Genomic DNA, 110186 nt, shown 5'->3' with positions numbered 1-110186 from the left:
GCCCGCCCACCCGGCTGAACTCAACCAGGTGTGGACCAACCTCGTCGACAACGCCGTCTTCGCCATCGGGAGCACCGGAGGCGACGGCACCCTGACGGTCCGCACGGCACGGGCGGGGGACCGGCTGCTGGTGGAGTTCCGCGACACCGGACCCGGCATCCCGGCCGACATCCGCAACCGCATCTTCGACCCCTTCTTCACGACCAAACCGGTCGGCGAGGGCACCGGCCTCGGCCTGGACATCTCCTGGCGCATCGTCGTCAACAAGCACCACGGCAGCCTCCAGGTCGAATCCGCCCCCGGCGACACCCGTTTCCAGGTACTGCTGCCGCTGACCGCACCCGGCCCGGACCCGGACCCGGAACCCGGGAACGCGCCCGGACCCGAGACCGCCGAGGAGCCCGCATGACAGACATCAAGGGGATCGACCCCAGCGTCCCGCCGACCGGCACCGGCTGCGCCGACTGCGACGCCGCCGGCGGCTGGTGGTTTCACCTGCGGCGCTGCGCCCAGTGCGGACACGTCGGCTGCTGCGACTCCTCGCCGGCCCAGCACGCCACCGCCCACTGGAAGGCCACCGGACATCCGCTGGTGCAGAGCTTCGAGCCGGGCGAGGAGTGGTTCTGGGACTACGACGGCAACGAGATGTACGAGTCCGGGCCCCGGCTCGCCCCGCCGGGCGACCACCCCGCGGACCAGCCGGCCCCCGGACCGGCCGGCCGGGTGCCCGAGGACTGGACGCGCCGGCTGCACCGCTGACGCGGCCGGTCGCGGGCGCTACGGTGCGGCCTCCAGCGCGCCGCCGTGCGGGTGGCCGGCGCGGCGCAGCGCGGCGGGTGTGGTGCCGTACCAGCGCTGGACGGCCCGGCGCAGGGCGCGGGCGTCGGCGTAGCCGGTGCGGGCCGCGATCGCGTCGATGCTCAGGTCGGTGGTGTGGAGCAGCCGCGAGATGTGGTCCCGGCGTACGGCCTCGGCCTCGGCGCTCCACGTGGTGCCGTGTTCGTCGAGGCGGCGCTGGAGGGTTCGCGGGCTGACGGCCATGCGCCGCGCGACGGTGGCCAGGGCCGGGCCGGCGTCGTCCTGGACGGAGGCGAGCGCGCTGCGGAAGAGGTCCAGCCAGTCGCGCAGCGGGACGGCCGAGGCGAGGGTCTGGTCGGCGTGCTTTCGGAGCACGGCCGACAGCCCGGGCTGGGCGTGCGGCGTCGGGGCGGTCAGGTCGGCGGCGCGGAACGTGATCGAGCTGACCGGAGCCCCGAACTCGATGGTGCGGGTGCCGTAGAGCTCGACCAGCGCGTCGTGCCGGCGGGGTGCCTCGGCGGCCAGGGCCACGTGGAGGGGAACGAGGGGGCGCCCCGCGGCCTCACTCAGGCGGCGCAGGTACAGGCCGAGGGAACAGGCGCGGACGGCGCAGGCCGCCTCGTGGGCCAGATCGGCCCGGTTGAGGTGGCTGAGGGTCACGCGGTTCCCGTCCTCGGTGATCCGGAGGTCGTCCGTGCTGGTGTCGACGACGGTGGCGAGGTAGGCCGCGGCGTCCCGGATCCCTTCGAGCGGAGTGGGCGCGGAGGTGATCAGGTAGTCCCAGACCCCGAGGCTCCCGATGCCCGACTGCTGCGCCAGCAGCAGGGCCACCTCGGTCCAGGGAGCATGGACGGTCGCCAGTTCCGCGATGCGGATGCTCGTGACGGCGGGGGGCCGGCACAGGTCGTCGTTGAGGTGCTGGGGTGCCATGCCCAGCAGGTGCGCATAGCCGGTCGGGGGTATCCCGAGCAGACGTGCGGCATTGACGTTGAGGCGGGTGAGGGCGGAGGACGTTGTCCCCCGGTGCGCATGCGAGACCACAGGTGGTGAGCATAGACCAGCGCGAAATACCAGCTCATCGCCGCCATTTGGGTCCCGATGTCCCCCAATCGGCGGGCCGGGTCCCCCCTTGGCGCGTTCGGTCCCCTTGCTGACGTCTGCTGCCATGGGTCGACCCGGCCTCCCCGGCCTAGCGTTGTGATCGTTCTCGCGGGGTGCCCGGCACCCGGAGACGAGTACGGGAGGTCCCGTCCGGATCGGAGTCCCCCCACGGGGGTGGGGGGCTCGGACCCAGGAAGTGCGGATGCCTCCCGTCCTTCGCCGCGGACCCGCCGTTTGACCCTCGACCTGGTGGAGGGCGCAGAGTTCCGGGTGTGGAGAACGACATGCGCAGCATCGGTGAGATGGCCGGGGACAGCGGCCTGAGCGTGAGCGCGCTCCGGTTCTACGACGGCGCCGGCGTGCTGGTCCCGGCCCGGGTGGATCCGGCCACCGGCTACCGCTGGTACGGTCCCGAACAACGCGACGAGGCCCGGGTGCTGGCCCGGCTGCGCAGGGCCGGCATGCCGTTGGCGGACATCCGGCTGGTACTGGCGGGGCTGTCCGGTGCGGACACCGACCTGGTGCGGGGGCTCCTCCAGGCGCACCTGCGCCGCCTCGAGCAGGGGCTGGCCGATGCGCGCTTCGAGTTCTCCACGGTCCGAGCGCTACTCGAACGCAGGGAGAATCCCATGGCATCGCTCCGCACCGCCACCGTCCGGCTCACCCTCCGCGCACCGGAGTTGGCCGAGGCCCTGGACTCGGTGCGTTTCGCCGCCGGCACCGACCCGGAGCTGCCGATGCTCGGCGGCGTCCTCTTCGACGTCGACGGCGGGGCGCTCCGGCTCGCGGCCACCGACCGGTACCGGATGGCCGTCGCCCGGGCCGGGGCCGCCGGGTACGACGGCCCCCGGGTCCAGGTGCTCGTGCCCTCCCGGCTCACGGACGCCATGCGAGCCCTGCTGGGTGAGGACACGCCCGTCCTGCTGACCGTGGACGCCGACCGCGTGGCCCTGCGGGCAGGGGCCCACGAGGCGGCCGGCCGGTGCCTCGACCACGACTTCCCCGACTACCGCCGCCTCGTGCGCCTGCCCGCCGGACGCCGGGCCCTCGTCGACGTCGCGGCCCTCCGCCACGCGGTGGAGACCGGCCCCGTCCGGGAGAGCGGGCTGCGCGAGCCGGACGGTCCGCTGTTCGACCTCACCGTGCTCGAGGTCGCCGACGGCGCGGTGACCGTCTGCGAGGAAGGCCACGGCACACCGGACCGCGTCGCCGTCAACCGCGCCTTCCTGCTGCAGGCCCTCGCCGCCGGGGCCCGGGACGAGCTGATCGTCGAGGCCGGCGCCCCCACGGCGCCGCTGGCCGTCCGGCGGACGGACACCGAGGACGCCTTCTCGCTCCTCATGCCCGTCCGCCTCGACGACTGAAACGGGCCGGCCCCGGAGTCCCGCCCGCCCCGGGGCGGCCGGCGCTCCTACGGGACAGCCCTCAGGCTCGGCCGCCCACCTGGGTGGCCAGCCGCAGGGCGTGTTCCACCGGGCCGCGGCGCAGCGGGCTGTCGGCCCAGATCCGCTGCCAGACCCAGGTCAGGACCAGGGCCGCGCCGCTGAAGGCGATCCACGCCGACCAGGAGGCGGCACCGTGGGCCGGGCCGGCCAGCACCAGTGCGTGGGCGACGTACGCGCTCAGCGCCATCGCCCCCAGCACCGTGAGCGGCCGCAGCAGGCGGACGCCGACGGCGTGCCGCGCGGCCAGGGCGCACAGGCCGATGAGGGCGCAGCCGACCCCCGCGTTGCCGAGGGTCTCGGGCGGGGTCTGGCTGTAGGGGTCGGCCAGCAGCAGCCAGTCCCACGAGGTGCTCGGCACGGCGCCGAACTGGCCGCTCAGCACCTCCCGTACGGGGTCGGCGGCGGCCATCGCCTCCGGGTGGTGGACCGCTATCGCCTCCAGCAGCCGCTGCCGGGTGCCGAACACATGGGTGGCCAGCCAGGCGGACCCGTACCCGGCGACCACGGCCGCCGTGCCCCACACCGCCATCCGCCGGGCCGTCACCCGCTCCCGCACGTCACACAGCCGGGCGAGGGCCATCCCGGCCAGGACGTACGGGAAGTAGGTGGCCAGCGGATAGGCACCGGTGAGCAGCAGCTCGCACACCGCCGCGCCCAGTCCCGGCCAGCTGGTCAGGTCCGCGGCCTCGGGAACCAGGCCGCGCCCGGAGGACCCGTACCCGAACAGCGGCCCCAGCAGGAACGACAGCAGCGGCCCCACCGCCACCGACGCACCCGCGACGGCGGTCAGCACCGGCGTGGAGAGGCGCGTGAAGGGCTCGGCCGCCAGGAAGTACACGGCGAAGAAGGCGAGGATGACGAGGATCCCCGGCCACAACGAGGCCAGGTACAGGCCGAGTAGGGCCAGGACGGCGCAGCGGATCAGCAGCGGACGCCACCGCGACGCCCAGCCCTCGGGGCGCCGGGCCGGGTCGGTGCCGCGCTGCGCGAGGACGAGGGAGAAGCCCGCGAGGAGGGTGAAGAGCGCCGGGGCGCGCCCGTCGGCCGCGACGAGCAGGTACCCCGCGCCCTCGGGCTGCGGGCTGGGACCGACGTGCACGGCGAACATGCCGAGGACGGCTATGCCGCGCACCGCGTCGACCCCGGCCAGCCGGCCGGAGCCGCCCCGCCCGCCCGCTTCCGCCCCCTTCCCGGCACCCGCTCCGGCACCCGTCCCGGCCGCTGTTCCCACCGCTGTCCCCGCCACTGCCGTTCCCGCTCCGCCCCGAAGTTGGTCGGACCGGCGGTGTTCACGCCGCCAGTCCGCTCCCGCACCGTACCAACGACGGCATAACCGGGTAATAAGAAGGTGTGGGGCGGCAGAGCGGGTCTGCCGCTTCCGGCTCCGCGGCCCGCCGTAACCCGGGGGCCCCGCCCGCTGTTGCACAGGCGGCGGGTCCACCCAGGTGAACGGAGTCCCGATGCCGCAGCTGACCGACCACAGCGCGAGCGACGACCGTGAGTGCGACGCGGGAACCTGGATGACCCCGCAGGAGTACGGCGCCTCCCGCGCCGCCGTCTGGACCGCGGCCGTCGTCCTCGTCACCGACACCGACGGCCGGATCCTCGTCCAGAGCGTCGACTACCGCGCCGACCGGATGCTCCCCGGCGGGGCGGTCGACGCGGGCGAGGCCCCGTCCGCGGCGGCCGCCCGCGAGCTGCGCGAGGAGCTCGGCGTCGAGGGCCGCTACCCGCGCGGCCTGGCCGTCGACTGGATCCCGGCCGACACCCCCGGCTTCCCGCCGGAGATGCGCTTCCCCGGCGAGATCCTGCACGTCTACGACGGCGGGACCTGGACACCGGAGCGGATCGACGCCGTCCGCCTCCCGCCGCGGGAGATCACCGGCATCCACTTCGCCGAGCCGGCCGACCTGCCCGCCCTGATGGACCCCGGCGACGCCCGCCGCGCCCTGTCCGCCCTGCGCGCCCGCATCAACGGCTGTGGCGCCGCCCTGCTGGAGGACGGCCGCCCCACCGCGCCGACCGCCCTCGACCGGCTCGGCGTGCTCCGAGCCCGCCGGATCCCGCAGCGGGGTGCCTGGCACTGCGGCCCGGTCCCCGCGCAGCTGCCCGTACGGGACGAATCCGCCTGGCTGTTCGCCCCCGACGGCCGCGTCCTGCTCCTGATCGCCCGGGCCACCGGCGCCGCGCACCTCCCGCCCCCGACCGCCGCGGCCGCCGCGGGCTCCGCGCCGCTGGGCTACCGGTGCGGCGAGGGAGGCGTGCACGCCCGCCTCGCGGCCCGCCTCACCGGCCTTCCGCCGACCGCGGACCCGGCGTACGCCCGGCTGCTGGCCACCCCCGAACAGGTCCGCGAACTCAGCGACTGGGGGCCGGCCGGCGAGGACGAGCTCGCCGCCGTCCGTGCGGCCCGCGCCCGGCTGGGCCTCCCCAACCCCGCCCGCACCGCGCTCGCGGAGCTCCCCGAGGAGGGCGTGCGCTGGTGACCGGGCGGCGGAGCCGTCCGCCACCGCCGTGATCGGGAAATCCCCCGTCCGCGGTCAGCGGTCCCGCAGCATGGGGCCATGAGCGACGACAGCGCGATCACCTACACCCTCTACATCCAGGCCGACCCGTCCCGGGTCTGGCAGGCCCTCACCGACCCCGCCCTCACCCGCCGGTACTGGGGGCTGAGCTTCGAGACCGACTGGGCGGTGGGCTCGGCGATGGCCTGGGTCGAGCGGGGGGCCCGCACCAGCGACCCCGGGCAACTGGTCCTCGGCTGCGTCCCGGACCGCCTGCTGTCCTACACCTGGCACACCTTCAGCCCGCAGTGGGCCGCCACCGTCGGGATCGACGAGGAGCTGCGGTCCGAGCTGGCGAAGGAGCCGCGCACGAAGGTGACGTACGAGATCGAGCCGGTCGGCGACACGCTCGCGCGGCTGACGATCCGCCACGAGGGATTCGAGCCGGGCGGCACCCTGATCGGCATGTGCGGGCAGGCCTGGCCGATGCTCGCTTCGAGCCTCAAGACCCTGCTGGAGACCGGGGCGCCGCTCCCCGACCCCGGGGCGGGACACGGCTGAAGCGCACGGAACAGGGCAGGGGCGCCACCGAGTTCGGGTACGGAGCCGGAGCCCGGGTCCTGCGCATCGCCGGCCCGCCGGGCCCGCCGGTCCGTCCGCCCGCCTGAACAGCCCTGCTCCGCACCTGAGATCATGTGTAGCGACCACGAATCAGGAGCGCAGACATGACACTCGAACACCACCGCGTCGTCATCACCGCCGCCGGCCGCGACTTCGGCCGTACCCTCGCCCTCCGGTTCGCGAGCCGGGGAGCCGAGGTCCACCTCTCCGCCCGCACCCGCGAAGCCGCCGAACGCGTCCGCGACGAGATCACGGCACAGGGCCACGACGCCGACCGCGTCCAGGCCTACGCCTGCGACCTCACCGACCCCGCCTCCGTACGGGAGTTCGCCGCCGCGGTCGCCGCGCGCACGGACCGCGTCGACGTACTCGTCAACAACGGCTCCCGCTACCAGCACGGCACCGACCTGCTGTCCGCCTCCGACGAGGACGTCGTCGACACCCTCGCCTCCGGTGCCACCGGCACCGTACTGGCCACCAAGGCGTTCCTCCCGCTGCTGCTGAAGTCGGCCCGGCCGGACATCGTCACGATGGTCTCCGGCTGCGGAGAGGCCGGCCACCACCGCTCCGAAGCCCACGACGCCTTCTACGCCGCCAAGAGCGCCCAGGCCGGCTTCACCGAGATCCTCTCCCGCCGGCTGCGCGACCGGGGCGTCCGCGTGATCTCGCTCTACCCGCCGGACTTCGACAACCACGACCCGCTCTCGCAAGCCTGGGAGGGAGCCCCGCGCACGGCGAAGGACCCCCTCACCGCCCAGTCGCTGGTCGACTGCGTCTTCTTCGCGATCGGGCAGCCCCGCGACTGCTTCATCAAGTCCTTCCACTTCGAGCAGGTCTGACGGCATGGGCCGGACCCTGACCGAGATCCTGGACGCGGCGGCCGACGGGAGGTTCCCGCGGCCCGACGGCCGCACCACCGTGGTGCCGCAGGAACACCGCGACGCGGGCGTCCTCGCCTTCACCGCGCACTCCGTCGTGTTCACCGACGAGGACCCGGAGTGGGTGCTCGCCACCCTCGCCTCCCTGGACTGCGACCCGCTGGCCGCCACCATGAACCCGCGCTTCCTGGCCGCGCTCCTGGACCGCACCGGGCGCCGGACCGACACCGTCGACCTGCTCACCGTCGCCGGCCCGCTGCCCGGCCGGCCGCCGATGGAGCTCCGCGAGACGACGGATCCCGGCCATCCGCGCGTCCGCAGGGCCCTGCGCCGCCGACATGACGTACGGGTCTGGTCGGCCGACGGGGGAGTCCTTGTCCTCGGTCGCGGCGTCGCGGGCCGCTGGGAGGCGGCGATCGAGGTGGACGACAACGCCCGGCACCGCGGGCTCGGCAGGGAGCTGGCCAGGTCCGCCCGCCACCTCGTACCCGACGGCCGCCCGGTCTGGGCCCAGCAGGCCACCGGCAACGCGCGCAGCGTCCGCGCCTTCCAGGCGGCCGGATACCGGCCCGTCGGCGCGGAGGCCCTGATGCACGCTCCCGGGCCCTGAGAACGCCGTAAGGCACCCTGGCCACCGGCCCGCCGCGGTGATCGTGTGGAATGGGTGCCATGCGGACAGGCAGGGAACAGCGACGACCCGCCATAGGCACGCCGGCGACCGTGCCGGCGGGCGGAGGCAGGACGAGGTCGACCACGGGTGCCGGACGGGCGGGCTGCGTCCGCGAGGGTGCCGTCCGATGAGCCTTCCCGACTCCGACACGCCCCCCGAGCACTGGCGCTACGCCCGCCACCTGGAGTCCCTGGCCGCGGTGCCGGGCGGGAACGCCGAGGCCGAGGCCGAGGTCGTGACCGCCGTACTGGGCGATCCCGACCGGATGATGGCCGAGGCGGCGGTGGTCACCCATCTCGACCGCCGGGCCGCGGGCCTGCTCGCCGACGACGGGTTCACCCACTGGGCGCGGGCCATGTCCGGCGTGCTCGCCGGCCGTGCCTTCCCCGAGCGGAGGCTGCGGGAGTGGAGCCTGCTCAGGGCCGCCACCCGGGGCGAGCCCTGGTCCGCCGCCGATCTGACGGACGCGTCCGACTGGTGCCAGCGCACCGCGGTCCGGCTGCCCGCATCCCGGGAAGTGCTGGAGCTGCTGGCCGCCGCCGCCCGCACCCGCCGCGTCCGCAACGCAGCCGCCGATCGCCTGCGCCGCGGTACGGTCGCCTGAATTCCGGGTGTTCCCGCCGTAGGCCCGCGGCTCAGGCCCGGGTCCTGTCGTCGAAGTCCCTCTCCGACCACCGCTGGGAGGTGCCGCCGGGCCTGCGGTCCGGTACCGCCCCTCGCCGCGTTGTCGGGCTCCCGAGTAATTGCGGCACGCGGCGCCCCTCCGCCTTGCGATCCACGGCGCCGGACGCCGCGGGCCCGGCCGGCCGCCACTCTGTCGACAGGAACTAGGCTGTCCGGGTGACCAGCGAGCGCCTCTCCAGGATCAACGGCTTCATGGCGGCCTTCGCCCGCCGCCAGGCCGCCCGTATCGTCCCGGTGCCCGGCGGGTTCGCCGCCTACGACGACGCCTTTCGGCACTCCCGCGGCAACAACCAGGTCGTCGTCGACGGGGTCGTCGACCCCGAGGCGCTGCCCGCCCTCGCGGAGGAGGCTCTGGGCCACCTGCCGCACCGCCTGGTCTCCGTCCTCGACGACGAGACCGCGCGGGCGTGCGCCGGACCGCTGGTACGCGCCGGCTACACCCACTCCACGTATCTCGTCATGCTCCACACCGGACCGGTGCCGACCCGCGCCGACGCGCAGGAAGTGGGTCTCGACGCACTGCGGGGGCCGCTCACCACCCGCTGGCGCGGCATCCTCCCGGACGTCGACGACGAGGTGGTGCGGCATCTCGTCGACCGGCGCCAGGCCCGCCTGCGCGGGGCCGACGACGTCCGCTTCATCGGTTCCCGCGCCGAGGGAGGGGAGGTCGCCTCCTGGGCCGACCTCTACCTCGACCCCGCGGCCGGCATGGCGCAGATCGAGGACCTGATGACCTCGCAGGCGCACTTCCGGCGCGGCCACGCCGATGCCGTCGTGGCGACTGCCCTGAGCCTGGCCGCGGAAGCGGGCTGCGACACCCGCTTCCTGACCGCGGACTCGGCGGACTGGCCGCGCCACTGGTACGAGCGGCGCGGCTTCCGCGTCATCGGCCACTCGCACGCCTTCGAACGGGACTGACCGCGCGGGCCGCCCGCAGGCGGTCAGATGCCGCGGCGCACCCGGGCGGCGCGGCGTGCCTCGGCCTGCTGGCGGGCCTCCAGCGTCTTGCGGGACTCCTTGCCCTTTCCGGACCGGCCCGGCCGCGTGCCGATGCCGCGGAAACCGAGCTCCGTCCCCGACGGCCTTCCCTGGGCGTCGGTCGGAGCCGAGCCGGACAGCGGCACGCCGGACGGGGCCTTCGCGCCGGTGATCCGGCTGAGCGCGGCCTCACCGGAGCGGACCTGCGTGATCGTCGGCCGGATCCGGGCGTCGGACAGCAGCCGCACCATGTCCCGGCGCTGGTTGGGGGTGACGAGCGTGACGACCCGGCCGGACTCGCCGGCCCGGGCGGTCCGGCCGCCGCGGTGCAGGTAGTCCTTGTGGTCGGCCGGCGGATCGACGTTGACGACGAGGTCGAGGTCGTCGATGTGGATGCCGCGTGCGGCGACGTTCGTCGCGACCAGCACCGTGACGGCGCCGGACTTGAACTGGGCCAGGGTGCGGGTGCGCTGCGGCTGCGACTTGCCGCTGTGCAACCCCTCCGCCCGTACGCCCATCGCGCGCAGGTGCTTCACGAACTGGTCGACGCCGTGCTTGGTGTCGAGGAACATCAGCACCCGGTTGTCGCGGGCCGCGATCTCGGTCGCCGCCGAGACCTTGTCGGCCGCGTGGATGTGCAGGACGTGGTGGTCCATCGTCGTCACGGCGCCCGCCTGCGGGTCCACCGACGACGACACGGGGTCCTTCAGGTACCTGCGCACCAGCTGGTCGACATTGCGGTCCAGGGTCGCGGAGAAGAGCATCTTCTGGCCCGCGTGGTGGACCTGGTCCAGGATCTCCGTGACCTGCGGCATGAAGCCCATGTCGCACATCTGGTCGGCCTCGTCGAGCACGGTGACGCGTACCCGCTCCAGGTGCACGTCGCGCCGCCCGACCAGGTCGCTGAGCCGGCCCGGGGTGGCCACGACGACCTCGGCGCCGGTCCGCAGGGCGCTCACCTGCCGGCCGATGGACAGGCCGCCGACCACGGTGGCCATCCGCAGCCGCAGGGCCGCGGCATACGGCTCCAGCGCCTCGGTCACCTGCTGCGCCAGCTCGCGCGTCGGGACGAGGACCAGCGCCAGCGGGCGCTTCGGATCGGCCTGGCATCCCGCCGTGCGCGCCAGCAGGGCCAGGCCGAAGGCCAGGGTCTTGCCGGAGCCGGTCCGGCCGCGTCCGAGGACGTCACGCCCTGCGAGGGCGTTCGGCAGGGTGGCGGCCTGGATCGGGAACGGCTGGGTCACCGACTGGGCGGCCATGGTCTCCACCAGCTCCACGGGCAGGTCGAGCTCGGAGAACGACTCCACCGGCGCCAGCGCCGGCGACTTCGGCTCGGGCATCGCGAACTCACCCTGCGGCCCGATGCTCCGGGGGGCCTTGGCGGCGGTCCTGGAACCGGCCTTGGCACCGCCCTTCACACCGAAGCGGCCATGAGCTGACGGGTTCCTCATGCAGGACCTTTCGAAGCAGCGGGAGAAGAAGGAAAGGAGATGGTCAACCGCCCATGGTACCAGCGGGGGACCGGGCCTCAGGGGCGTCCACCCCGCCCGAGCGGACCTCGGCGCAGTGGGCGCGGACCTCGGCCGCGGCGCGCTCGAAGAAGTCGGCGATCACGGCGGTCTCGTCCGGGGTGTAGTCGGCGAACAGCGCGCCGAGCCGGTCGTAGAACGGCTGGTAGACGGCGAAGACCCGGGCCGCCGCGGCGGGCTCGGCCACGACGCGCACCCGGCGCCGGTCGGCGGGGTCGGGCCGGCGGCGGGCGTAGCCGGCCTTCTCGAGGCGGTTGAGCACGCCGGTCACGGCGCCCGTGGTGAGGTCCACCAGCTCGGCCAGGTCGCCGGCGGCGAGGGGGTTCTCCCCGGCGCCCAGGATGTGCCCGAGGCAGGTCAGGTCGGTGACGTTGAGGCCGAGCCGCTGCGCCACCTCCTGCTGGCCGACGATGCCCAGGGCGACGAACCGGTCCATGCGTGAAAGCGCCTCCGCGGCGGTGGCCGCGGGGCGGGGCTTGCCCTGCACGCGGATACTCCTTAGCATCTAAGTTACTTAGTTGATGAGATACTTACCTCGCGAAGTAAGTATCTCTTTTCGTCCTGAGCCTACTGCCGCCCCTTCGACCAGGGAGAACCATGAGCGCGCACGGTCACGTCGATCTCGGCCACACGGTGGCCGGCTGGACCGGAACCACACTGGCCCTGCTGGGATTCGCCGGAGCGGGTGCCGCCGTCTGCGCGGCCTGGCCGTCCGGGATCCTGATCGGCCTCGCCGTTGTCGTCCTGGCCGGGGCTGTCACCTGGCTGCTGCACCTGGCCGGGTGGGGCAAGCCCAGCGGTCCCCGCCCGGAAGCCGAATGGGGCTGGCGCACCCGGGACGCCGCGGCCCGCACCGGTCACGCCGACTGCCTGGGCTGCCGGGCCGGCGGTCCCCGCCGGGCGCTCGGGGCGGCCCGGCCCCGGTCCACGGCGCCGCTGCCGGCCGCCGGGGAGGGCGTGTGAGCCCGTGCGGGGCGGGCCCGGTCCCTCGTACCACCGACAAGTCGACCGCAAGTTCGAATGCGCGACGCGCCCCGGTTGGCCGCGTCCGGCGTGTGGTCCGAGGGACTGTTGGGCAGGATCGAGACGGCCGCGTGTGCGGCCCGCAGTGGACCATTGTGAAGGATCAGCAAGATGGCAACAGGTGTCGTGAAGTGGTTCAACTCGGAGAAGGGGTTCGGCTTCATCCAGCAGGACGACGGCGGTCCTGATGTGTTCGTGCACTTCTCCGCGATCCAGACCCAGGGGTTCAAGTCGCTGGAGGAGAACGCGCGGGTCGACTACACCGTCACCCAGGGGCCGAAGGGCCCCCAGGCCGAGAACGTGGTCCCCATCGGGTAGTCGCCACCACGAGCCGCGTGCCGTGAACGAAGCCCCGCCGGTCCGCCGGCGGGGCTTTCGGCGTCCCGTACCCGGCTCAGGCCGTGGCGGCCCGGTGCAGCGCCAGGAGCAGCGGCCACAGGTGATCCGCGAGAGCGGTCGGATCCGCCGGGATCTCTCCGTGCAGCCAGTCCGCGAGGACCCCGGTGAAGGCGGCGGCGACCGCCGAGGCGACGAGTTCGGGCCGGGGGGCGCCCACCGCCGCGCGCTCGGCGCGGGCGCGGGCGCGCAGCTCCCGGTGCAGTCGGTCGCCGAGGGGCCCGCCGCCGCCCGGGAGGAGCAGGGTGCGGTAGAGCGGCGCCCGGGCCGCCGCCCCCGTCAGGAATTCCGCCAGTGCCGCCGGAGGCCTCACCGGGGGCAGCGCCGAGGGGTCGGTCTGCCAGGCGTGCAGCGCGTCGACCGCCGCGTGCACGACGTCCGCGCACGCGTCGACGGCGAGCGCGGTGAGATCCTCGTAGTGCAGGTAGAAAGTGGCCCGCCCGACGCCGGCCCGGCGGACCACTGCCGAGACGCTGACCTCCGCCAGCGTCCGGCCGGCGCATTCGGCCAGCAGGCACTCCCGCAGCCGCCCCTTCGTCCGGGCCGTACGCGGATCCTCCGGGCTCATGCGGCCCACAGCGCGGCGCCGAGCGCGAGGGCGCCCGGAACGGCCTGGACGAAGAGGATCCGCCGGTTGGCGGTCGCCGCCCCGAACACGCCGGCCGCGATCACGCAGACGAGGAAGAACACCTGCGTGGCGAGCGAGTCGACGACCAGCCCCCACACCAGGCCGGCGGCGAGGAATCCGTTGTACAGGCCCTGGTTGGCGGCGAGCGGCGCCGTCAGCCGGGCGGTGTCCGCGTCGAAGCCGTGCAGCGCCCGCCCCGGCGGCCGCTGCCAGAGGAACATCTCCAGGATCAGGAAGTACACGTGCAGCGCGGCCACGAGGCCGATCAGGAGCCGAGCGACCGTCTGCATGGCCGCCTCCACTTCTCGGGAGAAGGAACGGGTGGGGTCAGATTTCCTGGACAACTGTACAGGAAGTGGCCTGTCCGCCCCGCGGCTACGCTGCTCGCATGCTCCTGTACGAGGAATTCGGCACCGGGCGGCACCGCGAGAGCTCCCTGGTCCGGCACGCCCTCGGCGGCACGCACGACGAGGCGCTCGTGGCCGGCCTCGCAGGCGGCATCGGCTTCATGTACTTCGTGTTCGAGTACACCGGCCGCCCGCCCCGGCTCACGATCGTCGCCCAGGCGCACCCCGCGCCCTGGGTCCGCTCCGCCCTCGACCGGCTCCGCGTCCCCTACGACGTGACCCACAGCACCGGGCCGCGCTGGGACCGCGTGTACGCAGCCCTCGACGCCGGGCGTCCCGTGTTCTGCACCGTCGACCGGTCCGGGCTCCCGTGGCACGGGACGGGGGACGAGATGGCCGGAGCCGATCCGTACACCGTGGTCATCGCCGGCTACGACGGCGACACCCTCTACGTCGAGGACGCGGCCCGGACGCCCCATCGGATCCCCCGGGAGGAGTTCGGCGCAGCCTGGTCCGGGCACCGCAAGGGCCGCCACGAGATGATCGTGCCCACCGGCCCGGCCACCGGGGACCCCGACGTCGAAGGTGCCCTCGCCGCCACGGCCGCCCGCCTCACCGGGCCCGTGCTCGGCAACCGGTTCGACGTGAACTTCGGCTTCTCGGGCATGGAGAAGCTCGCCGCGCAACTGCGCGACACCCGCACCAAAGCCGGCTGGGAGCGCCGCTTCGCGGCCCCGGAGGCCTTCCTCGCGGGGACCCGCCGACTGGACGCCTGCCTGGAGCGGGAGTGGACCGCCCCCGGCGCCACGCGGCCGCTCTACGCCGACTTCCTCGACCTCGTCGGACGGCCCGGCGCGGCCGCCCTGTTCCGCGAGTCGGCCGGGCACTGGTCCCGGCTCGCGGAACTGGCCCGCACCGCCGGCCAGGACCCGGACACAGCCGCGCGACGCGCCCTCTTCGACGAGTTCGCCACCCTCGTGGAGCAGTCGCTGTCCCTGGAGCGCCGCGCTGTCGCCCTGCTCTGAGCCGGTCGGGCCCGCAGTCAGAGGTGGGCGTCCAGGAACGCCCGGAACTCCTCGACACCCATCGGGCCCGCCTGCCTCGCGACCGCCTCGCCCTCCTCGATCAGCACGACGGTCGGGGCGCCGGTCACGCCGTAGCGCTTCGTCGGCCCGGGACAGCGCGTCATGTCGGTGCGCACCGCCGTCACACGCGTCCCGTACTCCCGCACCAGCTCGCCGACGACCGCGTCCATCGCACGGCAGGCCTCCAGCGCCTTGGGCCAGGTGCCGCAGAAGTAGGCGAGGACGGGACCCCTCGCCATCGACAGGACGAAGTCGAACTCCTCGTCCTCCTGCGGCCGGTGCACCCCATGCGCCATGCGTGTCGCTCCTCGCTCGTGCGCCCCTCCGCCGGGACGCGCGACTCCATCATCGCCGCCGCCCGGGCGGACGGCCGCCGGGCCGTTGTCAGTGCCGCCTGTGAAGCTGATCTGCATGGACGACAGGATGCTCCGGCGCCGGGTCTACGGCGCCGACCACGAGGACCCCGACCCCGGCCCGCGCCCCGGCCACGTCTACGGCGAACTCGTCGGCGGCCCGCTCGACGGGCTCCTCCTGGACATCACGGGCTGGAGCGCGCCCCAGCTCGACGAGGAGGCCCGCCTCCCCACCGAGATAGGGCGCTACGGGGCGGGCGGCCGCGCCCACTACCGGCGCCGCGCGGGAGACCCGGGCCACTGGGACTGGACCGGCGACAGCCGCTGAGCCGCCCCTGACCTGCCGGCCACCGGCGCCGCCGGGCAGTCGGCGGAGCCCCGGTGGCCGCCGCAAAAGATTCCTCGAAAGATTTCCGGAGAGCTGTCGATCCGGGCGCCTCCCGTTCGACGCAAGGGTGAGAGGCGGGGAAGGACCCCGCCCCCGCGACCGAGGAGTCACCATGCCGCGCTTCCTGACGATGATCCGCATCAACGAGCAGGAACTTCCCCCCAACGAATTCCCGCCGGAGTTCGAGCAGCGCATGGGTGCCCTGCTCGAGGAGATCACCAAGGCCGGCGTCATGCTCGACACCGCGGGCCTGCTCCCCACCTCCGAGGCGACCCGTCTCAGCTGGTCCGGCGGGAAGATCAGCTACACCGACGGCCCCTTCACCGAGACCAAGGAGGTCGTGGGCGGCTACTCCCTCAGCCAGTGCAAGGACAAGGCCGAGGCCATCGAGTGGACCCGGCGGTTCCTGGAGATCCACCCGGCGGAATGGAACGTCAGCGCAGAGGTCCGGGAGATCCAGGAAATGTGATCCGGCGGACCGCATCCGGGAGGGGTGATCCCGCCCGCCCGTGCCGCGTTTGCCCTGCCGCGTCACGGCTGCTCTGATGAGTGGCCGTGACGGCAGTGGATACGGCCCAGGCGGTCGAAGCGGTGTTCAGGATCGAGTCGGCGCGGATCATCGCCGGCGTCACCCGCATCGTGCGGGACGTCGGCATCGCCGAGGAGATCGCCCAGGACGCCCTCGTCACCGCACTGGAGCAATGGCCGCAGGCGGGTGTCCCGGACCGACCGGGCGCCTGGCTCATGGCGACGGCCAGACACCGCGCGATCGACCTGGTCCGCCGCAAGGAGACGTACGCGCGCAAGCTCGCCGAGGTCGGCCGCACCCTGGAGGACGAGCCGCCGCCGGCCGAACCGGCCGGACCCGACGACATCGACGACGACCTGCTGCGCCTGATCTTCACCGCCTGCCACCCCCTCCTCGCCACCGAGGGCCGCATCGCCCTCACCCTGCGCCTGACGCGTCACCTGCGTCGTCCGGGGCAGGCAGCAGGATCAGTGGTTCGCCGTCCGCCGGGCCGGACACCTCGCAGGACAGCCGTATGCCGTTCACCGCCAGGAGGTGCTGTTCGATCACCCGGCGACGATACCGGTCACCGGGCCGCGGCGCGGACAGCGTGAACTCCGCCACAGGGGGGCCGCCGAGTGCCCGGAACGCCGGGGAGAGGCCGACCCCTAGTTTATGCACCTAGTTGCAAAAAGCCTCCGCCCTCGCTAGAACAGGTTCATCACCCCGCGCGAGGAGGCACACCCCGATGAGTCCGCAGAGTTCCCAGAGCCGGTACCCGCACCTGCTGAGCCCCCTGGACCTCGGTTTCACCACCCTGCCGAACCGCGTGATCATGGGGTCGATGCACACCGGCCTCGAGGAGCACGAGGGGGGCTTCGAGCGCCTCGCCGCCTTCTACGCCGAGCGCGCCCGCGGCGGCGCCGGCCTCATCGTCACCGGCGGCATAGCCCCCAACGACGCCGGCCGCCCGTTCGAGGGCGGCTCCCGCCTCACCACCGAGGAGGAGGCCGCCGAGCACCGCGTGATCACCGACGCCGTGCACGCCGAGGGCGGGAAGATCGCGATGCAGATCCTCCACTTCGGCCGCTACGCCTACCACAAGGACCTGGTGGCGCCCAGCGCCATCCAGGCCCCCATCAGCCCCTTCGTCCCGAACGAGCTCTCCGACACCGAGGTGGAGCGCACGGTCGAGGACTTCGTCCGCGCCGCGCGCCTCGCCAAGCTCGCCGGCTACGACGGCGTGGAGATCATGGGCTCCGAGGGCTACCTGATCAACGAGTTCATCGCCGCCGCGACCAACAGGCGCACCGACCGCTGGGGCGGCGCCTACGAGAACCGCGTCCGCTTCCCGCTGGAGATCGTCCGCCGCACCCGCCAGGCCGTCGGCGAGGACTTCATCCTCGTCTACCGCCTCTCCATGCTCGACCTCATCCCCGGCGGCTCCACCCTCGACGAGGTGGTCCACCTGGCCAAGGAGATCGAGGCGGCCGGCGCCACCATCATCAACACCGGCATCGGCTGGCACGAGGCCCGCATCCCCACCATCGCCACCTCCGTCCCCCGCGGCGCGTACACCTGGGTCACCAAGCGGCTGATGGGTGCGGTCTCCGTCCCGCTCGTCACCAGCAACCGCATCAACACCCCCGAGATCGCCGAGGAACTGCTCGCCGACGGCCGCGCCGACCTCGTCTCCCTGGCCCGCCCCTTCCTGGCCGACGCCGACTTCGTCGCCAAGGCGGCGGCCGGCCGGCCCGAGACCATCAACACCTGCATCGGCTGCAACCAGGCCTGCCTCGACCACACCTTCAGTGGCAAGATCACCACCTGCCTGGTCAACCCCCGCGCCTGCCACGAGACCGAGCTCGTGCTCTCGCCCACCAAGCTGAAGAAGCGCGTCGCGGTCGTCGGCGCCGGCCCCGCCGGCCTCGCCTGCGCGGTCTCCGCCGCCGAACGCGGCCACGCCGTCACCCTCTTCGAGGCCTCCGGCCACATCGGCGGCCAGCTCGACATCGCCCGCCGCATCCCGGGCAAGGAGGAGTTCGAGGAGACCATCCGCTACTTCGGCACCCAGCTCGCCGCCCACGACATCGACGTCCGGCTGGACACCCGGGCCGACGTGGAGACCCTCCAGGGCTACGACGAGGTCGTCGTCGCCACCGGCGTCACCCCCCGCACCCCGGACATCGACGGCGTGGACCACGCCAACGTCGTCAGCTACCTCGACGTGCTGCGCGACGGCGCCCCCGTCGGCGAGCGCGTCGCCGTCGTCGGCGCCGGCGGCATCGGCTTCGACGTCGCCGAGTACCTCACCGACAGCGGCGAGGGTGCCTCGCAGGACCCGGACGTCTACTTCCGCCACTGGGGCGTGGACACCGCGTACGCCGGACCCGGCGGGCTCACCGCCCCCGAGCGGCCTGCGCCGCCGCGCCGGGTCCACCTCCTCCAGCGCAAGGCCACCAAGGTCGGCGCCGGCCTCGGCACCACCACCGGCTGGATCCACCGCGCCGAGCTCAAGCACCGCGGTGTCGTCTCCGTCGCCGGCGCCTCGTACGACCGCATCGACCACGAGGGCCTGCACATCACGGTCGGCGGCGAGCAGCGCCTCGTACCCGCCGACACGGTCGTCCTGTGCACCGGCCAGGAGCCGCGCCGCGACCTGTACGAGGCCCTGCGCGCGGCCGGTGTCGAGGCGCACCTGATCGGCGGCGCCGACGTGGCGGCCGAACTCGACGCCAAGCGGGCCATCCGCCAGGGCACCGAACTGGCCGCGAAGCTCTGACCGAAAGGGGATTGTGGCGGTCCGATCGGACCGCCACAATCTCCCGGTGACGTTCTCCCCCGCAGACGCAGACAAGATTCTCAGCGACAACTTCGCCCCCTGGGTGCTCGCCCTCGGACTGACCGTCCAGGAGACCGGCGAGCGGCACGCCGTCCTGCGGCTGCCGTGGTCCGCCGACCTCGCGCGCGACGGCGGCGGCCTCTGCGGGCAGGCCATGATGGCCGCCGCAGACACCGCCACCGTCATCGCGATCTCCGCCGCGCGCGGCGGGTACGGGCCGATGACCACCGTCCAGCAGTCCACGAGCTTCCAGCGTCCGGTGATCGACGCCGACGTGCTGATCCACGTACGGGTCACCAAGCTCGGCAAGCGCATGGCCTTCGCCGACATCACACTGACCCCCGAGGGCGCCGCCGAACCGGCCGCCACCGCCTCCACGGTCTACGCCCTGCTCGGCTGACCGCGGCCGTGCGCTCCTTGCCCGGGTACGCCGGCCCGACCGACGGGGTGCCCGAGGCGGCGGCCTGCCCTTCGCGCGGCATGGAGGCTGGGCGTCACGACGGGCCAGGACGAGCGTGCGGCCGCGGCCGGGCACGCACCGGAGGAGAGGTCCCCGCGGGGCGGGATCCGGCGCGCGCGTCGGCCACGGGTCTGGGAGCATGGCTCGGGTAGTCGCACCGAGGAGCGGACATGTCCGGACAGTTCGAGGCGAGCATCGAGATCGACCGGCCGGTCGAGCAGGTCTTCGCCTACCTCGCCGACGGACGTAACGACCCTGACTTCAGTCCCCGCCTCCAGCAGATCACCAAGGTTCCCGACGGCCCCACCGCGTTCGGCACCGTCTTCCGCAGCACGGTGAAGGACGCCGGGATGAAGACCGCCCGCGAGTTCCGCATCGTCGGCTTCGACCCGCCGCACCTGATCCGCTGGGCCGAGCAGAGCCGCAACCTGGTCACCGCGGAGGGCGGCTACGACCTCGTTCCCCTCCCCGGCGGACGCACCCGGGTCCGGATCTTCAACAAGCTCGACGGCCACGGCCTCGGCAAGCTGCTCGTGGGCATCGCGGCGAGTGCGGCACGCAAGGACGCCCCCGACTTCGGCCGCCGCATCAAGGCGGCCGCGGAGGCGTCCCTCACGAGCTGAACCCGGGAGCCGGGTCAGAACCGCCCGGGAGCCCCGGGGAGGGGCAGGGGCTTCGCCGGAGCGGCTCCCCGCTCCCCGGCCGCGGCCGCCGGCGGGTTCTGGCAGGTCACGTCCTGGGCGGGCAGCTTGCCCGTGGCCAGGTACGCGTTGACCGGGGCGTTGGCGCAGGAGGCGGGGTCGACGAGGTACACGCCGTGGCCCTCACCGCCGGCCGCCAGCACCATCCGCGAGCCCTTCAGGGCGCGGTGCAGGCCCTGGCCGCTGGTGAGCGGGGTCTGCGAGTCCCATTCGTTCTGCACCGTCAGCACGTTCGCCTTCTTGTGCATCGGCGTGGCCGACTCCACCGGCCGGTCCCAGAAGGCGCACGGCTTGATGTTGGACGCGAAGTCCCCGTACAGCGGGTACTTCACCTTGTCCTTCGCCGCGTCCCGCTCGTACTGCTCCGTGTAGCGGGGCCAGCTGCCGGTGTCCCCGCAGACCACGGCCCAGAAGGCGGCCGTGCCGTTGTCCGAGGCGGGCTCCTCGGCCGTCCGGCCGAGCAGCCGCAGCTTCAGTGCCTTCACGTCCGCGCCCGCCGCCTGGGGCCTGCCCTCGGCGGCGGCCTTCAGGGCCGCGACCAGCGGCGTGGCCTGCGCCGGGTAGAAGAACACCCCGCGCGCGGCCCGGATCATGTCGCCGGTGACCTTCGTGCCCTCGAAGTCGATGGGCTCCCGGTCGGCGCGCTCCACCAGAGCCCAGAAGGTGGCGGAGACCGCCTTCGGGTCGTCGCCCAGCCCGAACTCGGCCGACCGCTCCGCCGCCCACTGCGTCCACCGCGCGAACGCGGGCTCGGCCTCGGTGGCCCACACCTGGATCATCCCGCGCCAGATCCGCTGCGGGTCCACACCGCTGTCGAGCACGAAGCGGTCGGTGCGCTCCGGGTACATCTGCGAGTACACCGCGCCGAGGTAGGTCCCGTAGGAGTAACCGAGGTACGAGATCTTGCCCTCGCCCAGCACGGCGCGGATGGTGTCCATGTCGCGGGCCGTGTTGCGGGTGGTGATGTGCGGCAGCACGTCACCGGCCTTCTCGCGGCACTTGTCGGCGACGGTGCGGGCCCACGTCACGTCGGAGGCGAAGGTCTCCGGGCGGTAGGCGCGGTCGAAGGCCTGCTCGGCGTCCTCCAGCCCGCAGGTGATGGGGCTGCTGGCGCCGACCCCCCGCGGGTCGAAGCCGATGAGGTCGTAGCCGTCGCGCACCTCCTTGGGCATCAGCCCGTTCACCAGCAGCGGCAGGTCGAGCCCCGGCCCGCCGGGGCCGCCGGGGTTCAGCAGCAGGACGCCGTGCCGCTTGGCGGGGTTCTCGCTCTTCATCCTGGATATCGCGATGTCGATCGTGCGGCCGTCGGGGCGCCGGTAGTCGAGCGGGACCTTCAACGTGGCGCACTCGTACGAGGCCGGCTGCTCCGGGCTGCACCGCTGCCATGCGGGCTTCTGGCGGAGGTGGTCGGCCGCGGGAGACGCGGCAGCCTGCGTCGCGGTCAGCAGAGGCACGGTGGTGGCGATGAGGCCGGCGGTGGCGAGCAGCGGTGCGAGGCGTTTCAGGCGCACGGAGCCGTTCCTTTCGGTGAAGTCCATTACGAGTCCACCTTGTTGCACCCGCCGCCCCGGCCGAATCATCCCGGAGGGCAGTGCCGTGTGCTCCTCACGAATGAGCCGATATCAGGACACTGGCCGACACGCCGCCGTCGGGCGGGACCGCCGACTCAACCGCCCGCGGCGGGAGTCGAGTGGCCGGAGTGCTCGGAGGGGCCCGCGGGCGCGGAGGGCGCCGCGTCCCCGGAGGGGGGCGTGCTTCCCGATGGGACGGCGTGCGCGGCAGGGTCGGTGTGTCCGGAGGAGGGCGCGTTGTGCGCGGTGCCGGTCTCGACGGAACCGCCGAGCCGTTCGCGGAGCGCGTTCAGGGCGTCCGCCGACTGAGTGGTGACGACCCACCGGTCGCCCACGAGGTAGACACCGCCGTACGCCCGGGCCTCGTCCAGCCAGGCGCGCAGCCCCTTCTGGGCGGCGAAGGTGGCCATGCGGTAGGCGCCCTGTCCCGTCTCGCAGCCCCCCTGGCGCAACTCATCGGCCTCCACGCTCACTTCGGGGGCGCAGCCGATGGCCGACGCGATCGCCTCGATCGAGGTGCCGGGCGCGGCAGCCTCCGCGGAGGCGGGTGTGGCCGCGTGTCCCGCGCACCCCGCGCACAGCAGGACGGTGACGCACGCCGCGGCGACGGCCGCGAGGGACGGGCGGATCCGGGGGGCGGGGCGGTCGGTGGTCGGCATGCGGACCTCACGGGCTGATCGGGGAAAAGGGGTCGTGGTGCCCGGGAGGGGAGGGGCCCGGGCACCACGCGTTTTCGGGGGTGTTGTGCTGTTGGGTACTGTGCGGCGGCGCTGAGAAGCCCTTGGGGGTGGGCTTTCCGGCCTCAGCCCGTGGTCGTCACCTTCTTGCCCTTGTCGGAGACCGCGAACCACACGCCCTTGTTGCCCTGCCCGTTGATGTCACCCGGTTCCTTGTCACCGGTGAACGTGTACAGCGGCCAGCAGTCGATCGTCAGCTGTTCGGTTCCGTCGGGCCGCTTGAAGGTACCCACCAATTCGGCGGGAATTCCCTTCACCAATTCCTTGTCGACGGCCTTGGCGGGCTTCCAGGTGTTCAGGCAGGCGTCGAGGCAGTTGGTCTTCATGGGCCAGGCGCTGTCCTTGTCGAACCGGTACAGCGTGCGGCCCTGCGCGTCCGTGAGGATGGCGCCGAGCTTCGTGTCCCGGTTGACGCCGATCGGGTCCGCCTGCGCCTTCTCCGCCCCGCCTGCCTCACCCGCACCGGCGCCCGCACCGGCGCTCGGGTCGGCGCCGGACCCGGAGCCCGCGCCGCCGCCGGCCTTGGCCGGCTTGCCGTCGGGCGCCAGGACGTGCCAGGTGCCGCCGACGCCCTCGCCGAGGGTGTCGCCCGGCTTGGTGTCCTTCGCGTAGCGGTACACCGGCCAGCCCGCCAGGGTCAGCTGCTTGGTGCCGTCGGCCCGTTCGACCGAACCCAGGAGGGCCTTGTCGATGCCCTCGCCGGCCGAGGCGTCGTCCGCGGAGACCGCCGGCCAGACCGCCGCGCAGTCCCCCTCGCAGTTGGACTTCGGGGGCTTGGGCGTGTCCTTGTCGAACCGGTAGAGCGTGAAGCCCGCGCTGTCGGTGACCGTCGGCCCCAGCTCCGTGGTGGCCTTCACCTTGAGCTCGCCGGCGGGACCGCTCTTGATGGTGTCGGCAGCCGGGACGGCGCCGGAGCCGCCACCGTAACCGTCGTAGCCGGACCCCGCCTGTTTGCTGTCGCCCACCGGCTGGACCGAATCCTGCTTTCCCGCGGAATTGTCGCCGCTGCCACATGCGGCGGTCAGCATCAATACCGCGACGGCCGACCCGGCGAATACTCCACGACGCATTTTCTTCACGATCTCTCCTTCAGGTCAGGATTCGCGTTCTCGTGCCCTGGGTAATTTCTACGGGGCCTCTGCCGGAGAATGTCAATCTCCCTGAGAATTTGTCAGATCGCGCCAACATTGAACCCGGGGGGGTTGGTTCAGTCCTGGATGCGCAGCGCGAGCGCGGGGCAGCGGCGCACCGCGCGCTGAGCTTTCTGCCGGAGCTGCGCGGGCACGATCATGGACGCCTGGGACGGGTACCCGTCCGCGTCCAGCCGTACGACGTCCGGGAGGATGTCCACGCACAGTCCGTGGCCCCGGCACAGGGTCCAGTCCACCAACAGGCGTTCCTCCGGGGTCTCGTCCTTCGGCAGGGGCAGCGCCCCCATCACCGGCCGGCCGCAGCCGCTGCCGAGGGCGTGGTCGCGGAACTCGTCCGGGAACGCAGCGAGCGCCGAGGCCACGAAGGCCGCGGTGCCGTCCGGATGGCTGCACGCGCCGCGGCGCCGTACCACCTTCATCCGGGCCTCGATGGTCTCCAGAGCGGTTCTGCCCCCGCCCCTGACGGCGTCCTCCACCACGTCGGCCAGCGCGGGCAGTCCGCGGAAGCAGGGGCCGCACTGGCCGGCCGTCTCGTCCGCCATCCAGCGGGTCACCTTCGCCACCTCGCCGGCCGGGCAGGTGTCCTCCGGCAGGGGCAGCACCGCCCCCGCCCCCAGCACCGCGTCGAACGCCGCGAGGGACCCCCGGGACAGGTCGGCGATGCGCGCGGACCCCGGATCCAGCCATTTGCCGTGGTAGCCGCCCACCAGTACGCCCTGGCCGGGATCCAGGCCGCACAGCTCCAGTACGTACGCCAGTGAGGTCCCCAGGGGCGCTTCGACGACCGTGGAGCCGGCGATGGTCAACATCACGGTGCCGGGCTCGGACGGCAGGCCGACCGCCCGGTAGTCCAGCGCGCCGAGGCGGGCCGCCACGGCGAGCTGGGCGTAGGTCTCGGTGTTCGAGAACAGGGTGGGCATGCCGGCCAGTCCCCGCTCGCTGGTCCGTATCTTCTGCCCCGAAGGCAGCGTCGGACCCCCGTTCAGACCGTTCACCATGGAGGTGCTCTCTCCGGTCACGAACCGTTCGGGCAGCGCCTGCACCCTCACCTGGCGGCCCGCGGGGCCGCGCTCCGCCACAGCCGCGCGCAGCGACTGCTCCACGTCGGGCCGGGTGACGCCGATGACGACGTCGTCGGCGCCGACCGCGGCGGCGGCCAGCAGGGCTCCGTCGAGCACCAGGTGCGGGACGTGCAGCAGCAGCGCCTTGTCCTTGAGGCAACTGGGCTCGCCCTCACTGGCGTTGACGACGACCGCGGTTCCGGTGTCACGGCCCTCGGCCGCCCGCATGACGGCCCGCAGCTTCCGGGCGAAGGGGAATCCGGCCCCACCGCGTCCCCGCAGGTCGATGTTCTCGGCGAGATCGACGAGCTCGTCCGGCCGGTAGCGCGGCAGTTGGCCGTGCGTCGTCAGATGGGCGACGCGGTCGAGCCGGGGGGCCTGGTCGAGCCCGGCCAGCAGTCGGGGAGCGCCCACGCAGCCGAGGCTGGGGCGCGTGAAGCCGCTCACAGCCGCCACTCGCGCGTGGCGAACTGGTCCCCGTCCATGCCCGCGGCGGCGCCCATGCCCAGGCCGGCATCCATGTAGGAGCCGGCGGGGTCGGTCGCGTACACGGCGGTCAGGGCGGGTTGGTCGTCCGTGGGAGGCGCGGCCGGCCCGGTGAACTTCTCCCGCGCGCCGGCGGCCCGCGCGCCGGCCGCCCGGGAGCCGGCGGCCCGGGAGCGGGGCTCCCGCCGCTGCCGGGGGACGGCGGCCACGACGGGCAGCTGCTGGGTGCTCGCCGTGCCGAGGGGCCTGGTCGGCGACTCGCTCATCCTGGACTTGAGCCGGAACGCGAGCACGCCGGCGACACCGAGCAGGCACAGCGCGTACGCCACCGTGACATAGAGGTCGGCGGCCCGGCCCGCCTTCAGCCCGTGCACCAGGGAGGCGCCCCAGGCCGGATAGGCGGCGAAGTGCAGCGCCCGCCACCACAGGGAGCGGCCCTTGGAGGCGAACACACTGCGCACCGCGCCGGACACCGCGACCGCGACGAAGAGGTACCCGGCGAGGCTGCCCAACCCGATCAGTACGGGCTGGCCGATGTCGGTGAACGGGACGAACGCCGCGGACGCGGTCGTCCGCTGCTCCGCGATCTTGACCCAGATGTGCAGGGCCAGGAAGCCGAGGCCGGACACCGCCAGGCCGCGGTGCACGCCCTGGGCGAGCAGCCGGTGACCCGATTTCAGCACCAGCCGGTCGGTGGAGATCAGTCCCCACAGGACGGTGGAGGTGAGCGAGACGAGTGAGAGCACGCCCGCTCCGAAGTCGAGGAAGTCCCAGAACTGGGTGAAGGCGCCCGCGCGGGCGGCCACGGTGATGGAGACGACGGCCGCGCCGACGGCGCAGATGGCGCCCGGACTCATGCGTCCGGGCGTCGGCAGGAGGGAGGGCCGCCGGGCGGCCCTCCGTCCTGCTGCCTGAGCCGATGCCGCGTGTCGGCTTTTACGGCGGGCCCTGTGCGGGCGAGGCATGTGCGGCTGGGGCAAGGGCATCCAGGTCTCCTGTGCGCCTGGGTTCCGAGCACTCCACCTGGCGCTCGGAACCCGGGGGTCGTTGTCGTCTCTGCCCGGCCGCGCTGTGAAACTCCGCGCCGGCCGAGGGAACTTGGGGCCGGAGTGCAGCAGCATCGTGGAGCGTCACATCAGCTCCACAGGATTTATCGAAACGTGATAATTTCTCGCAGCGCGTCTCCGGCGCATCGAACAACACCGGAAGATTCCCCTCCAGCGGAGGTTGCGACAGGCCACCGCGCCGCCCGCCGCCTACGCGTCCCGGACAGTAAAAACAAAGCAAAGTCCCGGGACGGTGGGTGGTCGGACCTCTCCAGGAGGGAGTACGAGGGCCGCAACTCCCGTGTCAGACAACGATGTTGGCGCGGGGAGCAACCTCGGCGGGCTTGCCGCTCTTCCCCGGGCAAGCCTCACCCCGGCACGAACGAGGAAAACGATGTGCGAACTTCTGAACCGCATCTGGTCCCGCCCCCGAGGCGAGTGGACGCGCGTCTTGCGCAGGGAACTCCCCGCGCTGGCTGCCGAGATAGTGGAGGAGCTTCTGCATGGAATTCCGGAATTTTCCGAACTTATCGATGACAACGATGCCATTGATGCAGAGTTGCTCCGGCAGCGGGTGGAAGAGGCACTCCTCACCACACTCGGCTACCAGGAGCGAACCCGGGAACAAGCACCGGACGAGTGCCAGGACCAGGCAGAGAACCAGGCTGAAACCGAGGCCGAAACCGAGCTCCGAACCGCGGACCGCGGCAAGGCCGGCAGCAGGGAGGCGACATACACGGACGAGTGCGAGATCACGCACGAGGGCCCGCGCGACGACGTCCGCGAGGAGGTCCGCCCGGGATCCCGCGACGGCATCCGCCAACCGGCCCTCAAGCGCGTCCCGGTGACCACCCGGGAGGAGACCGAGGAGGAGACCGGTGAAGGTGTCCGCCCGGGCGAACGGGCCCGCCAGGAGCTGTTCAGGACCCTCACGGACGACCGCATCGCGTCCGACAGCTCCCTCACCGAGCTCGCCGAGGCGGCCGGATGGCCCCTCCCGCTGGCCGTACGGGCCATTGTTCCGGCCACCCCCGGCGAGGCGCAGCAGCTGGCGGGCGTCATGGACGACGCCCTCGTCGGAATGTTCGCGGGCAGGCCGTGCCTGCTGGTCCCCAGCGCCGACCCGGACGCCCGCGGACCGCTGGAGCACCTGCTGCGGGGCCGGTTCGCGGCCGTGGGACACGCCGTCCCGATCCGGGACACGGCTTCTTCCCTGCGCTGGGCGCTGCGCCTGGCCGGTCTGACCCCCAGCCGGCCGGGCCTCGAGACCAGGCCGGTCTTCGTCGACGACCACCTGTCGACCCTGCTCCTGCTCCAGGACGAACCCCTGGCCCACGCACTGGCCGCCCGCTGGCTGCGGCCCCTCGCGGACCTGACCCCGCGGCAGAGCGAGCGGCTGGAGGTGACGCTGCTCGCCTGGCTCGAGGGCGGCGGTGCGCCCGAGGCCGCCAAGGCCCTCAGCGTGCACCCGCAGACCGTGCGGTACCGCATGCGCCAGCTGGAGAAGCTCTTCGGAACCGGCCTGCGCGACCCGCGGACCCGGTTCGAGCTGGAGATGGCCCTGCGCAGCCGCCGGCTGATGGCCCAGGTCCGGCGCCAGCACTCGCGCGTGACCCGCAGGACGGCCCGCGTGATCCAGGCCGACTTCACCCCCCTCGTCGTCGGCCGCATGGCCCGCGTCAACGGCCTCTGACCCCCGAACCCCTGTGAACCCCCAGTGAACCCCCTGTGAACGCCCGAACCCCTCTGAGCCACTGAATCCCCTCTGAACACACCCCCGACAACACCCCCGACAACACCCCCGACAACACACCCGAACCACGCCGGCCCGGCCCGGCCCCGTCCTCACGGGGCCGTGCCGGGCCTTTGCGTGCCGGGCCTTTGCGTGCCGGGCCTTTGCGTGCCGCGCCCTCGCGGACCGGGCGTTCGCGGGCCGGACCCGGGCAGCCCACGCCGGGTGCCGTCACCGACCCGTCCGCCAGGAGCCCGCCCCGAGCCGGGCCGGACCCGTCCGCCAGGAGCCCGCCCCGAGCCGGGCCGGACCCGTCCGCCAGGAGCCCGCCCCGAGCCGGGCCGGACCCGTCCGCCGGGAGCCCCGCCCCGAGCCGGGCCGGACCCGTCCGACCCGGCCGGGACCCGGGCCGGACGAGAGCACCGCGCACGCCCGGCCGCCTCGCCCGGATCCGGGCCGGACCGACGAGCGCACCGCAGCCCCGGGCACACGAACGCGCCCCGGGCCGGACGGCCACCGGCGCGCGCTCCGGGGCGGGAACACGAAAGAGGTGTTGGTCCGAAGAAGCTTCGGACCAACACCTGTTCCCGGAACGGGCGCGGGGTGAGGAAGGGGGAGCGCCCGCTCCGGGAGCGGAAGGGGAGAACCGGCCGCGAGCGTCAGCGGCAGTTGCGCCCGTCGTTGATGCAGCTCACGGCCTTGTTCATCAGGCCGTTCGACATCACGTTGATGAAGTCGCCATGGTCGGTCACCGGCTTGTGCAACTGCTCGGGGAAGCTGTCCACGGCGATGCGGGAGCCCGGCTGCACCCCGTACACGATGCGCTGGACGAGCTGCGGGATGGCGGTGAAGCCCTTCTGGCAGCGGCCGTTGCGGTCCGCGAACGCCACGTGCGTGCGGTGGTTGGCGCTGTCGGTGTTGCGGCCGTCCCAGCAGCTCTGGAACGAGAAGGTGCGCACCACGTCACTGCCCTTGGGGCAGACCGGGTACTTGTCCTTCAGCTGGCGGTCCTCGAACCCGGTGCAGCTCCACGAGGCGTTGGCGTTGGCCGTGCCGTTCGTGAGCGCCTTGGCGTCACCCGTGATGATCCGCAGGAAGCGGGGCATGGCCTTGACCTTGCCCTCGGGGCTGCCCTTGAAGGTGATGGTGACCTGCTTGGGCTTCAGGATCGTGCCGACGTTGCCGTCCTGCCCGCCGCCGGGCGCCTGCGCGTCGCGCTCCGCCTTGCCGTCCCGCAGCCGCAGCACGGGCCAGTAGTAGGTGGACTGGTCGCCGTTGCCGCAGGTGGTGCCGGCCCTGGCGAGGCTGTCGTTGGTGGAGAAGGCGTCCGTGGACACGTTGCCCACGTAGTCGTGCATGTGGTGAGCGCCGTTGGACACGCCGGGCGCGACGATGACGTTGTCGGGGTTGAAGTGGCCGTTCTCGTTGCGGCCGCACTGCACGCTGAAGGATCCCGTGGAAGCCCCGTTCTGGGCCCTGGGAGCACGGACGTTGGGGCGTACCTTGGTGATGTTCACGAAGTCGTTCTTCGCCGGAGCGCCCTTCTTGCCGGCCGCGGAGGACTTGGCGTCGGAGGCCAGCGCCGCCGCTCCGCCCCCGCCGTCCTCCTCGGCCGAGGCCTTCTTCATCTGGCAGGCGCTCAACGAGGCGATCTCCTTCGGGGGGTCGCCCGCCCGGTCTATGGCGTCGGACATCCCCTTGATGGTCTGTTCACGCTTCTGCTTGAGTTCGCCGAGGAGTGCGTCGCCCTGCGCCTGGCCGGAGGCGAGCCGCCGGTAGGCGTCCGCCACCTGGTCGTCCAGCTTGGCCAGGTTCGCGTCGACCTCGGCCTTGGCCTGCTCGGGCACGGCCGTGAGCTTCTCACCCACGTCGGGGCAGTCGATGGTGGTCGTCAACTGCGACTTGCGGTTGTCGTCCTGGCCCGCGGAGGCGTTGCCGGCGATGACGGCGACCCCGCCGCCGCCCAGCACGAGTGCGGAGACCGCTCCCACGATCTTCGTCGACAATCGGGCGCGCTTGTGGCCCTTTGGACTCATGCGATCACTTCACTTCGTCGGTGGGACATTGTCGGAGAGCCCGTCGAAGTCGACCAGCCCGGTGTCCTCGAGGACCGTGATGTGGTCCAGGACCGTGGCGTTGGCGGACGTGGCGAGGGCTCGCACCATGGAGTTGCGGGTCTGGGCCCGGATTCCGGCCAGCAGGGAGAACACCTTTCCGTGCGCTCGGCGCAACAGCTGGGTGAACAGCCGTTCGTACTCGTCTCCCTTGGCGCGGCTCATCTGGCCCAACCAGTCCTGCTGCTGTGCGGAGGGCTGGTTGGGCAGGTCGATGCCGAGGGCCTGGCCGACCTGGATGACCTGACGGTCCAGTTCGGTGTGGCCGTCGACGAGGTGGTCCCCGGCCGTGCGTATCGCAGGCCGCGTCCCGCGCTGCTGGGCCTGCCGCCCTGCGGGCAGCTCCCACAGCCCGGCGAGGCGGACCTTGCGGACGAAGTCGCGGTCCGCGGCGGTCAGCGGCCCGTACGCCGTGCTCACCGTTCCCAGGCCGTCGTCGTCGGCCGGCGCCGGGGCCGCGACGGCGGCCGTCGCCCGGCCGCCGTCGAACTTGTCCACGGGGACCAACAGGGCGATCAGGGTGAGCGCGAGCGCGGTGATGACGACGCCGCTCGCGATCGAGTACCGGGTGGCCGTCGACCAGCCTCGCGTGTTTCTCCGCCGCAATGACAGCAATGTGCCTCCTTGCTCCGTGGGGCCGGGAGGTGGCGGGGCAGGGAGGTCCCGCAAGCGTCGTGCGGTGCAACACCCGCATTCCCGGGGGTTTCACGGGACGGTAGTGCCCGCCGTGACGCCCCCGCCGGAGGACATCACCATCGGATAAACACTCCGGCGTTTCCTGGAAAGGCTGATATCTTGCCGCGTTGCCCCACCCCCCAGGGGTGTCCTACGCCGACGGCGCCTGCTCCGGGGACGGCGCGGCGTGGCGGGCGGCGATCGCCGCCGCGCGGTGGTGCACGAAGTCGCGCAGCCACCGCGGGGCCAGCACCTCCGCGTCCGTGGCGAGCTGCCACAGCGCCCATTCGGCGTGCCTCGCATCCTGGTAGGTGACCTCCAGCCGCAGCCGGCCCTCCGCGTCGGCCTCCTCGGCGAGCACGGCCAGTGCGCTGCCGACGAGGTCCTCCCGCCGCGCCGGATCCACCCCTACCAGGACGGTGACCAGGTCGCCGCCGGCCCGGAACCGCATGCTGCGCTCCTGCCACGCCAGGTCCAGATCGACCGCATCCGGTCGCTGCGCCGGTTCGGCGAGTTCCTCGGCGGCCAGGATGCGGGACAGCCGGTAGGTGCGGTCCGCGCCGGCCCGCGTGGCCAGCAGGTAGCCCTGGCCGCGCACGGTGACCAGACCGATCGGCTCCACCGTGCGCCACTGGGCTTCCCGGCCCGCCGCCGCGTAGCGGATGCGCAGCCTGTGGCCGGCGAACACCGCCCGGCGGACCTCGCCCACCACGGCGTCCGGCAGCTCCTCGGTGACGAGCCGGCGCGCGAGGGCGTCGGTCTCCGGGTCGATCAGCAGGCGCCGCGCCGCACCCGCCGCGGTCGCCCGCTGGCTTTCGGGCAGTGCGTCGACCACCTTGCGCATGGCCGAGGCGAGTGCCGAGCCGAGGCCGAACGCCTGCGCCCCGCGCCGCGATCCGGCGACCAGCAGAGCGAGCGCCTCGTCGTGGTTCAGCCCCGTGAGCTCGGTACGGAAACCGGGCAGCAGCGTGAAACCGCCGTGCCGGCCGCGCTCGGCGTAGACCGGGACGCCGGCCGCGGACAGCGCGTCGATGTCGCGCAGCACGGTCCGGGTGGACACCTCGAGCTCGCGCGCCAGTGTGGTCGCGGACAGCCGGCCGTGCTGCCGCAGCAGCAGTACCAGGGAGACCAGGCGATCGGCGCGCACCCGGAAAAGCTACCGGAATACACGACACACGATGTCGTGATTGGTTGCGAGGCTTCGACGCGACACAGTCCCTTGCACCCGAGAGGTGGCCCCCATGGCACACGACATCGTCAACCCCGACGGCCTGCACGACCCGACCCCGTTCGGCTACAGCCACACCGCCTCCGTCCCCGCGGGTACGGAACTGGTCCTCGTCGCTGGCCAGTACGGGGCCGGCCCGGACGGCGCGGTCGTCTCCGCCGACTTCTGCGAACAGGTGGAGCAGGCGTTCCGTAACATCGGTGTCGCCCTCGACGCCCACGGACTCGGCCTCGGCCACGTCGTGCAGCTCAGGACGTACGTGGTCGGCCACGACGTGTCCAAGCTCGGGCCGATCGCCGCCGCCGTGCACAAGCGCTGGGGCGCGCGGCCGCCCACGCAGACCCTCGTCGGCGTCGCCGCCCTGGCTACGCCGGACCTGCTGTTCGAGGTCGAGGCGCTCGCCGCCCGGCCCTGACCGGTGGGCCGCCGCCCACGGGGGCGGCGGCCCACGGCCCGATGAGCCGCCGCCCCTCCGGAACGCGTCCCGGATCAGGGCCTACGCCGCGAGCACCGCCTCGCGCGTCCCCCGCGGGGCCCGCTCGCCCGGCGCGGCCGGGGCCTGCGGCTCCGCCGCGGCCGCATGGGTGTCCGTCAGGAGCGCGACGAGGGAGGTGCGGGCCCGGGCCACGCGGGAGCGGACCGTGCCGATCGGGCAGCCGATGGCCTCGGCCGCCTCGGCGTAGGGGAGACCCAGCAACTGCGTGAGGACGAAGGCCTCCCGGCGCTCCGACGGGATCGCGGCCAGCAGTTCCGCCAGCGCGATGCCGTCCTCGAAACCCGGTAGGCCGTACGGCTGGGCCTGTTCGGCGGCCGTCTGCCAGTCGCAGCGCTCCGACAGTCTCGGCCGGGCGGCGGCGTGGCGCAGGCTGTCCACGACGGTGCGCCGGGCTATGGACAGCAGCCAGGTACGCGCGGAGGAGCGGCCCTCGAACCGGTGGAGGCCGGCCAGCGCCCGCAGGAACACGTCCTGGGTGAGGTCGTCGGCGGCCTGGGTGTCGGCGCTCAGGTAGGCGACGTAGCGCCAGACGTCGCGGTGGAGGGCGCGTACGAAGCGGTCCGTCTTCGCGAGGTCGCCGTCACGGGCGGCGAGGGCCAGCCGGGTCACCGCCGCGTCGGAGGCCTCGGTGTGCCGGGCGGCACGCGCGCCGGCGGTACAGGTCTGGGGGGTCGTCAGGGCAGGTGTCATCGCCAAAGGTCCTTATGTGCAAGGGGAGTCCGGTGCCGCTCCAGGGCGGGACCGGTGAGGTGCACGGCCTGCCGGAGGGCAGGGCCGAGGGCCCGAGGCGCGGCATCCGCGGGGCACCCGCGAGGCACAGGGTGCGCCGAGGGCGTCAGGTGCGTCAGGTGCGCAGAGCGCATCACGTGCGTGCGAGGTGTGCGCGAGAGCGGTCGCGAACGCGACGGGGATGCGGACAGGGATGTCGCTGCGGCTCGGGTGACCGGCTGTCAGAGGACAGCGGTCGCCGTCGGCGGACCCCTCGAGGTGATGGCGTGGACGAGGAACAGCTGCCGCGGTGCGCGCGTCCGGTGCGGCCGGCGCACCCGCGGTCGCGGCCGTAGCGCGGCCGTGACCGGTCGCAGGAGCAGACGCAGCGGAGCCCGCAGCCGGGTGGCCACGGCGCGCACCACGCGGAAGAGGGCACGCTCGCCGTGGGCGAGCCACAGCCCGCACAGCACGGCGGCCAGCAGGTGGGCGATCAGCATTCCGGCCGGTGACATGAACGCCATCGGCAGGGCCGAGCCCTCGTGCGCGCCCCCCGCCATGTGCAGGGACGCCGCGGCGGACGCGGCATCCGCCGTCGGACGGGCGGCGTGGTGCGCATGAACAGCCGCTTCCGATGCGGCGGTTCCGGTCGCCGCGGCCGAGTCGGCTGCGAGCGCCGAGAAGGCCGACAGGGCCGGCTCCGCCGCGGACCGGCCCGCGGACTGGGCCAGGGAGAAACCCGAGTGGAGCACCGCCTGCACGGCGACGGCGGCCCCCGTGACGGCGAGGATCCCGCGCTCACGGTCCGCGAGGGACCAGGCCGTTCCCGAGGCCGCCGCGAACCCGAGGGACAACGCCCACCAGGGCACCGCAGCACCCGACATGAGCATGTGCCCGATGGCCGCGAGCAGCACACAGAGGGCTGCGAACATCGCAGCCCGTAGGGCGCGTAAACAGCGGACCGGCTCCATGGCGGGGCTCATCCTCGCACCGGCCTCCCGAGCCGCACATCAGGGTGCGCACTTCCGGACAAGTTTCCGCGGCCCCACCATGTCACAGTCGGGCCGCCTCCCTCGTGTGGTGCAGGGCACAGCGGAAGGGCGGGAACCGACCCGCCGCTCCATCCGACTGCCTACCCGGTCGGTCGAGCAGTTCAACGTCCCGGGAAGGGAGACTTTGTGGCGGCGGCGGAGGGAGCGGCGACGGCACCGCCGACGGAGATGGACGCCGGTGCGGGACGAAGGCTCACGGCGCTCCTCACCTGCGCCATGGCGTTCTCGATGCTGCAACTGTTCCTGCTCGGGGCCCTCGGGCCGCGGCTCGTGGCGGAACTGGGCCTCTCACCGGCCCTGTTGGGCCTCACCACCACGATCGGTTTCGGAGCGGCCGCCGCCCTGTCCCCGGCGGGCGGGCGGATCGTGGACCGGATCGGCCCCCGGCGCTCGCTCGTCCTCCTGCTGCTCCTGTCCGCCGCGGCCCTCGCCCTGATCGGGGCCGCCCCCGGCGCCGGCCTGCTGCTGGGCGCCGTCGCACTGGGCGGCGTACCGCAGGCGCTCGCGAACCCGGCCACCAACAAGGCCCTGCTGCGCGCCGTACCGCCCGCCCGCCGGGGCGCCGTCACCGGCCTCAAGCAGTCCGGCGTGCAACTGGGCGCCTTCGCGGCCGGAGCGCCGCTGGCGGCCCTCGCGAACGGGATCGGCTGGCGGGGCGCTGTCTGGGCGGGCGCCGCGGCGGCCCTGCTCACCGGGCTGTGGGCGCTGCGGGTCCTGCCCGCGGACCCCCCGCCGCCGCCGGCAGGCCCCCGTACGGAACTCGTCCCGCGCGGGATGGTGGCCTGGCTGGCGGTGTACTCGCTGTTCCTCGGTGCGGGTATCGCCTCCGTGAACACCTACCTCGCCCTGTTCGGCGCGCAGCGCCTGGGCATGGGACCGACCATGGCGGCCGCCCTGGTCGCCGTACTGGGAGTGGCCGGGATCGCCGGCCGGGTGGGCTGGGCCAGGGCGGCCCGCCCCGGGCGCGCGCAATGGCTCCCGGGCGGGCTCGCGTGCGGCGCGCTCGGCGCGGCCGCCCTGCTGGCGGCCGCCCTCGTGGCCGGCCCCCTGGTGTGGGCCGGCGCGGTCGCCGTCGGGGTGTTCGCCGTCTCCGCCAACGCCGTCTCGATGGTGCTGGTGCTCCAGCGGGCCGCCCCCGGCCGGGCCGGACAGGACTCCTCACTGGTCGCGGCCGGATTCTTCGCCGGATTCGCGCTGGGCCCGCCGCTGTTCGGCCTGCTCGTGCAGAGCGGGCGGTACGGGCCGGGCTGGCTCCTGGTGGCCGCGGAGTTCGCGGCGGCCGCGGCCGTCGCGTTCCTCTGGGCGGTACGGGACCGGCGCGGAGGCACGGCGTGAGCGCCGCGACCGGCCGGGCACTGGCAGCGGTCATGGAACGGGTGGCGGTGACCGCAGCCGAGGTGGACCCGCGCTTCCCGCTGTACGCCGACCCGGCCGACGGGCGGTGGACCACGACCGGCCGCGGTTCGTGGACCGGGGGCTTCTGGGCAGGGCTGCTCTGGCTGCGGGCGCGGTACACCGGAGCGGAGCCCGACCGGCGGGCCGCCGCCGCGTGCACGGCCCGCCTCGAACCGTGGGTCGCGGCCGACACCGCCACCCGCGGCCTCATCTTCTGGTACGGGACCGCCGCGGCCGGCGACGACGCCGAAGCCGCCGCGCTCCGCGCCCGGGCGGCCCGGGCCTGCCTGTCGGCCTGCGACCCGCAACTCGGGATCCTGCCCTGGGGCGGCGCGCTGGGCGGCCCCGGCTGCTCGCCCGCGTGGACGCCGTGCCGGGCACCGTGCCGCTCCTCGCGGGCGCCGGACCGGACGGGGCGGCCGCGGCGTCAGCCCACCTCCACCGGCACCTGGACCTCTGCCTCGGCCGGCCCGGCGACGCGGCCCCGTGGTTCCGGCCCGCCCTGAGCTTCGAGACGGCGACCGGCCGATGGCATCCCTGCGAGGACCCGCCGCCGGGCTGGAGCCGGGGGCAGGCCTGGCTGCTTCTGGCGGTCGCCGACGCCATGCTCCGACCAACCCCCGGCGCGGGTCGCTTCGCCCGCCTCGCCGAGGCAGCCGACCTGCTGCTGAGGCGGGGCGAGCTGCTGACCGGACCGCCGGTCCCGCCGGCCGACACCGCCTGCCCGGCCGGTCCCCCCGACACCTCGGCCGCAGCGATCACGGCGGTCGCCCTGCTGAAACTGGCCCGGACGCCCGGGCCCGGCGCGGAGCAGTACGCGCTCCGGGCCGAGGTGATCGTCGACCGCCTCACCCGGTCCCACCTCACCGGCGAGGACGGCTCCCGCCCGCCCGGAATGCTGCTGGACGGCTGCTACGACCCGGCGAAGCGACCGGCGGTCCGCCACGAGCTCGTCTGGGGCGACTTCTTCCTGGCCCTCGCCCTGTCCGCCCTCCACGGCCTCGTGGACGTCACGCGCGTCTGATGGAAAGTCGAGAAACGTCGCCCTTGCTGCCGTCGAACCCGGTGCAGTCGTGCGGGACCGTGCGGCCGCCCGGTCCCGGTCCCGGTCCCGCAACGACCGCACCGGCGGAGTCGGCGGCCTCGTGGCGCCCCCCGGTTCAGCTGCTCGGAGCCGCCCGCACGACCGGCGGACCGGTCCGGCCGCTCCGGCCGTAGGCGCGGAGCACGCGGCGGGCCACCGAGGTGATGTGGAGTTCGTCCGGGCCGTCGAGGATGCGGGCGGCGCGGCCGGTGCGGAAGAGGGCCGGGAGCGGGGTGTCCGGGCCCAGGCCCGCGGCGCCGTGGATCTGGATCGCGGAGTCGGCGACCTGCTGGAGCATGCGCGCCGCGGCGACCTTGGCCAGCCCCACCTCCGTGCGCGCGTCCCGTCCGGCGGCGATGAGCGCCACCGCCTCCCGGACGAGGGGGCGGGTGGTGCGCAGCGCGAGCAGGGCGTCGAAGACGTGGGCCTGCACCAGCTGCTGGTCGGCGAGCGGCCCGCGGGATCCGCCGTGCGTGGCGGCCCGCTCGCACATCAGGTCGAAGGCCCGCTGCGCCTGTCCGAGCCAGCGCAGGCACCGCAGCGTACGGCCCAGCCGGAGCCGCTCGCCGGCGATCGCCAGGGCACCGCCGGGCTCGCCGAGGACGTGGTCGGCCGGCACCCGCACCCCGTCGAGGGCGATCTCGTACTGGCCCGGGGCGCCCAGCACGGGGAGTCCGCGCACGACGCGGAAGCCGGCCGAGCCGGTGGGCACGAGCAGCAGCGAAAGCCCCCCGCGGTCTCCGGCGGCCCCCGAGGTGCGGGCCATGACGGTGGCCAGGTCGGCGCCGGCGGCGCCCGAGGTGAACCACTTGCGGCCGGTGACCAGCCAGCCCCCGTCCGGGTGCCGTTCGGCACGTGTGGCCGTCCCGAACGGGTCGGTGCCGGGCACCCCCGGCTCGGTCATGGCGTAGCAGGTGCGGATCTCCCCGGCGACCAGCCGCTCCAGGTACACGTCGCGGACCTCGGGCCGCGCGTACCGCGCCAGCATCGTCACGTCGAGCAGCGGGGCGGATCCCAGCGCGGCGGGACCGTGGTCACTGGCCCCCTCCGCCTCGGCCAGCTCGGCGTAGGCGCCGAAGGACAGGCCGCCGCCACCCAGTTCGGCGGGGAGCGGCAGGGCCCACAGCCCCTCGGCCCGGGCCTCGGCGCGCAGCGCGGCCAGGGCCTCCGCGGCCTCGGAACCGCCCCCGTCCAGCACGGACTCCCGGGGGAACACCCGGGCCCGGACGAAGCGGTCGACCCGCTGCCGCAACGCGGCCGTGTCCGGCTCCCGTTGTGCCGATCCGGCGCCGTCCGAGCGGGGATCTTCCACCGTATGCCTCCTCCTGCCCGGGAACTTCCGGGACTCGTGCCGACTTCCGGAAAGTTTCGGGAGCCGCCGCGAACTCGCGGGAACTCGCACGAACGGCCGACCGACTGTCTGTTCGTGGAACTGGTCGGGTGCGCAGGCCCCCGGGTTCCCGAATCCCGCAAGACCCGGGACGCGGCCACCACCGCGGCCAGGAGAGGAGAGCCATGGCGTCACCGGCAACCACGCAGACGGTACGGCCGCTCGACACACTGCGCTTCGACACCTCGGGGCCGCCGCAGATCACCGGCCTCGTCACCGACCACCTGCGGCTGCTCGGCGCACGGACGGAACGCCCCGGGCACGCGGACGCGCCCACCGCCGGCACCGTGCTCACCGGCGGCGGCTTCGCACCGGCCCTCGCGACAGCCGCCTGGGCGGATCCCGCGAGCGGACTCGCCGACGAGGCCACGGTGCAGGCCGCCACCGGCATGATGGCCGTGCACGGACGGCGGGACGGCATCCCGCGCGGACTGGCCGTCGACTACGCCGCCACCGCCACCGCCGTGCTCACGGTGCAGGGGCTGCTCGCGAACCTGGTGGGCCAGGCCCGCGGCGGCGCCGCAGCCCACGTCGCCACCGGCGCGGACCGGGCCGGACTGCTCGCCGTGTCCCAGTACCTCGCCGCCGCGGGCGCCGACGAGGCCGAGGCTGCCGAAATCGCCGCCGGCGGGCCGCCGTTCACCTCCGCCGACGGAGTCCTCTTCGAACTGGAGACGCTCGACCCGGGCGCCTGGGCCGCCTTCTGGCAGGCACTGGAGGCGCCCCGGGAAGCCCTCCGGACCGGCTGGCGGCCCTTCCAGTTCCGCTACGCCACCGCCTGCGCCCCGATCCCGGCAGCCCTCCACGCCACCGCGCGGTCCCACGGCTGGGACCGGATCCGCCGGGCCGCGGCCGCCTCCGGTGCCGAGGTGTGCGCACTGCGCACCCTCGCGGACCGGGCCGCGGAACACGACGGCGCCGCACCCTGGTTCCTGACCCCGACGGCGGGCCGGGCACGGGCCGCCGGGCCGGGCCGCCCGCCGGCCCCGGCCCCCGCCCGGCCGCTCGCCGGGCTGACCGTGCTGGAGGCCGGCCGCCGCATCCAGGCACCGCTCGCCGCGCACCTGCTCGGGCTGCTCGGCGCCGACGTGATCCGCATCGAACCGCCGGGCGGCGATCCGCTGCGCGGCATGCCCCCCGCCTGTTCCGGGATCTCCGCCCGCTGGCTCGCCCTCAACCGCGGCAAGCGGGCCGTCGAGATCGACATCAAGACGGAGGCGGACCGCGGCCGGCTGCGGGACATGGCGGCGCACGCCGACGTCTTCCTGCACAACTGGGCGCCGGGCAGAGCCGCCGCCCTCGGCCTCGACGCCGACGACCTCGCACGGGTCAACCCCGCGCTCGTCCACGCGTACACCAGCGGCTGGGCCGGCCGGCTCGACGACGCCCCGATGGGCACGGACTTCATGGTCCAGGCCCGTACGGGGGTCGGCGAGGCCGCCCGGCCCGCGGGCGAGATCCCCGCACCCTCGCTGATGACCCTCCTCGACGTCCTCGGCGGACTCCTGGGCGCCGAGGCCGTCCTCGCAGGGCTGCTGCTGCGTGAGCGCACCGGCCGCGGCGTACGGGTCGACTCCTCCCTGCTCGGCGCGGCCGACACCCTGACCGGCCCCGCCCTGCGCAGGGCGGCCCGCGGGGAGGACCCCCGCCGCCCGCCCGGATTCCGCCACCCGCTGGCCACGGCCGACGGCTGGATCGCACCCGCCGACGCCGATGCCCGCGCCGCGGCCGGCCACGACCTGCGCGGCCTGGCCACGGGCGAGGCCCTGTCCCGGCTGCGCGAGCACGGCCTGACCGCGGCCGCCGTCACCACCCAACTGTCCGACCTGCACCACGACCCGCGCTTCGCCGGCTCGATCGGCCGCGACGCCCACGGCGCCCCCGCAGTCCCCGACCCCTGGAGCTTCGTATGACCGCCGACAGGCTCGTCCTGCGTGACCTGCTGCCCGCCGAACTCCGCCGTTCCTGGGTGGTCGACGGCACCTGCCCCGACCTCGACCTTTACAGCCTCTTCCGCGCCCGCCAGATCGCCGACCTGCACCGCACCGCCGTCATCGACGCCAAGGGCAAGCTCTGCTACACCGCCCTCGACCGCAAGGTCCGATGCCTGGCCACCGGCCTGAGGCAGCTCGGTATCGGCCCGGGCGACGTGGTCGGCGTTCAACTGCCCGACGGCCGCGGCGCGGTCATCGCCGACCTGGCGCTGGCCGCCCTCGGCGCGGTCTCGCTGCCCTTCCCCGTGGGCCGGGGCCTCCTGGAGGCCGAGTGCCTGCTGCGCCGCTCCGAGGCCGTCGCCGTCATCGCGGCGACCGAGCACCGCGCGTTCCGGCACGCCGGCGACCTCCGCACCCTGGCCGGGGCACTGCCGCGCCTGCGGCACGTCATCGCCGGGGGACGCCCGGGCACCATCCCCGACGGAACGATTCCGCTGGCGGAGCTGCTGCGCAGCGACCCCGGCGGGTTCGTGCCCGCCCGGCCCGACCCCGACAGCGCGGCGCGCATCCTCGTCTCCTCCGGTTCCGAGGCGGAGCCCAAGATGATCGCGTACTCGCACAACGCGCTGGCCGGCGGCCGCGGCAACTTCCTGGCCTCCCTCATCCCCGACGGAACCCCGCCCCGCTGCCTCTTCCTCGTCCCGCTGGCCTCCGCCTTCGGCTCCAACGGCACCGCGGTCACCCTGGCCCGGCACGGTGGCAGCCTCGTGCTGCTCGACCACTTCACCGCGGACGCCGCGCTGGCCGCCGTGCGCGAACACCGGCCGACGCACGTCCTCGGCGTGCCCACCATGGTCCGCATGATGCTCGAACGCCTCGACGGGACGGGCGAGGAGCTGCCGCCGCCCACCGCCCTCGTCCTCGGCGGGGCGCCACTCGACGAAACCACCGCGGCCGCTGCGGCGCAGGCGTTCGGCTGCTCCGTCGTCAACCTCTACGGCTCCGCCGACGGCGTCAACTGCCATACGGGGCTGGGCCGTGCGGTGCCGCCCACCGACGGCTCCGGCGTCGTCGCCGGCCACCCCGACCCCCGGGTCGCCGAGATCCGCATCGCCGACCCCGACACGCACCTGCCCCTCCCCGACGGCGCCGTCGGCGAGATCATCTCGCGCGGGCCGATGACCCCGCTGTGCTACGTCGGCGCCCCCGAGCTGGACGCCCGCTACCGCACGCCCGACGGCTGGGTCCGCACCGGCGACCTCGGCTACCTCGACGCCGACAGCGTCCTGCACGTCGTCGGCCGCCTCAAGGACATCGTGATCCGCGGCGGAGCCAACATCAGCCCGGCCGAGGTGGAGCGGGAACTCACCGCGCACCCCCAGGTCCGCGACGTGGCGTGCGTCGGCGTGCCCGACCCGCTGATGGGAGAGCGGCTCGCGGCGTGCGTCGTGGCCCGGGGGGCACAGCCCCCCACCCTCGCCTCCCTCGGCGAACACCTGACGGGACGCGGCCTGGAGCGGCGCAAGCATCCCGAGCAGCTCCTCGTCGTTCCGGAACTGCCCCTGACGGCCGCCGGCAAGCCGGACCGGGCGGCCCTGCGCAAGCGCCTGACCGAGAGCGGCGCCCTCGTGTGGACGGGCCGCCGTCCGGCCCGGTCGCCGTGATCGCCGCACGGCCCCAAAACACAGTCGCACGGGCCGGACACGCGCAGGCGCAAGCACTGCACGACACCGGCCCACGCCCTCCCGACGCCGAGGCCGCCGGACGCGGAACCGCGCTGCGGCCCTGCGGGCAGGGTTCGCCGTGGCGGACGAGGGCCGGTCACCAGCAAGACCCAACGAGCCGGCGCGGCGCCGGCGGGCCAGGCTCCGATCGCGGCCGGCCGGATCTCGATCTCCACGGCGCCGTCGCCCGATGGCCGGGTACTCAGGACCAGCGGAGGGCCGCCCACCTGCCGGTGACGGGCCGTTCGCCGTCGCCGCAGTGCAGGAACACGGCCCGGTCCGCCGGCAGCGGCCGGCCGTACGCGGCGCGCACGCGTTCCGCGACGGAGTCGCAGATCTCGGCGAAGCCTGCGTCCGTCCAGTCCTGGCGGGACTGATCGGCCGGCGCCTCCGCCTCCAGGAAGGCTCCACCACATGCACCGCGCCGGCGGTACAGGACCTCCTCGTCGCCCTCGTCCAGCCGGCCGAGGACGTACGGGCCCGTGGACCCCGGGGTGGAACCCGTGCGGCGCGATCGCGCGCCTTCGGGCCCGATGGACGAATCCGCGGGCGAAGCCGTCGCGGCCCGCGCCGCCGCCCCCCGGTGCGGGGGAGGGGCCCGGCGGACGTCCCCCCGGGCCCCTCCCGAACCCCCGGTCAGGCGGCGGGGGTGCCCATGGCCTTCTTCAGCTCCGCCGCGGCATTGCGGTAGACCGGCAGCAGCTCGAGGTCGTCCCCCGGGTAGTTGACGATCTTCACCTGCTTGGCGCCGGAGTCCGGCAGGACCGCTCCGGTCGACATGTGCGCGTTGTCCAGCACCAGCGAGGGCTTCTTCGCCGAGAGTTCGGCGAGCTGCGCAGGGGTCACGGCCTCCGGCCCGTACGTGCCCACCGTGGTGGCGCCCGCGAGCTTCGCCGACCACGCGGTGAAGACCTGCGTCACGACGGACGGGCTGCGCCCGCCGGGCCACGTGGCCTGGAGCTCCTTGTTCAGCTTCGTGTACTCGGCGTCGAAGCCGCTCTTCCACTGCGCTGCGGCGTCGGCCGTGCCGAACAGCCCCGCCAGGCGGCCGACTTCGGCGGACACCTTGGCAGGGTCGTTGTCGAGTTCCACCTCGACGAGCCTCGCCTTGGACCCCGCGGCCTCCTTGATCTTCGCGGCGTACGGTTCGAAGGGCGCGTACAGCACGAAGTCGGCCTTGGCCACGGCGGCGAGGTCCGAGGGCTTGGGATCGTAGTCGGGGGCGTGGTGGACGGACTGCGGCACGATGACCTTGATGTCCTCGGCGCCTGCGGCCTTCGCGAACGCGCCCTCCCAGGTGGTCGTGACCACCACGGACGGCTTGCCGGCAGACGGCTGCCCCCGCCCCTCGCCGGAGGTGGACGAGGCGTCGTTCCCGCAGCCGGCGGTCAGGAAGAGGGCCGCGCTCAGTGCGAGGACGGCAGGGATACGGACGCGGGTGCGCGCCATGAGCTGATTCTCCGTTCGGGTATGGAATGCACCGCGAGGACCAGCGCCCCCGCGGCCAGGACGAGGACCGGGCCGGGCGGCCAGTCCAGCCACAGGGCCAGCAGGAACCCCGTCAGGTTCACCGCGACGCCGATGCCGACCGCCCACAGGGTGATCGACTTCAGCGAGCTGCCCAGGCGGCGCGCGGCGAGCGCGGGCAGCAGGGTCAGCGCGTCGACGAGCAGCGCGCCGGTGAGTTTGATGGCCCCGGCGACCGCGACGGCGACCAGGACCAGCAGTGCCGCCGTCAGCGCCCGTACCGGGACGCCGGAGCACAGGGCGAGCTCGCGGTCGTACAGCAGCAGTCCGATCTCGCGCCGCCGCCACCAGAACAGGCCGGGCACGGCGGCGGCGAGGACGCCGAGGACGACGAGGTCGGGCGTGCCGACGGACAGGATCGACCCCCACAGCAGGGCGAAGGCGCCGGAGGCGTTGACCCCGGACACGGCCAGCAGCAGCAGTGCCGCCGCGATGGCCAGGCTCATCAGCAGCCCCATCGCGCCCGACAGGCCGTCGGGGGTACGTGCGAGCGGTGCCACGCCCGCGCCGGCCAGCGCGCACGCCACCAGCGCGCACAGCATGGGGTCGAGGCCGGTGAGCAGGCCCACGGCGATGCCCAGCAGGGCCACGTGCATCATCGCGAACCGGACCGGCATGATGTCGAGCCCGACGATGACGACTCCGATGACCGGCAGTCCGACCGCCGCCAGCAGCAGAGCCGCTCCCGCCCGTTGCACGGGCAGCAGCTGGAGCAGTTCACCCAGGTCGGCGGCGGCCAGGGTGGTCACCGGACCTCCCGCACCCTGCCCGCGGCCATCTCCAGCACGCGGTCGCAGCGCTCCGCCAGGCTCCGGTCGTGGGTCACCACGATCAGGGTCACGGGCAGCGAGGTGAGGACGTCCGCTGCCTCTGCCTGCCCGGCGAAGTCGAGGGCGGCCGTCGGCTCGTCCGCCAGGAGCAGCTCGGCGCCCGCGGCCACGCACCCGATCGCCCGTGCCAGGTACATGCGCTGCAACTGGCCACCGGAAAGAGTGTGCAGCGGCCTTCCGGTCAGCGTGCCCACCCCGAGCCGGTCCGCGGCCCCGGCCGCTTCCGCAGGCGCGTTGCTCCCGGCCAGCAGTTCGGTGCCGAGCAGCGGGAAGCGGCCGGCGGCCGGCTTCTGCGGGATCCAGGCGCAGGCCCGGCGCCGCCACGCCCACTCGGCGGGGGAGCGGCTTTCCCGGCCGCCGACCAGGATCGAGCCCGCCGTCCGGCGGTGCAGGCCGAGCACGGCACGCAGGAGAGTGGATTTGCCCGAACCGTTGGTACCGGTCAGCGCCACGCGCTCACCGGCTGCGATCTCCAGGTCCACATCGGCGACGGCCTCCACCCGCCCGTGCCGGCAGACGACCCCCCGCATGCGCACGTCCAGTCCGCCCATCACACGCCTCTCGATCGTCCTCGGCCGCGCGGGACGGCGCGGCTCCGCCTCCCACGTGCCAGTAGTCGGACTCGGGCCGTTCGGGGTTCCCGCCCAACCGGAAAGGATTGCGCCGACGGCCCCCGAGGCGGGAAGGAGCACCGGGGAGGAGGCACCGGGAAGGAGGCACCGGGAACCCCCTTTGGGCCTGCCGCCCGCGTGCCGGTTCGATCGCTGCATGTCCATTCGGTAGGTTCCTCCCGATTTCTGATGGAAGGCGGACGCGATGGGCAGCCCTCAGCAGGTGGCGCACGTGCGCAGGAACGTGTGGACCCTCCCGGCCGGCGACCTGACGCTCGCCCACTACGCGGCGGCCGTGGCCGAGATGAAGGCGCGGGACCCCGACGACCCCACCGGCTGGACGTACCAGGCAGCCGTCCACGGGACGAGCGCGACGCCCCCGAGGCCGCTGTGGAACGGCTGCGAGCACGGCTCCTGGTACTTCCTCGCCTGGCACCGCATGTACCTCTGGTACTTCGAGCGGATCGTCCGCGCGACGGTCGTCCGGCTCGGCGGCCCGGCCGACTGGGCGCTGCCGTTCTGGGACTACGACGCCGACCGGGAGCAGGCCCGGATCCCACCGGCCTTCCGCGACGAGGACGGCGGCGCCAACCCGCTGTTCGCCGAGCGGGCGAACCTTGTCAACGAGGGCGAACCCCTGCCCTTCGAGATCACCTCCCCGGCCTACGCGATGGGGCGCACCCGCTTCGTCGGCGAAACCGAGTTCGGCGGCGGCATCACGCCGAACGGCAGCACCTTCTGGAACCGCAAGGGCGCCCTGGAGGACACGCCCCACAACGCCGTGCACAGCCACATCGGCCGCTGGATGGGCCGGACCACCACGGCCGCGCTGGATCCGGTCTTCTGGCTCCACCACGCCAACATCGACCGCCTGTGGTTCCTGTGGTCGAGCCGTTCGGGGAACAGCAACCCCGACGACCCGCGCTGGATCACCCAGGAATACACGTTCTTCGACGCGGACGGGAGCCGGCAGAGCCTGGCGGCGTCCGACATCCTCGACCCGGCGGGGCAACTGGGCTACACCTACGAGTCGCCCGTGCCGATCTCCCCGCCGGTTCCGCTTCACGCGACGAGGTTTCCCGTGCCCGAGATGACGAACGGTCCGAGCGCCTCGGGACCGACCCCGCCGCGGCGCCGTGAGATGGCCGGCTCCTCGGAACAGCCCCTGCGCCTCGTCGGCCACGCCGAGAGCATCGCGGTGCCGATCGACCGGCGCACCACCAGGCCGCTGGGCGAGGCGCTCGGCGTCGACGAACCCGAGGCCGACCGCCACATCTACCTCAACGTCGAGGACATCGAGGGCGACACCAACCCCGACAAGGTCTACGGCATCTACGTGAACCTGCCCGAAGGGGCCTCCCGCGAGCAGGCTGAGGGCCACCGGGTCGGCAACCTGTCCTTCTTCGGCATCGAGCGGGCCCAGGACCCCCGGGGCGACGAGCACCCGCACGGCCTGCGGGTGAGCGTCGAGATCACCCCGCTCGTACGCAGGCTGCGGGCGCAGGACGCCTGGGACGAAGACCGGATGAGCGTCACGTTCCGTCCGCTCGGAGCAGCAGCAGCTGTGCCGGCGGAGGAGGCGGCGGTCGAGGACCCTCCGGTCGAGATCGGGCGCGTCAGTCTCAGCTACACCTGATGGCCCTCGAGGGCGGGGCGCGGGCGCGGTCCCCACGGCCGCCGGCGCGCCTGCCCCGGCGGCCGTGGCCGCGCGTCACCTTCCCCTACGAACTCGCGGCCCTCGCCGCCTGGATCGCCGTGATCGCGCTGACCGTGGCCGGGGCGCACCACGGCGCCCACCCCGCGGTCCCCGCCCCCGCCGGTGAGGCGCCCCACCACCACGTGTCCTCCGCGCACACGGCCCACGGCGCCACCGCGGGCCTCGGCGGCCTCGCGGCATGGGCGCTGATGTGCGTCGCGATGATGCTGCCCGCCGCGCTCCCGGCGCTCGCGCACGTGGGCACGAACAGCCTGCGCCGGCGCCGGCAGCGCGCGATGGGCGGCTTCGCCGCCGTCTACCTGGCGGTGTGGACCGGCTACGGCGCGCTGCTCCTCGCGGCGGCCCCGCTGTGGTCGCGCCTGCCCGGCGACACCGCACTGGCCGGCGCGCTCGCTCTCGCCGGCGCCCGGCAGGCGACGGTTCACAAACGGCGCGCCCTGCGCGACTGCCACCGCTCCTCCCCGTTGCCGCTGAGCGGCCCGCGGGCCGTGGCGGGCACGGTCCGCTTCGGGCTGCGCCACGGCGGCGCCTGCCTGCGGTCGTGCTGGGCGCTGATGGCGGTGATGGCCGCGGCCGGCGGCGCGGGCACGGGCATGCTCGCCTGGATGGCGCTGCTCACCGGGATCGTCACGGCGGAGCGGTTCGCCCGCAGGCCGGGGCGCACCACGCGCCTCGCCGCCGCAGCCCTCGCGGCGGCCGCAGTGGCCGTCGCCCTCACACCGGCCCTGACGTGACCGGGTGGCCCCTCGTGCGGGCAGGCCGCCACACTGCTCGTGAGGCGCGGGAACAAGCGCGAAGACCGGGTTCCAGGGTGCGCACGCCGACCACACGTTTTTGAAGGCCTCGCGGAAGCTCAACGCGCTGCGCACCGAGCGGGGGGTATGGCCGCAGCGCGGGATGAGCGTGAGCTGATGCCGGAGTGCGGGAAACGCGGTGCTCCGCCTCGGACGCCGTGAGCCGACAGCCGCCCCCTTCTGCTCCAGCCTTCAGGCCTGCAGCTCCTGGAGGTTCAGCTGCCAGGACACCCCGAAGCGGTCGTTCACCCAGCCGAACCGTGCGCTGAAGCCGTACGAGCCCACCGGCATCAGCTCCTTGCCCCCGTCGGCGAGGGCCGCGTAGAGGCGGTCGAGCTCGGCGACGGACCCGCACTCCACGAAGAGCGAAACCGCCGGGGTGAAGCCGAACTCGTGTTTGACGTAGCTGTCGATGCACATGAACTGCTGTCCGGCGAGCGAGAACGTGGCACGCAGCACGGTGCCCTCCTCGCCGGGGCCGTCGGCGCCGTAGCGGGTGATGTCGATGACCTCGGAGTCGTCGAACAGGGAGGTGTAGAAGGTCAGGGCCTCCTCCGCCCTGCCCTCGAACATCAGGAACGTGGTGATCTTCTGCGGTGCCGAGGCCATCGAGCCTGCCCTCCGTGTGGCGGGATGGGATGGAGCTTGCGGGCCGAGGCTAGAACACGGCACCGACAATGCCGCGAAGGCGGCGGCCTGCACCCGGTGCCCGTCGGCGTCCGTGTGGTCCTTCCGGGTGGCGAGCCGCCGAACGGGGTCGCCCCGGCTCACGCACGGTCCGTTCGGCCCGTGCACGGCGTGCACACGAGAGGTCGGACCCGCATGGCCTCGGCTGTCGCAACCGGACCGCCGTCACCGCCGCGGCGGCCATCGCACGGTGGGCACTCCTCACGAACCGCTCGCGGCCCCGCTCGACTCCGGGACGGTCAGGACGACCGTGCGGCCGTCGGGGTCGCTGAGGGTGTGCCGGCCGGCCGCACGCCCTCCCGGCACGCGCGCCGCGGCCGTCAGCCCGAGGCGCAGGTAGCCGGTCTCCGGGCGGCGCGTGGCCGGGTACAGCTCCAGAACGCCTCCGTCGGCGAAGGTCGCGGCATAGTGGTCCGGCCCGCTGCCGTGCTTCTCCGGTACGAGCTCGAGGCCGAGTCCGGCGTAGAAGTCGCGGCACTCCTCCAGCCGGGTCGTGCAGATCACGAGCAGGTCGACGGTCACATCCGATTCCCTCCGTCGCGTCCCCGCGGGACAGACGTGGCAGAGAGCCCACCGCCTCGGGCCTCACCGGCCGCCGGTCGGCCGGCGGCCTCCGTATGAGGCGACGAGAGCGTCCGCCCCGAGCCGTGATCGAAGCCTACTTGCGACCGGGTCGTGGGCGGCCGGGGGTGTCGGGGGGCAAATGGCCGCGCGGGAGCGGCCGTTCAGCGTCCGCCGCCCGGCTCCGCGAGCCGTGCCGGTTCCAGCGGTGAGGACGCTCACGCCCGGCCGTAAGGCCGCGTCCGGGGCGGTCCGGGCGGCACGCAGGTCAGGGGCGGGCCGGGGGCATGTCGTAGGTGACCCACATGGTGCGCGTGGCCACCTGGTCGTACTTGGCCCGCGCGCGGTGGTTGTCGTCAGCGGTGATCCAGCGGACCACGCTCCAGCCGCGTTCGCCCGCGAGCTGGCGCAGCGTGCCGAGCAGCAGGTCGGCGGCGACCGACCCGCGGTGTTCCGGTGCCACGAACAGGTCGTCGAGGAAGCAGCCGACCGTCGCGGACAGGGGCCGGGCGAAGGGGCGGTAGTGGGCCAGGCCGAGGAGCCGGCCCGCGGAGTCCTGGGCCACCAGGGCGCCGACCTCGTGGGCCGGGTCGTTCACCCACGACCACACCGTTGCGGCCGCCTCCTCGGTCTGCTGAACCTCGTAGAAATCGGCGTAGCCGCGGTACAGGACACGCCACTGCGCGAAGTCCCCGGGCCTCACGGCCCGCACGGTGATGTCGGACATGGAACTGGACTCCTGTGATCGAAGGGCGGCGCGGGCCGCCCGTGCTCCCGCACGGTGCGGAGAATCGATCATGCGGGAGTCGGGCCGGCGAGGCAGGTGCCGTGCTGTCGAAAAGGGCACCGCCGCAGCGCCACCGTGGAGGTGGCGCGGGAGCGCCGGCCGTGTTCGCGCGGCGGCGGGGTCAGCCCTCCGGCGTGCTGATGTTGACGAGCCAGGTGATGCCGAAGCGGTCCGTGCACATGCCGAAGACGTCGCCCCACATCTGCTTCTCCAGCGGCACCGAGACCGTACCGCTGCCGGAGAGCGCCTTCCAGTAGCCGCGCAGTTCGCCGTCGTCCTCCCCGCTGACGCTCACCGAGATGTTGTTGCCCGGGCTGTACTGCGTGCCCGGGGGGTTGTCGGCGCCCATGAGCGTGAAGCCGCTCGCGGTCTCCAGCATGCCGTGCATGATCAGGTCGGCGGCGTCGCCGGCCTCCTCCCCGCCGAAGTCGCCGTACGTGTTCAACGCCAGGGTGCCGCCGAAGACCTCCTTGTAGAACTCCATGGCCTGCCGGGCGTCGCCGTCGAAGCTGATGTACGGGTTGAGGCGAGAAGGCATGGAAAATTCCCTTCCTGATGGTCTGCTGTCATTTCAGGTTAGGGGAGGCGGGAGCGGCGCGCCGGCAACCGTGGTCGACTCGGCGACGGCCCGTCACCAAGCTGTGAAGCTTCGTCGGGATCCTGGTCCCAGGCCGCCGGAATCGGCCGGGACCGGCCCCGCGCGAGTCGCACCTCTCTGGGGGGAACACCATGAGCACCGTACGCAGAACCGCCGTCGCCCTCGCCGCCCTGTCCGTTCTGGCGCTGACCGCCTGCGGGCCCACCGGGGACGACGCGGCGGGCGGGACCGGCACGCCGTCCGCGGGCACGCCGAGCGCCGGCTCGTCCCCGGCCGGCTCCGCCGCGCCGTCGAAGGCCGCGACACCGGCGGCGAAGCCGGCCGGGCCGTCGAAGTCCGCCGGTTCCCCCGGCTCGAGTGCGCCGGCCGACCCCGACTTCGACGTCTTCCCCTGCAGCACCCAGGACGTGACGTTCACCGCTAGCCTGGCGGAGCCCACGACCAGCAGCTACCTGCTGAAGATCACCAACAGGGGAACGAAGGCGTGCAGGGTGCTCGGGCACCCGGTCGTCACCTTCGGCGCCCTGGACGGGCAGGCCACGGAGCGGGGCACGGCCCCCGGCATCGAGGACGCGATCAGGCTCGCCCCGGGCAAGTCCGCCTATGCCGGCCTCATGGGCGGTGCCGTCGACGGCACGGGCAAGACGGTCGACTCCATCGCGATGACCATGAGCACCGAGTCCGACCTCGTGCAGACACCGCTCAAGGCGCCGACCCCGGGCCTGTACGTCTCCGCCGCCAAGAACTCCGTGACCCCGTGGGTGGACAACGCCGAGGACGCCCTGAGCCTGTAGCCCCGACGGGTGACCCTGGGCGCGCTGCGGCGGGTCGCGGGTGGGCGCCGCGAGGGGCCGTCAGGATGACTCCGGAAACGTGGGGCCGTCCACGACGCAGAAGGAGCACTTCATGCTGGAACGACAGCGTCGCAAGAACACCACCGCCGTCACCTTCGTGCTGCCCGGGGGCGACCCGCCCGGCCCCGTCAGCGTCGTGGGGACGTTCAACGACTGGCAGCCGGGCGCCCACGTACTCGAACCCCGTCCCGACGGCATGCGGGCGGTGACGGTCGCGCTGCCCGCCAAGGCCACGCACGCCTTCCGCTACCTCGCCGCCGGGGACTACTGGTTCAACGACGCGGGCGCGGACGGGCACGACGGCCCCAACAGCCGTCTGAACACCTGACGTCCACGCGCTGAGCGGCACGCTCCGTACCGGCACCCGCCGCTGCGGAGCGTTCGCGCGGCACGAGCCGCGCGGAGCGCCGCGAAACGTCAACCCGAGGCATCGTGGATCCCCACATCGGGCGATCCGCTCCACGGCGCCCGCGTGTGCGCGCCCGCCGCTCGTCCGGAGGTGCTACACAGCGGCATCCACCAGGACAGACCCGAGGAGCGGACGGATGATTCAGAGCCCGGCGGCCCGCAGCCGCACGGAAGGCGGCGCCGCAGTGACCGCGGGGGAAGCGGACGCCGACGGTGTCACGGACCGGGCCGCGCTCGCCGGCGCGACCGGGATGGTGATGGCCCTGGTGCCCTGCACCGCCGAGAGTGCCCGGCGCGTCCTCGGCAACGCGGCCCAGGCCGCGGGCGTCACGCTCCAGCTCATGGCGCGCACGGTCATCGCGACCCGCACGTGCCCCGCGGACGTCGACCCGGACTGCGAGCGTGCGCTGCGCGCCGAGATCGGGCATGCCCGGACCCCGTACCCCCCTGCGCCGCCCCCCTCCGGGACGCTCCTGCCGGCCCCGCACGTGCTGCGCCGGCACCTGAACCACCTGCGGGCCGTGCGCCGCCGTACGCTGGCCGCGCCGGACGACCCGGCACTGCGCGCCGCGATGGAGGATGCCGCGTACACGCTGTGCGTCCTGATGGGCCAGCGCAACGCGCACAGCGCGCTGCTGGCCGCCGAGGAGCTGGTGGCGGCTCACCGGCTTCCCCCGTCCGAGGGGCCCGATCCGGTGCGGCCCCCCGCGGGAGGCACCGACTGACCCGCGCCGGAGCCGCCCAGGGCCGCCACGGCCGCCAGCAGCCGGTCCCAGAACAGGTCGGCCCGCAGCCCGACGGCGACCCGGGCGTTCGCCGGCCGCCCCAGGGTGCCGTGCAGGTCCACCACCGTCGCCCCGCGCGTGTGCCGGCCGTGGAGTTCCACGGCCACGTACGCGTCCACGCAGGTGACCAGCGCGGGGTCGATGACCCGGGCCACCGCGACCGGGTCGTGCACCGGGGGAGCGGGAAAGTTCCACAGCCGCCGGTAGGTGCCCGCGAAGAAGCCCAGCAGCTCGGCGCAGATCCGCCCGAGGTCGGTGTCCAGAGCCTCGAAGCGGGCGACGACCTCAGGCGTCGCGAGGGCCTGGTGGGTGACGTTGAGCCCGCACATGGTCACCGGTACGCCGCTGCGGAAGACGATGTCCGCGGCCTCCGGATCGGTGTGGATGTTGAACTCCGCGGCCGGGGTCCGGTTCCCCCGGTCCGTGGAGCCGCCCATCAGCACGATCTCCCTGATCCGGCCCGCCAGCTCGGGGTACCGGGTCAGCAGCAGGGCGATGTTGGTCAGGGGCGCCGTCGGTACCAGGGTGACCGGCTCCGGAGACCCGGCCAGGATGCGCCGCAGCAGCTCCACCGCGTGGTCGGGCTCGGCGGCCAGGGACGGTTCGGGGAAGCGGGGGCCGTCCAGACCCGACACCCCGTGCACGTCCTCGGCGACCCGCAGCGGCTCCACCAGCGGTGCCGCGCAGCCGGCGGCGACGGGTACTCCCGTGATGCCGGCGACAGTGCACACCCGCAGGGCGTTCAGGGTGGTCTTCTCCACGGTCTGGTTGCCCGCGACCGTGGTCACGGCCAGCAGGTCGACCCCCGGGTCTCCCGCCGCGAGGAGGATGGCGAGGGCGTCGTCGTGCCCCGGATCGCAGTCGATGACGACAGGAACGGGCGCACGAGCAGCAAGGGGAACGGGAACGGGAACGGGAACTGGAACGATCAAGGCCGGACACCTCTCGTCGGTCCGCCGCCGCCGCGGCGCGGTCCACCGGGTCCAGTGTGCGCACCGGAGGGCCGGCGCACACCGCCGCCGCCGCCGATGCGCCACGGATGGTCCGTTTCGCCCGCGTGTGTGAGGAGTGGTCGGGCGGGGCAGCCGCCCTGCGGCGGGACCGGATGCCGGGCGGCGATCGGAGGCGGTGCCATGACGACCAACAGCCGTGAGGTGTTCGGCGTGCCCTGCTGGGTCAACCTCACGGCCCCCGGCCTCGCCGACGCGGAGGACTTCTACGCCGGGGTGCTGGGCTGGACGTTCCGGGCCACCCGGCTCGGTGAGCACTTCCGCGTCGCCATGCTGGACGGCCGGCCCGTGGCCTCCGTCGGCGCGCTCGCCGCGCGGCTCGCCGTGCCGACCGCATGGACGCCGTACTTCGCTGTCGACGACGCGGAGGTGACCGCCGCCCGGGTCCGCGAGCGGGGCGCGACGATGGCCGTCGGACCGCTCGCCTTCGCCACCGGGAGGGCCGCGCTGGCCGCCGACCCGTACGGGGCGGTCTTCGGCTTCTGGGAGGGCGAGGTCGTCCCGGAGTGGCACGCCGGACAGGAGGACGCCGCGGCCTGGGTCGAGCTGCGCACCCGCGACGCGTTCGCCGCGGCGGTGTTCTACGGCGAGGTCCTCGACTGGGCCTGCGAGCGGCCCGGATGCTGCGACGTTGCCTACGAGCACGACCACGTGGTGGTGCGCCGGGGCAGCCAGACCGTCGCGCGGATCGAGGCAGGAGCGGTGGAGCAGGCCCCCGACCCGCAGGTCCGGCCCCGCTGGCACGTCCATTTCGCCGTGGCCGACCTGGACGGGGCCGTCGTCCGGGCGATCGAGCGCGGAGGCGCCGCCGTGACACCGGTGCGGTCCTCCCCGACGGACCGCCGGGTCACCCTGCGCGACCGGACCGGGGCCCTCTTCACCATCAGCGAGGCCATCGCCTGAGTGGTCCCGGGGCGGCCCGGGGGCCGCGGACCCGCTCCGGGCGGGCGGCGCCGCCCGCCCGGAGCCGCCCGGGCCGCCCGGAGCCGCCCGGGCCGCCCGGAGCCGCCCGGGCCGCCCGGAGCCGCCCGGGCCGCCCGGAGCCGCCCGGGCCGTCCGTCCGTCCGTCCGTCCGGACAATGTCGGTGGCGTGCGTCACAGTTGAGGGAAGTGGCAGCAGCACGTACCTCCGGGGTGATCTCCATGCAGTACGCGATCCGGGCCGAAGGCCTGGCCAAGCGGTTCAAGCAGACCCGTGCACTGGCCGGCGTGGACCTCCAGGTGCCCGCCGGAAGCGTCCTCGGCCTGCTGGGACCCAACGGCGCGGGCAAGACCACCGCCGTCCGCATCTTCGCCACCCTCCTCCAGCCGGACGAGGGCCGCGCGGAGGTCGCCGGGCACGACGTCGTCAGGCAGGCGGGCCGGGTCCGTTCGATGATCGGCCTCACCGGCCAGTACGCCGCCGTCGACGAGAACCTGACCGGCACGGAGAACCTGCTGATGATCGGGCGGCTGCTCGGCATGCCGCGCGCGGGGGCCCGTGCCCGGGCCACCGAACTGCTCGACCGGTTCCAGCTGGTCGAGGCGGCGGGGCGGGCGGCCAAGACGTACTCCGGCGGCATGCGGCGCCGCCTGGACCTGGCGGCGAGCCTGGTGGGGAGGCCGCAGATCCTCTTCCTGGACGAGCCGACCACCGGGCTCGACCCGCACAGCCGCGGTGAGGTGTGGGACATGCTGCGCGGCCTCGTCGCCGAGGGGGTCACGGTGCTGCTGACCACGCAGTACCTCGACGAGGCGGACCGGCTGGCCGACAGCATCGTGGTGATCGACAAGGGCGCGGTCATCGCCGACGGCACGCCGGACGAGCTGAAGGCGCAGGTCGGCGGCCAGGTGCTGCAGCTGCGGCCGGCCCGCGCGGCGGACCTCGGCACGGCGCACGCCCTGCTCGCCGAGGCCGCGGGCCCCCTGGCGGAGATCGAAGGCGAGGAGATCACCGTGCCCGTCAAGGATCCGGAGCTGATGCCGAACGTGGTCCGCCGACTGGACCAGGCGGGCATCGCGGTGGCCGAGCTGACGCTGCGGCGCTCGTCGCTCGACGAGGTGTTCATGGTCCTGACCGGCCACCGGGCGCAGCCGCAGACCGCGGTGGGCGACGGCGACGGCGAGGGGGAGCAGTACGCGACCGCGGGGAGCCTGTCATGACCGCCGCGTCCGCGTCCGCGCCCGTGGCCGGTGCCCTGGGCGGCAGCGGCCGGGTGCGCCCCCTGGCGGCCCTGCGGCAGACCGCGACGCTCGCCTGGCGCAGCCTGGTCTCCGTCAAGCACAACCCGCTGGAGCTCGTCGACTACAGCATCTCGCCGATCATGTTCGTCTTCCTGTTCACCTTCGTCTTCGGCGGACAGATGGCCGGATCCCCGCAGGCATACCTCCAGTACGCGCTCGCCGGGATCATCGTCCAGAACACGCTCTTCATGAGCATGTACACGGCCATGGCGCTGAACACCGACCTCACCAAGGGCGTTTTCGACCGCCTCCGCAGCCTGCCCATCGCCCGCTCGGCGCCGCTCCTCGGCCGTATCACGGCCGACCTGGCCAAACAGCTGTGGGCGATGCTCCTGATGATCGCCCTGGGCACCCTGCTGGGCTTCGAGATCACCGGCGGCGTCGCCGGCTTCGTCGGCGGGCTGCTGCTGCTCCTGGTCTTCGCCGCGGCCGTCTCCTGGACGGCCGTGCTGATCGGGATGCTGGCGGGCGACGCGGAGAAGGTACAGGTCTTCGCCTTCACGCTGATCTTCCCGATCACCTTCACGAGCAGCGCGTTCGTGATGGTCGACACGATGCCGGGCTGGCTCCAGGCCTGGGTGAACGTCAATCCCGTCACCCAGCTGTCGGACGCCTTCCGCGGACTGCTGCTCGGCACCCCTGCCGGCGAGCCGATCATGTGGTCCCTGATCTGGGCGGCGGGCATCGCGATCGTCTTCGTCCCGCTCGCGATGCGGGCCTACCGCTCCCGCGTCTGACCTCTCCCGCGGGCCGGCCTTCCCGGGGCCGCCCTCCGCGGGGACGGGATCAGGGTCGGTCCGGCGACGGGGCCAGCACCACGAAGTCGGCGCCCGCCGGGTCGAGGCAGACGGCCAGCCGTCCGACGCCCTCGGCGTCCTCCGGCCCCATCTGCACACTGCCGCCGTTCCCGGTGACCGCGTCGACCGCCGCGTCGCAGTCGGTGACGGCGAAGACGGGATGCCAGTAGGGCCGCCCGTCCGCCAGGTCGAGGTCCTCGGCGGGCAGCTCCATCATGCCGCCGTGCATGCGCTCCGCGGGCTGCCCGGCAGGCGTGACCAGCGCGTACGTGCCCGCGCCGCCCGGCAGTTCCATGTCGCTGAACCACCAGCCGAAGACTCCGCCGTAGAAGTCCTTGGCCGCCGCCGCGTCGCTCGTGTAGAGCTCCGTCCACGACAGCGAGCCCGGCTCGTCGACCAGCTCGACACCCTTGCTGGTTCCCGGCTGCCAGACGGCGGACTGCCCCCCCAGCGGGTCGCTGTACTGGGCCATCCGCCCCCACTCGTCGAGGTCCCTCGGAGGCACCCGCACCGTGCCCCCGGCGCGCTCGACGGCTGCGGTGGCGGCGTCCGCGTCGGGCACGCTGTAGTAGATCATCCAGGCCGGCCGGGCGCCCTCCTCGGTGAGCTTGCCGAGTCCGGCGACGATCTTCCCGTCCTTGCGGAACATCCCGCCCTCCATGTCCTCGCCCTCGCCCATGGACTCGTAGTCCCAGCCGAGTACGGCTCCGTAGAACGCGGCCGCGCCGGGCACGTCGGGAGCGCCGAGGTCGATCCAGCAGGGGGCGCCCGCGGCGAAGTCAGTGGTGATCATGGTGGTCCTTTCGCGCGGTGCGCTACTGGAGCTCGGACAGGTCGACCGAGTCGGCGGGCGCCGGGGGCTTGGGCCGGACGGGCTCGTCGAAGGCGGAGAAGGTGGCGTCCACACGCTCGCCGGAGGCCTTGGCGCCCTGGACTCGCAGGAGGTACGGCTCGTCCTGGGTGGACACCTGGTAGGTGCCGGTGTCCCCGCCGCGCTTGCCGGTGACCGTGATGGCCGGACGGCCGTCGACGGTGCTGCGCGCGCCCTTCGTGAGCTGCTCGTTCGCCGGCTTGGAGGAGAACTCCGACTTGAAGTGGTCGAGATCGCAGAACTGGGCGAAATCGCGCAGCATGACGTTGTCCGTGGTGCCGTGCAGGTAGCGGCCGTCGATCAGCGCGATCGCGTCCTCGGCCGCGGCGCCCGGTACCTGGGCCCGCAGCAGCGCGTCGTCGAGCTTCATCCACACGTCGTTGCCGCGTTTGATCACGTCGGCCCTGCCGGAGCCGCCGGGCGGCCTGACGGTGCCGACACAGTTGCCCGCCTCGTCGAACCGGATGTCCAGCGCCGTGGTGCCCGATCCCTCGGTCACCTTGGCCTCCATGCGCATGGACGTGACCTCCGACATGGCCTTGCGCGAGGCGTCGGCGATGGCCTGCGCGCTCTTGTCGGCCATGCCGTTGTCGTCGGCCAGGGCGGTGCCGGTGCCGGCGCCCGCGAACACGATCAGAAAGACGGTTCCCGCGGCCGCGCGGCGGACCACGGCTGCTGCCCGGGGTGCGGACATCGGGCGTCACCTCCCTCGGACCACCGCCGGGCGGCGCCAGGTGACACCCTGCCTCCGGTGCGGCCGGTCACCGGATCAGCGTAGGTCCGCGCCGCGGACGCCGCAGCCCGGGCGCCCGCCGCTCACCCTCCGACGATCCTGGCGACCTTGCGGACGTCCTCGACCAGCCTGGCCTGCAGGAGCGACTCCGCTTCGCCGACCGGTCCGTCCCCGCCGGCCAGGACGGCGGCCGTGAACGCGGCCAGCGCGTTGCGCACCTGGTCGTCCGCGGGCATCGCCAACTCGGTCAGCCGGTCCTGTTGCTGGAGCCGGACCACGGGCTTGAGCACCTGTGGCGGGGTGTACGCCCGCTCCACCGAGATCCGGCCCGCGCCGCCCCACAGCGCGTAGCGCGACCGGTAGGAGTGGCGGAAGCCGAACTCCAGCTGCGCCGCGACGCCGTCGGGGGCGCACAGCAGCGCCGTGCCCGCCACGTCCACCCCGGTCGCGCCGTCCACCCGCAGGGTGGCCGCCAGCACCTCCGGTTCGCCGGACAGGTACATCTGCGCCGTGCGCAGCGGATAGACGCCGACGTCCAGCAGCGCGCCGCCGCCGAGCGAAGGGGCGTAGCGGAACCCCGCGGGGTCCAGCGGCGGTACGCCGAAGGACCCGGAGAGCACCTCCAACCCGCCGATGGCACCCGACTCGACGAGCGAGCGGACCCCGGCGTGCTGGGAGTGGTGCAGGAACATGAAGTTCTCGGCGAGGATCCGGCGGTGCCGCCGAGCCAGCTCCATCAGCTCGGCGGCCTCCGCGTGGGTCGTGCACAGCGGCTTCTCGCACAGCACGTGCTTGCCGGCCCGCAACGCCTCGGCCACCTGTTCGAAATGGAGTGCGGGCGGGAGCGGCACGTACACCGCGTCGATGTCGTCCCGCTCCAGCAGCGTCCGATAGCCCTTGACGCCGGCGCACCCGAACCGGGCCGCCGCCCGTTGCGCCTTGGCGGCGTCCCGGCTGGCCACCGCGACGAGCTCGGCCGACTCGGCCGCCGCGATGGCCGGGAGCATCCGGCGCAGCGCGATGTCCGCGCAGCCCAGCACACCCATGCGGACCCGGCGGCCGCCGTCCCCGCCCCGCCCGGTGGGGACAGGGCTCACAGCGCGGCCAGTACGTCGTGGAGCGCGCCGATCACCTTGTCCTGCACCGCCGGGTCCAGCGAGGGGTACATCGGCAGCGAGAAGATCTCCTCGGCTGCCGACTCGGTGACGGGCAGGGACCCCTTGGCGTATCCCAGGTGGGCGAAACCCGTCATGGTGTGGACCGGCCACGGGTAGCTGATGTTCAGCTGGATGTCGTAGGCCTTCAGGGCCTCGATGATCGCGTCGCGCCGCGGATGGCGGACCACGTAGACGTAGTGGACATGGTCGTTGCCCGGCTCCGTCGACGGCAGGACCAGCCCGGTGCCGGCGAGTCCCTCGGCGTACCGGCGGGCCACCGCGCGCCGGCCCTCGACGTACGCGTCGAGCCGGCGCAGCTTGCGGCGCAGGATCTCCGCGTGCAGCTCGTCCAGGCGGCTGTTGTGCCCCGGGGTCTGGACGACGTAGTAGCGCTCCTCCATGCCGTAGTACCGCAGCCGCCGCAGCGCGGCGTCCACCGCCGGGTCCGAGGTGATGACGGCGCCGCCGTCGCCGTAGGCCCCGAGCACCTTGGTGGGATAGAAGGAGAACCCGGCCGCGGCCCCCCAGGTGCCGGCGAGGCGTCCGCCCTGGCGGGCGCCGTGGGCCTGTGCGCAGTCCTCGAAGACCACCAGGCCGTGCTCGTCGGCCACGGCCTGGAGCGCGGTCATGTCCACGCACTGGCCGTACAGATGGACCGGCAGCAGACACCTGGTGCGCCCGGTGACGGCCGCGGACACCTGCTCGACGTCCATCAGGTAGGTGTCGGGGTGGACGTCGACGAAGACGGGTGTCGCCCCCACGGAGTCGATGGCCACCACCGTGGGCGCGGCGGTGTTCGAGACCGTGATCACCTCGTCGCCGGGGCCCACCCCGATCGCCTGGAGGCCCAGCTTGATCGCGTTGGTGCCGTTGTCGACGCCCACCGCGTGCCCGACCCCGTGGTAGGCGGCGAACTCCTCCTCGAAGCCGCGCCCGCTCGCGCCGAGCACGAGCTGCCCCGACCGCAGCACGGTCTCGAGGGCGTCGTGGATGTCCTCCCGCTCGTTCTCGTACTCGCGCAGGTAGTCCCATACGTAAGTGGTCATGGCTGAGTCACCGTCTCCGCTCGTCTCCGGCACGTGCCTGGATGGGGTCCTACTGCCGTACACCGACGAACAGACCGCGCCCGGTCGGGTCGCCGGGGAGGTACTCGACGGTGCACCCCGCGTCGGCGAACGCCGCGAGGTACTCGTCCTTGGTGAAGAGGGTGAGGACGTCGACCTCGGTGAACTCCCGGATGCCGGAGCTGTCGCCGACGAGGAACCGCACCTCCATCCGGGTCGCGCGGCCCTGGAGGGTCGAGTGCGAGATCCGCGCCACCGTGCGGCCGTTCTCCCGGCCGAGGTCGCCCGCGACGTAGCCCTCGACGTGGTCCTCGGGGAACCACCACGGCTCGATGACGAGCACGCCGCCGGGGCGTACGTGCCCGGCCATCGAACGCACCGCGTCCCGCATGTCGGCCACGGTGCCGAGGTAGCCGATGGCGCAGAACATGCACACGACCGCGTCGAAGGTGCGGCCGAGGCCGAAGGCGCGCATGTCGCCGGGGTGGACCGTCACCGCCGGCAGCCGCCGGTGCGCCAGCTCCCGCATCGGGGCGGCGATCTCCAGGCCCTCGGTGTGCTTGAACAGTGTTCCGAAGGTCTCCAGATGGGCCCCGGTCCCGCAGGCCACGTCGAGCAGGGAGTCCGCGTCCGGGCAGCGCGCCCGTACGAGGTCCGTGACGTGGGCCGCCTCGGCCGGCCAGTCCTTGCCCCGGCTGCGGTAGAAGATCTCGTAGACCTCCGCCAGCTCCTGTCCGTACATCTCTCTCCAGTCGGTGTCGGGGTGGGGGTCGGGGTCACTCGTCGACCATGGCGACCGCCCTGGTCCAGCCCGCGCCCGCGCCCGCGATCTTCACGGGGAAGCAGACGACGGTGAACCCGTACGGGGCGGGCAGGGCGTCGAGGTTCGCCAGCCGCTCGATCTGGCAGTACTCCCGGTCGCGGCCGGCGAAGTGGGCCGGCCACAGCACCGAACGGTCACCGGTGCGCCGGTAGCGTCCGATGATGTCGGTGAACGGGGCGTCCAGGCTGAACGCGTCCGTCCCGATCACCCGCACCCCCAGGTCCAGCAGCAGGTGCACGGCCGGCCCGTCCAGCCCGGCGAACTCGGTGAAGTACTCCGGGGTACCCGCCCGCGCCGAGGCCCCGGTGCGCAGCAGGACGATGTCCATCGGCGCCGGGGTGCGGCCGATCCGCTCGAACTCCTTCTCCAGCCGCGCCGCCCCGACGACACCGGTCGGCGCGTCGGTGAGGTCGAGCACGACCCCCGGCCTGCAGAACCACTCCAGCGGCATCCGGTCGATGTGCCGCGGCACGCCGTCGCCGTACCCGGCCCGGGAGCCGTAGTGCGAGGGCGCGTCCACGTGGGTGCCGGTGTGCGAGGTCAGGGTGATCCGGTCGAGCGAGAGGAACTCCCCGTCGGGCAGTTCGTCGGGAGAGAACTCCAGCCCGAAGTGCGTGCGCATCTCCGCGCTCATGTGCTCGGCACCCTGGCGGGGCGTCAACACCTCATGGACCACCGGATCCGGCTCGTACGCCGTGGCATCCACCGCCGACGACAGGTCGATCAACCGCACACGGACCTCCTACGCACCGAACCGCTCCCACCGACGAGCAGATCGTGCTCCGCGCCGACGGAGAAGCGCTCAAGCCTCACTCGGCTCCCGCGCGTCACGTTCGAGCCGATGTCGAAGGCCGTCGTGAATCGTTCGCGGGTACGCCCGTTCGCCCCGAACGGGACCAGCGTGAGGAGGACGCGGTGGCAATGCGGACGGGAACCTCGTCGTCGTTCGATTCCCTCTATGCCGAAGTGCAACAGTTCTACGCCGATCACATGCACCTGCTGGACGCCGGGGACGGCGAGGGCTGGGCGCGGACCTTCACCGAGGACGGATCGTTCGCGCCGCCCTCGCTGCCCGAGCCCGTCGTCGGCCGGGCCGCCCTGGCCGAGGGGGTCGACAAGGCCGCCGCGGCGCTGGCCGAGGCCGGCGAGGTGCACCGGCACCTGCTCGGCATGGTGTCGGTCCGGCCGGGCGAGGACGGCTCCCTGAGCGTCCGTTCGTACGCGCAGATCATCGCCACGGCCCGGGGCGGCAGCCCCCGCCTGCACCTGATGTGCGTGTGCGACGACGTGCTCGTCCGGGTCGACGGCGAACTGAAGGTGCGCGAACGCCGCGTCACCCGTGACGACCGGCGCCCGTGACGGAGAGGAGGGGAGACGCGATGACGAGCCCGCGTGAAGTGAGCACGCCCCGTACGGTCGCCGTACTGGGCGCGACCGGCACCATCGGACGGCAGGTGGCCGCGGCGTTCACGCGCACGGGACACCAGGTGCTGGGCGTGGCCCGGCGCCCCGCGCCGCACGCCGCCCGGCACCCCTTCGTCCCGCTGGACGTGGCGGAGGCGGATCCCCGGGACGTCGCCGACCTCCTCGCGGAGCGGAACGTGGAGGTCGTCGTCAACGCCACGGGCGGATGGGTGGTGACCGAGGAGGCGATGCACCACGCGCATGTGCGGCTGGTGGAGCGGATGCTCGCCGGCGTCGCGAAGCTGCCCACCCGCCCCCGCGTCGTCCACGTCGGCAGCATCCACGAGTACGGATTCGTGTCCCCGGACCCCGACGGCATCGACGAGTCGGTGCCGCCGGAGCCGACCACCCCGTACGCCCGGACGAAACTGGCCGGATCCCAGGCCGTACTGGAGGCGGCCCGGACCGGGGACGTCGACGGTGTCGTGCTGCGCCCGGTCAACGTGTGCGGTCCGCACCCGTCGGAGGCGAGCTTCCTGGGCACCGTGCTGCACCGGCTGCGCGCACTGACGCCGGGGGAGCGGCTGGAGCTGGTGATCGCGGACGCGGCACGTGACTACGTCGACGTGCGCGACGTCGCCTCGGCCGTCCTGGTGGCCGCGGACGCGGCCGCCTCCGGCACCGTGTTCAACATCGGACGCGGTGAGGCGCCCACCATGCGCGAACTGGTCACCACCCTGGTCGAGGCGGCCGGGTTCCCACCCGGCACGGTCAAGGAGACCGGCGGGGCGGTGGAGAGCAAGGGCGGCGGCTGGACCAAGGCCGACATCCGGCGCGCGGAACGGGTCCTGGGCTGGCGCCCGGCCATCGGGCTGCGCGCCTCCCTGCACGACATGTGGAAGGCGGCGGGCTGAGCCCCTGCCGCGACCCCGGGCGCCCGTCGGCGGGCGCCCGATTCCCCACCAGCGGAGAGAGGTACGTGTGATGAGTGAACTGACCCTGCCGGTACTGGTAGAGATCTTCCGCGAGTGCGCGGGCGAGGCGGACGGCGCCGATCTGCACGGCGAGGACGTCGGTGACGTCGAGCTGAGCGTCCTCGGCTACGACTCGCTCGCCCTGCTGGAGGCCATCAGCCAGGTCGAGCGGAGGTACTCCATCGGCATGCCGGACGCGGAGACCCGCATCAAGACGCTGAACCAGTTCCTGGAGCAGGCCAACGCGCAGCTGGTGCAGCGGTCCTGAACCCCGCCGTCCCGTTCGCCGGATCACCCGGCGGACGGGACGCCGACGAAGAGCCCGCGACCGGCGGGCGCGACGGGGACGTAGTCGACGCGGAAACCGGCGGCCTCGAACGCCGCCTCGTACTGCTCCCGCGAGAACAGGCCGATCAGGTGCGTCTCCTGGAAGTGCCGGACGCCCGACGCCCCGTCCGCGACGAGGTAGTGCACGTTCATCCGGGAAGCGGCCCCCTCCCGTACGGAGTGGGAGACCCGGGACACGGTCCGCCCCCCGACGGTCGCCGTGGCGCCGGCGACGTGGCCGTGCAGGTACGTCTCGGGGAACCACCACGGGTCGACGGCCAGCACCCCGTCGGGCGCCAAGTGCCGCGCGAACCGGCGCAGAGCGCCGACCAGCGCCTCCTGCGTCAGCAGGTAGCCGATCGAGCCGAACATGCACGTGACGACGTCGTAGGTGCGGCCCAGTTCGAAGTCCCGCATGTCACCCACGTGCACGGGCACGTGCGGCAGCGCCGCCTGGGCGAAACGGGCCATCGGCTCGGACAGCTCCAGCCCGGCCACCTCGTCGAACAGCTCGTCGAAGCAGCGCAGATGGGCCCCGGTGCCGCACGCCACGTCGAGCAGGCTCGCCGCGTCCGGCTTGCGCACCCGCACCTGCCGCTCCACCTCGGCCGCCTCCTCGAGGTAGTCCTTGCCGCGGCTGCGGTGGATGAGCTCGTAGATCTCGGCCAGTTCGGCTCCGTACACGGCGACCTCGCTCGACGGGCACCCGCCGGCGACGGCGCGGCGGGTACGGCGGAAGGGACAGGGGTCCGGCGGGACCGATGGTCCGGCCGGCCGCTAGAGGAACGCCGGAGGCCGGCTGGACGCACGGGTCCCCGGGGCGTCTCGCGGGCCGGGGCCCCGCTGTCGAGCAGGGTTCGAATCCCCCCTGCCAGGGTCGGGGCACCACGGACCCGCGGCACAGGTTGGAGTCCCCACGATGAGCACAGGAACGAGCACAGACCGGACCGCCGACGCCCGCGCCGGCTCCCCGTCGGCAGAGGTCGCCGAGCTGCTGGACGTACTGCGCGGCTACCTGGACCGGGCACCCCAGCTCAGTCTGCCGCCCCGCGCGTTCACCTCGCCCGAGCTGTACGAGCTCGAGCGCACCCGCGTCTTCGGACGCTCGTGGGTGCTCGTCGCGCACCGCGACGAACTCGCCGAGCCGAACAGCTACGTCTCGGTCGACATCGCGGGCGAGCAGATCCTGCTCACCCGCGACGCGGACGGCGCGCTCCACGGGATGTCACCGATCTGCCGGCACCGGATGATGCCGCTCGTCGATTCCGGCGCCAGGGGCCGGGCCGACTCCTTCACATGCCCGTACCACCTGTGGCGGTACGGGCTCGACGGCCGCCTCCTCGGCGCCACCCACATGCGGCGGAACCCGGACTTCGATCCGAAGAACTGCAGACTCCCCGCATTCGCCGTCGAGGAGTGGCACGGCTTCGTGTACGTGAACCTCGACGCGGCCGCGGCCCCCCTCGCCCCCGAGCTGAAGCGCATCTCGGGCGACCTCACCAACTACCGGCTCGACGAGATGGCGCAACTCGGCTCGTGGAGCGAGCAGTGGGCGTGCAACTGGAAGGTCGCCGTCGAGAACGCCCACGAGAACTACCACGTCATGGGCTTCCACCCGGAGACCCTCCAGCAGTCGACGCCCGGCGGGTCCGACACGGACGTACGGGTCGACTCCCCGTGGGCGCTGCGCCTGCTCGTCCCGTTCACCGAGCCGCAGGAGGCCTACGCCCTGCCGCTGACGGAGACGGAGAAGGCCCACCTGTACGGCATCTTCGTCTTCCCCGCGGCCAGCCTGGCCGCGGCGGGCGAGATGGTCATCTGGCTCAGCCTCATCCCGCAGACGATCGACCGCACGCTGGTCCGCGGCGGCATCCTCGTGCCGCGTGCCGCGCTGGAGGGCGCCGACCTCGACGAGATGCGCCTGCAGGCCGAGACGTACGCGGGAATGATCAACAGCGAGGACCGCAACGGCCTGGAGGCCGTCCAGCGCGCCGTGGGGTCCCGCTTCGCCGCACGCGGCCACCTCAGCCCCAAGGAACCCGGCGTCGTGGCCTTCTACCAGAACCTGGCACGGGCCCTGCTGCGGGCCGACGACGACTGGCCGGGGGGCCTGTGAGCCCGCCCGCCGGGCACGCCCGGCCGCGCACGCCGTGACGAATCCCCACCCCGGCTCATCCGCCACTCCGCTCATCCGCCACTCAAGGAAGAGGACCTCCATCGTGCTCAGTTGTCGGATCTGCGGCGGTCGGCTGCACGAGTTCATCGACTTCGGACAGCAACCGCTCTCCAGCGGGCTCCTCGAGCCCGAATACCTCGGCGACGAGTTCTTCTTCCGGCTGGCCGTCGGCGTCTGCGGCGACTGCACCATGGTCCAGCTCACCGAGGAAGTGCCGCGCCACCTGATGTTCAACAGCCACTACCCGTACCTGTCGTCCGGGTCCTCCGTCATGCGCAAGCACTTCGAGGAGACCGCCCGGCACTTCCTGGAGACCGAACTCACCGGGACGGACGCCTTCCTCGTCGAACTGGGCTGCAACGACGGCGTCATGCTCCGCGCCCTGGCCGAGGCCGGGGTCCGCCACCTGGGTGTCGAACCCTCGCAGAGCGTGGCCGACATCGCGCGCCGCCAGGGCATCCGCGTCGCCACCGAGTTCTTCCAGGAGTCGACGGCCGCCGACATCCGCAAGGAGGAGGGGCACGCCCAGGTCATCTTCGCGGCGAACACCATCTGCCACATCCCCTACCTGGACTCCATCTTCCGGGGAGTGGACGAACTGCTCGCACCGGATGGGGTGTTCGTCTTCGAGGACCCCTATCTCGCCGACATCGTCGACCTCGCCTCCTTCGACCAGATCTACGACGAGCACTACTACTTCTTCTCCGTCTCCTCCGTGAGCGCCATGGTCGAGCGGTTCGGCTTCGAACTGGTCGACGTGGAGCGGCTCTCCGTGCACGGAGGCGAGGTCCGCTACACCATCGCCCGCGCCGGACGGCGCACCCCCGCGCCCGCGGTCGCCGAGCTGCTGGGACAGGAACGCCGGCGCGGGCTGTCGGAGCTCGCCACCCTCCAGGGCTTCGTGGCCCGTGTGGAGCGGGCCCGCGACGAGCTGGTCGCGCTGCTGCGCCGGCTGCGCGACGAAGGCCGCACGGTCGTCGGGTACGGGGCCACGGCCAAGAGCGCCACCGTCGCCAACTACTGCGGCATCGGGCCCGACCTGATCTCCTTCATCTCCGACACGACCCCGAACAAGCAGGGACGGCTGACACCGGGTTCGCACATCCCGGTGCGGTCCCGGGCCGACTTCGAGAACCCCTACCCCGACTACGCCCTGCTGTTCGCCTGGAACCACGCCGAGGAGATCATCGCCAAGGAACAGCAGTTCCGGGCCGCCGGCGGCAAGTGGATCCGCTACGTCCCGGACGTCCGCGTGCTCTGAGCGCGCCCGCGCCCGCAGCAAGCGAACACGCCGGCCGAGGAAGGGTGCCCGATGCGGGTCCTGTTCACCACACACACAGCGAAGTCACATCTGTACGCACAGGTCTCGCTGGCCTGGGCACTGCGGGCGGCCGGCCACGAGGTCCACATGGCCGGCCAGCCCGACCTCGCCGACGACATCACCCGCACCGGCCTGACGGCCGTGACGGCCGGAGCCGCGCTCGACCTGGCGGCCCAGATGGAGTCGTACGAACAGCACGGGCACGACGGGTCCGCCGAAGGCACGGCGCAGGACCCGGGAGCCTGGGAGGACACCGGCGGCGCGGACGACCACCGGGCGATCGCCGAGCGGTACGAGTACTGGACGGACATGACCGAGATCCGCCCGCAGAAACTGTCGTACGAGTACATGCACGGCGTCTTCACCGCCATGACCACCCAGGTGTTCCAGCAGTACTCCGCACCAGCGATGATCGACGACCTGGTGCGCCACGCCCGGTGGTGGCGGCCGGACCTGGTCGTCTGGGACCCCCTGACCTTCGCGGGACCCGTCGCCGCCCGGGCCGTCGGTGCGGCCCACGTCCGGCTCCTGTTCGGCCTGGACCTCATCGGCCGGATGCGCCACCCCTACCTCCAAGCGCTGCGCCGGCTGCCGCCGGCGCAGCGCGAGGACCCGATGGAGGAGTGGCTGGGCGAGACCGTGCGGCGCTACGGCGGGGAGTTCGGCGAGGACCTCGTCCTCGGGCAGCGCACCATCGACCCCCTCCCGCCCGCCTTGCGCCTGCTGGACGGACCGGACCGGGTACCCATGCGCTGCGCCCCCCACAACGGCAGCTCCGTGCTGCCGGACTGGTTGCGCGAGCCGCAGGAGCGCCGTCGCGTCTGCCTCACGCTCGGCGTCTCGCACCGCGAGCTGCTCGGCGCCGACCGGCTCCCGCTCGGGGAGGTGCTCTCGGCCCTCGGCGGGGTCGACGCAGAGGTGGTGGCCACCCTGAACGCGGCCCAGCTCGCGTCAGTCACCGAAGTTCCGGACAACGTCCGCGTCGTGGACTTCGTCCCCCTCGAGACCCTGCTCCCCAGCTGCTCCGCGGTGATCCACCACGGCGGGGCGGGCACCTTCAACACCGCGCTGAGCTGCGGAGTGCCCCAGCTGATCCTGCCCGACGGGGTGTGGGACACCGACCACAAGGCACGCCTGCTGGCGGAGCGCGGAGCCGGGATCCGGGTCGCGCAGCCCGAGAAGGCCGACGCCGCAACCCTGCGCGGCATGGTCATGCGGCTGCTGGAGGAGCCCTCCTTCACCCGGGCGGCCGGCCGGCTGCGCGACGAGTCGAGGGACATGCCCGCGCCCAGCGCCGTCGTACCCGTCCTCGAAGAGCTCGCCGCCGGGCGGCGACCGCACCAACGACAGGGAGAGTGGCAGTGAAGGACCTATCGCGCCGCGGATTCATCGCGGGCGGCGTCGCCGCCGGGAGCGCCGCGGCGCTCACCGCCGCCGGCACGGGAACGGCCGCGGCGGACACGAAGGCCGCCGGCTGCTTCCCGCCGCCCCCGGCCAAGGACATCCGCCCGGGCGACCCCCGCTACGCCGAGCTGACGGCCAGGGGCTACAACGGGAGGTTCGCCGGCCGCCCGGAGTCCGTACGCCTCGTCCACCGCGCCGACCAGGTGGTCGCCGCCGTGGACGACGCCCTGCGCACGGGCCGGCGGATCGCCGTCCGCAGCGGCGGACACTGCTTCGAGGGCTTCGTCGACGACCCGGCCGTCCAGGTCGTCGTCGACGTCTCCGAGATGAAGTCCGTCCACTACGACCCCCGGCACAAGGCCTTCGCCATCGAGTCCGGCGCGACGCTCGGCGAGGTCTACCGCACCCTCTACCTCGGATGGGGAGTGACCGTCCCGGCGGGCGCCTGCCCCGGCGTCGGCGCCGGCGGGCACATCGCGGGCGGCGGGTACGGAGGGCTGTCGCGCCACCACGGCTTCGTCGCCGACCACCTGTACGGCGTCGAGGTCGTCGTGGCCGACCGCCCCGGCCGGGCCCGCCTGGTCACCGCCACCCGCGACCCCGCCGACCCCCATCACGACCTGTGGTGGGCCCACACCGGAGGCGGAGGCGGCAACTTCGGCATCGTCACCCGCTATCTGATGCGCTCGCCCGGCGCGCGCGGCGACGACCCGACGACCCTGCTGCCCAGACCCCCGGCCACCATCCGCTCCGTCACCATCGGCTGGTCGTGGGCGGACATGACCGAGGCGGCCTTCGTACGGATCCTGCGCAACCACGGTACCTGGCACGAGCGGGAGTCCGCCGTGAACTCCCGCTACGCACCCCTCAGCGCGTGGCTCATCCTCAACCACCGGGCGAACGGGCGGTTCACGCTCGTGGCCAACGTGGACGGCTCCCTGCCGCACGGCGCGAAACTGCTCGACGAGTATGTCGCGGCGATCACCGCCGGCACCGGAGTGCGCCACGAGGCCGAACAGGCCACCGCGCTGTGGCTGAAGTCGACCCTGACCGCCGACCCGTACGCCGGCGGCGGGTACCCCTTCAAGTCCAAGGCCGCCCTCCTGCGCAAGGCCTGGACGGAAACCCAGATCCGGACCCTGCACCGCTTTCTGACCAGCTCCGGCGGCGAGCACCAGGGCTCGGCCGTGTACCTGTCCACCCTCGGCGGCAGGATCAACACGGTCCCGGCGGACGCGACGGCGATCCCGCACCGCGACAGCCTCTTCAGCGCCTCCTATGAGACCTCATGGTGGCCCGGGATCTCCGGCGACGAGCAACTGGCCTGGGTGCGCGAGCTGTACCGGGACCTGTACGCGGACACCGGAGGCGTGCCCGTGCCCGACGCCGCGAACGGCGGGGCCTACATCAACTACCCGGACGTCGACCTCGCCGACCCCCGGTGGAACACCTCCGGGGTGCCCTGGCACACCTTCTACTACCGGGACAACTACCCACGGCTCCAGCAGGTCAAGGCCCGATGGGACCCGGCGGACGTGTTCCGCCACGCGCTGTCCGTCCGGCCCCCGGGCCGCTGACGCGCCGACGCGCGCCCGCGCCCCGCCCGCCCGCGGCCCCTCAGGCCAGGGACTCCAGAAGCCCGACGAGCGCGGCGGGGGACGGCATCGCCGCCGCCTCGTCGCGCACCTCGGCGGCGGCCGCCCGCATCCCCTCGTCCTCCAGCAGAGCCCGGAACTCCGCCGTGCCGACGGCTCCCGCCGACGCCCCGATCGCGATACCCCGCTCGACGACCGCACGCTCGTTGTCCTTCTGGTCCGGACTGAGCGGCATGACGCACTGGGGTACGCCCATGGCCATCGCGACAGCCGACGTGCCCGAGCCGCCGTGGTGGATCAGCCCGTGACAGGTCCGCAGCAGCGGCCCCAGGGCGAGCCAGTCCACCGTCCGCACGTTCGGCGGCAGTTCACCCAGCAGCGACGGATCACCGCCCCCCAGGGTGACGACGAACTCCGCGTCCGTGCCGGCCGCCGCGGCGACGAGCGGCGCCAGCAGGGCGAGCCCGCCCCACAGGCCGGCGATCGACCCCAGCGTGACCGCGATCCTGGGCCGGCGCGGCGGCTCCAGGAGCCAGCCGGGCAGCTCGCCGTTGCCGTTGAAGGGCACGTACCGGAAGGGCACGTCGTCCTGCGCCCGCACCCGCTCCGGAAGCAGCGCCAGCAGGCTCGGCGGTATGGAGTTGAGCCGGAGGCCGGGCGCCGGCACGGGTGCGACGTCATGCCGCGCGTAGTGCTCCTTCATGTGATCGCGCATCAGACCGGCGATGAGCGGCGCGCTGTCGGCCGGACCGGTGACCACCGACACGGCCGGAACGCCGAGCGCCCCCGCCACCAGCGGGCCGGCGCCCTGGAGCGGCGAGTGGACGACCAGGTCCGGGGACCAGCCGCGGGCGACCTCCAGCAGCCGGTCCACGGTGACGCCCGAGACCCGGGCGAAGAGCGCGGCGACGAACTCGTCCCCGCCGTCGACGCTGAAGTCGATCTCCTCGGGCCGGAACACCGTCGCATAGTCGAGCCCGGGGGTCACATCGACGACGTTGACGCCCGCCGCGGCCACCGCGCCGACGTCACCGCCCTGGGCGAACAGCACGTCGTGACCCGCAGCGGTCAGTGCGTGCGCCAGGGGCACCGACGGGAAGATGTGCCCCAGCCCTGGGGAGTTGACGAACAGTACGCGCATGGGGACTCCTCGCCTCATGAAGGGGGTTGGGGTGCTGGTGCCACCCTCCCCCCGCGTCCTTGAAGGCTCACGGAGCCTTGTTGAACACGCCCTTCGAGCGTCTTTCGACACCCGGCTGCGAGGGTCGGTGCCCCCAGCGAGCCGAAGGACTGCCTTGTCAGATGGAGATCATCGGGAACGGGTTCCTCGCACGACATCTCGCACCGCTCGCGGCCGGACATCCCGGAGTGACGGTGCTGGCCGCGGGCGTGCCCACGCACCCGCTGCCCGACGCCGAGCACCGGCGTGAGGTCGCGCTCGTCGAAGACGCGATCCGGCACTGCCTGCGCAGGGACCGGATGCTCGTCTTCTTCTCCACCGTCAGCATGTACGGCGGCCCGGGCGGCCCCGGCGACGAGGACGGCCCGCAGGTCGCCTCCACCCGCTACGGGCAGCACAAGCTCGACCTCGAACGGCTCGTCAAGGCCTCCGGAGTGCGCCACCTCGTCCTGCGGCTCGGCTACGTACTGGGCCCGGACGAACCGGGCTTCCGCCTCCTGACGGCGCTCGTCAGCCAGGTCCTGGCCGGCCGCGTGCGCGTCCAGCGCGGAGCCCGCCGGGACATGATCCACGTGGCCGACTTCACCGTCGTGGTGGACGCCCTGCTCCGGACCGGGGTCTGCGACGAGACCGTGAACGTCGCGTCCGGGGACTGCGTCGAGGTCGCCGACGTCGTGCGCCACCTCGAACAGCGCCTCGGGGTCACGGCCCACTGGCAGGTCACCGACGACAGCATCGAGCACTGCCCCTCGGTACGGAAACTGCGGCACCTGGTGCCCGGGCTCGAACGGCTGGGATTCGGGCCGGGATACCACCGGTCCGCCATCGACCGATATCTGGCGGCGACGCGTCCTGCGGACGTCATCCGGAGGGAAAGGACGGAAACGCCATGACGGCGGGAGACCTCACCGAACCGCGCACACCCGAGGGCCTCGCACTGCTGGAGGTCCTCGACCGGCACCTGCCGCACCTCGCGGCCGGCGCCGCGGAGCACGACCGCAACGCCGCCTTTCCGCTGGACGCGGTCCGCCGCATGGGCGCCGACGGCGTCCTCGGCGCGACCGTGCCGAGGGAGTTCGGCGGACTGGGCGTCACCAGCGTCCACGACGTGTGCCTCGCCGTGAAGCGCATCGCCGAGGCCGACGCGGCCGTCGCCCTGTCGCTGCACATGCAGTTCAGCCGCGGGATCACCATGTCGTACGAGCGCGAGCACGCAGTCGGCACCGGGCGCGCCCTGGCCGAGCGGCTGCTGCGGCTCATGGGCAGCGGACGGGCCCTGATCAGCGGCGCCCTCAAGGACGCGGGTGTCACCACCGAGCTGGTGCCCGCGGACGGCGGCGGCTGGCGGCTCACCGGCCGCAAGATCCTGGTCAGCATGGCCCCTTTCGCCACGCACGTCGTCGTCGCGGCGCAGACCCGCCCCGCGTCGGGGCCCGCACGGCTCGCCTCCGCCTTCCTGCCCGCCGACACCCCCGGCCTGAAGGCCCCTGACACCTGGGACGGCATGGGCATGCGGGCGTCCGCCAGCACCGAGGTCGTCTTCGAGGACTGCCCCGTCCCCGAGGCCGACGTCTTCCTGCGCGGACCGGTCGGCGTGCGCAACGACGCCGCCATGGCGGGCCAGACCGTCAGCTCCATCGGACTGCTCGGTGTGTACGCCGGGATCGCGCAGGCGGCACGCGACTTCGCCGTCGCCGCCGCAGCCCGGCGCGGCGGACAGCCGGCGGCCGCCGTGCGCACCCTGGTGGCAGAACTCGACGTGAAGCTGTACACGCTCCGCACGGTGCTCGCGGCGGCCCTGACCAACGCCGACCACCACGCGCACCGCACGACGGTGGACCCCGGCGAGCGCGGCCGGCTGATGATGGCGCCCTTCCAGTACGCGAAGCTCGTCGTCAACCGCACCGCTGCCGACATCGTCGAGGACAGCATGACCCTCATCGGCGGGGCGTCCTTCACCACGAGCCACCCCCTGTCCCGCCACTACCGGGACGTCCGCGCCGGCTGGTTCATGCAGCCCTTCACCTACGCCGACGCCGTCGACCACCTGAGTGCGCACGCGCTCGGCACCGACCCGGAGGGCAGCACGTCGTGAGCGGCACGGGGAACGGGACCGACGCGGGCGCCGACCGGGAACCGAGCCCGGTGGACGAGGGGCCCGTGGAGGAAGGGCCCGCGCAGGAACACATCGCCGAGGAACACATCGTGGAGGAACGGCCCGTCGACGCCCTGGTGCGGATGTCGAATCTGGTGACCCCCATGGCGCTGCGGGTCGCGGCCACCCTGCGCCTGGTGGACCACCTGCGCCGGGGCGCCACGAGCCCCGAGACCCTCGCCGGGGCGACCGGAGCGGACGCCGACGCCTTGTCGCGGCTCATGCGGCACCTGGCCGCCGCCGGCGTGCTGGAGGAGACCGCACCGGGCCGCTACGCGCCGACCCGCCTCGGAGACCTGCTCGCCGAGGACGACCCGTCGCGGCAACGCTCCTGGCTCGACCTCGACCAGGCCGTCGGCCGCGCGGACCTGACCTTCCTCGATCTGCGCGAAGCCGTCCGCACCGGGCGGCCGCAGTATGAGGACCGCTACGGCAAACCCTTCTGGACCGACCTGTCCGAGGACGCGGAACTCGGCGCGTCCTTCGACACCCTCATGACGACCCGGGAGGACGCCGCCTTCGCCGCGCCCGTCGCCGCCTACGACTGGAGCAGGGCCCGGCACGTCCTCGACGTGGGCGGCGCGCCCGGCGGCCTGCTCAGCGCGATCGTGCGGGCCTCGCCCGGCGTGCGCGGCACACTGCTGGACCTGCCGGGAGCGGCGCAGCGGGCCCGCGAGCGGATAGCCGCGGCCGGGCTGGACGACCGCATCGACGTCGTCGCCGGCGACTTCTTCGACGAACTGCCGTTCTCCGCCGACACCGTCGTGCTGTCGTTCGTCCTCCTCAACTGGTCGGACGCGGACGCCCTGCGGATCCTGGCGCGCTGCCGTGACGCCCTGCGGCCCGGAGGCCGGATCGTCCTGCTGGAGCGGGCCGAGGCCCCGGCCGGGGGCACGCGGACCTCCGACCTGTACTTCAGCGTGCTCGACCTGCGCATGCTCGTGTTCCTCGGCGGCCGCGTCCGCACCGACCGCGAATGGGCCGCCCTGGCCGACGCCGCCGGTCTGCGCATCGTCTCCAGGTCCGGGCCGCTGGTCTCGCCGAACGTGCCCCTGGACTCCTGCCTGTGGGAGCTGGCTCCGCACTGAGCCCGTCCCGACCACCACGACCGCCCGCCCACGGAACCAGGGGTTCCAGGAGCCGAGAGGGATACCGAAGTGGCAGAACGTATCGTCACGTCGAAGGACGTGCTGCTGTGGAGCGAGGACTTCGGCGACCCCGCCGACCCCACCGTGCTGCTGGTGACGGGCGGGAACCTCACCGCGATGAGCTGGCCCGCCGAGTTCGTCGAACGGTTCGTCGCCGACGGGCTGCACGTGATCCGCTACGACCACTGGGGGGTGGGGCGCTCCACCGGCTGGGACCCGGCCGAGCGCCCGTACAGCTACCTCCGGCTGGCCGCCGACGCCGTCGCGGTCCTCGACGGCTGGGACGTCGAACGCGCCCACTTCGTCGGCATGTCGATGGGCACGGTTCTGTGCCAGCTGGTCGCGCTCGACCACCCGGAGCGGATGCTGAGCATGTCGATGATGCTCGGCGGCGCACTCGACGTGGACTTCCCCGGCAACATCCGCCGCGCCTTCGCAGGCGAGCCGTCCGCCGACGGACTGCCCCTGCCCCAGGAGCGCTTCCTCAAGGCGCTGGCCGTCATGAACGAGGAGGTGGACGGCCCGGAGGCGGAAGTGGAGCGGCGGGTGCGCCGGTGGAAGCTGTTCTCCGGGGACGAGGCCGACTTCGGAGAGGCCGACTTCAGGCGGTGGGAACAGCAGGCCATCGACCACTGCGGCACCCTCACCGAGCCGCAGGTGCACTACGCGGTGCAGCCGCCGCCCCGGGAGCGCGCGCCCGAGCTGCGCGACGTACGGGTCCCCACCCTGGTGATCCAGGCCATGCAGGACCCGATCGCGCCCCCGCCCCACGGACGCCACCTCGCCGGTCTGATCCCGGGCGCGGAACTGGTCGAGATCGAGGGCATGGGCCACGCGCTGCCGCGCTCGGTGCACCGGCCGCTCGCCGAGGCCGTGCTGAGGCACGTGCGCCGGGGCGGATGACCGGCCGTCCGCCTCAGTCGGCCAGCTCGAACCGGGGCTCCTCGGTCCGGGTCCGCTTGACCTCGTAGAAGCCCGGAACACCGGCCATCAGCAGCAGGCCGTCCCACAACCGGCCGGCCGTCTCCCCCGTGGGCGCGGGGGAGACGACCGGACCGAAGAAGCCGACCCTTTCGCCGCCGGGCCGCAGGACCGACACAACCGGCGTGCCGATGTCGCCGCCGGCCAGCGCGACGGCCTGGGCGTGCGAGAACCGGACGGCCCCGTCGTACTCCGTGGAACCGGCGACCTCCGCGATCTCCTCCGGCAGCCCGGCATCGGCCAGGGCCCCCGCCAGGTTCCCCCAGTCCCCCTGGAGGTGGAAGCGGGTGCCCATCGCCGTGAAGAGGTCACCGAGTGCCTGCTGGCCGAACCTCTCCTCGACCGCGGCGCAGACCCGCACCGGCGCCCACATGTAGTCCTCCCACTCGCCCTCCGGGTTGTCGTCCCGGTGCTCGTTGAGCACCGACAGGCTCATCACCCGCCAGTGGACGGTCACCGGCCGCACCTTGGTGACCTCAACCAGCCACCGCGAGGTGATCCACGTGTACGGGCAGACGGGGTCGAACCAGAAGTCAACGGTCCGCTGTTCGGTCATCGATCGGCGCTCCTCACACGGCTCTCTCTAGCGGCGCCAGCCGTCCGGCTCCGGCCACGGCTCGCCGAGCTGGCGGTACGTGCTCTGGTACTCCGGCCAGTCCCGGTGGTCCCTGATCCTGCCGTCGACGACGCGCAGCAAGTGGATCTGCTCCCCGGAGAAGCGGCGGCCGGTCGGCGCGATGCCGACCATGGGGCCGACCTGACGGCCGTAGAGCACGAGGTAGGCCCGCACCCAGTCGCCCCGCTCCTCGATCCTGACCTCCTCCAGATGCGCTTCCTCGGAGAAGGTCTTCCGCACCCAGGCTACCGCCATGGCGAACGCGTCGGGCCCTTCACCGAGCCCGTGCTCGATCGTGGCCGGATTCAGATACTCCGGGTGGATGAACTCGTGGACGTCGTCGGTCCTGCCGGTGTTGTACGCCGCGATCATCCGCCGCACGGCTTCGATGTTCCGACTCACTGGGTGCCTCCGGCTCTCGGTGTGCTGGTTGCCGACGAGCATCCCAACACCCCGATCGGCAGCGGATCGACGTTCGCTCGAGCGGTCCCTCCACGGCCCCTCCACGGCCGCTCGACCCCCGACCGGCCACGGCGGCCCCCGGTCCAGACGCTGTTGAGCGGGCTGCGAGACCGGGCGCCCACGTTGGACGACGCCACATCGTCAGAGCCCGACGCCGGACCTGAAAAGAGGCGTGAGATGCAACCGAACGACCATGATCCCAGCGGGAGCGGGGTGGTCACCTTCATCAACAGATTCACCGTGCACGCCTCGCCCGAGGAGTTCGAGAAGGCCTTCGCCGAGACCGGGCGGCACCTGGCCGGCCGGGACGGATTCCTGCAGTACACGCTGCACCGCCACGCCGAGGACCCGACCCGCTGGGTCAACATCGCCCACTGGCGCGACGCGCGGGCCTTCCGTGCCGCCGTGGGCGCCCCCTCCTTCCCCCAGCACGTCGCCCGGCTCCGGGAACTGAGCACCAGCGAGCCCGGTCTGTACGTCCCCCGGCAGTACGTGCCGGCCGAGCGGGCGGCGACGGAGGGCCTCTGATGGCCGCCTCCACGGGCCGCCGCGTCGTCATCACCGGCATCGGGGTCGTCGCCCCGGGGGCCGTGGGGCGCAAGCCCTTCTGGGACGCCCTGACCGCCGGGCGCACCGCCACCAGGAGGATCACCTTCTTCGAACCCGGCCCCTACCGCTCGCAGATCGCCGCCGAGGTCGACTTCGACCCGCTGGCCGAGGGACTGACCCCGCAGCAGGTCCGGCGGATGGACCGCGCCGCGCAGTTCGCCGTGGTGAGCGCCCGCGAGGCCGTCGCCGACAGCGGGCTCGACCCCGCCGGCCTCGACCCCGCGCGCACCGGTGTCGCCATCGGCAGCGCCGTGGGCTGCACCATGAGCCTGGAGGACGAGTACTCCGTCGTCAGCGACGGCGGCCGCCACTGGAACGTGGACGACTCCTATGCCGGACGCCACCTGTTCGACTACTTCGTGCCGGCCTCGATCGCCGCCGAGGTCGCTCGCGACGTCGGCGCCGAAGGACCCGTGTCGCTCATCTCGACCGGCTGCACCTCCGGACTGGACTCGGTAGGGCACGCGGTGGAGCTGGTCCGGGAGGGCACGGTGGACGTCATGGTGGCCGGCGCCACCGACGCCCCGATCTCGCCCATCACCGTGGCCTGCTTCGACGCGATCAAGGCGACCACGCCGCGCAACGACGAACCAGGCCTGGCCTCAAGGCCCTTCGACCGGACCAGGAACGGCTTCGTCCTCGGCGAGGGCGCCGCGGTCTTCGTCCTGGAGGACGCCGAACACGCCAGCCGGCGGGGCGCGTACGTCTATGCCGAGATCAGCGGCTTCACCTCCCGCTCCAACGCCTTCCACATGACGGGACTGCGCCCGGACGGCCGGGAGATGGCCGAGGCGATCCGGGTGGCGATGCTGCGGGCCGGGGTCGCCCCGGGGGACATCGACTACGTCAACGCGCACGGCTCGGGCACCCTCCAGAACGACCGCCACGAGACGGCGGCCTTCAAGAGGGCGCTGGGCCAGGACGCCTACCGGGTTCCGGTCAGCGGCATCAAATCGATGATCGGCCACTCGCTGGGGGCGATCGGCTCGCTGGAGATCGCGGCCTGCGCCCTCACCATCGAGCACGACACCATCCCGCCCACCGCCAACCTCCACGAAGCCGACCCCGAATGCGACCTGGACTACGTGCCGTTGACCGCGCGCCGGCAGCCCGTGGACACCGTGCTCACCGTGGGCAGCGGCTTCGGCGGATTCCAGAGCGCCATGGTGCTGCGCAGCCCGGAGAGGGCGGCGTCATGACGTCCACCGCTGTGATCACCGGCATGGGCGTGGTCGCGCCGACCGGCCTGGGCGCGGCCTCCCACTGGAGCCGCACGCTGGCCGGCCGGGCCGCCATCGGCCGGGTCAGCCACTTCGACGCCGAGCGCTACCCGAGCCGGCTCGCCGGCGAGATCGCCGGCTTCGACCCGCGTGAACACGGCATCCCCAGCCGACTGCTGCCGCAGACCGACCACATGACCCGGCTGTCCCTGGTCGCCGCACAATGGGCGATCAAGGACGCCGGGGTGGACCTCGCGACGATGCCCGAGTACGGCGTGGGTGTGGTCACGGCCAGCTCGGCCGGCGGGTTCGCCTTCGGCCACCGGGAACTGCACAACCTCTGGAGCAAGGGGCCGGAGCACGTCAGCGCCTACCAGTCCTTCGCCTGGTTCTACGCCGTCAACACCGGCCAGATCTCCATCCGGCACGGCCTGCGAGGCCCGGGCGGCGTGGTCGTCACCGAACAGGCCGGCGGCCTGGACGCCCTGGCCAAGGCCCGCCGCCAACTGCGCGACGGCGTTCCGATGGTGATCGCGGGCGGCGTCGACGGCTCCCCCTCACCCTGGGGCTGGGTCGCCCAGCTGGCCGGCGGCCGCATCAGCACCGCCGACGATCCCGAGCGCGCGTACCTGCCCTTCGACCAGGACGCCGCCGGCCATGTACCGGGCGAGGGCGGCGCACTGTTCGTCCTGGAGACCCCGGAGTCGGCGCGCGCCCGGGGCGTGCGGTCCTGGTACGCGGAGATCGCCGGCCAGGCGTCCACCTTCGACCCGGCGCCCGGCAGCGGCCGCCCGTCCACCCTGCGGCGGGCCGCCGAACTCGCCCTCGACGAGGCGGGCCTGGCACCGGGCGACATCGACGTGGTGTTCGCGGACGCCGCGGGCATGCCCGACCTGGACCGCGCCGAGGCGCAGGCCGTCCGCGAACTCTTCGGCCCGCAGGGCGTCCCCGTGACCGCGCCCAAGACGATGACCGGCCGGCTCGGCGCCGGCGGGGCGGCACTGGACCTGGCGACGGCCGTGCTGTCCATCCGGGACGGGGTGATCCCCCCGACGGCCAACGTGCGCCGCCCGGTGGCGGAGTACGGGATCGACCTGGTCCGCACCCCCCGCCGCGTACCGGTGTCCGCCGCGCTCGTGCTGGCCCGGGGACACGGCGGCTTCAACGCGGCCGCGGCCGTGACCCGACAACGATGAGGAGAGACATGCCCGCCCAAGACGACCGCCACGCCCTGGTCACCGGAGCCACCAGCGGCATCGGGCTCGCCATCACCACCCTGCTGTGCGAACTCGGCCAGCGCGTGTTCATCTGCGCCCGCGACGAGGAGAACGTCGCGCTCACCGTCGAACGCCTCCGCGAGAAGGGGTACGAGGCAGCGGGCCGGGCGTGCGACGTACGCTCCACCGACCAGGTCGGCGCCCTCGTCCGGGCCGCAGTCGACCGGTACGGGCCCGTGGACGTGCTGGTGAACAACGCCGGCCGCAGCGGGGGAGGCCCCACCGCGCAGATCACCGACGAGCTGTGGCTCGACGTCATCGACACCAACCTCAACAGCGTGCTGCGGATGACCCGCGAGGCACTCACCACGGGCGGCATGCTCGAACGCGGCACGGGCCGCGTCGTCAACATCGCCTCGACCGGCGGCAAGCAGGGCGTGGTGCTGGGCGCCCCGTACTCCGCGTCCAAGCACGGCGTCGTCGGCTTCACCAAGGCGCTGGGCCTGGAACTGGCCCCCACCGGGATCACCGTCAACGCGGTCTGCCCGGGCTACGTGGAGACGCCGATGGCCCAGCGGGTCAGGCAGGGGTACGCCGCGGTCTGGGACACCACGGAGGAAGCCGTGCTGGAACGGTTCGAGGCGAAGATCCCGCTCGGCAGGTACACCACCCCGGAGGAGGTCGCCGGCCTCGTCGGCTACCTCGTCACCGACCGGGCCGCACCCGTCACGGCGCAGGCGATCAACGTCTGCGGCGGACTGGGCAACTACTGACCGTCCGAGGACCAGGAGACCCGCAGCATGACGAACAACCACCGAGCCGATCACCGGATCACGGTGCAGGCACCCGCCCGCACCGTCTACGGCCTGATCGCGGACGTCGAATCGTGGCCGCGGGTCTTCCCCCCGACCGTGCACGTGGACGTCCTCGACCGGACCGCCGGCGAGGAGCGCATCCGTATCTGGGCGACCGCCAACGAAGCCGTCAAGACATGGACCTCGCGCCGCGTCCTCGACCCCGGCGGAATGCGGGTGGGCTTCCGCCAGGAGGTGTCCCAGCCGCCCGTCGCCGCCATGGGCGGCGAATGGAGCGTCGAACCGCTGTCGGACACCGCCTCGCTGGTCCGCCTGACCCACGACTTCCGGGCCGTCGACGACGACCCGGAGGGCGTGGAGTGGATCACCCGCGCCATCGACCGCAACAGCGACGCGGAACTGGACGCGCTCCGGCGGGCCGCCGAGCAGGCCTCCGGCACCGGCGCCGACGACCTGTCGCTCGAGTTCGACGACGTGGTGGAAGTGGCCGGCGATCCCGCCGACGTGTACGACTTCCTCTACGACGCCCGGCGGTGGCATGAGCGGCTGCCCCACGTCAGCCGGGTCGAGCTGGAGGAGAGCACCCCGAACCTCCAGCTGCTGGAGATGGACACGCTCACCCCGAACGGCGCCGTCCACACCACGAAGTCGGTCCGGGTCTGCTTCCCCTCGGCCGCCATCGTCTACAAGCAGCTCAGGACACCCGCCCTGATGACCGTCCACAACGGCCTCTGGCGGATCGCGAAGAGCACCTCCGGCTGCACCGTCACCTCGACGCACACCGTCGTCCTGGACCGGGACGCCGTCGTCCCCGTCCTCGGCGAGGGCGCGACCGTCGGGGACGCGCGCACCTTCGTCCGCGACGCGCTCGGCCGCAACAGCACGGCGACGATGCTGCTCGCCAAGGAGCACGCCGAGCGAGCGGCACGGGAGCGCTGATGCGCGTCCTGTTCACCACCTTCGGCGCGCGCAACCACGTCCACGCACAGGTCGCGCTCGCCTGGGCGCTGCGGGCCGCCGGGCACGAGGTCTGCGTGGCCAGCCACCCCGACCTCGCCGAGGTCATCGCCCGCACCGGCCTGACCGCCGTCCCGGTCGGCCGCGAGCTGGGCGAGGAACGGCTGATGGAGGAGCTGCGGGAACGCGAGGACGCCTCCCGCGAGACCTACGACGAGGACGCCCCGGACGCCCAGATGCTGCTGGCGATGGACGAACTGCGCCCGGAGAAGCTGACGTACGACCACATGCACGGCGTGTTCACCGCGATGACCTCGGCCGTCTTCCAGAACTACTCGTCGGCCGAGATGATCGACGACCTGGTCGGATTCGCCCGCGGCTGGCGCCCCGACCTGGTGATCTGGGATCCCCTGACCTTCGCCGGAGCCGTCGCCGCCCGCGTCACCGGCGCTGCCCACGCCCGGCTGATGTTCGGGCTGGACCTGGTCGGCCGCATGCGCGAGAGCTACCTGGCCCAGGTGCGCCGACGGCCCGCGGCGCTGCGCGAGGACCCCATGCGGGAGTGGCTGGGCCCGGTGATGGAGCGCTACGGCGGAGAGTTCACCGAGGACCTGGTGACCGGCCAGTGGACCGTCGACCCCGTGCCGACCTCCCTGCGTCTGCCGGCGGACCTGCCGTACGTACCGGTGCGCTGCGTCGCCTACAACGGCAGGGGCAGCGTCCCGGACTGGCTGCGCGAGGCGCCCCGGCGGCCCCGGGTGTGCCTGACGCTGGGCGTCTCCCACCGCGAGGTGATGGGCGGCGACCAGGCGTCCGTCGGCGAGCTGATCGAGGCGGTGGCCGGACTGGACGTCGAGGTGGTCGCCACCCTGAACGCCCGCCAGCTGCGCGAGGTCGGCAGCCTCCCGCCCCATGTCCGCGCCGTCGACTTCGTCCCGATGGACGTGCTGCTGCCGACCTGCTCGGCGCTCGTCAGCCACGGCGGGTCCGGCACGGTGCACGCGGCGTTCCTGTACGGCGTCCCGCAGATCCTCGTGCCGGGCACCATGTGGGACAACGCGATCCGCGCCGATCTCGTGCAGCGGTCGGGCGCGGGACTGCGCCTCGACGCGCAGACCCTGACCGCCGCAGCCCTGCGCGACGCGCTCACCCGGGTTCTGGCCGAGCCGTCCTTCACGGCCGGCGCCGAGCGGCTGCGCCGGGAGACCCTCGCCACTCCGTCCCCCCGGGACATCGTCCCACTGCTGGAGTCGCTCACCGCCGAACACCGCGACGACCTTGTGAGGAACCATGTCTGACGCAGCACCCCTGCCCCCGGCCGCACCCCCGGCCCCCCCGCGGTCGGTCGTGGTCACCGGAGGCGGCTCCGGCATCGGCAGGGCGATCGCCCGCGCCTTCGCCGACGAGGGCGCGGCAGTCCTCGTCGTGGGCCGCACCGCCGCCGACCTCGCCGGCACGGCGAAGGGGTACGACACGATCAGGACGCTTGCCGTCGACCTCACCGAGGCCGCGGCGCCCCGGGAGGTCGTGAAGACCGCGGTGCGCGAACTGGGTGGGATCGACGTCCTGGTGAACAACGCCGCGGCCCTGGGCCACCGCGCCCTCGCCGACGTCGACCCGGAGCAGGTGGCCGCCCAGCTCGGCACCAACCTGGCGGTGCCCGTGCTGCTCACCCGGGCCGCGCTCGACGCCCTCGCCGCCGACGGCGGAGGCACCGTGGTCAACATCGGCTCGTCCGGTGCGCGCGGATCCCGGGCCTGGCCGGGCAACAGCGTGTACGGCGCCGCCAAGGCCGCCCTCGACTTCCTCACCCGCAGCTGGGCGGTCGAACTCGCGCCCCGCGGCATCCGGGCCGTCGGCGTCGCCCCCGGGCTGGTCGACTCCGGCTTCGCCGAGCGGGCGGGCATGTCGCCCGAACAGTACGACGGCATGCTCCACCACGTGGGTGCGCTGACGCCCCAGGGCCGTGTCGGCACACCCGAGGAGATCGCCTGGTGGGTCACGCACCTCACCCGGCCCGAGGCCCGCCACCTGACCGGCGCCGTACTGCCGGTCGACGGCGGGCTCTCCCTGACATGAACCGGTACGACCCCCACAGCGGTACGGGACCACAGCAGGCCCCCGGAGAGGCGGAGTTCAGCACATGGTGACCATGAACGAGAGCGAACTGGGCCGTGTGCTGCTCACGCACCGCGGCGTCCAGTGGATCATCGGCACGAAGGACGACCCGTACGCCCTGCTCGTGCGGGCCGCCGGCGACGACCCGCACCGGCTCGGCGAACTGATCCGGGAACGGGGCCCGCTGTACCGGAGCAGTGCCGAGGCCTGGGTGACGGCCCGTCACGAGGTCGCCGCCGCAGCGCTGGCCGACCGGCGGCTGAGCGTCCGCCACCCGGACGCGGACGCGCCCGCCGCGCAGGACGGGGGGGAGCAGCGCGAGCCCATGCCCTGGGAGGTGCCCGCGCTGCGCGAGATCCTCCCCTTCGGCGAGGCCTTCCTGACCGCGGGCCGCGCCGACTGCGAGCGCGTGCGCGAGCTGCTCGAACCCCTGCTCGGCACGCAGGCGCTGGAACGCCGGCGGCCCGCCGCCGAGCAGGCGCTGCGCCGCGCCCTCACCGGGGCGGCCAGCGGCTTCGACCTCCGCACGGAGGTGGCCGACCCGTTCGCCGCCGGGATCGTAGGGGAGCTCCTCGGCGTACCGGAGGAGGAGCACGACCGCTTCGCCGCGCTGTGCCGGGGCGCCGCTGGCCTCCTGGACGCCACGGTGTGCTCGCCGCACCTGCGGACGGCACGCGAGATGATCGCCTCCGTCGAGGGCATGCGCTCCCTGCTCGGCGACCTGATCGCGCAGCGGCGCGAGAAGCCCGGGGACGACGTCGTCAGCGCCCTGCTGGCGGCGACCCACGAGGACGAGGTGCGGTCGGTGTGCACCCTGCTGGCCCTCGTCGGGACCGAGCTGTCCGCCACCCTGTTCTGCGACGCGGTGGCGGAGCTGCTCGACCACCCCGCGCAGTGGCGGGCGCTGTGCGAGGAGCCCGCATTCGCTGCGGCGGTGGTCGAGGAGACCCTGCGCCACGCCCCGCCCGTCCGGCTCGTCCCCCTGTACGCGCTGGAGGACCTCGAACTGGCCGGGACGCCCGTCCCGGCCGGCGGCCAGGTCGTGGTGGCGGTCGAGGCGGCCGGCCGGGACTCTGCCGTGCACGAGGAGCCGGCCGCCTTCGACCCGGCCCGGGAACGGACCGCGCAGCCCCTGGTGTTCGCCGAGGGCCTGCCCACGTCGCTGGCGGCCCCGACGGCGCGGTTCCTCGCGGAAGCCGGGCTCCGCGGGCTCGCGGCCGAGGCCCCGGGCTTGCGTCCGGCCGGTCCGGCCCTGCGGCGCCTGCGGTCCGGTGTCACCGGGGCGGTCATCGAGATGCCCGTGGCCCGCTGAACCGATCCTCACGGTGCGTCACGACCCCTTTGGTCATGCGACTTGTACGGGTCGTAGTAGAGATACTATCTTTGATCTAACAGGTCTGATCGAAAGGTAGGGGCCTATGGCGGAGTTAAGTGATCTGCGCGAGGCGGACCGGGCTGCGGGAGGACCGGACGGCTCGGCAGGCGAACGAGTGATCGACATCCGCGGACTGCGTATGCGGTACGGGTCCAAAGACGTTCTCAACGGGGTCGACTTCAGTGTCCGCCGGGGTGAGGTGCTCGCTCTGCTCGGCCCGAACGGCGCCGGGAAGACGACGACCATCGAGATCATGGAGGGGTTCCGGACGCGCTCGGCGGGTGAGGTCAGCGTGCTCGGCGTCGATCCGGCCAAGGGCGACGAGGAGTGGCGCGCCAGGCTGGGCGTCGTACTCCAGTCATGGCGAGACCACGGCAAGTGGAAGGTCCGGGAACTGCTGGCCCAGCTGGGGGACTTCTACCGGCCCTACTCCACGGCCGAGCGGCCGCGGCCCCGCGACGTGGACGAGCTGATCTCCATGGTCAGCCTGGAGGAGCAGGCGGACCAGAAGATCGGGTCCCTCTCGGGCGGCCAGCGCCGCCGGCTCGACGTCGCGATCGGCATCGTGGGCCGCCCGGAGGTGCTGTTCCTCGACGAGCCCACCGTCGGGTTCGACCCCAAGGCGCGCCGCGACTTCCACGACGTGGTGCACCGGCTCTCCGACCTGGAGGACACCACGATCCTGCTCACCACGCACGACCTGGACGAGGCCGAGAAGCTGTCCGACCGCATCCTGATCCTCGCCGGGGGCCAGATCGTCGCGGACGGCAGCGCCGACCAGCTCGCCCGGCAGACGTCGGGGAAGGCGGAGGTCCGCTGGAGCCTGAGCGGTGAGCAGTTCGTCCACGCCACGCCCGACGCCAGCACGTTCGTCCACGAGCTGTTCAAGCAGCACGGGGACCGGGTCCGCGACCTGGAGGTGCGCCGGGCCAGCCTGGAGGACACGTACATGACCATGGTCCGCCAGCACGAGGCCGGCCGGTCCGAAGAGGCGATCGCCGCGTTCCGGGAGGCAGGCCGATGAATCCCACCCTGTACGCCGTGCGACTCGGCCTGCGCCGCGGCTGGACCGAGTTCAGGCAGAGCGTGACGTCGCCGGGCGACATCATCTACTACCTCTTCCTCGGGGGCGTCTTCCTCGGGGTGCTGTTCTTCATGCGGAACTCGACCGTGGAGGGCACCGACCTGTCGCTGGCGACGCTGACCATGCCGAGCATGATCGGCGGCCTGCTCGCCTTCCAGGCCCTGGGCGGAGCGGCGTTCGCGCTGGCGGCCGAGCGGGAGGACGGCACGCTGCTGCGGGCCAGGACCGTCCCGCAGGGGCTCGTGGGCTACATCGCCGGCCGGGTGCTGGGCATCGCGCTGAGCACCCTGCTCACCCTGGTCATCATCCTGGTCCCCAGCGTGTTCCTCTTCGACGACCTGATGACCGGGGACCTCGTCAAGTGGCTGAACCTGGTGTGGGTGCTGGCCCTGGGGCTCCTCGCCACCCTGCCGATCGGCCTGATCATCGGCGCGATGGTGAAGAACCCGCGCGGCGCCAACACGTGGGGGATCTTCCCGACGATGGGCCTGATGGCGATCTCGGGTATTTTCTACCCGATCACCTCGCTCGCGGGCTGGCTCCAGGGCATTGCGCAGCTGTTCCCCGTGTACTGGGTAGGCCTGGGCACCCGTGCCGCGCTGCTGCCCGACGCGGCGGTCGCGGTCGAGCTCGGCGACTCCTGGCGCAGGCCCATGACCGCGGTCGTGCTGCTCGCCTGGGCCGTCGTCGCCCTGGTGATCGCACCGAGGGTCCTGGGCCGTACGGTGCGCGGCGAGACGGGTTCGAAGGTCGAGGCCCGACAACAGGAGGCATTGAAGCGCGTTGGGTGACAAGGAAACCGGCGCCAAGCGCGCGTCGGCGCGCCGGGGCACGTCGGCGGCGGAGCCGGAGAACGGGGCGGTGGCCCCGCGGTCCGGCTCCGGCACCGACACGCCCGCGGCGGGCTGGCGTTCGACCGGCGAGCAGGGCCGTCCGCGCGGCGGCGCCGCGAACGAGACGGTGCACAACCGCATCGCCGTGCTGCGGGTCGAGCGCGCCATCACGCGCAGGCAGCTCGCCGACGCCCTCGGGGTGCACTACCAGACGGTGGGCTACCTGGAGCGCGGCGAGTACAGCCCCAGCCTGCACCTCGCCCTGAGGATCGCGGAGTACTTCGAGGTACCGGTCGAGGTGATCTTCTCGACCACCCCGTTCCCCCGGATCGGGAGCACTCCGCCCGCATAGGCGGCGGCGCACCGCGGCCGTCGGGGCACAGACACCCCGACGGCCGCGGTGCACGGGGCCGCGCCGGGCCGTCTCCTCCGGACCCTGCCGCGCCCGCGCCGCCCGGCACCGCACCTCGCCGCGTGGCCGGGTCGCCCGAGTACGTCCCGTACACGGGAGCCCCTCCGCCCTGCGATGCACGGCACCGGACGACGAGGGGCTCAACCGACAGGATCCGGGAGAGACGACCTAGCGCGACCGGTGTTCGGCGGTGAGCCGCTCCAGGACCGGGACGATGTCGGCGGGCGACGGCGTGGCGACGACCTCCCGGCGGAGGCGGTCGGCGCCGGCACGGAACGACGGCTCCTCCAGCACTCGGACCAGGGCGGCGCGCAGCCCCTCGGGCGTCAGCTCCTCCGGATCGATGCACAGCCCGGCGCCCGCGTCGCGCACCCGGTGCGCCTTGGGGACGTTGCACCACATCTTGGCCGGCACGACCACCTGGGGCACGCCGTGCGCCAGCGCGGTCTGGAGGGTGCCCGACCCCCCGTGGTGCACGATCGCCGCGCTGGACGGCAGCAGCGAGTCCAGCGGTGCGAAGTCGACCACCCGCACGTTGTCCGGTACGCGCCGGCCCGGATCGAGCTGGTCCGCGGTGAACGTCGCGACCACGTCGACGTCCAGGTCCGCCACCGCCTCCAGCAGGTCGCCGACCGACGTCCGGTCGGCGCCTACCACCTCGCGGAACGACCTGCCCAGGGTCAGGCAGACACGGGGCCGCCGGGGCGGCGGCTCCCGCAGCCAGTGGGGGACCTGCGCCTCGCCGTTGTACGGCACGTAGCGCACCGGCACGGACGGCAGGTCGACCGGCAGCCGCAGCGACGGCGGAACGGGATCGATGGTCCACTGCCCCACGACCAGGTCCTCGGTGAACTCCCGGCCGTACCGCCGCAGGATCCGGTCCATCCACTCCTCCAGCGGATCCTCCCGCAGCGCCGGCGGCAGGGCGGCCAGCCCCCGCAGGTAGTGCTGGCGCATCAGCCCGACCAGGTCCAGCCCGAACATCAGCCGCGCGTGCGCCGCGCCGCTGATCCGCGCCGCGAGCGCGCCGGGGTAGTACATGGTGTCCCAGACGACCAGGTCGGGCCGCCAGGAACGGGCGAAGTCGATCAGTTCCCCGGTGGTGTCGTCCGGCAAGGTGTTCTGGTAGACGAACGAGGTCCACGCGGTGAGCACCCCGTGGACATAGGGAAGGGTCAATTTCTCCGGCCGCGTCTCGCTGATGTCGAGGACGTCCAGCCAGGCTTCGTCACGTATCTCGTCGGGCTCGTCGGTGTACTCCGGATTCATCGTGGCCGCGACGTCGAGGACCCCGCCGACCGCGACCGCGGTCAGGCCGGCGTTGTTGATGTCCTCGACCACGTCCGGCCGGGTGGCGACACGGACCTCGTGTCCCGCGGCCCGCATCGCCCACGCCAGGGGTACCTGGGTGTGGACGTGGGTGCTCGCCGGGAACGGCGTGAACAGCACTCGCATGGGAGGTCACCCTGCCCGTGCCCGTTCGTACCGCACTCGAGGATTCCCGCAGCCCCGCACGAGCCCGCGCCGACGGGCCTCCAGCGAACTTCGAAGCCCACCGGCGAGTCTCGGCCCCGGGCAACGGAGGTCCGACAGGACGGCCGCCACCGAAGCGGGAGAAGACGATGGCCACAGCTGACACGGAAGTCGACGTACTGGTGGTGGGCGCGGGCCTGGGCGGCCTGTCCACGACGATGTTCCTCGCCCGCCTGGGCGTGCCGGTGCTCATGGCCGAGAAGCATCCGACGACGTCGATCCACCCCAGAGCGATCGGCCAGAACCCGCGCACCATGGAACTGCTGCGGCTCGGCGGGATCGCCGAGCAGGTGCAGGACGCCACCGACCACCGCGGGGCCAAGGGCCACTTCACGACCAGGGTCGCCGAGACCGTGCGGGGCGAGGTGCTCGGCACCTTCGAGGAGGGATTCGACAACCTCGTCGCCACGACCGAACCCTGTTCCCCGATGGCATGGGCGCTGGCCTGGCAGGACCAGCTGGAGCCGCTGATGCTGGACCGGGCCCGCCGGGACGGGGCGCAGATCCGGTTCGCCGCCGCTCTGCTCTCCTACGAACAGGACGCGGACGGGGTGACCGCGGTGCTCCGCGACCGCGAGAGCGGGACGCGGACCACCGTGCGTGCGCGCTACCTGGTGGCCGCGGACGGCGACCGCAGCCCCATCAGGGAAGGGCTCGGCATCGCCCGCCGGGGCCACGGCTCGCTGTCCCACGTGGTCGGCATGATCTTCGAAGCCGACCTGTCCGAGGTGCTCACCTCGGACACGTCCGGGCTGTACTACCTGCGCAACCCCGCCTTCAGCGGGATCTTCATCGGCAGCAACCGCCCCGAGCGGCACACCTTCCTGGTCGAGTACGACCCCGAACGCGGCGAGTCCGCCGAGGACTTCACCCCCGACCGCTGCCTCGAACTGATCCGCGCCGGCCTGGACGCACCCGACCTGGAGCCCAAGGTGCTGGACGTCCAGCGCTGGGAGATGGCGGCCCGCATCGCCGAACGCTGGCGCGCCGGAAGGGTGTTCCTGGTCGGCGACTCCGCCAAGGTCGTGCCCCCCACCGGCGGGCTCGGCGGCAACACGGCCATCGGCGACGGGTACGACCTGGCCTGGAAGCTGTCCGCCGTCCTCACCGGTCAGGCCGGCCCCGGACTGCTGGACAGCTACGAGCCCGAGCGCAGCCTCGTGGCCCGGCTCGTGATGGACGAGTCCATGTCCCTCTACGCCTCCCGGCTCGCCCCGCACCTGCAGGACCGGATGGCGGAGCCCGTCGGCTACGCCGAGGCGATCCTCGGCTTCCGCTACCGCTCGGACGCCGTCCTCATCGACGACGACGACCCCGCCCGGGTCGAGTCCCCGGCCCGGCCCACCGGAAGGCCCGGCTTCCGGATGCCGCACGTGTGGGTGCGCAGGGCGGGGAGGCGGATCTCCACCGTGGACCTCTTCGGCTCCGGCTGGCTGCTCATGACCGGCGCGGACGGCGCCGGCTGGACCCAATGGGCCCGCAGCGCGAGCAGGGAACTCGGCGTCCCCGTCGAGGTCCACGGCCCCACCACCGGTCTCGACGACCCCGACGGCGAACTCGCCGAACGGTTCGGCATCGGCACCGGCGGCGCCAGCCTCGTCCGGCCCGACGGCGTCGTCGCCTGGCGCACCGCCACCCGGCCGGACGACCCCGCCGCCGCCCTGCGCGACGCGCTCACCCGGGTCCTGTCCCGCTGAACGGGACCACCCCGCACCCCACCACCACGACGAAGGAGCGAACACGCCATGACGGCCCGAAGCGCCCCGGTCACGGCCGGCGCCCTCACCGACGAGGCCCGCCGCCACTACCAGGAGAACGGATTCGTCCGCATTCCCCAGGTCCTCACCGCCTCCGAGGTCGAGCGGTTCAGGGCCGCCTCCGAGGAAGTGATCGCCCAGCACGGACCGGAGATCTGGGGCGCCGGCGAGGACCAGGTGCAGGTGCACTTCGTCGCCCAGGCCTGGCTCAAGCACGAGGCGCTGCGCGACCTCGCGCTGCACCCGGCGATCACCGCCATCGCCAAGGGCCTCGCCGGCGGCCCCCTGCGCCTCTACAGCACGGACATCCTCCTCAAGTCCGGCCGCGAAACCCTCGACACACTGCCCACGATCGTCCACGACGACGAGACGGGCCTCCCGCTGCACGGCATCGACCGCACCCTCACCGCCTGGGTCGCGCTGGTCGACGTACCGGCCGAGAGCGGCTGCCTCAGCTACCTGCCCGGATCCCACCTGCGCGACGCCGCCCACCGGCAGATCCACATGACCAGCTTCGCCGAGTACCGGCCCATCGCCGACATCTGGCCGGACTACGACTGGCAGCCGCGGATCACCGTGCCGCTGAAGGCCGGTGACGTCGCCTTCCACCACTGCCGCACCGTCCACATGGCCGGGGCGAACCTGACCGACAACCCCCGGATGGGCCACGGCATCGTCTACATGGACGACGGCAGCACCTACTGGCCCGGTACCGAGGACGCCCACATCTCCCACATGGCCCCCGGGGACCCGCTGGACAACGAGAAGTTCCCCCTCATCTAGAGGAGACCGTCGAAGGTGAGCGTCATGCACGGCACATGGAACCGCACGGACATCGGAGAGCTGGGCAGACGGCTCCAGCGGGCCCACGGGGAGGTGTGGCTGCACCAGGTCAAGGGCGATCCGTACGCCGACCTCCTGCGCGGCCACGCCGAGGACCCCCGTCCGGCCCAGGAGCGCATCCGCGCGCTCGGCCCGCTGTGGCGCAGCACCACGGGCGCCTGGGTGACGGCGGACCACCGGCTCTCCGGGGAACTCCTGGGCCCGGGGTGGCCGCACCGCCCCCTGACGGACGACGAGGCCCACGTACCGGTGGACGACGCCGGGCTCGGCGGGGACGCCGCGCACTACGAGCGGCTGCGCGGGTACGCACGGGACGCCGTGACCACCGCCGCCGTGCAAACGGTGTCCGAGCGGGTGGTCGGCTCCCTGGCCGCGGACTTCGACCTGGTCACCGACCTCGCGGAGGCCGTTCCCACCGACCTGCTCGCCGCGGCCTTCGGGCCGGCCGGCGCGGACCGCGGGGAACTGGCCCGGGCCTGCACCGCCGCGGGGGTCGTCCTCGACGGCACGCTGTGCCCGCAGCGCCTGGAGGTGACCCGGCGGGCCGCGGCCGCCGTCGGCCGGCTGCGCGAGCTCCTCGCGGGCCCCGAAGCCGGACCGGGGCCCGGCGCGCACGAGACCGCGGTCCTGCTGGCCACCGCCGGGGTGCGCACCGCGGCGAGCCTGATCGCCGGCTCCGTGCTCGCGGTGGCCGACCACCCCGAGGAGTGGTCGCGCGTCGCCGGGGACCCCGGCCACGCGGCCCTCGTCGTCGCCGAGGTCCTGCGCCACGACCCCCCGGTACGGATGCATCCGGCGGTCGCCCTCGCCGACGCCGAGTTCGCCGGACAGCACGTGCGGGCGGGGGAGCGCGTGGTGGTGCTCGTCGCCGCGGCGAACCGCGACCCCGAGGTCTTCGACGAACCCGACCGGTTCGTCACCGGCCGCCCGGCCGAAGCACTGGTCCCCGCCCTCCACCACCGGGTGACCCTGCCCTTCGCCCGCGCCCAGGCGGAAGCGGTCCTGCGCGCACTGGTGGCGGCCGGCCCGCGCCCGCGCCGCACGGCCGGCCACCTGCGCAGCCGCCGCTCACCCGTGACGGGACACCTGCTCGGCTGCCCGCTCACCACCGGCTGACCGGCGCCCACAGAAAGGAACCCGGCGATGAGAGTCCTGTTCACGTCGATCGAGGGCAACCACTTCCAGCAGATGGTTCCGCTGGCCTGGGCCCTGCGCACGGCGGGCCACGAGGTACGGGCGGCCTGCAACGAAAGCCTCGTAGACACGGTCACCCAGACCGGCCTGACCGCCGTACCGATCAAGTCGCCCACCCTCTGGGAACAGCTCGACGGCTTCCAGAAGGAGGCGATCTCCCTCTTCAACGAGATCGGCACCAGCAAGCAGGACCCCTCCAAGGCGACCTGGGAGGACCACCTCTCCTACGAGAACATGGTCGTCCCCGCCCTCTACCAGCCGCTCAACAACGACGCGCAGATCGACCAGCTCGTCGCGGCGGCCCGCAGCTGGCAGCCCGACCTGGTCGTCTGGGAGAGCTTCTCGATCGCCGGGGCCGTCGTCGCCGCCGCGACCGGCGCCGCCCACGCCCGCCTGGTGTCCGGACCCGAGCTCGCCCTGCAGATGGTCACCCGCGGACACTTCGTACGCCACCGGGACCTGCAGCCCGAGCCGCTGCGCGAGGACCCGACGGCCGAGTGGATCGACCGGACCCTCGAACGCCTCGGCAGCGACCGGCGGTTCGACGAGACCATGCTGACGGGCCAGTGGGTCGTCGACACCCGCCCCGCGAGCCTGCGCCAGGAGCTCGACCTGCCGACCGTCCCGATGCGCTACGTCCCCTACAACGGGCGCTGCGTGGTACCCGGGTGGCTCAACGAACCGGTGGAGCGCCGCCGGGTGTGCATCACCCTCGGCACGTCCATCACCAGCGAGGAGTCCGAGCGGTTCCGGCTGGGCGAGACCCTCGAGGCCCTCTTCCGGAGCCTGGCCGGACTCGACGTCGAGATCATCGCCGCCCTCGACCCGGCACAGCGCGGCGCCCTGCCCGACCTGCCGGACAACATCCGCACCACCGACTTCGTCCCGCTCAACGAACTGGCACCGTCGTGCTCGGTCATCGTGCACCACGCCGGCTACCAGACGAAGGCCACAGCGGACCTGCACGGCGTCCCCCAGGTCGTCATCGTCGGCTACGAGTGGGTGAGCGAGGACATGGGCGAGGAGTACGAGAGGTCCGGCACCACCCTGGCCGTCTCCGCACGCGACCTCACCGCCGAGGTACTCCGCGAGAAGATCCTGCGGCTGCTCGACGAGCCCTCCTACACCGAACGGGCCGGCGCGCTCCGTGACGAGATCCGCGCCATGCCGACGCCCAACGAGGTCGTGCCCGTCCTCGAGGCGATGACCAGGGAGCACCGGCGCCGCGGATGACCGGTCCACCGGCCCGCCAACCGGTGGACCAGTGCTCCTCGTGCGCCCCTCGAGACCGGTCCCGCAGATTCGATGCCATGCCGAATCCGTGGGATCTCCCCGACGAACTGCCCACCGACCTTCCCGTCTCCCGCTGCGAACTGCCCGACGGCCGCGTGCTGTCGGCGGTGCAGGAAGCGGAGGCGCACACCCTCTGGGAGGAGATCAGCAGCGCCGCCCCCTACCGGAAGGCGGCCGAGGGCCTCCGCCCCGGCGAGGCCGTCATCGACGTGGGCGCCCACATCGGGCTGGCGTCCCTGCTCTTCGGCGGGCTGGCCCCGGGGAGCCGCGTGCTCGCCTTCGAACCCGCCCCGAAGGCCTACACCTGTCTGGAGGACAACCTCGCCCGCCACCTGCCGGGGGCGACCGCCTTCCGGCAGGCGCTGGGAGCCGCGCCCGGCACGTCCGAACTGACCTACCGGCCCTACGTGGCCTCCGCCTCGACCCTGTACGACGACGCCGAGGACGACGCCCGCAACCTCGAAGCGCACCTCGACAACATCGGCGCCGACGAGCAGACCAGGGAGGTCGTGCGGCGCACCTTCAACGTGAGCCAGCGGGTCACCGTCGAGGTGACCACCCTGGCCGCCGTCATGGCGGAGCACGGCGTCGACCGGGTGGGCCTGCTCAAGATCGATGTCGAACGCGGTGAACTCGACGTCCTCGACGGCATCGACCAGGGCTGCTGGCCCCGTATCCGGCGGGTCCTCCTCGAGGTCCACGACATCGACGGCCGGCTCGGCCGGGTCGTCTCACGGCTGTCCGGACTCGGTTTCCACGCCACGGTCTCCCAGTGGGGGGTCTACGTCGGCGGCAGTGTCCACCTGGTGCTGGCGGAGCGGGACTGACATGCCGAGGAGGAAGGGCCGATGAGCGACGGCGCTCCGCGTCCGTCCGGATCCGGGGCGACGGCGGACCGCGCCCTCGCCCCCGATCTCGCCCGGGGCATGATGCTGCTGATCGTCGCCCTGGTGCACGCCCACATGTTCGTCAGCGGGAGCGCCACCGTGATCCGGGGCTATCCGCCGGTCGCCGGCTCGCCCGCGGACGCAGCCACGGCGGGGGTGCTCACGGTGCTGGCCGACAGCCGCAGCTTCCCCATGTTCGCCCTGCTGTTCGGCTACGGCACAGGCCGGATCCTCGCGCGCGAGAGGGAACGGGGGCGGGACGGACCCGGTGCGCGCCGGGTGCTGCGGCGACGCGCCCGCCGACTGCTGCTGTTCGGGGCCGTCCACGCGCTGCTGCTGTTCGCCGGGGACGTCCTGGGCGCCTACGGACTGCTCGCCCTGGTCGCCGTCGGCCTGACGGACGCCCGTGACCGCATCCTGTTCACGGTGGCGGGCGCCGGTGTCGCCGTGGGGACGGTGCTGTACGCGAGCATGCTGGCCGCGGGGGTCTCCGGCGACCCGGACGACACCGCGGCGGCGATGTTCCTCGCCGCCGACCCGGTGTCCGACGCGGCGTACCGCATCGGCACCTGGGTGATCACCACACCGCTGTTCGCCGTCATGTCGCTCGGCCCGTTCCTCATCGGTGCGCACGCGGCCCGCCGGCGGATCCTGGAGGAGCCGGGCCGCCACCGGGTCCTGCTGCGCCGGGTGGCGGTGACGGGCACCGCCCTGAGCGTCGCCGGAGGCCTGCCGCTGGCGCTGGTCACCTCCGGGGTGTGGACCACCGCACCCTCCGACGTGACCTGGGGGCTCAGCGCCCTGCACGTACTGACGGGGTACGCGGGAGGCTGCGGCCTCGCCGCGGCGGTGGCCCTGCTCGCGCTGCGCCTGAAGGGCCGGCGGAGCAGGGCCGCGACCGCCGTCGCCGCCTGCGGCCGGCGCTCGATGAGCGCCTACGTCTGGCAGTCGGTCGTCTGGCTCGTGCTGTTCGCCCCGTACGCCTTCGGGCTCGGCGACCGCGTGGGCGTGCTCGGGTCCGCGCTCGTCGCCCTCGGCGCTTGGGGAACCGGTGTGCTGCTCGCCGAGCTGCTGCGCCGAAGGGGCCGGCGCGGGCCCGCCGAGGCGCTGCTGGCCAGGGGCACCCGCCGGACCCGGCCGGCGGCCGCCGCCGCTCCGGAGCGCGAGAGCGCGGTGCGCGAGGTCAACGGGCCACCGTCGCCGTGACATAGCGCACCGGCGTCTCGATCGACAGGGGCCCGCCGTCGTGGCGCATCTCGTCCAGGGCCCCGGTGAGCCGGACCCGCAGACGCTCCCGGTCGTCGTCGGGCAGGTGCTCCCACAGCAGACGCATGCCCTGGGTGTGGGACCACGCAACCCAGGCCTCGCCGGACGGGGCCACGAGGTCGACCGGCTCGTCGGTGACCTCCACCGCGTGGAAACCCGCGGCCTCCAGGGCCCGGCGCAGGTCGGCCTCCTTCGCCAGCCAGCTGTTGAAGCGCTTCTGGAGTTCCTCCGGCCGCCACTGCGGCGGCAGGTTCTCCAGGAGCGAGCGCGGGATGAGTTCGGTGAAGACGGGCGGGAGGAAGGGGAAGGTGTCGTCGTCGAACACCGGGCTCGTGAAGGCGATGCGCCCGCCGTCGGCGAGCAGTTCGGCGTAGCGCGGCAGGGCGGCCCGGGCATCCGGGAAGAAGATCAGGCTGTAGCTGCCGGTGACGACGTCGAAGGAGCGGGCCGGCAGATCGGGGCACTCCCCGTCCATCACGCGCAGCTCGACGTTGGCGACGCCGAGGTCGGCGGCCTCCTTGCGCGCCTCCTCGATCATGGCCGGGGCGATGTCGATGCCGAGGACGCGGCCCCGGTCGCCGACGAGCGCGGCGGCGTGGAAGAGGCACGCCCCCCGCCCGCAGCCGACGTCCAGCACACGCTGTCCGGGCTGCGGCGCGGCCCGTTCGACGAGGCGCCGCCCCATGGGGGTGAAGAAGGTGACCCCCATCCGGTCGTAGGACCCGGCGGCGCGGTCGAAGGCGGCCGTGACATGGGCCTTGTAGGTTGTCTTGTCCACGTGCGTCGCTCCCAGGAGTGGTCGGCGTGTCCGGCCCACCATCGTCCGGCCGGCACCTGCGAAAGCACTCGAGGGCAGATGGACCGGGCCCCGCCGCGGTCCCGGCCGGGGCCCGCGGCGTCCAGCCGTCGTTGAGGCGCGTACGAGACCCCGCGGCCATCATCGTCAGCAGCACGACGGCCCGGTGGAGACCCCCGATCCTGGCACGCCGGACACGGGACCCAGGCGCTCACGGGCCACAGACCGCACATCACCGCATTGAATGGGAGTCCGGCATGGTTTCCTCCATGGAGTCGCGGAAACTCTCCGTCGAGGGCGCAATCGAATTCACCCCGCGCGTGTTCGACGACGAGCGCGGCATTTTCCTGTCGCCCTACCAGGAGTCGGCGTTCTCCGACGCCACCGGCGGTCACACGCTTTTCCGCGTGGCCCAGACCAATCACAGCAGGTCACGTAAGGGCGTGGTGCGCGGACTGCACTACACGCTGACACCGCCGGGCTGTGCCAAGTACGTCTACTGCGCGCGCGGCAGGACGCTCGACATAGCGGTGGACGTCCGGGTCGGCTCGCCCACGTTCGGCAAGTGGGACGCCGTACTGCTGGACACCGAGGTTTTCCGCTCCGTGTACTTCCCGGTCGGCGTGGCCCACGGCTTCGTCGCACTGGAGGACGACACCGTGGTGTCCTACCTGCTCTCCGGGGAGTACGTCCCGGAGCACGAGCTGGCGCTGTCGATCCTCGACCCGGACCTCGCCCTGCCCATCCCCGGCGACATCGAGCCCGTCCTCTCCGAGCGCGACCTCGCGGCGCCCACCCTGGAGAAGGCCGCGTCGGACGGCCTGCTGCCCGACTACGCCGAGTGCCTGGCGATCGACCGGGCCCTGCGCCCCGCCTGATCGGCGGCGGTACGACGCGTGGGGGCGGCCCACCGGGAATCCGGTGGGCCGCCCCCATGGGTAGCCGTCCGGCCGGCTCACCCGCTCACAGGACCAGCGCCTCGCCGCCGGAGCTCCGCGGAGCCAGCAGGCTGTGCAGACAGGCCACCAGGGTGCGGGCCTGTACGTTGAGGTAGTGGCTGTGCCGCAGCAGGGTGCTGAGCTGATCCAGGGTCACCCAGCGGAAGTCCCGGTCCTCCATGGACTCGGCGTCGGAGTCGCCCTCGGCCTCGACGACGAGGTACCGGTTCAGGGCGTGGTGGAAACGGCCGCCCTCCTCGGACAGCAGACAGGCGAACCTGGTCCGCTCCGGCGGGGCCGACAGCACGTCGTCGACGAAGCGGGGCAGGGACGCGCCCGGCGGGACGCTCTCGGGGGTGAACTGGACGGTGGGGGAGAGCTCGACCCCGTCCACGTATCCCGGCTCCACGCTGGCCCGCAGCAGGATGTGGAGCACCCCGTCGATCTGCTTGACCAGCACGGCGATGACGCCGGTGCCGTGCGGCTCCAGCATGGGCTGGGACCAGCCGCGGACCTCGCGCGTGCCCGCGGAGACGTTCACCCCGATCACCGAGAAGAACCGCCCGCTGGTGTGGGAGACGCGCTCCGGCGAGCTGCGCCAGTCGCGCAGCTCGACCAGCGGTACCGGGCGGGTGGTGAGGTCGTTCTGTGCGCGGTGCTCGGTGATCCAGCTCTGGAGTTCGTCCACGCCGTGCACCCCGCCCGGCTCCCCGGCGCACGAGCGGGCCAGGGCGTCCCGGAAGCCGTCGCCGGTGTCCAGCAGGACGTCGAGGCCTCCGCCGGCCAGGGGCAGGCAGGACAGCGTGGTGCGTGTGTCCATGTTGACGATGTCCTCGACGGCCAGCAGCCGGTGGATCTCGCCGAGGGTCATCCAGCGGAAGTCCTCCTCGACGGCGATGTCCTCGGTGACCTCGATGACAATGTTGCGGTTGCGCTTGCGGTAGAACCAGGCGCCCTGTTCCGACTGGAGCACGTCGGCGACGACGCGGTGCCGCGTCCTCTCCTGGAAGTACCCCAGATAGGGGACGGCGCGCCCTTTGTGCAGCCGCAGGTAATTGCTGCGGGTGGCCTGCACGGTGGGAGAGAGCTGCAGATGGTTCCTGTTCCCCGGCTCGACCTTGGCCTGCATGAGGAAATGCAGCACCCCGTCGAACTCCTTGGCCAGCAGGCCGAGTACGCCGACCTCCGGCTGGTGGATGATCGGCTGCTGCCAGTGGGGTACGGGACCCGAGGGGAAGCGCACGTCCAGCCCGTCGATGGCGAAGAAGCCGCCGCTGGAGTGCCGCAGCGCTCCGGTGCGCGGATCCCGCTCCCAGTTTTCGAGGTCGTCCAGGCCCACGCGGTCGACCCGGAGGCCGGACCGTTCGCGGGCGTCGGCGAACCAGGTGGCGAACGGGGCCGGTTGGCGGACCCGGCTCTCCTCGGTGAGGGCCGACCGTGCGAGCCGGTCCTGGAGCGTGCGGAGGGCGGTCGGAGAAGGAAGCGGGAGGGCGGTTCTGTTCACCAGGGATTCCTTTGCGCCGGGAGGACAGGGTCGTGCTGCGTACTCGGCGGTCTTCCGCGTCCGCGGCGTCGAGGAGGGTGGCCGTACCGGTGTCCGCGGATGCTCCCGTGGAGGTGGGGCCGTCGACGGCGCGCAGGGCCCAGTACAGTGCGGGCTGCCAGCAACGACCTCGAATCTCCCTGAACCTCCGCGGGGGCCGCGGCCGGGGGTTCGATCGTTCTTCGAGGGCGACGTCCGATGGTTGTCGTCATGACGCCCCCCACGCGCCCGTATCCGTTCGCACGGTGGACCCCTCCCCGCGGGGTCGAGCCAGGATCGTGGCGGCCTCCAGTGGGAGCGGCGCGTCGGTGCGACGAGGCTCCGGAGCCGGCACCGCCCCGGGCCCGTCACCACCGCACCCCGACGGTTGTGCCCGCCGAAAAGAACAGGCGCATTTCCGTGGGTGATTGGCGTGAATTCGAAGCGGAATCGAGACGCCGTCATGGCGCCCCAGGGCGGGCACACCTTGGAAGATCCTGTTCCGTTTAATCCTCGGCGGATTTCGGTCAACGGGTGTGCAGGTCGCCGGTGCTGTCCGGGCGAGTTGGGCCCAGGACGGTGGCATATGGCCTTGCCCCGCCTTAATGGAAGAGTTAACTTAGTGCAAAGTCAGGGGAGAAGTCGCTTCGTGACCCTTACTCGGCCGGGCGGCGCTCGAACCCCTTGTGAACACGCAGTGTCACAGCATCACTGAACGGGGGACGTGAGATGGACTTCCGGATGCTCGGCCCATTAGAGATTCTCGATGGTCCGCGCAATGTAGTGCCCACTGCACCCAAGCCGCGCCAGGTGATAGCCCTTCTCCTCATGAGGAGAAACACACTGGTGCAGACCTCTGAACTTATCGACGAATTGTGGGAGAGCGACCCTCCCGCAAGTGCGATGACCACACTCCAGACGTATATCTACAAACTCCGGAAGATTCTTACCGCACGGAATTCAGAGGAAATCCTCTTCACTCGACCCGGGGGATACACTCTGGCCATTCCCGACCGGTCCGTCGACCTCCACCGATTCGAAACGGAAGCCGGTGAGGGCAAGTCTCTGCTGAAGAACGGAGACCCGGCCGGGGCGGCCGAGGCGCTCCGCCGGTCCCTCGCGCTCTGGCGCGGGTCCGCGCTGGTCGACGTCGTGCCGGGCGGCCTGCTGTCCTCGTACGTGACACGGCTCGAGGAGTTCCGGGAGCGCACCCTCGACCTGCGGATCGAGGCGGATCTCCAGCTGGGACGCCACCAGGAGCTGATCAGCGAGCTCAAGTCGCTGGTGCTCAGCCGTCCGCTCCACGAGAACGTGCACGCCTCCCTGATGATCGCCCTCCACCGCTCCGGCCGGCGCCACGAGGCACTCGAGGTCTACCAGGTGCTGCGGCGCAGCATGATCGACAACCTGGGCCTCGAACCGGGCAAGGAGCTCCGGGCGCTCCACCAGGCGCTGTTGTCCGAGGCGACGGGGGGTGTGCTGTACGAACGCCACCAGCAGCCCGTCCTGATCGAGCCCGACCGGGGCCCGGTCGGGCATCCCGACCCGGAAGATCCGCCGGTGGCCGTTGCGCCCCGGCCCGCCGCCGCACCCCGGCCCGCCGCACCCGGCGTCGCCGCACCCGCCCAGCTCCCGCCGGACATCGCCGACTTCACCGGCAGGGAGTCCATCGTGGACCAGGCCCCCGCCCTCCTGGCCGGGGTGGGGGAGTGCGACCGTCCCCCCACGGCACCGGCCGTCGCGGTCATCAGCGGCATGCCCGGCGTGGGCAAGAGCGCGCTCGCCGTGCACATGTCCCACACCGTCCGGCCGTTCTTCGAAGGCGGACAGCTCTACGCGGACCTGCGCGGCTCCACCGGCAGGGGCACCGACCCCTCGGAAGTGCTCCACGGATTCCTGCGGGCCCTGGGCGTCGCGGAATCCGAGATCCCCGCGGACCCGGAGGAACGGTCCAAGCTGTTCCGCTCCACCACCGTCGGCCGGCGCCTGCTGATCCTGCTGGACGACGTGTCCTCGCTCGCCGACGTGCGCTCCCTGCTCCCCGGCGACCCGGAGTGCTCCGTGGTCATCACGAGCCGCAGGCGCCTGCACGGCCTGGGCGGCGCCTGGAACGTCAACCTCGACGCCATGGACACCGCCGAGGGCCGCGAGCTGCTCGCCCGCATCATCGGATCCGCCCGGGTCAGGCGGGAGCGCAACGCGGCCAACCAGCTGATGGAGACCGTCGGCGGACATCCCCTGGCCGTGCGGTGCATCGGGGGTCGCCTCAGCGGCAGTCCGGGGCTCACCCTGTCCGGCTTAGCCACCCAGCTGAACTGTTCCGAGAAGCTGCTGGACGAGCTCCGCCTCGGCGAACTCGACGTACGCTCCCGGTACGACTTCAGCTATGAAGGGCTCGGCCGTGTGGAGCAGAGCGTCTTCCGGCTGTTGAGCATCCTCCCGCCCAGGCGGTTCACCGTCGATTCCGTCGTCGAACTCCTCGGCAGCGACAGCCGCAGCGTGGAGCACCTGCTCCAGCGCTTCGTCGACAGCCACCTGATCAACATCGTCCGGTGGGAGGACGGCGGGGCCCATTACGAGTTCCCCGAACTCACCCGCGTGTACGCCCGCGAGCGGTTGCTCGACACCCTCTCGGTCGACGGACTGGAGCACGAGGGCATCCGGCCGGACCGCCGCCGGTGTTGACCCCCGCCCCCGCCCCCGCCCCCGCTTCCTTTCCCGCCGCCTTCCGTTCCGCCCGTCTCCGGCCCTCAGCCCGAGACGGCCTCGGCCCAGTTCCGGTCGACGGTCCGGCCCGCCTTCGCCTGCTGCTGCTCCGTCGGGAACGCCGGGGTGCCCTCGACCGTGGGCAGCTTCTCCGCCAGCGTCCTGTCGAGGGTGCCGTTCTCCGCCATCGACTCCATCAGCACGGGGCGCGCGTACGCCCCGAGCCGGAGATTCTGGCCCTCCGGGCTGAACAGGTACTCCTGCCACAGCCGCGCCGCCGCGGGGTGCGGGGCGTCCTTGTTGATCCCCTGCGCGTAGTACTGCGCGAAACTGCCGTCGAAGGGGATGGAGGTCCGCCAGTCCACGTCCGCGCCCTTCCTGCGGAACTCGTCGGCGTACGCGAGGTTGAGGAAGTCCCAGTCGATGCTGATCGGCGTCTGCCCGGTCTCGATCGTGGCCGGGGTGGATTCGACCGGGATGAAGTTGCCGCTCCCGCTGAGCTCGGCGAAGAAGTCGATGCCGGGCTGGATGTCGTCGAAGGAGCCCCCGTTCGCCAGGGCCGCCGCGTACACGCCGGCGAAGGCGGAGCCCGACTTGGTGGGGTTGCCGTTCAATGAGACCTGACCCTTGTACTCGGGCCTGCGCAGGTCGGCGAAGGTGGCCGGGCAGGTCTTGACGCGCTTGGCGTCGCAGCCGATCGAGACGTACCCCCCGTAGTTGTTGTACCAGCGGGCCCGCGGGTCCTTCTGCTCGTCGGGGATGTCGTCCCACGGGGCGACCTCGTACGGGGCCAGCAGACCCTGGCGGGCCGCGGCCGGCGCGAAGGTGCCGCCCACGTCGACCACGTCGGGGGCCGTGCCGTCGCGCCTGCGCGCCTTGAGGGCGTCGATCTCCTCCTGGCTGGAACCTTCCGGATTCTCCACGGAGACCTCGATCCCGTACTTCTTCTCGAAGCCGTCGATCAAGGCGCCGTAGTTGGCCCAGTCCCTCGGGAGCGCGATGGTGTTGAGCGCCCCCTCCTTCCGGGCCGCCGCGGTCAGCGCCGCCATGCCGCCCGCGTCCGCGGCGGAGGTGGCCACCGCCGGCGCCCTGGGTGTTTCGGGGGGCCTGTCCCCGCAGGCGCCGAGGGGCCCCGCGGCGAGGGCGAAGCAGGCGGCGACGGCGGCTGTCCGGAGACGAGGTGCGGGCACAAAGGCTCCATAACGGGCGGCACGTACTGATCCAGGCCAGCGTACGTGCGTCTGCCGCGCCAGCGCAGTCCCGGCGGGTCGCGCCGCCGCCCGTCCTCCGGCCGACGTACCGCCGCGGCCCCGGAGCGGCGTCGGAGCGGTGTCAGAAGGGCTCGTCGTCCCAGGCCGCCAGCAGCGCCGCCCCCAGGTCCTCCCCGTCCGTGGAGGACGCCGCGTGGAGGGCCTGCTCACTCCAGATGATCTTGCCGCGGGCGGTGTAGCGGGTGCCCCACCGCTCGGCGAACTGGGCGACCAGGAACAGGCCGCGCCCGCCCTCGTCGGTGGCCTCGGCCCGGCGCAGGTGCGGGGAGGTGCTGGACCCGTCGGACACCTCGCACACCAGGCTGCGGTCGTACAGCAGCCTCACCCGGATGGGCTGCGATCCGTAGCGGACGGCATTGGTGATCAGCTCGCTGAGGATGAGCTCCGTGGTGAAGGCGATGTCCTCCAGGCCCCACTCCGCCAGCCGGCGGGCGCAGGCGGTGCGCACCGGGGACACCGCCGCCGGATCGGACCGCACCTCCCACTCGGCGATCCGTGCCGGATCCAGCCGGCGGGTGCGGGCCACCAGCAGCGCGATGTCGTCGCTCTGCCCGCTGGGCAGCATCGCGCCGATCACCGCGGCGCATGTCTCCTCCGGAGTCCTGGCCGGCCCGGACAGGGCTGCGCCCAGAACCGCCAGTGCGGCGTCGAGGTCCCGGTCGCGGTTCTCCAGCAGCCCGTCGGTGAAGAGCACCAGCTGGGACCCCTCGGGCACGATCAGCGAGGCGGTCTCCATGGGCATGCCCGCGCCCAGGCCGAGCGGCGGCGAGACCGGAATCTCGGGAAAGGACACCGTTGCGTCGGGCTGGACGACGGCGAGGCCCGGGTGGCCGGCGGTCGCGGCGGTCACCTGCCCGGAGACGGAGTCGTAGACGGCGCACAGGCAGGTGGCGCCGGTCAGGCCCTGCCACTCCTGCTCACCGGAGCCCTCGTCGGTGTCGATGTGGGCGACCAGCTCGTCCAGGTGGCTCAGCAGCTCGTCCGCGGGCAGGTCGAGCGTCGAGAAGTTGTGCATGGCGGTGCGCAGCCGGCCCATGGTGGCCGCGGCGTGCAGACCGTGGCCGACGACATCGCCGACCACCAGGGCCACCCGGGCGCCGGGCAGCGGGATGACGTCGAACCAGTCCCCGCCCACGCCCGCCTGGGCGGGCAGGTAGCGGTGGGCGACCTCGACCGCGGACTGGTCCGGTACGCCCCGGGGCAGCAGGCTGCGCTGCAGCGTGACGGCCATGGTGTGCTCGCGGGTGAAGCGGCGGGCGTTGTCGATGGACAGCGCCGCCCGGGCGGTCAGCTCCTCGGCGAAGGACACGTCCTCCTCCTCGAACGCCGGGGATGGCCCCACCCGCCAGTAGCCGGCCATCCCCAGCAGCACGCCGCGGGCCCGCAGCGGGACGGCGATCACGGAGTGGACGCCCTGGTCCAGCATCCGCTGCGAACGGGCGGGGTTCTGGGCCATCCATTCGCGGGTGCTCCGCAGGTCCGCCACCCGTACCGCGTGCTCGCCGGCCACCCCGATCGCCATGGGGCTCGTCGGGACGAACCGGATCAGCTCGCCGACGGGATACAGCGGGTGCGGGTCGTTCGCGGCGACCACGGCGGTGCGGCGCATCTCGGTGCCCGGCTCCGGCGGCTCGTCGCCGTGCAGCACCGGGTCCAGCAGGTCGACCGAGGCGATGTCGGCGAACCTCGGGACCGCCACCTCCGCCAGTTCCCCCGCGGTACGCTCCACGTCCAGCGTCGTACCGATGCGCACCCCCGCGTCGTAGAGCAGCTTCAGCCGCTCGTGGGCCACCTCGGCCCGGCCGGAGAGCGCCCGCAGTTCGGTGGTGTCCCGCAGGGTGACCACCGTTCCCGCCTGCCCGAAGGGCGCGGTGGGCCGGATGTTGACCGCCAGCAGCCGATCGGCCGCGGTGTGCAGCTCGTCGGTCGCGGACCGGCCCGAAGCGATCGACGTGGCGATCCCCGCCTCCAGGCCCAGCTCCGTGACCGGGCGTCCTTCCGCGTCCGCCGGCAGCTCCAGCAGCCGCCGCGCCTCGTCGTTGGCGAGCAGCAGGCGCCCGCCGCCGCCGATGATCAGCACCCCCTCCCGCACCGCGTGCAGCACCGCGTCGTGGTGCTCGTACATCCTCGTCATCTCCGCCGGCCCCAGGCCGTGGGTCCGGCGCAGCAGCCGGCGGCTCACCAGGGCGGTCCCGCCCGCGGACAGGGCGAGCACGAGGGCGGCGGAGCCGATGACGACGGGCAGCTGCCGGTTCACCATGCCCTGCACGTTGGAGACGGTGACCGGGGAGGCCACCACCGCGAGGACCCGGTCCTGCGCGTCCTTGACGGGGACCACCGAGACCACGGACTGGCCCAGGGAGCTCTTGAACGTCTCGGTGAAGGACTTGCCGGCCGCCGCCCTGGAGAACGGGCCGACCACGCGCTTGCCGATCTGCCGCGGATCGCTGTGGGTGAGGGTGACCCCGTCGAGCGTGTACACGTTGATGCCGTCCACTCCGGCGATCTTCCGCGCCGCCTGCGCGCTCGGCTGCAGCAGGGCGCTGGGGTTGGGACTGCGCAGGGCGGCGACGATGCCGGGGGACTCCGCGAACGTGCCGGCGGCGGCGAGCGTACGGTGCCGGGCGTCCAGCATGGCGTCGCTGCGGGCCTGCACCACGAGCGCCACCACCGCCGCGGCGACCAGGAGCACGACGACGACGAGCTGGAGGAGGAACACCTCGCCGGCCACGCTGCGCGCGCTCAGGAGGGAGGAGAGCCGCTGCGGCTTGCGGACCCGGCCCGCCCGGGGCTGGGCGGGTTCCTGGTGCTCCTGGCGGTGTCCTGGGCGCGGACTTCGGGAAGCGGAGGAGGCCCGCTTGGCCGAGCCGGGCAGCACACGCCGCAGATGTCCCAGGAAGACGCTCATAATCCATCTTCTAACCTCTCCGGCCCGTCGGCAGCGGGGAGCGGCCGCCGCCCGTCGGCGCGTGCGGGCGGTCCCGGAGCTTCTCCGTCCCGCGAAGGACGTCCCGAGCCCTGACCGGCGCTCGGGGACGGCCGGGTCCGCGCCGGGTCCAGGGCGTCGAGGCAGCGGGCGGCTTGGGCGCGGAGGGCTTCGGCGAGTCCGGCCGGGGCGTCGACGAGGGTGAAGTCGGTGTCGACCGAGGTGATCATCCAGGCGAGGTCGCGGCAGGTGTCGGCTCCCAGGTGCAGCACACAGCTGTGCTCGTCCACGGGCTCGACGAATCCCATCCCCGGCCAGACGCGGTCGGCGACCGCGGTGGCGGATTCGTGCAGGGTGACGGTCGCCTGCACCGGCCATGTCTGCGCCGACAGGCGGCGGGCCACGTAGGCGGCAGCGTCGCCGCCGGGAAGTTCGCGGGGCGTGAACCGCGGACCGGCCGGAGTGCGCGGGACGAGCCGGTCGACGCGGAAGGTGCGCCAGCCGTCGCGGTCGGTGTCCCAGGCCACCAGGTACCAGTGGCGGCCGAAGCTGACCAGGCTGTGGGGCTCGGCCGAGCGGACCCCGGGGCCGAGGCGGGGGCTGGTGTAGTCGAAGCGCAGCCGCTCGTGCCGCCGACACGCCTCGGCGATGGCCATCAGAGTGCCCGCGGACACCGCGGGGGCCGGGGCCGCGCCGGCCCGGACGGTGGCGGCGAGCAGGGTGCTGAGCCGGTGCCGCAGTCGGGACGGGAGTACCTGTTCCAGCTTGGTCAGGGCGCGCAGGCCGGACTCCTCGACCCCGAGGACCGAGCCGTCGGCGCCGGTGCGCAGGCTGATCGCGACGGCCACGGCCTCTTCGTCGTCGAGCAGGAGCGGCGGCAGCCTGCCACCGGGCCCGAGCCGGTAGCCGGCGGTGCCCTGGGTCGCCTGGACCGGGTAGCCGAGGTCGCGCAGCCGCTGCACATCGCGGCGCAGCGTGCGGCGGCTGACGTCGAGGTGCGCGGCGAGCTCGGTCCCCGACCGGCCGCCGGGGGTCTGCAGCAGCGACAGCAGTCTCAGCAGCCGCCCGGAGGTTTCCAGCATGGCACCAGGGTGCCGCACGCTTGGGAACGGAACTGGCCTAAGCGGTCCGTAGCGTCGCGGCCATGACGAACACGATCCCCGGCATCGCCCCGTTCCGTGTCGATGTCCCCCAGAGCCGGCTCGACGACCTCCGCTCCCGCCTCGCCGCCACCCGCTGGCCGGACGAACTGCCCGGTGTCGGCTGGAGCCGCGGTGTGCCGGTGGCCTATCTGCAGGGCCTGGCCGATCACTGGCTCACCGCCTACGACTGGCGGACCCACGAGGCCGCGCTGAACGCGTACCCCCAGTACCTGGCCGACGTCGAGGGGCAGAACATCCACTTCCTGCACGTACGGTCACCCGAACCCGGGGCGACGCCGCTGGTGCTGTTGCACGGCTGGCCGGGGTCGGTGGCCGACTTCCTCGACGTCGCCGGCCCGCTGTCCGACCCCCGGGCCCACGGTGGCGATCCGGCCGACGCCTTCCACCTGGTCGTTCCCTCGCTGCCGGGATTCGGCTTCTCCACACCGCTCGCGGGGCCCGGGATGGGCGCGGCGCGCATGGCGGCGGTGCTCACCCGGCTGATGTCCCGCCTCGGCTACGCGCGCTACGGCGTTCACGGCTACGACACCGGCTCCTGGGTCGCGCCCCGGATGGGCGCCCAGGCCCCGGAGCAGGTCATCGGCGTCCATGTCAACGCCCTGCTGACGTTCCCGGTGGGGGCGGAGGGCGAGGCGGACGGCCTCACCGAGGCCGAGCAGCGGCGCTGGCAGGCCATGCAGGACTTCAACGACGGCTATCTCCAGTGCAACTCCAAGCGTCCCCAGACGGTCGGCTACGCGCTCACGGACTCCCCGGTCGGCCAACTCGCTTGGATCGTGGAGAAGTTCAAGGAGCTCACCGACCCGGCGGACGGGCTGCCCGAGGACAGCGTCGACCGGGACCGCATGCTGACCGCGGTCTCGCTGTACTGGCTGACCGGCACCGCCGCCTCGGCCGCCCAGGTCTACTACGAGGAGATGTCCGCCGGCGCGTGGGGTGAGGAGGAGGGCGCGGCCGACGCCCCGGGGGCCCGGGCAGCCGGTCGGCGGGGGACCGTCCCGACCGCCGTGCTGCTCTCCACCCACGACGTGACCGTCCGCCGCTGGGCCGAACGCGACCACAACGTCGTGCGGTGGACCGAACTCGGGCGCGGTGGCCATTTCCTCGCGCTGGAGGAGCCGGAGGCGCTCGTGGACGACCTGCGCCGCTTCTTCCGCAGTGTGCTCTGACAGCGGCTCGTCCGGTCATCCGGCCGGGTGCGGGTCCGGGTCGGCGGGCGCCGGCGTCGTGAGCGCTTCGTCGTAGAGGCGGAACAGGCGAAGGCGGCCGGAATCCCCTGCGTCGTGGCCGCTCAGGGCTTCCCAGCACCGGGCGGCCAGGGCGCGGGCGCGGGTGCCGGGCCAGGGCTGGGGCAGCAGCTTGGGAGGCAGCAGCGGGTCGGGCCCCATGGCGGCGGTGAAGGCTGCTGCGAGTTCGACGGCGTGGGTCAGCCTCTCGGTGCCGGTGGGACGGCCGGTGGCGGCCAGGCGGGCCGTGGCGAGGGCGGCCAGTGCCTCGTGGCGTTCGGCGATCGAGTCGAGCGGCCACAGGAGGGCGGCCAGCCGCGCCGGGTCCTCCTCCTCGCCGACTCTCAGGTCGCGGCTGGTGAGGCGGCTGAGGGAAGGCAGGACGCCGAGCTGGCGGGCGTGGGCCTCCACGATGCCGCCGATCTCGTTCGCGGCGACGTACAGGCCGCCCTGGAGCGGGGCGGCGCCCAGGTGAAGGAGCACGTCACGCAGGGCGTCGCGGGCCGCCCGGGCCGTCTCGGGGACGGCGAAGGCGAACAGGTGCCAGGTCCCGTCCCACGGGGCGAGTCCCCGGTCCTGCCGGTAGGCGTGGCGGACGTACGCGACGTCCGGCGCGACGGCCCCCCTCGCGTCGGTGGTGGCGACCAGGCGGGCCTTGCGGCCGCGGCCCTCCTGGGTGAACCGGCCCTCGGCCACGAGCCTTTTGAGGCACAGCCGGACCTGCTGGTCGGTCATGCCGAGGGCTTCGGCGACGGCGTACAGCTCGCCCGCGTCGACGGTGCCGTCCTCGCGGACGAGGGCGAACACCAGAGTGCGGGTCCCGACGCCGGGGACGGCCGGCTCTGCCGCGGGTCGGCTGGTCATCGCTGCTGCTCCGGGGTGTGGCCGGGGTGGGCCTCGACGGCCCGGTGCATCGTCGTCACCGCACCGAAGCCCATGAGGCGCTCGAGATACGGGGTCTGCTCGGTCCGGACGGCGCTGAAGCCGTGCCGCTCGTACAGGGCGCGGGCCCTGGGGTTGACGTCGATGACGTCGAGCCGGACCCGGCGGCACCCGCTTTCGGCCGCAACGGCCGCCATCTCCGTCAGCAGGAGGCCGCCGATGCCCGCGCCGCGGTGTGCGGGGTCGACGGCGATGCCGTCCATGACCAGTTCTCCCGGCTCGGGGGTGCGTTCGAGCAGCGCCAGTACGGCGAGCCGGGGCAGGCCGCGGAAGGGGCCGTAGGCGCGGAGCACGTCGAGCACGCCGCCGCCGGTCAGCGCGCGGTCGCCGAGGCGGTAGCCGGCCACGCCCACGACGCGGCCGCCGTCGGGAGCGAGGGCGACGGCGGCGCGGTCGTGGTGGAGATGGCCGGCGATGAAGGCCCGGCCCCGCTCCGGCGGGCCCAAGGCCGCGCCGAGCTTGCGGCCGAAGGCCTCCCAGTACAGCTCGGCGACCCGCTCCTCTGCCCCACGCGGCACGCCGCGTCCGATGGCCACTGCTGAGTCCATGCTTCCTCCTCGCACTCTGCGTACGAACATAGTACGGTCGAATTCGAAACGACCGTTGTGTAAATGATAGTTTTTTTTGGGGGGATCGGATGGAGCACACGCGGACGGCAGGCGCACCGCGGCGTCGTCGCCGAGCGGTGCGGGCCGCGCTCGCGGCGCTGGCCGCACTGGCCGTCGTCGCGGCGGGTCTGGGCGGGCTGGTGGTGTGGCAGAACACCTACGAGCTGCGCGAGGAACCGGTCGCGATACGCCAGGGAGGGCGCACCCTGGACGGCGTCCTGGCCCTGCCCGAGCGGGGGAGGGGGCCGTTCCCGCTGGTGGTGTTCGTGCACGGGGACGGCCCGGTCGACGCCACCCACGACACCTTCTACCGTCCGATGTGGGAGGCCTTCGCCCGCTCCGGATACGCCTCGCTGTCCTGGAACAAACCGGGCGTCGGCGGTGCGCCGGGCGACTGGCTCGACCAGAGCATGGACGACCGGGCGGACGAAGCCGCCGACGCGATCGCCTGGGCCCGGCAGCGCCCGGACATCGACGGCAGCACGATCGGACTCTGGGGCGCCAGCCAGGCGGGCTGGGTCCTGCCCAAGATCGCCGCCAAGGACCGCGGCATCCGGTTCGTCATCGCCGTC

The 110186-nt window shown here is 73.2% G+C and carries 108 protein-coding genes and 1 pseudogene (2 of these 109 cut by a window edge); 65 read left to right on the top strand and 44 right to left on the bottom strand.

What is annotated here, in order from left to right; genetic code table 11:
- Positions 1-409, top strand: partial view of an ATP-binding protein gene (locus ACZ6JS_RS08250; RefSeq protein WP_469296775.1) — the final stretch only. 1085 nt of this gene lie to the left of the window's left edge; 409 of the gene's 1494 nt are visible here — the last part of the coding sequence; its start codon lies off the left edge, out of view; its stop codon occupies positions 407-409.
- Positions 406-759 carry a UBP-type zinc finger domain-containing protein gene (locus tag ACZ6JS_RS08245; RefSeq protein ID WP_469296774.1) on the top strand — a complete coding sequence of 118 codons (354 nt, stop codon included), beginning with the start codon at positions 406-408 and terminating at the stop codon, positions 757-759. Before ACZ6JS_RS08250 ends, ACZ6JS_RS08245 begins: the two co-directional genes overlap by 4 nt.
- A gap of 18 nt (positions 760-777) precedes the next feature.
- Here the strand turns inward: ACZ6JS_RS08245 and ACZ6JS_RS08240 are convergent, their stop codons facing one another.
- On the bottom strand, positions 778-1839 hold the full coding sequence (locus ACZ6JS_RS08240; RefSeq protein WP_469296772.1) for an AraC family transcriptional regulator: 1062 nt from the start codon (positions 1837-1839) through the stop codon (positions 778-780).
- A gap of 344 nt (positions 1840-2183) precedes the next feature.
- Between ACZ6JS_RS08240 and ACZ6JS_RS08235 the strand changes: the two genes are divergently transcribed.
- Positions 2184-3263, top strand: coding sequence for a DNA polymerase III subunit beta family protein (locus ACZ6JS_RS08235; RefSeq protein ID WP_469296769.1), 1080 nt, complete (start codon positions 2184-2186; stop codon positions 3261-3263).
- Positions 3264-3324: 61 nt separating this feature from the next.
- On the opposite strand, the gene ACZ6JS_RS08230 is transcribed toward ACZ6JS_RS08235, so the two are convergent.
- Positions 3325-4590, bottom strand: coding sequence for a DUF418 domain-containing protein (locus ACZ6JS_RS08230; protein WP_469296768.1), 1266 nt, complete (start codon positions 4588-4590; stop codon positions 3325-3327).
- A gap of 214 nt (positions 4591-4804) precedes the next feature.
- Here ACZ6JS_RS08230 and ACZ6JS_RS08225 point away from each other — a divergent pair, with 214 nt between their 5' ends.
- The 6 genes from ACZ6JS_RS08225 (at position 4805) to ACZ6JS_RS08200 (ending at position 9619) form a co-directional block, all read left to right on the top strand.
- Positions 4805-5830 (top strand): NUDIX domain-containing protein, encoded by a 1026-nt coding sequence (locus ACZ6JS_RS08225; protein WP_469296766.1) that lies wholly within the window; start codon positions 4805-4807, stop codon positions 5828-5830.
- A 78-nt stretch (positions 5831-5908) separates the two neighbouring features.
- Positions 5909-6409, top strand: a complete 501-nt coding sequence (locus tag ACZ6JS_RS08220; protein ID WP_469296764.1) for an SRPBCC domain-containing protein — start codon at positions 5909-5911, stop codon at positions 6407-6409.
- A 164-nt stretch (positions 6410-6573) separates the two neighbouring features.
- Positions 6574-7308, top strand: a complete 735-nt coding sequence (locus ACZ6JS_RS08215; protein ID WP_469296762.1) for an SDR family oxidoreductase — start codon at positions 6574-6576, stop codon at positions 7306-7308.
- A 4-nt stretch (positions 7309-7312) separates the two neighbouring features.
- Complete coding sequence (locus tag ACZ6JS_RS08210; RefSeq protein ID WP_469296760.1) at positions 7313-7957, top strand: GNAT family protein; 645 nt, start codon at positions 7313-7315, stop codon at positions 7955-7957.
- Positions 7958-8144: 187 nt separating this feature from the next.
- A complete protein-coding gene (locus tag ACZ6JS_RS08205; RefSeq protein ID WP_469296758.1) occupies positions 8145-8621 on the top strand; it encodes a hypothetical protein in 477 nt (158 codons plus the stop codon).
- A 272-nt stretch (positions 8622-8893) separates the two neighbouring features.
- Positions 8894-9619, top strand: coding sequence for a GNAT family N-acetyltransferase (locus tag ACZ6JS_RS08200; protein ID WP_469297157.1), 726 nt, complete (start codon positions 8894-8896; stop codon positions 9617-9619).
- A gap of 23 nt (positions 9620-9642) precedes the next feature.
- On the opposite strand, the gene ACZ6JS_RS08195 is transcribed toward ACZ6JS_RS08200, so the two are convergent.
- Together ACZ6JS_RS08195 and ACZ6JS_RS08190 are read right to left on the bottom strand one after the other, a co-directional pair.
- The gene (locus ACZ6JS_RS08195; protein ID WP_469296756.1) at positions 9643-11130 is read right to left on the bottom strand and encodes a DEAD/DEAH box helicase; all 1488 of its coding nucleotides are present in this window, start codon (positions 11128-11130) and stop codon (positions 9643-9645) included.
- A gap of 43 nt (positions 11131-11173) precedes the next feature.
- A complete protein-coding gene (locus ACZ6JS_RS08190; RefSeq protein ID WP_469296754.1) occupies positions 11174-11695 on the bottom strand; it encodes a MarR family winged helix-turn-helix transcriptional regulator in 522 nt (173 codons plus the stop codon).
- Between the two features lie 110 nt (positions 11696-11805).
- Here ACZ6JS_RS08190 and ACZ6JS_RS08185 point away from each other — a divergent pair, with 110 nt between their 5' ends.
- Positions 11806-12171, top strand: coding sequence for an HGxxPAAW family protein (locus ACZ6JS_RS08185; protein ID WP_469296752.1), 366 nt, complete (start codon positions 11806-11808; stop codon positions 12169-12171).
- 171 nt (positions 12172-12342) lie between these two features.
- The gene (locus tag ACZ6JS_RS08180; protein WP_030848526.1) at positions 12343-12549 is read left to right on the top strand and encodes a cold-shock protein; all 207 of its coding nucleotides are present in this window, start codon (positions 12343-12345) and stop codon (positions 12547-12549) included.
- A gap of 76 nt (positions 12550-12625) precedes the next feature.
- Here the strand turns inward: ACZ6JS_RS08180 and ACZ6JS_RS08175 are convergent, their stop codons facing one another.
- Together ACZ6JS_RS08175 and ACZ6JS_RS08170 are read right to left on the bottom strand one after the other, a co-directional pair.
- Positions 12626-13195: a TetR/AcrR family transcriptional regulator gene (locus ACZ6JS_RS08175; protein ID WP_469296750.1), complete on the bottom strand. Its 570-nt coding sequence runs from the start codon at positions 13193-13195 to the stop codon at positions 12626-12628.
- Complete coding sequence (locus ACZ6JS_RS08170; RefSeq protein WP_469296748.1) at positions 13192-13545, bottom strand: DUF1304 domain-containing protein; 354 nt, start codon at positions 13543-13545, stop codon at positions 13192-13194. Before ACZ6JS_RS08170 ends, ACZ6JS_RS08175 begins: the two co-directional genes overlap by 4 nt.
- Positions 13546-13643: 98 nt before the next feature.
- Here ACZ6JS_RS08170 and ACZ6JS_RS08165 point away from each other — a divergent pair, with 98 nt between their 5' ends.
- A complete protein-coding gene (locus ACZ6JS_RS08165; RefSeq protein ID WP_469296746.1) occupies positions 13644-14627 on the top strand; it encodes a BtrH N-terminal domain-containing protein in 984 nt (327 codons plus the stop codon).
- A gap of 17 nt (positions 14628-14644) precedes the next feature.
- On the opposite strand, the gene ACZ6JS_RS08160 is transcribed toward ACZ6JS_RS08165, so the two are convergent.
- Positions 14645-14983 carry a thioredoxin family protein gene (locus ACZ6JS_RS08160; protein ID WP_469296745.1) on the bottom strand — a complete coding sequence of 113 codons (339 nt, stop codon included), beginning with the start codon at positions 14981-14983 and terminating at the stop codon, positions 14645-14647.
- 115 nt (positions 14984-15098) lie between these two features.
- Between ACZ6JS_RS08160 and ACZ6JS_RS08155 the strand changes: the two genes are divergently transcribed.
- From ACZ6JS_RS08155 to ACZ6JS_RS08130, 6 genes and pseudogenes are all read left to right on the top strand, one after another.
- Entirely contained in the window at positions 15099-15368 is a 270-nt protein-coding gene (locus ACZ6JS_RS08155; protein ID WP_136228583.1) for a hypothetical protein, read from the top strand.
- A 172-nt stretch (positions 15369-15540) separates the two neighbouring features.
- On the top strand, positions 15541-15897 hold the full coding sequence (locus tag ACZ6JS_RS08150; protein WP_469296744.1) for a YciI family protein: 357 nt from the start codon (positions 15541-15543) through the stop codon (positions 15895-15897).
- 95 nt (positions 15898-15992) lie between these two features.
- Positions 15993-16388: pseudogene (locus ACZ6JS_RS08145) on the top strand (sigma factor); the annotation flags it as partial.
- Positions 16389-16684: 296 nt separating this feature from the next.
- Positions 16685-18718: an oxidoreductase gene (locus tag ACZ6JS_RS08140; protein WP_469296742.1), complete on the top strand. Its 2034-nt coding sequence runs from the start codon at positions 16685-16687 to the stop codon at positions 18716-18718.
- A 46-nt stretch (positions 18719-18764) separates the two neighbouring features.
- The gene (locus ACZ6JS_RS08135) at positions 18765-19178 is read left to right on the top strand and encodes a PaaI family thioesterase (protein ID WP_469296740.1); all 414 of its coding nucleotides are present in this window, start codon (positions 18765-18767) and stop codon (positions 19176-19178) included.
- A 230-nt stretch (positions 19179-19408) separates the two neighbouring features.
- Positions 19409-19861 carry an SRPBCC family protein gene (locus tag ACZ6JS_RS08130; RefSeq protein WP_469296739.1) on the top strand — a complete coding sequence of 151 codons (453 nt, stop codon included), beginning with the start codon at positions 19409-19411 and terminating at the stop codon, positions 19859-19861.
- Positions 19862-19875: 14 nt separating this feature from the next.
- Here ACZ6JS_RS08130 and ACZ6JS_RS08125 read toward each other — a convergent pair whose 3' ends face one another.
- From ACZ6JS_RS08125 to ACZ6JS_RS08105, 5 genes are all read right to left on the bottom strand, one after another.
- Positions 19876-21477 carry an alpha/beta hydrolase gene (locus ACZ6JS_RS08125; protein WP_469296737.1) on the bottom strand — a complete coding sequence of 534 codons (1602 nt, stop codon included), beginning with the start codon at positions 21475-21477 and terminating at the stop codon, positions 19876-19878.
- Positions 21478-21605: 128 nt separating this feature from the next.
- A complete protein-coding gene (locus ACZ6JS_RS08120) occupies positions 21606-22169 on the bottom strand; it encodes a hypothetical protein (protein ID WP_469296735.1) in 564 nt (187 codons plus the stop codon).
- Positions 22170-22312: 143 nt separating this feature from the next.
- On the bottom strand, positions 22313-23317 hold the full coding sequence (locus ACZ6JS_RS08115) for an SCO0930 family lipoprotein (protein WP_469296734.1): 1005 nt from the start codon (positions 23315-23317) through the stop codon (positions 22313-22315).
- 137 nt (positions 23318-23454) lie between these two features.
- Positions 23455-24873, bottom strand: coding sequence for an NADH-ubiquinone oxidoreductase-F iron-sulfur binding region domain-containing protein (locus ACZ6JS_RS08110; RefSeq protein WP_469296732.1), 1419 nt, complete (start codon positions 24871-24873; stop codon positions 23455-23457).
- A gap of 29 nt (positions 24874-24902) precedes the next feature.
- Complete coding sequence (locus tag ACZ6JS_RS08105) at positions 24903-25802, bottom strand: hypothetical protein (RefSeq protein ID WP_469296731.1); 900 nt, start codon at positions 25800-25802, stop codon at positions 24903-24905.
- 763 nt (positions 25803-26565) lie between these two features.
- On the opposite strand from ACZ6JS_RS08105, the gene ACZ6JS_RS08100 reads away from it, so the two are divergent.
- Positions 26566-27684, top strand: a complete 1119-nt coding sequence (locus ACZ6JS_RS08100) for a PucR family transcriptional regulator (RefSeq protein ID WP_469296730.1) — start codon at positions 26566-26568, stop codon at positions 27682-27684.
- 698 nt (positions 27685-28382) lie between these two features.
- Here ACZ6JS_RS08100 and ACZ6JS_RS08095 read toward each other — a convergent pair.
- From ACZ6JS_RS08095 to ACZ6JS_RS08085, 3 genes are all read right to left on the bottom strand, one after another.
- Positions 28383-29759 carry a DUF1996 domain-containing protein gene (locus tag ACZ6JS_RS08095; protein ID WP_469296728.1) on the bottom strand — a complete coding sequence of 459 codons (1377 nt, stop codon included), beginning with the start codon at positions 29757-29759 and terminating at the stop codon, positions 28383-28385.
- 9 nt (positions 29760-29768) lie between these two features.
- Entirely contained in the window at positions 29769-30443 is a 675-nt protein-coding gene (locus tag ACZ6JS_RS08090; protein WP_469296727.1) for a DUF4142 domain-containing protein, read from the bottom strand.
- Positions 30444-30663: 220 nt separating this feature from the next.
- Complete coding sequence (locus ACZ6JS_RS08085) at positions 30664-31659, bottom strand: helix-turn-helix transcriptional regulator (RefSeq protein ID WP_469296725.1); 996 nt, start codon at positions 31657-31659, stop codon at positions 30664-30666.
- A 94-nt stretch (positions 31660-31753) separates the two neighbouring features.
- Here ACZ6JS_RS08085 and ACZ6JS_RS08080 point away from each other — a divergent pair, with 94 nt between their 5' ends.
- Positions 31754-32155 (top strand): RidA family protein, encoded by a 402-nt coding sequence (locus ACZ6JS_RS08080; protein WP_469296723.1) that lies wholly within the window; start codon positions 31754-31756, stop codon positions 32153-32155.
- 81 nt (positions 32156-32236) lie between these two features.
- On the opposite strand, the gene ACZ6JS_RS08075 is transcribed toward ACZ6JS_RS08080, so the two are convergent.
- A complete protein-coding gene (locus tag ACZ6JS_RS08075) occupies positions 32237-32926 on the bottom strand; it encodes a sigma-70 family RNA polymerase sigma factor (RefSeq protein ID WP_469296722.1) in 690 nt (229 codons plus the stop codon).
- Between the two features lie 260 nt (positions 32927-33186).
- Positions 33187-33876, bottom strand: a complete 690-nt coding sequence (locus tag ACZ6JS_RS08070) for a hypothetical protein (RefSeq protein WP_469296721.1) — start codon at positions 33874-33876, stop codon at positions 33187-33189.
- Between the two features lie 288 nt (positions 33877-34164).
- Here ACZ6JS_RS08070 and ACZ6JS_RS08065 point away from each other — a divergent pair, with 288 nt between their 5' ends.
- From ACZ6JS_RS08065 to ACZ6JS_RS08055, 3 genes are all read left to right on the top strand, one after another.
- Positions 34165-35331, top strand: a complete 1167-nt coding sequence (locus ACZ6JS_RS08065; RefSeq protein ID WP_469297156.1) for an MFS transporter — start codon at positions 34165-34167, stop codon at positions 35329-35331.
- Positions 35328-35897, top strand: coding sequence for a hypothetical protein (locus ACZ6JS_RS08060; protein WP_469296719.1), 570 nt, complete (start codon positions 35328-35330; stop codon positions 35895-35897). The genes ACZ6JS_RS08065 and ACZ6JS_RS08060 overlap by 4 nt, the downstream gene beginning before the upstream one ends.
- A 98-nt stretch (positions 35898-35995) precedes the next feature.
- Positions 35996-36415: a hypothetical protein gene (locus tag ACZ6JS_RS08055; RefSeq protein ID WP_469296718.1), complete on the top strand. Its 420-nt coding sequence runs from the start codon at positions 35996-35998 to the stop codon at positions 36413-36415.
- Between the two features lie 136 nt (positions 36416-36551).
- On the opposite strand, the gene ACZ6JS_RS08050 is transcribed toward ACZ6JS_RS08055, so the two are convergent.
- On the bottom strand, positions 36552-37787 hold the full coding sequence (locus ACZ6JS_RS08050; protein ID WP_469296716.1) for an acyl-CoA dehydrogenase family protein: 1236 nt from the start codon (positions 37785-37787) through the stop codon (positions 36552-36554).
- Between the two features lie 203 nt (positions 37788-37990).
- Here ACZ6JS_RS08050 and ACZ6JS_RS08045 point away from each other — a divergent pair, with 203 nt between their 5' ends.
- Complete coding sequence (locus ACZ6JS_RS08045; RefSeq protein WP_469296714.1) at positions 37991-39778, top strand: CoA transferase; 1788 nt, start codon at positions 37991-37993, stop codon at positions 39776-39778.
- Positions 39775-41463: an AMP-binding protein gene (locus ACZ6JS_RS08040; protein ID WP_469296712.1), complete on the top strand. Its 1689-nt coding sequence runs from the start codon at positions 39775-39777 to the stop codon at positions 41461-41463. The genes ACZ6JS_RS08045 and ACZ6JS_RS08040 overlap by 4 nt, the downstream gene beginning before the upstream one ends.
- Positions 41464-42159: 696 nt before the next feature.
- Here the strand turns inward: ACZ6JS_RS08040 and ACZ6JS_RS08035 are convergent.
- From ACZ6JS_RS08035 to ACZ6JS_RS08025, 3 genes are read right to left on the bottom strand one after another with little or no spacing between them, the layout of a single operon-like run.
- Positions 42160-42972 carry a metal ABC transporter substrate-binding protein gene (locus ACZ6JS_RS08035; RefSeq protein WP_469296711.1) on the bottom strand — a complete coding sequence of 271 codons (813 nt, stop codon included), beginning with the start codon at positions 42970-42972 and terminating at the stop codon, positions 42160-42162.
- Complete coding sequence (locus ACZ6JS_RS08030) at positions 42930-43799, bottom strand: metal ABC transporter permease (protein WP_469296709.1); 870 nt, start codon at positions 43797-43799, stop codon at positions 42930-42932. Before ACZ6JS_RS08030 ends, ACZ6JS_RS08035 begins: the two co-directional genes overlap by 43 nt.
- On the bottom strand, positions 43796-44431 hold the full coding sequence (locus ACZ6JS_RS08025) for an ATP-binding cassette domain-containing protein (RefSeq protein WP_469296708.1): 636 nt from the start codon (positions 44429-44431) through the stop codon (positions 43796-43798). The genes ACZ6JS_RS08030 and ACZ6JS_RS08025 overlap by 4 nt, the downstream gene beginning before the upstream one ends.
- A 265-nt stretch (positions 44432-44696) precedes the next feature.
- On the opposite strand from ACZ6JS_RS08025, the gene ACZ6JS_RS08020 reads away from it, so the two are divergent.
- Both ACZ6JS_RS08020 and ACZ6JS_RS08015 read left to right on the top strand, forming a co-directional pair.
- Complete coding sequence (locus ACZ6JS_RS08020) at positions 44697-46127, top strand: tyrosinase family protein (RefSeq protein WP_469296707.1); 1431 nt, start codon at positions 44697-44699, stop codon at positions 46125-46127.
- A complete protein-coding gene (locus ACZ6JS_RS08015; RefSeq protein ID WP_469296706.1) occupies positions 46127-46942 on the top strand; it encodes a copper chaperone in 816 nt (271 codons plus the stop codon). The genes ACZ6JS_RS08020 and ACZ6JS_RS08015 overlap by 1 nt, the downstream gene beginning before the upstream one ends.
- A gap of 252 nt (positions 46943-47194) precedes the next feature.
- Here the strand turns inward: ACZ6JS_RS08015 and ACZ6JS_RS08010 are convergent, their stop codons facing one another.
- The 4 genes from ACZ6JS_RS08010 to ACZ6JS_RS07995 all read right to left on the bottom strand — a co-directional run bounded on the left by ACZ6JS_RS08010 (position 47195) and on the right by ACZ6JS_RS07995 (position 49575).
- A complete protein-coding gene (locus ACZ6JS_RS08010; protein ID WP_469296704.1) occupies positions 47195-47611 on the bottom strand; it encodes a VOC family protein in 417 nt (138 codons plus the stop codon).
- A gap of 279 nt (positions 47612-47890) precedes the next feature.
- Positions 47891-48211: a VOC family protein gene (locus ACZ6JS_RS08005; protein ID WP_469296702.1), complete on the bottom strand. Its 321-nt coding sequence runs from the start codon at positions 48209-48211 to the stop codon at positions 47891-47893.
- Positions 48212-48518: 307 nt separating this feature from the next.
- Entirely contained in the window at positions 48519-48977 is a 459-nt protein-coding gene (locus ACZ6JS_RS08000; protein ID WP_469296701.1) for a GNAT family N-acetyltransferase, read from the bottom strand.
- Between the two features lie 181 nt (positions 48978-49158).
- A complete protein-coding gene (locus ACZ6JS_RS07995; RefSeq protein WP_469296699.1) occupies positions 49159-49575 on the bottom strand; it encodes a VOC family protein in 417 nt (138 codons plus the stop codon).
- Between the two features lie 191 nt (positions 49576-49766).
- Between ACZ6JS_RS07995 and ACZ6JS_RS07990 the strand changes: the two genes are divergently transcribed.
- From ACZ6JS_RS07990 to ACZ6JS_RS07980, 3 genes are all read left to right on the top strand, one after another.
- Positions 49767-50429: a DUF4232 domain-containing protein gene (locus ACZ6JS_RS07990; RefSeq protein ID WP_469296698.1), complete on the top strand. Its 663-nt coding sequence runs from the start codon at positions 49767-49769 to the stop codon at positions 50427-50429.
- Positions 50430-50541: 112 nt separating this feature from the next.
- Positions 50542-50817 carry an isoamylase early set domain-containing protein gene (locus tag ACZ6JS_RS07985; RefSeq protein ID WP_469296696.1) on the top strand — a complete coding sequence of 92 codons (276 nt, stop codon included), beginning with the start codon at positions 50542-50544 and terminating at the stop codon, positions 50815-50817.
- 217 nt (positions 50818-51034) lie between these two features.
- Positions 51035-51622, top strand: coding sequence for a DUF5133 domain-containing protein (locus ACZ6JS_RS07980; RefSeq protein ID WP_469296694.1), 588 nt, complete (start codon positions 51035-51037; stop codon positions 51620-51622).
- On the opposite strand, the gene ACZ6JS_RS07975 is transcribed toward ACZ6JS_RS07980, so the two are convergent.
- Positions 51559-52614: a nucleoside hydrolase gene (locus ACZ6JS_RS07975; protein WP_469296692.1), complete on the bottom strand. Its 1056-nt coding sequence runs from the start codon at positions 52612-52614 to the stop codon at positions 51559-51561. The two genes, ACZ6JS_RS07980 and ACZ6JS_RS07975, sit on opposite strands and share 64 nt — an antisense overlap.
- A 201-nt stretch (positions 52615-52815) precedes the next feature.
- On the opposite strand from ACZ6JS_RS07975, the gene ACZ6JS_RS07970 reads away from it, so the two are divergent.
- The 3 genes from ACZ6JS_RS07970 (at position 52816) to ACZ6JS_RS07960 (ending at position 55652) form a co-directional block, all read left to right on the top strand.
- Complete coding sequence (locus ACZ6JS_RS07970; RefSeq protein ID WP_469296690.1) at positions 52816-53595, top strand: VOC family protein; 780 nt, start codon at positions 52816-52818, stop codon at positions 53593-53595.
- 240 nt (positions 53596-53835) lie between these two features.
- Entirely contained in the window at positions 53836-54834 is a 999-nt protein-coding gene (locus ACZ6JS_RS07965; RefSeq protein ID WP_469297155.1) for an ATP-binding cassette domain-containing protein, read from the top strand.
- Positions 54831-55652 (top strand): ABC transporter permease, encoded by an 822-nt coding sequence (locus tag ACZ6JS_RS07960; protein WP_469296688.1) that lies wholly within the window; start codon positions 54831-54833, stop codon positions 55650-55652. Before ACZ6JS_RS07965 ends, ACZ6JS_RS07960 begins: the two co-directional genes overlap by 4 nt.
- 49 nt (positions 55653-55701) lie before the next feature.
- Here ACZ6JS_RS07960 and ACZ6JS_RS07955 read toward each other — a convergent pair whose 3' ends face one another.
- The 6 genes from ACZ6JS_RS07955 to ACZ6JS_RS07930 all read right to left on the bottom strand — a co-directional run bounded on the left by ACZ6JS_RS07955 (position 55702) and on the right by ACZ6JS_RS07930 (position 61093).
- Entirely contained in the window at positions 55702-56505 is an 804-nt protein-coding gene (locus ACZ6JS_RS07955; RefSeq protein WP_469296687.1) for a VOC family protein, read from the bottom strand.
- A 22-nt stretch (positions 56506-56527) separates the two neighbouring features.
- Positions 56528-57277 carry a hypothetical protein gene (locus tag ACZ6JS_RS07950; RefSeq protein ID WP_469296685.1) on the bottom strand — a complete coding sequence of 250 codons (750 nt, stop codon included), beginning with the start codon at positions 57275-57277 and terminating at the stop codon, positions 56528-56530.
- Between the two features lie 122 nt (positions 57278-57399).
- Positions 57400-58413 carry a Gfo/Idh/MocA family protein gene (locus tag ACZ6JS_RS07945; protein ID WP_469296684.1) on the bottom strand — a complete coding sequence of 338 codons (1014 nt, stop codon included), beginning with the start codon at positions 58411-58413 and terminating at the stop codon, positions 57400-57402.
- On the bottom strand, positions 58410-59519 hold the full coding sequence (locus ACZ6JS_RS07940; protein ID WP_469296682.1) for a DegT/DnrJ/EryC1/StrS family aminotransferase: 1110 nt from the start codon (positions 59517-59519) through the stop codon (positions 58410-58412). The genes ACZ6JS_RS07945 and ACZ6JS_RS07940 overlap by 4 nt, the downstream gene beginning before the upstream one ends.
- A 49-nt stretch (positions 59520-59568) precedes the next feature.
- A complete protein-coding gene (locus ACZ6JS_RS07935; protein ID WP_469296681.1) occupies positions 59569-60279 on the bottom strand; it encodes a class I SAM-dependent methyltransferase in 711 nt (236 codons plus the stop codon).
- Between the two features lie 34 nt (positions 60280-60313).
- Complete coding sequence (locus ACZ6JS_RS07930) at positions 60314-61093, bottom strand: cyclase family protein (protein WP_469296679.1); 780 nt, start codon at positions 61091-61093, stop codon at positions 60314-60316.
- Between the two features lie 188 nt (positions 61094-61281).
- Between ACZ6JS_RS07930 and ACZ6JS_RS07925 the strand changes: the two genes are divergently transcribed.
- From ACZ6JS_RS07925 to ACZ6JS_RS07915, 3 genes are all read left to right on the top strand, one after another.
- Entirely contained in the window at positions 61282-61719 is a 438-nt protein-coding gene (locus tag ACZ6JS_RS07925; protein WP_031146985.1) for a nuclear transport factor 2 family protein, read from the top strand.
- Positions 61720-61739: 20 nt separating this feature from the next.
- Positions 61740-62678 carry an NAD-dependent epimerase/dehydratase family protein gene (locus ACZ6JS_RS07920; RefSeq protein WP_469296677.1) on the top strand — a complete coding sequence of 313 codons (939 nt, stop codon included), beginning with the start codon at positions 61740-61742 and terminating at the stop codon, positions 62676-62678.
- Between the two features lie 70 nt (positions 62679-62748).
- Positions 62749-63006: a phosphopantetheine-binding protein gene (locus ACZ6JS_RS07915; protein WP_469296675.1), complete on the top strand. Its 258-nt coding sequence runs from the start codon at positions 62749-62751 to the stop codon at positions 63004-63006.
- Between the two features lie 23 nt (positions 63007-63029).
- Here the strand turns inward: ACZ6JS_RS07915 and ACZ6JS_RS07910 are convergent, their stop codons facing one another.
- A complete protein-coding gene (locus ACZ6JS_RS07910) occupies positions 63030-63749 on the bottom strand; it encodes a class I SAM-dependent methyltransferase (protein WP_469296673.1) in 720 nt (239 codons plus the stop codon).
- A 235-nt stretch (positions 63750-63984) separates the two neighbouring features.
- On the opposite strand from ACZ6JS_RS07910, the gene ACZ6JS_RS07905 reads away from it, so the two are divergent.
- The 4 genes from ACZ6JS_RS07905 (at position 63985) to ACZ6JS_RS07890 (ending at position 69543) form a co-directional block, all read left to right on the top strand.
- Positions 63985-65181 (top strand): aromatic ring-hydroxylating oxygenase subunit alpha, encoded by a 1197-nt coding sequence (locus tag ACZ6JS_RS07905; protein WP_469296672.1) that lies wholly within the window; start codon positions 63985-63987, stop codon positions 65179-65181.
- 103 nt (positions 65182-65284) lie between these two features.
- Entirely contained in the window at positions 65285-66502 is a 1218-nt protein-coding gene (locus ACZ6JS_RS07900; RefSeq protein WP_469296670.1) for a methyltransferase domain-containing protein, read from the top strand.
- A 51-nt stretch (positions 66503-66553) separates the two neighbouring features.
- The gene (locus ACZ6JS_RS07895) at positions 66554-67927 is read left to right on the top strand and encodes an activator-dependent family glycosyltransferase (protein ID WP_469296668.1); all 1374 of its coding nucleotides are present in this window, start codon (positions 66554-66556) and stop codon (positions 67925-67927) included.
- Positions 67924-69543, top strand: coding sequence for an FAD-binding oxidoreductase (locus ACZ6JS_RS07890; RefSeq protein ID WP_469296667.1), 1620 nt, complete (start codon positions 67924-67926; stop codon positions 69541-69543). Before ACZ6JS_RS07895 ends, ACZ6JS_RS07890 begins: the two co-directional genes overlap by 4 nt.
- A gap of 40 nt (positions 69544-69583) precedes the next feature.
- Here ACZ6JS_RS07890 and ACZ6JS_RS07885 read toward each other — a convergent pair whose 3' ends face one another.
- Positions 69584-70702, bottom strand: coding sequence for a nucleotide disphospho-sugar-binding domain-containing protein (locus ACZ6JS_RS07885; protein WP_469296665.1), 1119 nt, complete (start codon positions 70700-70702; stop codon positions 69584-69586).
- 161 nt (positions 70703-70863) lie between these two features.
- On the opposite strand from ACZ6JS_RS07885, the gene ACZ6JS_RS07880 reads away from it, so the two are divergent.
- From ACZ6JS_RS07880 to ACZ6JS_RS07865, 4 genes are all read left to right on the top strand, one after another.
- Complete coding sequence (locus tag ACZ6JS_RS07880; RefSeq protein ID WP_469296664.1) at positions 70864-71634, top strand: NAD-dependent epimerase/dehydratase family protein; 771 nt, start codon at positions 70864-70866, stop codon at positions 71632-71634.
- Positions 71631-72836, top strand: a complete 1206-nt coding sequence (locus tag ACZ6JS_RS07875; RefSeq protein ID WP_469296663.1) for an acyl-CoA dehydrogenase family protein — start codon at positions 71631-71633, stop codon at positions 72834-72836. Before ACZ6JS_RS07880 ends, ACZ6JS_RS07875 begins: the two co-directional genes overlap by 4 nt.
- Positions 72833-73984 (top strand): methyltransferase, encoded by a 1152-nt coding sequence (locus ACZ6JS_RS07870; RefSeq protein WP_469296661.1) that lies wholly within the window; start codon positions 72833-72835, stop codon positions 73982-73984. The genes ACZ6JS_RS07875 and ACZ6JS_RS07870 overlap by 4 nt, the downstream gene beginning before the upstream one ends.
- Before the next feature lie 69 nt (positions 73985-74053).
- On the top strand, positions 74054-74947 hold the full coding sequence (locus ACZ6JS_RS07865; protein ID WP_469296659.1) for an alpha/beta fold hydrolase: 894 nt from the start codon (positions 74054-74056) through the stop codon (positions 74945-74947).
- A gap of 13 nt (positions 74948-74960) precedes the next feature.
- On the opposite strand, the gene ACZ6JS_RS07860 is transcribed toward ACZ6JS_RS07865, so the two are convergent.
- Together ACZ6JS_RS07860 and ACZ6JS_RS07855 are read right to left on the bottom strand one after the other, a co-directional pair.
- Positions 74961-75581, bottom strand: coding sequence for a mycothiol-dependent nitroreductase Rv2466c family protein (locus tag ACZ6JS_RS07860; protein ID WP_469296656.1), 621 nt, complete (start codon positions 75579-75581; stop codon positions 74961-74963).
- Between the two features lie 27 nt (positions 75582-75608).
- Positions 75609-76043, bottom strand: a complete 435-nt coding sequence (locus tag ACZ6JS_RS07855) for an ester cyclase (protein ID WP_031147011.1) — start codon at positions 76041-76043, stop codon at positions 75609-75611.
- A 237-nt stretch (positions 76044-76280) separates the two neighbouring features.
- Between ACZ6JS_RS07855 and ACZ6JS_RS07850 the strand changes: the two genes are divergently transcribed.
- From ACZ6JS_RS07850 to ACZ6JS_RS07800, 11 genes are all read left to right on the top strand, one after another.
- Positions 76281-76631, top strand: a complete 351-nt coding sequence (locus tag ACZ6JS_RS07850; RefSeq protein WP_469296655.1) for an antibiotic biosynthesis monooxygenase family protein — start codon at positions 76281-76283, stop codon at positions 76629-76631.
- Positions 76631-77911 (top strand): beta-ketoacyl-[acyl-carrier-protein] synthase family protein, encoded by a 1281-nt coding sequence (locus tag ACZ6JS_RS07845; RefSeq protein WP_469296654.1) that lies wholly within the window; start codon positions 76631-76633, stop codon positions 77909-77911. Before ACZ6JS_RS07850 ends, ACZ6JS_RS07845 begins: the two co-directional genes overlap by 1 nt.
- Positions 77908-79128, top strand: coding sequence for a ketosynthase chain-length factor (locus tag ACZ6JS_RS07840; protein WP_469296651.1), 1221 nt, complete (start codon positions 77908-77910; stop codon positions 79126-79128). Before ACZ6JS_RS07845 ends, ACZ6JS_RS07840 begins: the two co-directional genes overlap by 4 nt.
- Before the next feature lie 8 nt (positions 79129-79136).
- Complete coding sequence (locus ACZ6JS_RS07835) at positions 79137-79922, top strand: SDR family NAD(P)-dependent oxidoreductase (protein ID WP_469296649.1); 786 nt, start codon at positions 79137-79139, stop codon at positions 79920-79922.
- A gap of 27 nt (positions 79923-79949) precedes the next feature.
- The gene (locus ACZ6JS_RS07830; protein ID WP_469296648.1) at positions 79950-80903 is read left to right on the top strand and encodes an aromatase/cyclase; all 954 of its coding nucleotides are present in this window, start codon (positions 79950-79952) and stop codon (positions 80901-80903) included.
- Positions 80903-82219, top strand: a complete 1317-nt coding sequence (locus tag ACZ6JS_RS07825) for an activator-dependent family glycosyltransferase (RefSeq protein ID WP_469296646.1) — start codon at positions 80903-80905, stop codon at positions 82217-82219. The genes ACZ6JS_RS07830 and ACZ6JS_RS07825 overlap by 1 nt, the downstream gene beginning before the upstream one ends.
- Positions 82212-83000, top strand: coding sequence for an SDR family NAD(P)-dependent oxidoreductase (locus ACZ6JS_RS07820; RefSeq protein ID WP_469296645.1), 789 nt, complete (start codon positions 82212-82214; stop codon positions 82998-83000). Before ACZ6JS_RS07825 ends, ACZ6JS_RS07820 begins: the two co-directional genes overlap by 8 nt.
- A gap of 64 nt (positions 83001-83064) precedes the next feature.
- Positions 83065-84351 (top strand): cytochrome P450 family protein, encoded by a 1287-nt coding sequence (locus ACZ6JS_RS07815; RefSeq protein ID WP_469296643.1) that lies wholly within the window; start codon positions 83065-83067, stop codon positions 84349-84351.
- Between the two features lie 202 nt (positions 84352-84553).
- Entirely contained in the window at positions 84554-85438 is an 885-nt protein-coding gene (locus ACZ6JS_RS07810) for an ABC transporter ATP-binding protein (RefSeq protein ID WP_107056739.1), read from the top strand.
- Positions 85435-86289, top strand: coding sequence for an ABC transporter permease (locus tag ACZ6JS_RS07805; protein WP_469296642.1), 855 nt, complete (start codon positions 85435-85437; stop codon positions 86287-86289). Before ACZ6JS_RS07810 ends, ACZ6JS_RS07805 begins: the two co-directional genes overlap by 4 nt.
- A complete protein-coding gene (locus tag ACZ6JS_RS07800; protein ID WP_469296640.1) occupies positions 86282-86683 on the top strand; it encodes a helix-turn-helix transcriptional regulator in 402 nt (133 codons plus the stop codon). Before ACZ6JS_RS07805 ends, ACZ6JS_RS07800 begins: the two co-directional genes overlap by 8 nt.
- 228 nt (positions 86684-86911) lie before the next feature.
- Here ACZ6JS_RS07800 and ACZ6JS_RS07795 read toward each other — a convergent pair whose 3' ends face one another.
- A complete protein-coding gene (locus ACZ6JS_RS07795; RefSeq protein WP_469296639.1) occupies positions 86912-88198 on the bottom strand; it encodes an activator-dependent family glycosyltransferase in 1287 nt (428 codons plus the stop codon).
- A gap of 167 nt (positions 88199-88365) precedes the next feature.
- Between ACZ6JS_RS07795 and rdmE the strand changes: the two genes are divergently transcribed.
- The 6 genes from rdmE (at position 88366) to ACZ6JS_RS07765 (ending at position 95456) form a co-directional block, all read left to right on the top strand.
- Entirely contained in the window at positions 88366-89973 is a 1608-nt protein-coding gene (gene rdmE / locus ACZ6JS_RS07790) for an aklavinone 12-hydroxylase RdmE (RefSeq protein ID WP_469296637.1), read from the top strand.
- Between the two features lie 48 nt (positions 89974-90021).
- The gene (locus ACZ6JS_RS07785; RefSeq protein ID WP_469296635.1) at positions 90022-90816 is read left to right on the top strand and encodes a phytanoyl-CoA dioxygenase family protein; all 795 of its coding nucleotides are present in this window, start codon (positions 90022-90024) and stop codon (positions 90814-90816) included.
- Positions 90817-90840: 24 nt separating this feature from the next.
- Positions 90841-91992: a cytochrome P450 family protein gene (locus ACZ6JS_RS07780; RefSeq protein ID WP_469296633.1), complete on the top strand. Its 1152-nt coding sequence runs from the start codon at positions 90841-90843 to the stop codon at positions 91990-91992.
- Positions 91993-92019: 27 nt separating this feature from the next.
- Positions 92020-93303: an activator-dependent family glycosyltransferase gene (locus ACZ6JS_RS07775; protein ID WP_469296631.1), complete on the top strand. Its 1284-nt coding sequence runs from the start codon at positions 92020-92022 to the stop codon at positions 93301-93303.
- Between the two features lie 77 nt (positions 93304-93380).
- The gene (locus tag ACZ6JS_RS07770; protein ID WP_469296629.1) at positions 93381-94190 is read left to right on the top strand and encodes an FkbM family methyltransferase; all 810 of its coding nucleotides are present in this window, start codon (positions 93381-93383) and stop codon (positions 94188-94190) included.
- Positions 94191-94211: 21 nt separating this feature from the next.
- The gene (locus ACZ6JS_RS07765) at positions 94212-95456 is read left to right on the top strand and encodes a DUF418 domain-containing protein (RefSeq protein ID WP_469296627.1); all 1245 of its coding nucleotides are present in this window, start codon (positions 94212-94214) and stop codon (positions 95454-95456) included.
- Here ACZ6JS_RS07765 and ACZ6JS_RS07760 read toward each other — a convergent pair.
- On the bottom strand, positions 95434-96294 hold the full coding sequence (locus ACZ6JS_RS07760) for a class I SAM-dependent methyltransferase (RefSeq protein ID WP_469296625.1): 861 nt from the start codon (positions 96292-96294) through the stop codon (positions 95434-95436). The genes ACZ6JS_RS07765 and ACZ6JS_RS07760 overlap by 23 nt on opposite strands.
- A gap of 287 nt (positions 96295-96581) precedes the next feature.
- Here ACZ6JS_RS07760 and ACZ6JS_RS07755 point away from each other — a divergent pair, with 287 nt between their 5' ends.
- Entirely contained in the window at positions 96582-97190 is a 609-nt protein-coding gene (locus ACZ6JS_RS07755; RefSeq protein ID WP_136231075.1) for a dTDP-4-dehydrorhamnose 3,5-epimerase family protein, read from the top strand.
- Positions 97191-97275: 85 nt separating this feature from the next.
- On the opposite strand, the gene ACZ6JS_RS07750 is transcribed toward ACZ6JS_RS07755, so the two are convergent.
- Complete coding sequence (locus tag ACZ6JS_RS07750; protein ID WP_469296623.1) at positions 97276-98754, bottom strand: NDP-hexose 2,3-dehydratase family protein; 1479 nt, start codon at positions 98752-98754, stop codon at positions 97276-97278.
- A 747-nt stretch (positions 98755-99501) separates the two neighbouring features.
- On the opposite strand from ACZ6JS_RS07750, the gene ACZ6JS_RS07745 reads away from it, so the two are divergent.
- On the top strand, positions 99502-101457 hold the full coding sequence (locus ACZ6JS_RS07745) for an AfsR/SARP family transcriptional regulator (RefSeq protein WP_469296621.1): 1956 nt from the start codon (positions 99502-99504) through the stop codon (positions 101455-101457).
- A gap of 65 nt (positions 101458-101522) precedes the next feature.
- Here ACZ6JS_RS07745 and ACZ6JS_RS07740 read toward each other — a convergent pair whose 3' ends face one another.
- From ACZ6JS_RS07740 to ACZ6JS_RS07730, 3 genes are all read right to left on the bottom strand, one after another.
- Entirely contained in the window at positions 101523-102557 is a 1035-nt protein-coding gene (locus tag ACZ6JS_RS07740; RefSeq protein WP_469296619.1) for an ABC transporter substrate-binding protein, read from the bottom strand.
- A gap of 253 nt (positions 102558-102810) precedes the next feature.
- The gene (locus ACZ6JS_RS07735) at positions 102811-105657 is read right to left on the bottom strand and encodes a SpoIIE family protein phosphatase (RefSeq protein WP_469296618.1); all 2847 of its coding nucleotides are present in this window, start codon (positions 105655-105657) and stop codon (positions 102811-102813) included.
- A complete protein-coding gene (locus ACZ6JS_RS07730) occupies positions 105654-106757 on the bottom strand; it encodes a helix-turn-helix transcriptional regulator (RefSeq protein WP_469296616.1) in 1104 nt (367 codons plus the stop codon). The genes ACZ6JS_RS07735 and ACZ6JS_RS07730 overlap by 4 nt, the downstream gene beginning before the upstream one ends.
- 62 nt (positions 106758-106819) lie before the next feature.
- Between ACZ6JS_RS07730 and ACZ6JS_RS07725 the strand changes: the two genes are divergently transcribed.
- Positions 106820-108007, top strand: coding sequence for an epoxide hydrolase family protein (locus ACZ6JS_RS07725; RefSeq protein ID WP_469296614.1), 1188 nt, complete (start codon positions 106820-106822; stop codon positions 108005-108007).
- A 15-nt stretch (positions 108008-108022) separates the two neighbouring features.
- On the opposite strand, the gene ACZ6JS_RS07720 is transcribed toward ACZ6JS_RS07725, so the two are convergent.
- Both ACZ6JS_RS07720 and ACZ6JS_RS07715 read right to left on the bottom strand, forming a co-directional pair.
- Positions 108023-108928, bottom strand: a complete 906-nt coding sequence (locus tag ACZ6JS_RS07720; RefSeq protein ID WP_469296612.1) for a PaaX family transcriptional regulator C-terminal domain-containing protein — start codon at positions 108926-108928, stop codon at positions 108023-108025.
- Complete coding sequence (locus ACZ6JS_RS07715) at positions 108925-109554, bottom strand: GNAT family N-acetyltransferase (protein WP_469296611.1); 630 nt, start codon at positions 109552-109554, stop codon at positions 108925-108927. The genes ACZ6JS_RS07720 and ACZ6JS_RS07715 overlap by 4 nt, the downstream gene beginning before the upstream one ends.
- Before the next feature lie 89 nt (positions 109555-109643).
- Here ACZ6JS_RS07715 and ACZ6JS_RS07710 point away from each other — a divergent pair, with 89 nt between their 5' ends.
- On the top strand, positions 109644-110186 hold the 5' portion of the coding sequence (locus tag ACZ6JS_RS07710; RefSeq protein ID WP_469296609.1) for an alpha/beta hydrolase family protein. It continues 531 nt past the right edge of the window; only the first 543 of its 1074 coding nucleotides appear in the window; its start codon is at positions 109644-109646; its stop codon lies beyond the right edge, outside the window.

Source organism: Streptomyces sp. NPDC046349 (genome assembly GCF_055587885.1).
The sequence above is the reverse complement of the archived record's forward strand: the minus strand, read 5'-3'. Positions and strand labels throughout refer to the sequence as shown.

What these genes read in the sequence shown, in the direction of transcription:
- ACZ6JS_RS08245 (WP_469296774.1), top strand. Translation starts at nt 406, where the DNA reads ATGACAGACATCAAGGGGATCGACCCCAGCGTCCCGCCGACCGGCACC.
- ACZ6JS_RS08235 (WP_469296769.1), top strand. Translation starts at nt 2,184, where the DNA reads ATGCGCAGCATCGGTGAGATGGCCGGGGACAGCGGCCTGAGCGTGAGC.
- ACZ6JS_RS08225 (WP_469296766.1), top strand. Translation starts at nt 4,805, where the DNA reads ATGCCGCAGCTGACCGACCACAGCGCGAGCGACGACCGTGAGTGCGAC.
- ACZ6JS_RS08220 (WP_469296764.1), top strand. Translation starts at nt 5,909, where the DNA reads ATGAGCGACGACAGCGCGATCACCTACACCCTCTACATCCAGGCCGAC.
- ACZ6JS_RS08215 (WP_469296762.1), top strand. Translation starts at nt 6,574, where the DNA reads ATGACACTCGAACACCACCGCGTCGTCATCACCGCCGCCGGCCGCGAC.
- ACZ6JS_RS08210 (WP_469296760.1), top strand. Translation starts at nt 7,313, where the DNA reads ATGGGCCGGACCCTGACCGAGATCCTGGACGCGGCGGCCGACGGGAGG.
- ACZ6JS_RS08205 (WP_469296758.1), top strand. Translation starts at nt 8,145, where the DNA reads ATGAGCCTTCCCGACTCCGACACGCCCCCCGAGCACTGGCGCTACGCC.
- ACZ6JS_RS08200 (WP_469297157.1), top strand. Translation starts at nt 8,894, where the DNA reads ATGGCGGCCTTCGCCCGCCGCCAGGCCGCCCGTATCGTCCCGGTGCCC.
- ACZ6JS_RS08195 (WP_469296756.1), bottom strand. Translation starts at nt 11,130, where the DNA reads ATGAGGAACCCGTCAGCTCATGGCCGCTTCGGTGTGAAGGGCGGTGCC.
- ACZ6JS_RS08185 (WP_469296752.1), top strand. Translation starts at nt 11,806, where the DNA reads ATGAGCGCGCACGGTCACGTCGATCTCGGCCACACGGTGGCCGGCTGG.
- ACZ6JS_RS08180 (WP_030848526.1), top strand. Translation starts at nt 12,343, where the DNA reads ATGGCAACAGGTGTCGTGAAGTGGTTCAACTCGGAGAAGGGGTTCGGC.
- ACZ6JS_RS08175 (WP_469296750.1), bottom strand. Translation starts at nt 13,195, where the DNA reads ATGAGCCCGGAGGATCCGCGTACGGCCCGGACGAAGGGGCGGCTGCGG.
- ACZ6JS_RS08170 (WP_469296748.1), bottom strand. Translation starts at nt 13,545, where the DNA reads ATGCAGACGGTCGCTCGGCTCCTGATCGGCCTCGTGGCCGCGCTGCAC.
- ACZ6JS_RS08165 (WP_469296746.1), top strand. Translation starts at nt 13,644, where the DNA reads ATGCTCCTGTACGAGGAATTCGGCACCGGGCGGCACCGCGAGAGCTCC.
- ACZ6JS_RS08160 (WP_469296745.1), bottom strand. Translation starts at nt 14,983, where the DNA reads ATGGCGCATGGGGTGCACCGGCCGCAGGAGGACGAGGAGTTCGACTTC.
- ACZ6JS_RS08155 (WP_136228583.1), top strand. Translation starts at nt 15,099, where the DNA reads ATGGACGACAGGATGCTCCGGCGCCGGGTCTACGGCGCCGACCACGAG.
- ACZ6JS_RS08150 (WP_469296744.1), top strand. Translation starts at nt 15,541, where the DNA reads ATGCCGCGCTTCCTGACGATGATCCGCATCAACGAGCAGGAACTTCCC.
- ACZ6JS_RS08140 (WP_469296742.1), top strand. Translation starts at nt 16,685, where the DNA reads ATGAGTCCGCAGAGTTCCCAGAGCCGGTACCCGCACCTGCTGAGCCCC.
- ACZ6JS_RS08130 (WP_469296739.1), top strand. Translation starts at nt 19,409, where the DNA reads ATGTCCGGACAGTTCGAGGCGAGCATCGAGATCGACCGGCCGGTCGAG.
- ACZ6JS_RS08125 (WP_469296737.1), bottom strand. Translation starts at nt 21,477, where the DNA reads ATGGACTTCACCGAAAGGAACGGCTCCGTGCGCCTGAAACGCCTCGCA.
- ACZ6JS_RS08120 (WP_469296735.1), bottom strand. Translation starts at nt 22,169, where the DNA reads ATGCCGACCACCGACCGCCCCGCCCCCCGGATCCGCCCGTCCCTCGCG.
- ACZ6JS_RS08115 (WP_469296734.1), bottom strand. Translation starts at nt 23,317, where the DNA reads ATGCGTCGTGGAGTATTCGCCGGGTCGGCCGTCGCGGTATTGATGCTG.
- ACZ6JS_RS08105 (WP_469296731.1), bottom strand. Translation starts at nt 25,802, where the DNA reads ATGAGTCCGGGCGCCATCTGCGCCGTCGGCGCGGCCGTCGTCTCCATC.
- ACZ6JS_RS08095 (WP_469296728.1), bottom strand. Translation starts at nt 29,759, where the DNA reads ATGAGTCCAAAGGGCCACAAGCGCGCCCGATTGTCGACGAAGATCGTG.
- ACZ6JS_RS08080 (WP_469296723.1), top strand. Translation starts at nt 31,754, where the DNA reads ATGGCACACGACATCGTCAACCCCGACGGCCTGCACGACCCGACCCCG.
- ACZ6JS_RS08075 (WP_469296722.1), bottom strand. Translation starts at nt 32,926, where the DNA reads ATGACACCTGCCCTGACGACCCCCCAGACCTGTACCGCCGGCGCGCGT.
- ACZ6JS_RS08070 (WP_469296721.1), bottom strand. Translation starts at nt 33,876, where the DNA reads ATGTTCGCAGCCCTCTGTGTGCTGCTCGCGGCCATCGGGCACATGCTC.
- ACZ6JS_RS08065 (WP_469297156.1), top strand. Translation starts at nt 34,165, where the DNA reads ATGGACGCCGGTGCGGGACGAAGGCTCACGGCGCTCCTCACCTGCGCC.
- ACZ6JS_RS08055 (WP_469296718.1), top strand. Translation starts at nt 35,996, where the DNA reads ATGCTCCGACCAACCCCCGGCGCGGGTCGCTTCGCCCGCCTCGCCGAG.
- ACZ6JS_RS08045 (WP_469296714.1), top strand. Translation starts at nt 37,991, where the DNA reads ATGGCGTCACCGGCAACCACGCAGACGGTACGGCCGCTCGACACACTG.
- ACZ6JS_RS08040 (WP_469296712.1), top strand. Translation starts at nt 39,775, where the DNA reads ATGACCGCCGACAGGCTCGTCCTGCGTGACCTGCTGCCCGCCGAACTC.
- ACZ6JS_RS08035 (WP_469296711.1), bottom strand. Translation starts at nt 42,972, where the DNA reads ATGGCGCGCACCCGCGTCCGTATCCCTGCCGTCCTCGCACTGAGCGCG.
- ACZ6JS_RS08025 (WP_469296708.1), bottom strand. Translation starts at nt 44,431, where the DNA reads ATGGGCGGACTGGACGTGCGCATGCGGGGGGTCGTCTGCCGGCACGGG.
- ACZ6JS_RS08020 (WP_469296707.1), top strand. Translation starts at nt 44,697, where the DNA reads ATGGGCAGCCCTCAGCAGGTGGCGCACGTGCGCAGGAACGTGTGGACC.
- ACZ6JS_RS08015 (WP_469296706.1), top strand. Translation starts at nt 46,127, where the DNA reads ATGGCCCTCGAGGGCGGGGCGCGGGCGCGGTCCCCACGGCCGCCGGCG.
- ACZ6JS_RS08010 (WP_469296704.1), bottom strand. Translation starts at nt 47,611, where the DNA reads ATGGCCTCGGCACCGCAGAAGATCACCACGTTCCTGATGTTCGAGGGC.
- ACZ6JS_RS08000 (WP_469296701.1), bottom strand. Translation starts at nt 48,977, where the DNA reads ATGTCCGACATCACCGTGCGGGCCGTGAGGCCCGGGGACTTCGCGCAG.
- ACZ6JS_RS07995 (WP_469296699.1), bottom strand. Translation starts at nt 49,575, where the DNA reads ATGCCTTCTCGCCTCAACCCGTACATCAGCTTCGACGGCGACGCCCGG.
- ACZ6JS_RS07990 (WP_469296698.1), top strand. Translation starts at nt 49,767, where the DNA reads ATGAGCACCGTACGCAGAACCGCCGTCGCCCTCGCCGCCCTGTCCGTT.
- ACZ6JS_RS07985 (WP_469296696.1), top strand. Translation starts at nt 50,542, where the DNA reads ATGCTGGAACGACAGCGTCGCAAGAACACCACCGCCGTCACCTTCGTG.
- ACZ6JS_RS07980 (WP_469296694.1), top strand. Translation starts at nt 51,035, where the DNA reads ATGATTCAGAGCCCGGCGGCCCGCAGCCGCACGGAAGGCGGCGCCGCA.
- ACZ6JS_RS07970 (WP_469296690.1), top strand. Translation starts at nt 52,816, where the DNA reads ATGACGACCAACAGCCGTGAGGTGTTCGGCGTGCCCTGCTGGGTCAAC.
- ACZ6JS_RS07965 (WP_469297155.1), top strand. Translation starts at nt 53,836, where the DNA reads ATGCAGTACGCGATCCGGGCCGAAGGCCTGGCCAAGCGGTTCAAGCAG.
- ACZ6JS_RS07960 (WP_469296688.1), top strand. Translation starts at nt 54,831, where the DNA reads ATGACCGCCGCGTCCGCGTCCGCGCCCGTGGCCGGTGCCCTGGGCGGC.
- ACZ6JS_RS07955 (WP_469296687.1), bottom strand. Translation starts at nt 56,505, where the DNA reads ATGATCACCACTGACTTCGCCGCGGGCGCCCCCTGCTGGATCGACCTC.
- ACZ6JS_RS07950 (WP_469296685.1), bottom strand. Translation starts at nt 57,277, where the DNA reads ATGTCCGCACCCCGGGCAGCAGCCGTGGTCCGCCGCGCGGCCGCGGGA.
- ACZ6JS_RS07940 (WP_469296682.1), bottom strand. Translation starts at nt 59,519, where the DNA reads ATGACCACTTACGTATGGGACTACCTGCGCGAGTACGAGAACGAGCGG.
- ACZ6JS_RS07935 (WP_469296681.1), bottom strand. Translation starts at nt 60,279, where the DNA reads ATGTACGGACAGGAGCTGGCGGAGGTCTACGAGATCTTCTACCGCAGC.
- ACZ6JS_RS07925 (WP_031146985.1), top strand. Translation starts at nt 61,282, where the DNA reads ATGCGGACGGGAACCTCGTCGTCGTTCGATTCCCTCTATGCCGAAGTG.
- ACZ6JS_RS07920 (WP_469296677.1), top strand. Translation starts at nt 61,740, where the DNA reads ATGACGAGCCCGCGTGAAGTGAGCACGCCCCGTACGGTCGCCGTACTG.
- ACZ6JS_RS07915 (WP_469296675.1), top strand. Translation starts at nt 62,749, where the DNA reads ATGAGTGAACTGACCCTGCCGGTACTGGTAGAGATCTTCCGCGAGTGC.
- ACZ6JS_RS07905 (WP_469296672.1), top strand. Translation starts at nt 63,985, where the DNA reads ATGAGCACAGGAACGAGCACAGACCGGACCGCCGACGCCCGCGCCGGC.
- ACZ6JS_RS07895 (WP_469296668.1), top strand. Translation starts at nt 66,554, where the DNA reads ATGCGGGTCCTGTTCACCACACACACAGCGAAGTCACATCTGTACGCA.
- ACZ6JS_RS07885 (WP_469296665.1), bottom strand. Translation starts at nt 70,702, where the DNA reads ATGCGCGTACTGTTCGTCAACTCCCCAGGGCTGGGGCACATCTTCCCG.
- ACZ6JS_RS07880 (WP_469296664.1), top strand. Translation starts at nt 70,864, where the DNA reads ATGGAGATCATCGGGAACGGGTTCCTCGCACGACATCTCGCACCGCTC.
- ACZ6JS_RS07875 (WP_469296663.1), top strand. Translation starts at nt 71,631, where the DNA reads ATGACGGCGGGAGACCTCACCGAACCGCGCACACCCGAGGGCCTCGCA.
- ACZ6JS_RS07860 (WP_469296656.1), bottom strand. Translation starts at nt 75,581, where the DNA reads ATGACCGAACAGCGGACCGTTGACTTCTGGTTCGACCCCGTCTGCCCG.
- ACZ6JS_RS07850 (WP_469296655.1), top strand. Translation starts at nt 76,281, where the DNA reads ATGCAACCGAACGACCATGATCCCAGCGGGAGCGGGGTGGTCACCTTC.
- ACZ6JS_RS07845 (WP_469296654.1), top strand. Translation starts at nt 76,631, where the DNA reads ATGGCCGCCTCCACGGGCCGCCGCGTCGTCATCACCGGCATCGGGGTC.
- ACZ6JS_RS07840 (WP_469296651.1), top strand. Translation starts at nt 77,908, where the DNA reads ATGACGTCCACCGCTGTGATCACCGGCATGGGCGTGGTCGCGCCGACC.
- ACZ6JS_RS07835 (WP_469296649.1), top strand. Translation starts at nt 79,137, where the DNA reads ATGCCCGCCCAAGACGACCGCCACGCCCTGGTCACCGGAGCCACCAGC.
- ACZ6JS_RS07830 (WP_469296648.1), top strand. Translation starts at nt 79,950, where the DNA reads ATGACGAACAACCACCGAGCCGATCACCGGATCACGGTGCAGGCACCC.
- ACZ6JS_RS07825 (WP_469296646.1), top strand. Translation starts at nt 80,903, where the DNA reads ATGCGCGTCCTGTTCACCACCTTCGGCGCGCGCAACCACGTCCACGCA.
- ACZ6JS_RS07820 (WP_469296645.1), top strand. Translation starts at nt 82,212, where the DNA reads ATGTCTGACGCAGCACCCCTGCCCCCGGCCGCACCCCCGGCCCCCCCG.
- ACZ6JS_RS07815 (WP_469296643.1), top strand. Translation starts at nt 83,065, where the DNA reads ATGGTGACCATGAACGAGAGCGAACTGGGCCGTGTGCTGCTCACGCAC.
- ACZ6JS_RS07810 (WP_107056739.1), top strand. Translation starts at nt 84,554, where the DNA reads ATGCGGTACGGGTCCAAAGACGTTCTCAACGGGGTCGACTTCAGTGTC.
- ACZ6JS_RS07805 (WP_469296642.1), top strand. Translation starts at nt 85,435, where the DNA reads ATGAATCCCACCCTGTACGCCGTGCGACTCGGCCTGCGCCGCGGCTGG.
- ACZ6JS_RS07795 (WP_469296639.1), bottom strand. Translation starts at nt 88,198, where the DNA reads ATGCGAGTGCTGTTCACGCCGTTCCCGGCGAGCACCCACGTCCACACC.
- rdmE (WP_469296637.1), top strand. Translation starts at nt 88,366, where the DNA reads ATGGCCACAGCTGACACGGAAGTCGACGTACTGGTGGTGGGCGCGGGC.
- ACZ6JS_RS07785 (WP_469296635.1), top strand. Translation starts at nt 90,022, where the DNA reads ATGACGGCCCGAAGCGCCCCGGTCACGGCCGGCGCCCTCACCGACGAG.
- ACZ6JS_RS07780 (WP_469296633.1), top strand. Translation starts at nt 90,841, where the DNA reads ATGCACGGCACATGGAACCGCACGGACATCGGAGAGCTGGGCAGACGG.
- ACZ6JS_RS07775 (WP_469296631.1), top strand. Translation starts at nt 92,020, where the DNA reads ATGAGAGTCCTGTTCACGTCGATCGAGGGCAACCACTTCCAGCAGATG.
- ACZ6JS_RS07770 (WP_469296629.1), top strand. Translation starts at nt 93,381, where the DNA reads ATGCCGAATCCGTGGGATCTCCCCGACGAACTGCCCACCGACCTTCCC.
- ACZ6JS_RS07765 (WP_469296627.1), top strand. Translation starts at nt 94,212, where the DNA reads ATGAGCGACGGCGCTCCGCGTCCGTCCGGATCCGGGGCGACGGCGGAC.
- ACZ6JS_RS07755 (WP_136231075.1), top strand. Translation starts at nt 96,582, where the DNA reads ATGGAGTCGCGGAAACTCTCCGTCGAGGGCGCAATCGAATTCACCCCG.
- ACZ6JS_RS07745 (WP_469296621.1), top strand. Translation starts at nt 99,502, where the DNA reads ATGGACTTCCGGATGCTCGGCCCATTAGAGATTCTCGATGGTCCGCGC.
- ACZ6JS_RS07735 (WP_469296618.1), bottom strand. Translation starts at nt 105,657, where the DNA reads ATGAGCGTCTTCCTGGGACATCTGCGGCGTGTGCTGCCCGGCTCGGCC.
- ACZ6JS_RS07730 (WP_469296616.1), bottom strand. Translation starts at nt 106,757, where the DNA reads ATGCTGGAAACCTCCGGGCGGCTGCTGAGACTGCTGTCGCTGCTGCAG.
- ACZ6JS_RS07725 (WP_469296614.1), top strand. Translation starts at nt 106,820, where the DNA reads ATGACGAACACGATCCCCGGCATCGCCCCGTTCCGTGTCGATGTCCCC.
- ACZ6JS_RS07720 (WP_469296612.1), bottom strand. Translation starts at nt 108,928, where the DNA reads ATGACCAGCCGACCCGCGGCAGAGCCGGCCGTCCCCGGCGTCGGGACC.
- ACZ6JS_RS07715 (WP_469296611.1), bottom strand. Translation starts at nt 109,554, where the DNA reads ATGGACTCAGCAGTGGCCATCGGACGCGGCGTGCCGCGTGGGGCAGAG.